The organism is Pseudomonas batumici, from assembly GCF_000820515.1.
GTDB lineage: Bacteria > Pseudomonadota > Gammaproteobacteria > Pseudomonadales > Pseudomonadaceae > Aquipseudomonas > Aquipseudomonas batumici.
The window spans coordinates 1-113,904 of the sequence record NZ_JXDG01000061.1 but is presented as its reverse complement, the minus strand read 5'-3'; the positions used below and the strand labels follow the sequence as shown (position 1 = coordinate 113,904).

The window sequence follows — 113,904 nt, the reverse complement described above, 5'->3', positions numbered from 1 at the left end:
TCTTCAAGGTTCCATTACTCTCACTGAATGTCAGCCGGTTCGATCCGCACGATCTCGATCGACTGGTCCCCCGCCGGTCGTTTCCACAGCACTTCATCGCCCAGGCGCGCCCCCAGCAGCGCCCGCCCCAGCGGCGAGCCCCAATTGATCAGTCCGTGGGCGGCATCCGCCTCGTCCTCGCCGACCAACTGCACCTGCTGTTCCTCGTCCTGCTCATTGGCGAAGGTCACGCGACTGCCAATCTGCACCACCTCGGTGGAGGTGGCCGGGGCGGCGAGCTGGGCGCTGGAGAGGCGTTGATTGAAGTAGCGCAGGTCCCGCTCGATATCGGCCTGACGCTGTTTGTCGGCGGCTTCGCCCAAGGCATTTTGCTGGCTGTATTCGGCTTGCAGGGCCGCGACACGGCTCTGCAATTGCGCCAATCCCCGTGGGGTGACGTAATTGGGCTGTGTGCTGATCAAGCGCTCCACCGGCTGCTCGGTCTGGACAGCGGCGATCTCCTCGTTGACGAAGGCGCGGCTCATGGCAATCTCCCGTTCATGGGTATCGGATCATGCTCGCAGGGTTTGGGTTTCCCGGGATATCCGTAAGCGACCTGTGGTGGTCGGACTGCACCGCGCCGCCAGGCACCGCTCAATAGTGATACCACCTCACTTCCAGTATTACCTCGTTCTCTGGCGTCGCCAGCTTGCTGAACTCGCGCTGGGCGCTCAGGCGCAGCCCCAGGTTGCGCGACAGCTCCCATTGCTGGTTGAGGCTCAGGCTGCGGCGTACTTCTCCATTGGTGAAGTAGTCGCCCTTGGCCTCCAGGCTCAGGTTGCCCAGCGGGTTCTTCCACAGCAGGCCGCTGTCGAACCCCGCCGCCGGCGAGACCAACGCCGCGAAGTCGGCATTGTGTTCGACCCGCACGGTGCCCAGGGCAAACCCCAGCACGTCGTCGCTCAACTGCCAGGTGCCGCCCGCGCCGCCGTTCACATGGCTGACCAGGGTCTGCTCGTCGTGCCGGCCCGGCACCCGCTCCAGCCCACCGGTGACTTGCCACGACCACGGCTGCAACAGCGCGTTGCGTGGCGTCAGCGAGCGAATGGTCGCCAGGTCCAGTTGCTGCAGCTGCCAGTGATTGCCTTCGTACTGGCGCAGTTTCATCTGCAGGATTTCGATCTGCGCGCCGAGGGGAAAGCTCTCGGCGTTGTCGTTGAGGTCGTGATAGGCCATGCGCAGGCCGTACTCACCGAACGCCTGGCTGCCCCGGGTGCCGATTCCGGCCTGCCAGGTGCGTGATTCATGGCCGTTTTCCGGCAGGCCCGGGCGCTCGATTTGCAGCTCCGGCGGCGGGTTCCGGTTGATCGCCCGCAGCAGTTCGAAGCTGCGCTGGGCCTGCACCGGATCGCGCTCCTGGCCGTTGGCCCGGTAGCGTTCGAGCCGATAGGCGGCGTCGATGATCAGCGCCTGCCGATCCCTGGCCAGTTGCTTGAAGCCGGCCGATTGCTGTTGCTGCGTATCGGCACTGACTTTCAGCACCCATTGCTGTTCTTCCGGATTCAAGGATTTGGCCCGTTCCAGCAGTTCACGCTCGCGGGACGGCCGGTAGTCGATCCTCTCCACCAATCCGGCGTCCTTCACCGCCTTGACGGTGTCGGTGGGGATCGCGGTCAGCGGGAACTGTTCGGTCAGGTGCAGCCCCGGGCGTGCCACCTGCAACAGTTCCAGCAGGCGGTAGGAGCAGTTTTCATCGAAGAAGAAGTAGTCGAAGCGGATCTGTTTCAACTCCCAGACATGCTCGACCATGCGCTGGGTCTCCGTGGGCGTCAGGTTCAGCCGGTATTCCCACAGGTCGCGGTTCTCCAGGCTGCGGTATTCGGCGAGCTTCTGCTGGTAGGGCACCAGGGCGAACAGCCCCGGGTAGCCGCCCATCAGGCCTTTCCAGGCGTAGAGGAGGCTGTTGTCCGAGCCTTCGATATAGGCGCCGAAGTTGATCGCGTAGCTGAGCAGCGCGGTCTGGTCGCGCTGCACGTCGGCCTGGTCGATGCGCAGCAGGGTGTGGCCGAACATCGACGACGGGCTGTTCAGATAGGCGGCCGGAAAGATCATCACCGTGCTGTGGGGCGCGACATCCTTGAACCACTGCTTGAATTCCGTGCAGTCGGGGACGGGCAGGTCGCTCAGTTGCAGTTGCGCCTTGAGCCAGCGCGTGCGGGCCGGATAGACGCATTGGGCGTGCTGGTTGCCACGGCTGGCCGGGGCGTAGAGGGCCTCGACCGTGGCTTGCAGTTCCGCGTCCGGGTGATGGGCACCGTCGGCGGCGAGGAAGTATTTCCGGTCACTGACATAGCTGCGCCAGCCCCCCAGCTTGGCCGTCTCGTAATGGCCGAGGGAAATCCAGAAGGGGTCATGGGCCAACTGCTGCAAACGCTGGGGGGCGAGGTGCGGTGCGGCATACAGCGGGGCGCAGGCACAGAGCGCCAGGTAGGCGAGGCGTTTGAGCATGGTGGGCAACTGTTGTCGGACGAAAGGAAGCAGCGTACACAAAGCCCGCCCCGAAGGGAGCGGGCGGGTCGGGCTCAAGCCTGGGTCGCGTACTTGGCCAGGCGCGGATCGTTTTTCAGGACCTCCAGGGTATGGGCGTGCACGTCGTCGGCGGTCACGTCTGCCTTGTTGAAGATCTGCTGGAAGTGCTCGTGGGTGACCGCCGCGAAATGCGCGCGGTCCTCCGGCGCCACGCCGAGGACGACGGCGTAGGTGGTCAGGGCTTCGCCCTGGCCTTTGGCCATGTCTTCGGACAGTTCGTTCATCATGCCGTTCATGGCAAACCAGGAACGACCGCTATAGGTCAGCGAGTCACGGGTGGAACAGCCGTTGGTGCCCGAGGTCATGCCGAAGGTGGCGTTGCCGGAGGTGCCGTTGGTGGTGGAGGCCAGGACATGGGTAGGGGTGCCGCGCTGGCCTTTGAACAGCATGTTGCCCCAGCCGCAATCCGGCCCGCCCGGCGCCTGGGCCATGGCATGGAGGGAGACAACCGTGAAGAGAGTACCTAGAAGAATCCGTTTCATAGCTTTGTTCTCTTTATGTGCGTACCAATGACAAGGGGGCTGGCCTGTATCAGCGCCAGTAGGCCAGTTATCAGTCCGGCCTCGCACCTTGGAGTCTAGGCGGGTTCCCAGGGTTCCATGGTTTTTTGCTCGGGCGAATGTCGGAAGGGGTTTGTAGTCCTTGTCTGAGGACTTTTGCTCCTCCGTCGCAATTGCGCCATCGCTCGCCTTGCCAGTCAGGCATGGCGAGCGCCAGAATGCTTTCATCTGCCCCGCCTGATGTAAGGAAGCCCGATGCCTGATTCTGTTGCTGCCAGCCTGCGACTCGCGCCCGAAGCGCTGACCCGTCCTTTTTCCGCTGAACAGTTCAGCTTCTCTACCACCAATGATCTGGAGCCTTTTCGCGGTGTGCTTGGCCAGGAACGCGCGGTTGAAGCGTTGCAGTTCGGCGTGGCGATGCCGCGCCCCGGTTACAACGTGTTTGTCATGGGCGAGCCCGGCACCGGGCGTTTTTCGTTCGTCAAACGCTATCTGAAAGCCGAAGGAAAGCGCCTACAGAGTCCTTCCGACTGGGTGTATGTCAATAATTTCGACGAGCCTCGCGAGCCGCGGGCGTTGGAGTTGCCGTCGGGTAAGGCAGGCGCCTTCATCACCGATATCAATGGCTTGATCGACAACCTGTTGGCGACTTTTCCGGCGGTGTTTGAGCATCCGTCCTACCAGCAGAAAAAAAGCGCCATCGACCGCGCCTTCAACCAGCGCTATGACCGCGCCCTGGATGTGATCGAGCGCCTGGCGCTGGAGAAGGATGTCGCGCTGTATCGCGACAGCAGCAACATTGCCTTTACCCCGATGAGCGACGGCAAGGCCCTGGACGAGGCGGAGTTCGCCCAGTTGCCGGAAGCCGAGCGTGAACGTTTCCATACCGATATCGCCGACCTGGAGGAGCGCCTCAACGAGGAACTCGCCAGCCTGCCGCAATGGAAGCGCGAATCGAGCAATCAACTGCGCCATCTGAACGAAGAAACCATCACCCTGGCCCTGCAACCCTTGCTGGCGCCGTTGTCGGAAAAGTATGCGGAGAACGCAGCCGTTTGCGGTTACCTGCAAGCCATGCAGGTCTATCTGCTGAAAACCGTGGTCGAGCAGTTGGTGGACGACAGCAAGACCGACGCCGTGGCCCGCAAGCTGCTGGAAGAGCAGTACTGCCCGAGCCTGGTGGTCGGTCATCCGCTCAACGGCGGTGCGCCGGTGGTGTTCGAACCGCACCCGACCTACGACAACCTGTTCGGCCGCATTGAATACAGCACCGACCAGGGTGCGCTCTACACCACCTATCGGCAGTTGCGTCCGGGTGCCTTGCATCGGGCCAACGGCGGTTTCCTGATTCTCGAAGCCGAGAAGATGCTCAGCGAACCCTTTGTCTGGGATGCGCTCAAGCGCGCCCTGCAATCGCGCAAGCTGAAGATGGAGTCGCCGCTGGGCGAGCTGGGGCGCCTGGCCACCGTGACCCTGACGCCGCAAATGATTCCGTTGCAGGTCAAGGTCATCATCATCGGTGCCCGCCAGTTGTACTACACGCTGCAGGACCTGGATCCGGACTTCCAGGAGATGTTCCGCGTGCTGGTGGATTTCGACGAAGACATCCCCATGGTCGACGAAAGCCTGGAGCAGTTCGCCCAGTTGCTCAAGACCCGCACCTCGGAAGAGGGCATGGCGCCGCTGACCGCCGACGCGGTGGCGCGCCTGGCGACCTACAGCGCGCGCCTGGCCGAGCACCAGGGGCGCCTGTCGGCGCGGATCGGCGATCTGTTCCAGTTGGTCAGCGAGGCGGATTTCATTCGCCACCTGGCCAATGACCAGATGACCGACGCCGGGCACATCGAACGGGCGCTCAAGGCCAAGGCCACCCGCACCGGACGGGTCTCGGCGCGGATTCTCGACGACATGCTGGCGGGGATCATCCTGATCGACACCGCGGGCGCGGCCGTGGGCAAGTGCAACGGGTTGACGGTGCTGGAGGTCGGCGATTCGGCCTTCGGCATTCCGGCGCGGATTTCCGCCACGGTGTATCCGGGCGGCAGCGGGATCGTCGATATCGAGCGCGAGGTCAACCTCGGGCAGCCGATCCACTCCAAGGGCGTGATGATCCTCACCGGTTACCTGGGCAGCCGCTATGCCCAGGAGTTCCCGCTGGCGATCTCCGCGAGTATCGCCCTGGAGCAGTCCTACGGTTATGTCGACGGCGACAGTGCGTCCCTGGGCGAGGCCTGCACGCTGATTTCGGCCTTGTCGAGAACCCCGCTCAAGCAGTGTTTCGCCATTACCGGTTCGATCAACCAGTTCGGCGAGGTGCAGGCGGTCGGCGGGGTCAACGAGAAGATCGAAGGCTTCTTCCGGCTCTGTGAGGCCCGTGGCCTGACCGGTGAGCAGGGGGCGATCATTCCCCAGGCCAACGTCGCGACCCTGATGCTCGATGAGCGGGTGCTGCAGGCGGTGCGGGCCGGGCAGTTCCACGTGTATGCGGTGCGCCAGGCCGACGAGGCGTTGAGCCTGCTGGTGGGCGAGCCGGCCGGCGAGCCGGATGCCGACGGGCAGTTCCCGGAAGGCAGCGTCAATGCGCGGGTGGTGGAACGCCTGCGGGTGATTGCCGAGATGATCAGCGAGGATGACCTCAAGGAAGCGGAAAAGGAGGCGGCCGAGCAGGGCGGGGCGGCGGAGGTCAAGCTGTCCTGATGGCCGAGGGCGACTTCTAAACCTCACACCCCTTGTAGGAGCTGGCTTGCCAGCGATGAAGCCAGCAAGTCGTGCATCGAACTTGCGGACGCCATCGCCGGCAAGCCGGCTCCCACAGGAATCAAAGCGGATGTGGGGACGGAGTCAAGGCTTTGGCGCCTGCCGCCCTGGCGCCCGTTGGTCCTGCAAATCCTTGCTGTCCGTGGATTTATTCTATTCTCTGGGCAAGGAACTCCACTGTAGTCACTGGACCGATGCAACCTCCCCCTGGAGGCTGAAGACAGGATCTACCGAGGGTCGCCGCCATGCCGCGCAACCTTTGTCTTACCCGCCAATGCCTGGGTCTGGTGACCCGTATTGAATGCAGTATCCGCCCGCTCGCCGGTGATAACGGAATGTGGACCCTCCTGTTCGCCGCCGGAATGGCCGGTGAACAACCCTCGGCCATCAAGGCCCAGGGGCCGTTCCATGGTCCGGTCGTGGCCGAATCCATCCTTGAGTCGATTGTCGAAAGCCTGACCCTGCATGGCTATCAGCTGGCCGAGGACCCGCAGATCTGGTGCCTGCATTTGCAGGCCCAGCTACGGGAGATCAACGGGACGCGAGGCCGGAGCCTGGAACACTAGGACGCAGGTCCGGGAGGGTTACTCGACGGGGCCCGCCTGGGGCTTGTCGAGCTTGACCTCGAAACCGTACTCGACGGTGTTCAATGCCGTGCGCTGGTAGCTTTCCAGCCGTGTCGGCTGCCCGTAGAAATAATGCACATCATAGACGGGGGGCGAGTCCGGCTTGTCGCTATGGCTGGTGGCAAGGATTTCCTTGAGGTAGTTACCGCTGTCGTCCTTGGCGTAGAAGCGCCAGGCTTCGGAAGGGAAGCGCTTCTGGTCGACGATCAGCGCGTTGCCCTTGAGCTCCAGGCCCGTGGGCAACTGGTGGGCGTCGAGGGTGTCTTTCTGGATCTCGGCCAGGAACAACGGCATCGAGCCGACGGCATAGGCCGGCGTTTCCGGGAACAGGTTCAGGTCGTAGGTGATGCTGCCTTCCAGCGGATTGACCTCGAAGGCCTCGGTGGGCAGTTCCAGGGGCTCGCCGCGCTTGCCTTGTTCGTCCTCGGCGAAGAAGGTCACCGGGCTGTCGGTGGGCGCCCTGGGCGAACCGAGCAACTCGTCGTTGAAGGTCTTGGGGTGGTCGAACTCGATATGCGCCGCGCTGGCATCGTCCACTGACTGGCTGATGACCACGCTCTTCTTCAGCTTCTCGGCATCGAGATGGGCGTCCTTGAGATAGCTCGCCGCCTGGTCGTCGTAGACCACTACCGGCATGGGCAGCGGCTGGACATCCTGGCTGGTGCTGTTGTCGAACTGGCGGACCGGCAGGTCCAGCTCCTTGCGATTGACCGTGGCCGCGGAAAAATCCATCACGCTGATTTCCAGCTTGTCGACCATGCCGTTGAAGTAGACGCGGGTGTAGTGGCTGGTCTGTTTCGCCTCGAAGGCCTTCTGCTCGTCGTCGAGTTTTTTCCCGAACGCATCGCTCCAGCTCTTCTGTTCGAGCATTTCATCCAGTTGCTGCTGGTAAAAGGCGATCTGCGCGGCGTTTTCGTTGATGGCGCCGGCACGCGAGAGAAATTGCCCGGTGCTGTCCTTGGCCTGGACGATCAGCGGGTTGAGCGGTGTGTCACCGACCTGGGGCGTTTGCGTGGGGTTGGTGTTCAGTTCGATTTCGGCGCTGTTCTTGTCCAGCGACACCAGGGTCAGGCTGATGTTGTTGTTGCTCTGCAGCTTGCCGACGTCCTGGCGGGTCAGGTTGAAGGTCACCACCTTGCGCGGTGCGATGACTTCGACCTTGCCGTGCAGGGTCAGGGGTTGCGGCTGTTTTTTCGGATCGACTTCCATGCCTTCGACGTACGGGTAGGTGAGCGTCAGGTCGTCGGGGTTGGTCATGTTGGCGCTGGAGGGGCTCAACTGGATGCCGGGATCGGTCTCCGACCACTCGGGCTGGAAGGGGATGACCTGTTTGTTGCTCAGGGTCACCGACTGCCATTCCAGGGCATGGGGAAACGGGAACTCGGTGGGGTAGTTGAAGCTGAACGGAAAGATCGGTTGCAGGTCGGTCAGGTAGTCGGAACTGGAGGTCTTGCGCAGCACGAAGAGGCCGTTGATATAGGTGTCGGCCAGGGCCTGCGGGCTGGGGTAGTGCTTGAGCAGCGCCAGGGCATCGTCGCTGTATTCGGTTTCGATGGGCTTGTCCCGCAGGCGCAGGCGTGCCCGTTCGAGCAACAGCAGGGAACCGCCGAGGTCGGCCACGGCATCCTTGAGCTTGGGGTCCTGGAGGGTGTCGAGGGTCTTTTCGAACTGCGCGGTCTTTTCCTCGAGGCTGGTGTGTTGTTGCTTGTCTTTGGGGGAACAGCCGCTCACCAGCAGAGCCACCGATAGCCCGAGGCAACCCAGGGGAAGTCGCAAATCCATTGTTCAGTTTTCCTGTACACAGTGCACACGCGATGTCGTTGATGCCGACACTAGCAGAAAATCGCCCTGGCGCAGCTGTCCCGATGTTGAACGACGGCTTGGAGAGGGCTTTTTTCCCTCGGGTTTCAGCGCTGGTATACTCGCGGCCATTTTCAGTTGGTATGAGATCCATGGAACGTTTTGTCGAAAATACGATGTATGCCTCGCGCTGGTTGCTGGCGCCGATCTACTTCGGTCTGTCCCTGGGCCTGCTGGCCCTGGCGCTGAAATTCTTCCAGGAAGTGTTTCACGTTATCCCCAATGTCTTCGAGATGGCCGAGGCCGACCTGATCCTGGTGCTGCTGTCGCTGATCGACATGGCGCTGGTGGGCGGCTTGCTGGTGATGGTGATGATTTCCGGCTACGAGAACTTCGTGTCCCAGCTGGACATCGATGACAGCAAGGAAAAGCTCAGCTGGCTGGGCAAGATGGACTCCACCTCGCTGAAGATGAAGGTGGCGGCGTCGATCGTGGCGATTTCCTCGATCCACCTGTTGCGGGTGTTCATGGATGCCAAGAACGTCGATCCGGTGCACCTGCAATGGTATGTGATCATCCACATGACCTTTGTGCTGTCGGCCTTCGCGATGGGTTACCTGGACAAGCTGACCAAGCACTGACCCCGCTGTGCTTGTGTGCTAGTCTGCTGGCCCTTTTTGGTTTCGGGTGCACGGGGCAATGCCTGATACAACAGGTGTTTCCCGTAGCAGCCCACAGCGGAGCAGTGTTATGTCCGAAGTAAATCTGTCCACCGACGAAACCCGCGTCAGCTACGGTATCGGCCGTCAGCTGGGCGACCAGCTGCGTGACAACCCGCCACCGGGCGTGAGCCTCGACGCGATCCTGGCCGGCCTGACCGACGCTTTCGCCGGCAAACCGAGCCGTGTGGGCCAGGAAGAGCTGTCCGCCAGCTTCAAGGTGATCCGCGAAATCATGCAGGCCGAAGCGGCCGCCAAGGCTGAAGCCGCAGCGGGTGCCGGTCTGGCTTTCCTGGCGGAAAACGCCAAGCGCGAAGGGATCACCACCCTGGCTTCCGGCCTGCAGTTCGAAGTGCTGGCCCAGGGCGAGGGCGCCAAGCCGTCCCGTGAGGACAGCGTGCGTACCCACTACCACGGCACCCTGATCGACGGCACTGTGTTCGACAGCTCCTACGAGCGTGGCCAGCCGGCCGAGTTCCCGGTCGGCGGCGTGATCGCCGGTTGGACCGAGGCGCTGCAACTGATGAATGCCGGTAGCAAATGGCGCCTGTACGTGCCGAGCGAACTGGCCTACGGCGCCCAAGGCGTGGGCAGCATTCCGCCGCACAGCGTACTGGTGTTCGACGTCGAGCTGCTCGCCGTTCTGTAAGTACCGCGTGTGCCAGCAGGCGCCGGTCGTCCTTGCGAATTCAAGGGCGTGTCCGGCGCCTACAGGTGGGTGTGACGCGCTGAATCATAACCGGATCCTGGCATCCGGCTCCCCACTCGGGCGCAGCGCCCGGGCATAGCAGAACAGAAACAGGTTGCGTACCAGTTCCTTGAGCACCAGCGGCTCGCTGGAACTCAAGCCGCTGAGGTCCAGGTCGCCCTGGTCCTGCAACTCGTTCAAGGCTTCTTCTTCCAGTACCGCACAGACTTCCCCCGTTTCCCGATGCAGGATGCGCAGGTAAGGGTGTGGACGGTCCAGCCAGGCATCGATCAAATAAGTCATGTTCTCATCTCCTTGATGGGTTTGATGAGAATAATTCCTATTCAAAGAATAGCAAGCGCCTATTGGCCGATTGTTGGATTTTCTGTAGGGGATTACAGCGCCTTTAGACCTTTCTGACGAACTCGGACTTGAGCTTCATCGGGCCGATGCCGTCGATCTTGCAGTCGATGTCGTGGTCGCCATCGCACAGGCGGATGTTCTTGACCTTGGTGCCGACCTTGACCACCAGGGACGTGCCCTTGACCTTCAGGTCCTTGATCACGGTGATGGTATCGCCGTCCTGCAGGACGTTGCCCACGGCGTCTTTTTTCACGGTGTCGTCGCCAGCAGCTTCGGCTTCGCCGGTAGCGGACCACTCATGGGCGCATTCCGGGCAGACCAGTTGGGTGCCGTCTTCGTAGGTAAATTCGGAATTGCATTTCGGGCAGGGTGGCAACGTGCTCACTAAGGCTCCTCGGTTTCAGGATGACGAAAAGCGCACATTATATAGGGTTTTAGCGGGGGAGGGGATGTTGCGGTGGGAGCGGGTTTACGTGGGGCTTTGTAGGAGCCAGCTTGCTGGCGATGGACGTCAACGATAACGCGGAGAATCTGGATCACCGCGCTGCTCTTGCATTCATCGCCAGCAAGCTGGCTCCTACAGTAGATCGAGATCTCTTAGTGAGTGCGGGCGACCGCAAACTCGCTCAGCTCCACCAGTGCATCGCGGTATTCGCTGGCCGGCAGGGCTTCCAGGCAGGCGATGGCGCGCGCCACGTAGTCGCGGGCCAGTTGCGCGGTGTATTCCAGCGAGCCGGAGGCCTGTACGGCCTGGCGAATGCTTTCCAGGTCTTCGATACCGCCTTTCTGGATCGCCTTGCGCACCAGGGCCGCCTGCTCCGGCGTGCCTTCGCGCATGGTGTAGATCAGTGGCAGGGTCGGCTTGCCCTCGGCCAGGTCGTCGCCGACATTCTTGCCCAGGGTCTCGGCATCGCCCTGGTAGTCCAGCAGGTCGTCCACCAGCTGGAACGCAACGCCCAGGTGATCGCCGAAGGTGCGCAGCGCTTCGGCCTGCTCCGGCGTGGCCCCGCACAGCGCCGCCGCGCTGTGGGTCGAGGCTTCGAAGAGCATCGCGGTCTTGCCGCGGATGACTTCCATATAGGTTTCTTCGCTGGTGCTGGCGTCGCGGACCTTGGACAGCTGCAGCACTTCGCCCTCGGCGATGATGCGGGTAGCCTGCGACAGGATCTTCATCACCGGCATCGAACCCAGCTCGACCATCATCTCGAAGGAGCGCGAGTACAGGAAGTCGCCCACCAGCACGCTCGGGGCATTGCCCCACATGGCGTTGGCGGTGGAGCGGCCACGGCGCATGCCGGACATGTCGACCACGTCGTCATGCAGCAGGGTGGCGGTGTGCAGGAACTCGATGGTGGCGGCCAGCAGGCGCAGGTCGTCGCCTTCGCGACCCAGGGCCTTGCCACACAGCAGCACCAATAAAGGACGCAGGCGCTTGCCCCCGGCCGAGGTGATGTAGTCGCCGATTTTCGAGACCAGCGGTACCCGGGAAGTCAGCTGCTTCTTGATGATGCCGTCGACGGCGCTAAAATCGTCCGCCACCGCGCGGTAGAAAGCTTGGGGTTGCATCAGCGAGAGTCGCTCCAGAAGGGTTGCGCGGCATGCTAGGGCGGGGGGTCTACGCTGTCAAGGCACGCGGTCTGCACGCTTGCAATGGCCAGATGGCTTGCGTACAATCGCGCACCCTGAACTTCCTGGGCAGCACCTGCCTTACGCAATTGCATCTGGGCCGTTCCAGCCCCATGCAGCCATGCCAGCCAATACCTTTACCTATAAAGCGCTGGGTGAGCAGGATTATCGGAGAAATACCATGTCTTACGCAGTAATCGTTACCGGCGGCAAGCAGTACAAAGTCGCTCCAGGTGAATACCTGAAGATCGAGAAACTGGAAGTCGCCACCGGCGAATCCGTTACCTTTGATCGCGTTCTGTTGGTCGCCAATGGCGATGACGTGAACATCGGCGCCCCAGTTGTTGCTGGCGCTACCGTTGTGGCTGAAGTGATCTCCCAAGGTCGTCACGATAAAGTCCGCATCATCAAGTTCCGTCGTCGTAAGCACCACATGAAGCGCATGGGCCACCGTCAGTGGTACACCGAGATCAAAATCACCGGTATTCAGGCTTAATTTTCAGCCTTAATCCCCTATTGGAGTATTGAACTCATGGCACACAAAAAAGCTGGTGGTAGTACCCGTAACGGTCGCGACTCAGAATCGAAACGCCTTGGCGTGAAGATGTATGGCGGCCAGGCTATCAAAGCGGGCAACATCATCGTGCGTCAGCGCGGCACCCAATTCCACGCCGGTTACGGCGTTGGCATGGGTAAAGATCACACTCTCTTCGCTAAAGTCGAAGGCGTGATCAAGTTTGAAGTAAAAGGCGCCTTCGGTCGTCGTTACGTGAGCGTTGTCGCGGCTTAATCGCGAGAATGCTGGAGAAGCCCCGTCTTGCGACGGGGCTTTTTCGTTTGTGGGGTGAGTCTCTTGCAAAGCTGTTTGTATGGGCTGCCGGCGCTGGATTTTTCGGTCGTTGATTGAGGTCGCCGCGCTCATCTTTGCAAGAGTCTTATACTGGATCCTTGTGGTTTTTCGGCTCGTCCCGGTGACGAGAGGCGTGTGTTATGAAGTTCGTTGATGAAGTATCGATTCGCGTAAAAGCTGGCGACGGCGGCAACGGTTGCATGAGTTTCCGTCGGGAGAAGTTCATCGAGAAGGGTGGTCCCAACGGTGGTGATGGGGGTGACGGCGGCTCGGTCTACATGGTCGCCGACGAAAACCTCAATACCCTGGTGGATTACCGCTATACCCGGCACTTCGATGCCGAGCGCGGTTCCAATGGCGGCAGTACCGACTGCACCGGCAAGAAGGGTGAGGATCTGGAGCTGCGTGTGCCGGTCGGCACCACGGTGATCGATTCCAGTACCCAGGAAGTCATCGGTGACCTGGTCAAGTCGGGGCAGCGCCTGCTGGTGGCCCATGGCGGCTGGCACGGCCTGGGTAACTCCCGCTTCAAGTCCAGTACCAACCGTGCGCCGCGCCAGACCACGCCGGGCAAGCCGGGCGAGCAGCGCGACCTCAAGCTGGAAATGAAGGTGCTGGCCGACGTCGGCCTGCTGGGCTTGCCGAATGCCGGCAAGAGCACGTTCATCCGTTCGGTCTCGGCGGCTAGGCCGAAGGTGGCGGACTATCCGTTCACCACGCTGGTGCCGAACCTGGGCGTGGTCAGTGTCGACCGCTGGAAAAGCTTCGTCATCGCCGACATTCCGGGGTTGATCGAGGGCGCTTCGGACGGTGCCGGCCTGGGGATTCGCTTCCTCAAGCACCTGGCGCGTACGCGTTTGCTGCTGCACCTCGTCGACATGGCGCCGCTGGATGAGAGCAGTGCGCCGGATGCGGCCGAAGTGATCGTCACCGAGCTGGCCAAGTTCAGTCCGTCCCTGGCGGAGCGTGATCGCTGGCTGGTGCTGAACAAGTGTGACCAGATCCTCGAGGAAGAGCACGAGGAGCGGGTCAAGGAAGTGGTCGAGCGCTTGCAGTGGACCGGTCCGGTCTATGTGATCTCGGCGATCGCCAGCGAAGGGACCGAGCGCCTGACTCGCGACATCATGCGCTACCTGGAGGATCGTCTCGACCGCCTGGCCAGCGATCCGGCCTACGCCGACGAGCTGCGCGACCTGGATCAGCGTATCGAAGACGAGGCGCGTGCCCGGTTGCAGGCCCTGGATGACCAGCGTGCCCTGCGCCGCAGCGGCGTCAAGAGTGTCCATGACATCGGCGACGATGATGACTGGGACGAAGAAGACGTCGATGACGAGGATGGCCCGGAAATCATCTACGTGCGCGACTGATGTTGCCGTTTACCGTAGGGGTGGGCCGCCGCTCGATTGCAGGCGGGCGGTCTATCTGACTTGTGGCGGTGTTATCATCGCCATCAGCCTGTTCCACCTGGCGCCGCTCATTCGAGCGGCGTTCTGGTTTCTGGGAACCGGCTACCCTGAACAATCGCATGGGCAGCGCTCGGTCGCGCTGCCCGCAAGCCAAGGTTGAAAGATGATGCGGAGCAAGGTGACAGGTGCGCAGCGTTGGGTCGTGAAGATCGGCAGCGCACTGCTGACGGCGGACGGCAAGGGGCTCGATCGCGCCGCAATGGGTGTCTGGGTCGAGCAGATGGTGGCGTTGCACGAGGCGGGCGTCGAGCTGGTGCTGGTGTCTTCCGGTGCGGTGGCGGCGGGCATGAGTCGCCTGGGCTGGACGGTGCGACCGAGTGCCATGCACGAGTTGCAGGCGGCTGCCGCGATCGGCCAGATGGGTCTGGTGCAGGCCTGGGAGTCGAGCTTTGCCGAGCATGGCCGGCATACCGCGCAAATCCTGCTGACCCATGACGATCTGTCCGACCGCAAGCGTTACCTCAATGCGCGTAGCACCTTGCGTGCGTTGGTCGAGCTCAAGGTCATCCCGGTGATCAACGAGAACGACACCGTGGTCACCGATGAAATCCGTTTCGGCGACAACGATACCTTGGCGGCGCTGGTGGCCAACCTGGTGGAAGCGGACCTGCTGGTGATCCTGACGGACCGTGACGGCATGTTCGACGCCGATCCGCGCAACAACCCCGATGCCCAGCTGATTTATGAGGCGCGTGCCGATGATCCGGCGCTGGACGCGGTGGCGGGTGGTACCGGTGGAGCGCTGGGGCGTGGCGGCATGCAGACCAAGTTGCGCGCAGCGCGACTGGCGGCGCGTTCCGGTGCGCATACGATCATTGTCGGTGGGCGCCTGGAGCGTGTGCTGGATCGCCTGAAGTCGGGCGAGCGCATTGGCACCTTGCTGTCGCCTGAGCGGGGCATGCTGGCGGCGCGCAAGCAGTGGCTGGCCGGGCATCTGCAGACCCGTGGCACGCTGGTGCTGGACGATGGCGCGGTGAATGCGCTGGCCCGGGATCACAAGAGCCTGCTGCCGGTGGGGGTGAAGCTGGTCCAGGGCAGCTTCCGTCGCGGTGAGATGGTGGTGTGCGTGGCGGCGGACGGTCGTGAGATCGCTCGTGGGCTGGCGAACTACAGTGCGCTTGAGGCGCAGAAGATTATCGGGCAGTCATCGGATGCCATTGTCGGTCTGTTGGGGTATATGGCGGAGCCTGAACTGGTTCACCGCGATAACCTGATTCTGGTGTGATGGGTTGAGGGAGATGGGTATGGGGATCGCAAAGGGATTGTTGGGGTTGCTGCTGGCGATGCCGTTGCTGGCGTCGGCTGAAGAGATTGGCCAGGTGTCCACGGTCTTCAAGTTCGTCGGGCCGAACGATCGTATCGTGGTCGAGGCGTTCGACGATCCCAAGGTCGAGGGGGTGACCTGCTACCTGTCCCGGGCCAAGACCGGCGGCTTGAAGGGTGGCCTGGGGTTGGCCGAGGATCGCGCCGAGGCGTCGATTGCCTGTCGCCAGGTCGGGTCGATTCGCTTTAGCGGCGAGTTGAAGGATGGCGAGGAGGTGTTCAAGGAGCGCACCTCGCTGGTGTTCAAGACCATGCAGGTGGTGCGCTTCCTCGACAAGAAGCGCAATACCCTGGTGTATCTGGTCTACAGCGATCGCTTGATCGAAGGCAGCCCGCAGAATGCGGTGACGGCGATTCCGATCCTGCCCTGGCCGTCGCACCCGTGAGGTGCTGAAATCGCAGGCAATAAAAAACCGACCCTGAGGTCGGTTTTTTAACAAGCGTGTCGCTTAGGCTGCAGCAGCAAGGTTCAGCGCCTTGATGTGGCCGTTCAGACGACCCTTGTGACGAGCGGCCTTGTTCTTGTGGATGATGCCTTTATCGGCCATGCGGTCGATAACAGGAACAGCCAGAACATAAGCGGCTTGAGCTTTGACAGCGTCTTTTGCGTCGATGGCTTTGACTACGTTCTTGATGTAGGTACGAACCATGGAACGCAGGCTGGCGTTGTGGCTGCGACGCTTCTCAGCCTGTTTTGCACGTTTTTTGGCGGAAGGTGAGTTGGCCACCGTCGAGCTCCTCGAAAGACTTTTTAGGGAATAGCAAACAAAATAGGCCGCGAATCATGCCGATGAGTTGGAGTCTTGTCAAGGGCGGGTGATACATCCCGCTGAGTGGTCGATCTGAAGTGACGGGTGATTTATTTCCGGCGCCTGACCTGTAAACTCGCGAGCTTTGGCTCTGTGCTGTTGCGGCGCGGAGTATCGCACAAACGGGCGCTTTGTTCGCCTGCTCTTTCTCCAAAGGCGCACTCTCTTTCAATGAATCTGCTCAAGTCGTTGGCCGCCGTCAGCTCTATCACGATGATTTCCCGGGTTCTGGGCTTTGTTCGCGATACGATCATCGCGCGTATCTTCGGTGCCGGAATGGCCACCGATGCCTTCTTTATCGCCTTCAAACTGCCCAACCTGCTGCGGCGGATCTTTGCCGAAGGGGCTTTTTCCCAGGCCTTCGTGCCGATCCTGGCGGAATACAAGAGCCAGCAGGGCGAAGAGGCGACCCGCACCTTCATCGCCTATGTCAGCGGCCTGCTGACCCTGGTGCTGGCGTTGGTCACGGTGCTGGGCATGCTGGCCGCGCCCTGGGTGATCTGGGCCACGGCCCCGGGTTTTACCAACACGCCGGAGAAGTTCAAGCTGACCTCCGACCTGTTGCGGGTGACTTTTCCTTATATATTGCTGATCTCGCTGTCGTCCCTGGCAGGAGCGATCCTCAATACCTGGAACCGTTTTTCGGTGCCGGCCTTCGTGCCGACGCTGCTGAATGTGAGCATGATCATTTTTGCCCTGTTCCTGACGCCGTACTTCGATCCGCCGGTGATGGCCCTGGGTTGGGCGGTGCTGGCCGGCGGCCTGGCCCAGTTGCTCTACCAACTGCCGAGCCTGAAGAAGATCGGCATGCTGGTGCTGCCACGGCTGAATTGGCGCGACAGCGGTGTCTGGCGGGTGATGAAGCAGATGCTGCCGGCGATTCTCGGGGTGTCGGTCAGCCAGATTTCCCTGATCATCAACACCATCTTCGCTTCCTTCCTGGTGGCGGGGTCGGTGTCCTGGATGTACTACGCCGACCGGCTGATGGAGCTGCCGTCCGGGGTGCTGGGGGTGGCGCTGGGCACCATCCTGTTGCCGATCCTGTCCAAGACCTATGCCAGCAAGGATCGTCACGAGTATTCGCGGATTCTCGACTGGGGCCTGCGCCTGTGCTTCGTGCTGGTGTTGCCGTGCTCCCTGGCGCTGGCGATCCTCTCCAGGCCCCTGACGGTCGCGCTGTTCCAGTACGGCCAGTTCAGTGCCTTCGACGCGCTGATGACCCAGCGTGCGCTGATTGCCTACTCGCTGGGGTTGCTGGGCATCATCATGATCAAGGTGCTGGCGCCCGGTTTCTACGCGCAGCAGAACATTCGCACCCCGGTGAAGATCGCCATTTTCACCCTGACGGTCACGCAGTTGCTCAACCTGGCCTTTATCGGGCCCCTGGCCCATGCCGGGCTGGCGCTGGCGATCAGTGGCGGGGCCTGCATCAACGCCGGGCTGCTGTTCTGGCAACTACGCAAGCAACAGTTGTTCGTGCCGCAGCCGGGCTGGGGGGCGTATCTGGCGAAGCTGGTGCTGGCGGTGGCGGTGATGTCGGCGGTATTGTTCGGGTTGATGCAGGTCATGCCGGCCTGGGACCAAGGGCACATGCTCGAGCGTTTCCTGCGCCTGGGCGCCTTGGTGGCGGCCGGCGTGCTGGCGTATTTCGGCATGTTGGCGGCCCTGGGCCTGCGCCTGCGGCATTTCAATCGCAAATCGTTGATGTAGGAAGGCGGCGCACAAGAGTTTTGTCGGTTCGATCGATTTGTGCAGCGCTGTTGCCTGTCGTCGGCCGCCGGGTGTGGTTATAATCGACCACTTTATGAGCAAGAAGCGCGTTATGCAGCTGGTTCGAGGCCTTCACAACCTGCGCCCCCGGCATCGGGGCTGCGTCGCCACCATTGGCAACTTTGACGGTGTTCACCGTGGCCACCAGGCTATCCTGGCCCGGCTGCGCGAGCGTGCGCTGGAGTTGGGCGTGCCCAGCTGCGTGGTGATTTTCGAGCCGCAGCCGCGCGAGTTCTTTGCCCCGGACACCGCGCCCGCGCGTCTGGCACGCCTGCGCGACAAGCTGAAGCTGCTGGCCGCCGAGGGTGTCGACCGGGTCCTGTGCCTGGCGTTCAACCAGCGCCTGAGCAAGCTCAGCGCCACCGAGTTCGTCGATACGATCCTGGTGGACGGTCTGGGCGTGCAGCATCTGGAAGTCGGCGACGACTTCCGCTTCGGCTGTGATCGCGTCGGCGATTTCGAGTTCCTGCAACAGGCTGGCCGTGCCCGCGGTTTTACCGTCGAGGCCGCGCAGACCGTTGAACTCGATGGCCTGCGGGTCAGCAGCACCCAGGTGCGTAATGCCCTGGCGGCCGCGGACTTCGCCCTGGCCGAGCGTTTGCTCGGCCGCCCGTTCCGCATCGCCGGCCGGGTGTTGCATGGCCAGAAACTGGCGCGCCAACTGGGCACGCCGACCGCCAACGTGCAGCTCAAGCGCCGTCGCGTGCCGTTGACCGGGGTCTACCTGGTCAGCATCGAGCTCGACGGCCAGGCGTGGCCGGGTGTCGCCAATATCGGCGTGCGGCCAACGGTTTCAGGTGATGGCAGCGCTCACCTGGAAGTGCACCTGCTGGATTTTGCCGGTGATCTGTATGACCGGCGTTTGACGGTGGTCTTCCACCACAAGCTGCGCGATGAGCAGCGATTTGCCTCCCTGGAGGCGCTCAAGACGGCGATCAATGCGGACGTCGCCGCCGCCCGTGCCCACTGGCAGGGTCAACCGCTTAAAAAGAGCCTGAAATGACCGACTACAAAGCCACGCTTAACCTCCCGGACACCGCCTTCCCGATGAAGGCCGGCCTGCCACAGCGCGAACCGCAGATTCTGCAGCGCTGGGACAGCATTGGCCTGTACGGGAAGTTGCGCGAGATTGGCAAGGATCGTCCGAAGTTCATTCTTCACGACGGTCCTCCGTATGCCAACGGCACGATTCACATCGGTCATGCGCTGAACAAGATTCTCAAGGACATGATCATCCGTTCCAAGACCCTGGCCGGCTTCGATGCCCCTTATGTGCCGGGTTGGGACTGCCATGGCCTGCCGATCGAACACAAGGTCGAAGTGACCCACGGCAAGAACCTGAGCGCGGACAAGACCCGCGAACTGTGCCGCGCCTACGCCACCGAGCAGATCGAAGGGCAGAAGTCCGAGTTCATCCGCCTGGGCGTGCTGGGCGACTTCGCCAACCCCTACAAGACCATGGACTTCAAGAACGAGGCCGGTGAAATCCGCGCCCTGGCCGAAATCGTCAAGGGCGGCTTCGTGTTCAAGGGCCTCAAGCCGGTGAACTGGTGCTTCGATTGCGCTTCGGCCCTGGCTGAAGCCGAAGTCGAATACCAGGACAAGAAGTCCCCGACCATCGACGTTGGTTTCCCGATTGCCGACCAGGACAAGCTGGCCGCCGCCTTCGGCCTGCCGGCGCTGGCCAAGCCGGCGCAGATCGTGATCTGGACCACCACCCCGTGGACCATCCCGGCCAACCAGGCGCTGAACGTTCACCCCGAATTCAACTACGCCCTGGTGGATGTCGGCGACCGGTTGCTGGTGCTGGCCGAAGAGCTGGTGGAGGCGTGCCTGGCGCGCTACAAGCTGGAAGGTTCGGTGCTCGCGATTGCCAAGGGCCAGGCCCTGGAACTGATCAACTTCCGTCACCCGTTCTATGACCGCCTGTCGCCGGTGTACCTGGCCGACTACGTCGAACTGGGCGCCGGTACCGGCATCGTGCATTGCTCCCCGGCCTACGGCGAGGACGACTTCAAGATCTGCAAGCAGTACGGGCTGGTCAACGATGACATCCTCAATCCGGTGCAGAGCAATGGCGTCTATGCCGAGTCCCTGGGGTTCTTCGGCGGCCAGTTCATCTTCAAGGCCAACCCGGCCATCGTCGACAAGCTGGCCGAAGTCGGCTCCCTGCTGCACACCGAAACCATCAGCCACAGCTACATGCACTGCTGGCGCCACAAGACCCCGCTGATCTACCGCGCCACCGCGCAGTGGTTCATCGGCATGGACAAGGCCCCGGTGGCTGGCGACACCCTGCGTGAGCGCGCGCTCAGTGCCATCGAGCACACCCAGTTCATTCCGGCCTGGGGCCAGGCGCGCCTGCACTCGATGATCGCCAACCGTCCGGACTGGTGCATCTCCCGTCAGCGCAACTGGGGCGTGCCGATCCCGTTCTTCCTCAACAAGGAAAGCGGCGAGCTGCACCCGCGCACTGTCGAGCTGATGGAAGTCGTTGCCCAGCGCGTCGAAGTCGAAGGCATCGAGGCCTGGTTCAAGATGGACGCCGCCGAGCTGCTGGGCGACGAAGCGCCGCTGTACGACAAGATCAGCGACACCCTCGACGTCTGGTTCGACTCCGGGACCACCCACTGGCACGTACTGCGCGGTTCGCACCCGGTCGGCCACGAGAGCGGTCCACGCGCCGACCTGTACCTGGAAGGTTCGGACCAGCATCGCGGCTGGTTCCACTCCTCCCTGCTGACCGGTTGCGCCATCGACGACCACGCGCCGTACCGCGAACTGCTGACCCACGGCTTCACCGTCGACGAGGCCGGTCGCAAGATGTCCAAGTCCCTGGGCAACGTGATCGCGCCGCAGAAAGTCAACGACACCCTGGGCGCCGACATCATGCGCCTGTGGGTGGCCTCGACCGACTACTCGGGCGAGATGGCGGTGTCCGACCAGATCCTGCAACGCAGCGCCGACGCCTACCGGCGGATCCGCAACACCGCGCGTTTCCTGCTCTCCAACCTGAGCGGCTTCAACCCGGCCAGCGACCTGCTGCCGGCCGAGGAGATGCTCGCCCTGGACCGCTGGGCCGTGGACCGCGCGCTGCTGCTGCAACGCGAGCTGGAACTGCATTACGCTGAATACCGTTTCTGGAACGTCTACTCCAAGGTGCACAACTTCTGCGTGCAGGAGCTGGGCGGTTTCTACCTCGACATCATCAAGGACCGCCAGTACACCACCGGCGCCGACAGCAAGGCCCGGCGTTCCTGCCAGACCGCGCTGTTCCACATCAGCGAAGCGCTGGTGCGCTGGATCGCGCCGATCCTGGCCTTCACCGCCGACGAGCTGTGGCAGTACCTGCCGGGCGAGCGCAACGAATCGGTGATGCTCAACACCTGGTATGAAGGTCTCAGCGAGCTGCCGGAAGGCTTCGAGCTGGATCGTGACTACTGGGAGCGGATCATGGCGGTCAAGGTCGCGGTCAACAAGGAGATGGAGAACCTGCGGGCGGCCAAGGCCATCGGCGGCAACCTGCAGGCCGAAGTGACCCTGTTCGCCGAGGAGGCGCTGGTTGCCGACCTGGGCAAATTGAGCAACGAACTGCGTTTCGTGCTGATCACCTCCACCGCGACCGTTGCGCCGTTGGCGCTGGCCCCGGCGGATGCGGTGGTCACCGAAGTGGCCGGCCTGAAGCTCAAGGTGGTCAAGTCCGCCCATGCCAAGTGCGGCCGTTGCTGGCATCACCGCGAGGACGTCGGGGTCAACCCGGAGCATCCGGAAATCTGCGGTCGTTGCGTGGACAACATCAGCGGCGAAGGCGAGGTGCGTCACTATGCCTAATGCCAGTGCAGGCCGTTTCGGCCGCCTGGGCTGGTTGTGGTTGAGCGTGCTGGTCCTGGTCATCGACCAGGCCAGCAAGTTCCACTTCGCCAGTTCGCTGACCCTGTACCAGCAGATCGTGGTCATCCCCGATTACTTCAGCTGGACCCTGGCCTACAACACCGGCGCGGCGTTCAGCTTCCTGGCGGAAAGCTCCGGCTGGCAGCGTTGGTTGTTCGCGCTGATCGCCGTCGTGGTCAGTGCCGTGCTGGTGGTCTGGCTCAAACGCCTGGGACGCAACGAAACCTGGCTGGCGATTGCGCTGACGCTGGTGCTCGGCGGTGCCCTGGGCAACCTGTATGACCGCATGGCCCTGGGCCATGTGATCGACTTCGTCCTGGTGCACTGGCAGAACCGCTGGTACTTCCCGGCGTTCAACTTTGCCGACAGCGCCATCAGCGTGGGCGCGGTGATGCTGGCGCTGGATATGTTCAAGAGCAAAAAGTCCGGAGAACCCGTTCATGACTGAACACGCAGTGGCTGAGCAACGCATCGGTCAGAACACCCAGGTCACCTTGCATTTCGCCTTGCACCTGGAAAACGGCGATACCGTCGACAGCACCTTCGACAAGGCGCCGGCGACCTTCAAGGTCGGCGACGGCAACCTGCTGCCGGGCTTCGAGGCGGCGCTGTTCGGTTTCAAGGCCGGTGACAAGCGCCAGCTGACCGTGGCCCCGGAAAATGCCTTCGGCCAGCCGAACCCGCAGAATGTGCAGGTCATGCCGCGTTCGCAGTTCCAGGACATGGAGCTGTCGGAAGGCTTGCTGGTGATCTTCAACGATGCGGCCAATACCGAGCTGCCCGGTGTGGTGAAGGCGTTCGACGACACCCAGGTGACCGTCGACTTCAACCACCCGCTGGCGGGCAAGACCCTGACCTTCGATGTCGAGATCATCGAGGTCAAGGCGCTTTAAGAGCATCGCGAGCAAGCTTGCTCCTACAGGGTGGGGGGCGTACACAGATGTTACGTACGGCACCGACCCCCTGTAGGAGCCGGCTTGCCGGCGATAGACCGCCCCAGCGGTCCAACGATTCAATCCTTGCGCGCAAGACACGAGGCACAGCATGCACATCAAACTCGCCAACCCCCGTGGCTTCTGCGCCGGCGTGGACCGGGCGATCGAAATCGTCAACCGGGCCCTGGAAGTCTTCGGCCCGCCGATCTACGTGCGCCATGAAGTGGTCCACAACAAATTCGTCGTCGAAGACCTGCGCGCCCGTGGCGCCATCTTCGTCGAAGAGCTGGACCAGGTACCGGATGACGTGATCGTGATCTTCAGTGCCCACGGCGTTTCCCAGGCCGTGCGCACGGAAGCCTCGGGGCGTGGCCTGAAAGTGTTCGACGCCACCTGCCCGCTGGTGACCAAGGTGCACATCGAAGTGGCGCGCTACAGCCGCGACGGCCGTGAATGCATCCTGATCGGCCACGCCGGCCACCCGGAAGTCGAAGGCACCATGGGCCAGTACGACGACAGCAACGGCGGTGCGATCTATCTGGTGGAGGACGAGAAAGACGTCGCCGCCTTGCAGGTGCGCAACCCGGACAAACTGGCGTTCGTGACCCAGACCACCCTGTCCATGGACGACACCAGCCGCGTCATCGATGCCCTGCGGGCGCGCTTCCCGGCCATCGGCGGACCGCGCAAGGACGACATCTGCTACGCCACGCAGAACCGCCAGGACGCGGTCAAGCAACTGGCGGACGAGTGCGATGTGGTGTTGGTGGTGGGCAGCCCGAACAGCTCCAATTCCAATCGCCTGCGCGAGCTGGCCGAGCGCATGTCGACACCGGCCTACCTGATCGACGGCGCTGAAGACCTGCAGCGCAGCTGGTTCGACGGGGTCGAGCAGATCGGCATCACCGCCGGCGCCTCGGCGCCGGAAGTACTGGTGCGTGGCGTGATCCAGCAGCTCCAGGCCTGGGGTGCGACCGGTGCCGATGAACTGGCCGGTCGCGAGGAGAACGTCACCTTCTCCATGCCCAAGGAATTACGCGTTCGCTCCCTGCTGTAAGCCTGCGGAGGCGCACAGCGCCTCTGGCATTTCCCGTTTTTCGAGCCTGATCCGTCCCGTTGCAGCCAGCACCACCTGATGATGGCTGATGGGGCGGTCCGTGGCGCAGATATGCAGTGTCCCACCCATCGATGCACTGTTGTTCGGGTTGAGCGATCCGATAGCGGTGAAGCGGACAAACTCCTGGAGCCATAGGTTGCCTTTGATCGGTGTCAGTCCATGGCTGCGTCGTTCAACCAGCACCGGGTTGTCCGGGTCCAGGTGACCTTGTCCGCTGCGGTCGACGATGATCCGCCAGCCGCGACTCCAATCTTCTTCCAGGGCATGCATGACGACATCCTGCTGACGTAGAACCGCCTCGGTTCTCGCCAGTTGCATGCCATTTGCCAGCTCATTGGCGCTCACCTGGCGACGCTGCGAGGCGATCAGTTCACTGAAGGCCGGGCTGGCGAGTCGGGCAAGCATGCCGATGACGGCGAGGCCGATCAGCAGCTGAACAAGGCTGAATCCTTTCTGATCCATCTGGGCTCCCTCCTGGAGACTGGGTGTTTCGGCGCGCTCCGGGCGCCGGTCCTGAGAAAACAACCATCCATCCTGATGAGGAATGTCTTGGGTTGCACCGCTAGTTATAGTCGATGGCATCCACGGTTTTAATGGTCGGGTCCTGTTGGGTGGGAGTTGCTGATGAGGTGGGCGAGGAGCGGGAAGCAGTCAGGGATGACGCTGGTTGAGGTGCTGATCTCGGTGCTGATCCTTGCCGTCGGCGTGCTGGGCGCGGCGGCGATTCAGCTCAATGCGCTGATCTACACGGACAGCTCGAAGATGAGAACCCAGGCCAGTTTCATTGCCTACGACATGATGGACCGTATCCGCGCCAACCCGGATGCGGACTATTCCCTGGCCGGCCTGGGGAGTGTCACCGCCACGGCCGGTTCGACTATGGCGCGGGATGTGGATTTCCATGACTTCAAGACCAGCATCGGCCACTTCGCCGGAGCTTCCGGGACGGGGAGGATTGAGGTGAACGGGAGGGCTGTCACCATCACCATCGGCTGGAGTGACCAACGGGCCGACAACATGACCGACGCCGCTACGCCGAATGTCACTTTCGTGCTCAATAGCCGCGTTGCAGTCGATCCGGTCGTCACGCCATGAGCCGTCGTTGCAGAGGCTTCGGCCTGATCGAGTTGATGATCGCCATCACCCTGGGGCTGATCGTCGTATTGGGCATTACCCAGATCTTCGTCGCGGCCAAGAGTACTTACTCCAACCAGAACACGGCCGCCGGTATGCAGGAGGATGCGCGTTTCATCCTCGGCAAGATGGTGCAGGAGATCCGGATGGTCGGCATGTTCGGCTGCCTGACCCCCCGCGCCATCGATACCTCGGCGGCGGCGGATTTCGCGACCCTTGTCAGCACGCCGATCACCTGGAGCAGCGCCAGCCATTCCCTGACGCTGGTGACCGCCGATATCGGTGGCAATGGCGGGACGCCGGCCTGGACGATCATCTCCGATTGCCTCAATACGGCGACGGCTGTCCGGAAAACGGGCGTGCCGGCTGCTGGGCAAATGGCCTTTCCCTTGCGCAGGCAGATCTATGCGTTGCGCAACAACCAGATTACCGTCTCCAGCGGAGACGGCCCGGCGGCCGGGCTGGTGAGCAATGTCAGGAGCTTCGGCGTCTCCTTCGGTATTGCGCCATCGGCGACCGCTATCGCGGTCAGTTCCTACAGCAGCCATCCGGCGGACCCGGCAACCATCCGTAGCGTGCGCCTGCAAATGACCTTGTACGATCCGAACGGCCAAGTCGCCGATCAGCAGTACAGCGTGGTTGCTGCGCTGCGCAACCGGCTCTTGTAGGCGGACTTTGTATGCCGTTCTTGCTTCTAAGCCATACAGGTTTCAGCACTACGGGTTTCGGGCCCGGCTCGCAGCGCGGCATGACGTTGCTGGTCAGCCTGGTGTTCCTGTTGCTGCTGACCCTGATCGGTATTTCCTCCATGCAGAATGCGACCTTGCAGGAAAAGATGGCCGGCAGCCTCACCTGGCGCAATACCTCGTTCCAGGCTGCCGAGGCGGCGCTGCGCCTCGGTGAAAGCGCGGTGCAGCGAGCGACCTACGACCTGGCGATGTGTACGACCCACGTCACCTGTGCGCCGCCGGTGGAATCCGCCACCCTGTCGGCCGCCGGGACGAACGCGGTCTCGGGTGTGAACTGGATTGCCGCCGGCGAAGGTTTCTACGGTGTACAGAACCTGGGGGCCACGGTGTTGGCGGCCAACCTGCCGATCGGCACTTCGGCAACCTTGTACCGGGTGACCGCGGTGGCCATCAGCGGCCATTCGCGATCCATTGTGGAGAGTATCCAGGCCAATGCCGGGAATCCCAGTGAGGCCGGTGGGGGCAGTCGGCGGATCATGTGGCGGCAAATTCAATAGGGAAGGCGGCGTATGCAAGCAATCTCCAGAGGCTTTACCTTGATTGAACTCATGATTGTCGTGGCCATTGTCGGTATCCTGACGGCGGTGGCTTATCCCGCTTACACCGACTATGTGAAGCGTACGCACCGCTCGGCGATCGCCGGGTTGCTGTCCGAACAGACCCAGAACCTCGAGCGGTTCTACTCGAAGAACGGTTCCTACTCGGGGACGGCGCCCACGGTACCGACGGTCAGTGCCGGCAATGCCCATTACACGATTACCGCGACCTTGAATGCCCAGGATTTCAATCTGTTGGCGACTGCGGCGGCCGGGTCGATGATGGTCGGTGACCGGTGCGGTGGTTTCAACATCACCCAGACCGGCCAGCGTACCAATCCAGGGGCTGCCGCGGGTTTGACCAGCAAGGATTGCTGGAGCCGCTGAGCAGTGCTTTCCAGGGCGCAGTCCGCGCCGGTTTCTTTTTCTGTTGGATGATGCGATGGCAAGGCAACAACATGTGGTAATCGTCGGTGGCGGCGTGATTGGCCTGCTGACCGCATTCAATCTGGCCGCCGAGGTCGAACAGGTGACGTTGCTGGACCGCTCCGGACTGGGCCAGGAGTCCTCCTGGGCCGGTGGCGGTATCGTTTCGCCGCTGTACCCGTGGCGCTACAGTGCGGCCGTCACGGCCCTGGCGCACTGGTCCCAGGACTTCTATCCGCAATTGGGCGAACGCCTGTTCGCCGCCACGGGTGTCGATCCCGAGGTCCATACCACCGGCCTGTACTGGCTCGACCTGGACGACGAAACCGAGGCCCTGGCCTGGGCCGGGCGCGAACGGCGTCCCCTGAGCGCGGTGGATATCTCGGCGGTTCACGAGGCGGTGCCGGTGCTGGGCGATGGCTATTCCCGGGCCATCTACATGGCCAATGTCGCCAATGTGCGCAATCCGCGCCTGGTGAAGTCCCTCAAGGCGGCCTTGCAGGCGTTGCCCAATGTGACGATTCGCGAGCAGTGCGAAGTGGCCGGGTTTCTCCGTGAAGGGGAGCGCGTGGTGGGCGTGCGCACGGCCGCCGGGGAACTGCGTGCCGATCAGGTCGTGCTGTCGGCGGGCGCCTGGAGCGGGGAGTTGTTGGGCGGCCTGGGACTGGCGCTGCCGGTGGAACCGGTCAAGGGCCAGATGATTCTCTACAAGTGCGCCTCGGATTTTCTTCCCTGCATGGTCCTGGCCAAAGGCCGTTATGCGATTCCACGGCGCGACGGGCATATCCTGGTGGGCAGTACCCTGGAGCACGAAGGGTTCGACAAGACGCCGACGCCGTCGGCGCTGGAAAGCCTCAAGGCTTCGGCGGTCGAGTTGATTCCGGCGTTGGTCGATGCCGAAGTGGTCGGACATTGGGCAGGATTACGCCCGGGTTCGCCCGAGGGCGTTCCCTATATCGGTCGGGTGCCGGGGTTCGAGGGGCTGTGGCTGAACTGCGGGCATTATCGCAATGGGCTGGTGCTGGCACCGGCCTCCTGCCAGCTGTTTGCCGATCTGTTGCTGGGCCGTGAGCCGATCATCGATCCGGCGCCTTATGCGCCCGAGGGCCGGATCTGATGGGCGCTCAATCCAGCCCGAGCTTCTTGAGCCGATAGCGCATCGAACGAAACGACAGGTTCAACCGCTGGGCCGCCGCCGTGCGGTTCCAGCGGGTTTCCTCCAGCGCCTGGAGAATGAGCTTGCGCTCGATGCTCTCCAGGTAGTCCTCCAGGTTGTCGATCTGCGCCAGGCTCGGCTCCCCGACAGGCGCGCAGCTCCCACCACCTTCGGCCAGGCGCAGGTCGCCGGCTTCGATCTGTTCGTTTTCACACAGGGTGTATGCCCGTTCGAGCATGTTCTCCAATTCCCGGACGTTACCGGGGAAGCGGTAGCCCTTGAGCGTATCCAGCGCCTGCGGATGAAGCCGGGCCGCCGGTAGGCCGCTGCCGGAGGCCAGTCGTTCGAGAACGTGGGTGGCCAGGGGTTCGATATCGTCGCGGCGCTCGCGCAACGATGGCACCCGCAGCTCGATGACGTTCAGGCGATAGTAGAGGTCCTGGCGAAAACGCCCGGCACCGACTTCGGCGTTCAGATCCTTGTGGGTGGCGCAGAGGATTCGCACATCGACGATTTCCTCCTGCTGCCCGCCGACACTGCGCACGGCCTTTTCCTGAATGGCGCGCAACAGCTTGACCTGCATCGCCAGCGGCAGGTCGGCGACCTCATCGAGAAACAAGGTGCCGCCATTGGCCGCCTGGAACAACCCCGGCTTGTCTTCCACCGCACCGGTAAAGCTGCCTTTGCGATGGCCGAAGAACTCGCTTTCCATCAGTTCGGCCGGAATGGCCCCGCAGTTCACCGGTACGAACGGCCGCTCGGCGCGCGGCCCTTGCTCATGGATCAGCCGTGCCACCAGTTCCTTGCCGCTGCCCGATTCGCCGCTGATGTACACCGGCGCCTGGCTGCGGGCCAGTTTGTCGATCTGTTTGCGCAGGGCACGCATGGGCAGTGAATCACCCAGCAGCCGGCTGTCGATGGAGGGCTGCTTGCTACCGCTGGTCGGCAAGCGCAAGGCGCTGCTCACCAGTTCGCGCAGGCGCGCCAGGTCCACCGGTTTGGTCAGGAAATCGAAGGCCCCGGATTTCAGGGCGTTGATGGCGGTGTCGAGGCTGCCATAGGCGGTGATCATCGCCACGGGCACCTGGGGATGGCGTTGCTGGATATGCTGCACCAGCTCAAGCCCGGTACCGTCCGGCAGGCGCATGTCGGTCAGGCACAGGTCGAAACTCTCCTGGGCCAGCTTTTCCCGGGCCTGCGCCACGTTGCGGGCACTGCTGGTGTCGAGTTTCATCCGGCCCAGGGTGATTTCCAGGAGTTCGCGGATATCCGGCTCATCGTCGACGATCAGGATCTTTTGCCGTGGGCTCATGTTCAACTCAGTTTACGTGCGTGTGCGAAGGTGATGCGCAAGCAACTACCGCCTTGGCGTACCGAGTAGTCTAGGCGGGCCTGGTTGCTTTCGCATAGCTCGCGGGACAGGTACAGGCCCAGGCCCGTGCCCTTGCTCTCGGTGGTGAAGAAGGGTTCGAACAGGTGCTGGCGCTGTTCGGGGGCGACGCCCGGGCCGTCATCCAGGACTTCCAGGGTCGGCAAGCCGTTGTTCGGGTCCTCCGACAAGGTCAGCCAGACTTGCGCCAACTCATGCAACTGGGCGCTGTAGCGCAGACCGTTTTCCAGCAGGTTGTTCAGCACCTGGGCCAGTTGCAGCGGATCGGCACGGGTCTGCAGGGACTTGTCATCGATCTGCAGGTGCAGGCACTGGTTGGGCCGGGCGTGCTCGCGCCACTCGCCGACAAACGCTTGTAGCCAGTCGTTGAGGTCGAGCAATTGCGGCTGTGCCGGGCGTCGTCGGGACAGCTGCAGCACGTTCTCGATCACCAGGTTCAGGCGCTTGGACTGGTCCTGGATGATCTGCGTGAGACGTCGGTCCGCCTCGGGCATCAGCTCCGACTCCTGCAGCAACTGGGCTGCGTGACTGATGGCACCCAGCGGGTTGCGGATTTCATGGGCGATACCGGCGGTCAGGCGGCCCAGGGCGGCGAGCTTGAGCTGCTGGGCCTGTTGGGCGATCTGCGAGAGGTCCTCGAGGAAGACCAGTGTCTGGTAGTGCTCGCCTCGTTTCAGCGTGATGAAGCTGGGTTGCAGGATGGGACCCGCGCCGAGGACCTTCAGGCTTTTCGGACGAAGGGTCGGGTTGCTTTGCCACACGTGCAGGCGCTCGACCAGTTCCAGGGAGCAGGCGTCGATCACCCGACCATTGAGGTCCTGCTCACCCAGCAGCCTCAGTGCCCCTTGATTGGCGAGCTGCACCCGGCGTTGCTCGTCGAGCACCAGGATGCCGGTGCGCATGCGTTGCAGGATCAGGGCGTTGAGTTCCTCCAGGTTGGTGACGTCGCTGGCACGTTGCTCGGCGAGGTTTTCGCTCACCGCCAGCAGCCGGGTCAGGCCCTGTACCAGCACGGCGGCGGCGAAGCAGAGGACGCCAAGCAGGCCGGCCTGCACGTAATAGTTGGCGGCGGCCGGGCGGCTGAAACTCAGGTAGAAGGTCAGGTAGATGATGCCGATGGCCGAGACGGCGGCGATCAGCAGGCCGATACGACCGCGCAGCAGCACGTTGCTGATGGCCACGGAGGCGATCAACAGGTTGCCGATGCCGCTCGGCGGACCGCCGGCGGCATAGAACAGGCCGGACAACATCAGTGCATCCGCCAGCGCCAGGATGAAGACCTGGCCCTGGTGCCGGGGATTTCCCAGCAGGACCACCACCAGGATATTCAGGATCAGGTAGATCCAGCTGCCGGTGCGAAACAGTTCGCCGTTGGTCAGCTCCAGCAGCTTGTCGTCCATGTTGCTGGAGATCAGCAGCACCAGGGCGACGCCGATGCTCAGGCGATAGAGGTGATAGAGCCGCAGCAGGCGCTGGGCCTGGGAACCGCCGAGACTGAAGGTCTCAGCGCTCACGAGAGCCCGGGCCTTGCTCGAGGTGGGCCTGGCTGCAATACCAGTCCTGTTGCAGGTTCAGGGCGCGGTCACGGGGCAGGTGGACGCCACAATGCGCGCAGCGGACCATCGGTGTGGCATCCAGGGCGTCGGCCGGACGGGCGGGCGGGGCGGGGCGATTGAATTTGCGCCAGAACCATACGGCGGCCGCAATCAGCGCAATCCAGAACAGTAGACGAACCATGGCAACCCGCTTATTGGCAAATGATCCGGCAGTTTAGCCAAGGACATGCCGGGCGCACAGTGCCTTTGCCGGGACACGGAACAATGGCGAAAAAAAAGAGCCTCGAAAGGCTCTTTTCTTAGGGGGGCAAGACTCAGTCGAACAGACCGAAGGTCATGTAGCTGAACCAGGAACGCTTGTGCTGGTTGCCTTCGGCCGGGTGCTGTTCTTCCTGGGCGGCATCGCCCTCCGGCTTCAGGTCGGACGGAATCGAGTCCTTGGCGTCCTGGAACTGCTTGACCACGTCCTGGTTGGCGCGGGTTTCTCCCGGTGGCAGCGGTGGGCGGGATTCGATCAGGCCCAGGGTGACCTTGCTCATCCACGAACGGTTGTCCGCTTCGGCCACGCGTGGCACGAACTGACCGTCCACCAGCGATGGATGGTTCGGGTAGTTGGCTTTCAGCACTTCGAGGCTCGAAGCCGCCAGATCGTCCAGGTGCAGACGCTGGTAGGACTCGACCATCACCGCCAGGCCGTCAGCGACCGCCGGGGTTTCCTGGAAGTTTTCCACCACGTAGCGGCCGCGGTTGGCGGCGGCGACATAGGCCTGGCGGGTCAGGTAGTAGTCGGCTACGTGGATCTCGTAGGCCGCCAGCAGGTTGCGCAGGTAGATCATGCGCTGCTTGGCGTCCGGCGCGTAGCGGCTGTTCGGGTAGCGGCTGGTGAGCTGGGCGAACTCGTTGTAGGAGTCGCGGGCCGCGCCCGGGTCACGCTTGGTCATGTCCAGCGGCAGGAAGCGCGACAGCAGGCCGACGTCCTGGTCGAACGAGGTCAGGCCCTTGAGGTAGTAGGCGTAGTCGACGTTCGGGTGCTGCGGGTGCAGGCGGATGAAGCGCTCGGCGGCCGACTTGGCAGCCGCCGGCTCGCCATTCTTGTAGTTGGCGTAGATCAGTTCGAGCTGGGCCTGGTCGGCGTAGCGCCCGAACGGGTAACGCGACTCCAGGGCCTTGAGCTTGGCGGTGGCGCTGTTATAGCTATGTTTGTCCAGGTCGGCCTGCGCCTGCTGGTACAGCTCGACTTCGCTCAAGTTTTCGTCAACGACTTCCTTCGACGAGCAAGCAGCAGTCAGTGCGAGGATGGCGATCAGCAGCAGGTGTTTCACTTGCATGGCGGCTTGCGTCCCTATGACGGCCGCTGTCTTGGGCGGGGCCGTCCTGTTATGATGAGTGCCCCGTTGAAAGCCTCGGGGCAAAAGACGCCGTATTTAACCACAAGCGCGCAGCCGAAACCAAAGGCTGTGCCGACGCCCAGTCCGAGCATGTCCGATAAAATTGAACTTCGCGCAGAGGTGCCGTCCGAACTGGGCGGTCAACGCCTCGATCAAGTCGCCGCCCAACTCTTCGCCGAGCACTCGCGCTCGCGCCTTTCCGCCTGGATCAAGGACGGCCGCCTGACCGTGGACGGTGCCGTGATCCGGCCCCGTGACATCGTGCATGGCGGTGCCGTGCTCGAACTGACCGCCGAGCAGGAGGCCCAGGGTGAATGGGTCGCCCAGGACATCGAGCTGGATATCGTCTATGAAGACGACGATATCCTGGTGATCAACAAACCGGCGGGCCTGGTGGTCCACCCGGCGGCCGGTCACGCCGACGGCACTTTGCTCAACGCCTTGCTGCACCACGTGCCGGACATCATCAATGTGCCGCGCGCAGGCATCGTGCACCGCCTGGACAAGGACACCACCGGTCTGATGGTGGTGGCCAAGACCATCCAGGCCCAGACCCAGCTGGTCGCGCAATTGCAGAGCCGCAGTGTCAGCCGGATCTACGAATGCATCGTGATCGGCGTGGTCACCGCGGGCGGCAAGATCAATGCGCCCATCGGTCGTCACGGTCAGCAGCGCCAGCGCATGGCGGTGATGGAGGGCGGCAAGCAGGCGGTGAGCCACTATCGCGTGCTGGAGCGCTTCCGCTCCCACACCCATGTACGGGTGAAGCTGGAAACCGGTCGTACCCACCAGATTCGTGTGCACATGGCCCACATCAACTTCCCGTTGGTCGGCGATCCGGCCTACGGCGGTCGCTTCCGTATTCCGCCGGCGGCCAGCGCGACCATGGTCGATTCGCTGAAAAACTTCCCGCGCCAGGCCCTGCACGCACGTTTCCTGGAGTTGGACCATCCGACCACCGGCAAGCGCATGAGCTGGGAATCGCCGCTGCCGGACGATTTCGTCTGGTTGCTGTCGTTGCTCAAGCAGGACCGCGAGGCGTTCGTCGGGTGAATGACTTCCTGATCCCCGACTGGCCCGCGCCGGCACGGGTCAGGGCCTGCGTGACCACGCGGGCGGGCGGCGTCAGCCTGGCGCCGTTCGACAGCCTCAACCTGGGCGATCATGTCGACGACGACCCGCTGGCCGTCACGGAAAATCGCCGGCGCCTCACCGAGACCTTCGCTGTCCGCCCGGCCTGGTTGCGCCAGGTGCACGGTGTCGAGGTGGTCGAGGCCGATCCGACGCTGACCGCCGAAGCCGACGGCAGCTGGACCAGCACGCCGGGCATCGCCTGCACGTCGATGACTGCCGATTGTTTGCCGGCGTTGTTTTGCGACCGTGCCGGTACCCGCGTGGCCGCCGCCCATGCCGGTTGGCGCGGGCTGGCGGCGGGTGTGCTGGAGGCTACCGTCGAGCGGCTGGACGTGCCGGCCGAGCAAATCCTCGTCTGGCTCGGCCCGGCCATCGGTCCCGGGGCGTTCGAGGTGGGGGCGGAAGTACGCGAAGCCTTTATGGCTACGCATCCTGAAACAATCGAAGCCTTCGTACCCAGCGTCAATGCCGGGCGCTTCATGGCCGACATTTATGCCCTGGCGCGCCTGCGCCTGGCGGCCCGTGGTATCACCGCGGTCCATGGCGGCGGGTTCTGTACGGTCACCGACCCGCGCTTTTTCTCCTACCGTCGCAGCCCCCGCACCGGTCGCTTTGCTTCCCTGGTCTGGCTTCAAGACTAGACTCTTCTGATCTGCGTCAACGCTCTGGCGCTTGAATCTCCCAGAATCGACCGCATCTACTGGGGTATCTGGCAGGTTTCTTCATTCAGGTGTGTCCATCGCTCCGGCCTGCTCCAAAGGAAGGTGACTCATGCGTATAGACCGTTTAACCAGTAAGTTGCAGTTGGCGTTATCGGATTCCCAATCCCTGGCGGTCGGCCTCGATCATCCGGCCATCGAGCCCGCGCACTTGATGCAGGCCTTGCTGGAACAGCAGGGCGGCTCGATCAAGCCGCTGCTGATGCAGGTCGGTTTCGACGTCAACAGCCTGCGCAAGGAATTGAGCAAAGAGCTCGATCACTTGCCGAAAATCCAGAATCCCACCGGCGACGTGAACATGTCCCAGGATCTGGCGCGCCTGCTCAACCAGGCCGATCGCCTGGCCCAGCAGAAGGGCGACCAATTCATCTCCAGCGAACTGGTGCTGCTCGCCGCCATGGACGAGAACAGCAAGCTGGGCAAGTTGCTGCTCGGCCAGGGGGTGAGCAAGAAGGCCCTGGAAAACGCCATCAACAACCTGCGCGGCGGCGAGGCGGTCAATGACGCCAACGCCGAAGGCGCGCGCCAGGCCCTGGACAAGTACACCATCGACCTGACCAAGCGTGCCGAAGAGGGCAAGCTCGACCCGGTGATCGGTCGTGACGACGAGATCCGCCGCACGATCCAGGTGCTGCAACGCCGGACCAAGAACAACCCGGTGCTGATCGGCGAACCCGGCGTGGGCAAGACCGCCATTGCCGAAGGCCTGGCCCAGCGCATCATCAATGGCGAAGTGCCGGATGGCCTGAAGGGCAAGCGCCTGCTGTCCCTGGACATGGGCGCGCTGATTGCCGGTGCCAAGTATCGCGGGGAGTTCGAAGAGCGCCTGAAATCGCTGCTCAACGAGCTGTCCAAGCAGGAAGGGCAGATCATCCTGTTTATCGACGAACTGCACACCATGGTCGGCGCCGGCAAGGGCGAAGGCTCGATGGATGCGGGCAACATGCTCAAGCCGGCCTTGGCCCGTGGCGAGCTGCATTGCGTCGGGGCGACCACGCTCAATGAATATCGCCAATATATAGAGAAGGACGCGGCCCTCGAGCGGCGCTTCCAGAAGGTGCTGGTGGATGAGCCGAGCGAGGAGGACACCATTGCCATCCTCCGCGGCCTGAAAGAGCGTTATGAAGTGCACCACAAGGTGGCGATCACCGACGGTGCGATCATCGCGGCGGCCAAGCTCAGTCATCGCTACATCACCGACCGCCAGTTGCCGGACAAGGCCATCGACCTGATCGACGAGGCCGCCAGCCGTATCCGCATGGAGATCGACTCCAAGCCGGAAGTGCTGGACCGTCTGGAGCGTCGCCTGATCCAGCTCAAGGTCGAGTCCCAAGCCTTGAAGAAGGAAGACGACGAGGCGGCGAAAAAACGCCTGGAAAAACTCCAGGAAGAAACTCTCCGGCTGGAGCGCGAGTACGCCGACCTGGAAGAGGTCTGGACCTCGGAGAAGGCCGAAGTGCAGGGTTCTGCGCAGATCCAGCAGAAAATCGAGCAGTCGCGCCAGGAACTGGAAACGGCGCGCCGCAAGGGCGACCTCAACCGCATGGCCGAGCTGCAATACGGGGTGATTCCGGACCTGGAGCGCAGCCTGCAGATGGTCGACCAGCACGGTCAGAGCGAGAACCAGTTGCTGCGCAGCAAGGTGACCGAAGAGGAAATCGCCGAAGTGGTGTCGAAGTGGACCGGTATCCCGGTGTCCAAGATGCTTGAAGGCGAGCGCGACAAGCTGTTGAAGATGGAGAGCCTGCTGCACCAGCGTGTGATCGGCCAGGACGAGGCGGTGGTGGCGGTGGCCAACGCGGTACGGCGTTCCCGGGCCGGGTTGTCCGATCCGAACCGGCCGAGCGGTTCCTTCATGTTCCTCGGCCCGACCGGCGTGGGCAAGACCGAACTGTGCAAGGCGCTGGCCGAATTCCTCTTCGACACCGAGGAGGCCATGGTGCGCATCGACATGTCGGAGTTCATGGAGAAACACTCCGTGGCGCGTCTGATCGGGGCACCACCGGGTTATGTCGGTTATGAAGAGGGCGGTTACCTGACCGAGGCCGTGCGGCGCAAGCCTTACTCGGTGATCCTGCTGGACGAAGTCGAGAAGGCGCATCCGGATGTGTTCAACATCCTGCTGCAAGTGCTGGAAGACGGCCGCCTGACGGACAGCCACGGGCGTACCGTGGATTTCCGCAACACGGTGATCGTGATGACCTCCAACCTGGGCTCGGTGCAGATCCAGGAGCTGGTGGGGGATCGCGAAGCCCAGCGGGCGGCGGTCATGGATGCGCTGAATACGCATTTCCGGCCGGAGTTCATCAACCGGGTCGACGAGGTGGTGATTTTCGAGCCGCTGGCACGGGATCAGATCGCCGGCATTACCGAGATCCAGTTGGGTCGCCTGCGCAGCCGCCTGGCGGAGCGCGAGCTGAAGCTGGAGCTGAGCGGCGAGGCCTTGGACAAGCTGATCGCGGTGGGTTACGACCCGGTCTATGGCGCGCGGCCGCTCAAGCGCGCGATCCAGCGCTGGATCGAGAACCCGTTGGCGCAACTGATCCTGTCGGGGCAGTTCCTGCCAGGAACGAGCGTGAAGGCAACGGTTGCCAACGACGAGATCGTGTTTGCCTGAGTGCCTGGGGATCTACGCGATCCCCTTGTAGGAGCCGGCTTGCTGGCGATGGCGGTCGAATAGTCGATGCAAGACTTTCTGGCCTCATCGCCAGCAAGCCGGCTCCTACACACGGGGCATTGCGATTTCAGAAGGCTTTTTTTTCGATAGGGCGTTGAACTCAAGGACAAAGGCTTGTAAAGTGCGCCCCGCAGTACGTCACCCCTCAGATTTCTCCCACAAGGGAAATCAGAAAAAAGATTGCAAATCATTGTCTTGAAAGCAATTTAGGGGGTTGACAGAGGTTTCCAAGGTTGTAGAATAGCGCGCCTCAGACAAGCGAACGCAGCGATGCAAAAGCCTGGTTGAGGAAGCTTTCAGCGATGGGAGCCTGCGGTAAAGGTTGTAACTTGAAATATGTAGTTCCGTGATAGCTCAGTCGGTAGAGCAAATGACTGTTAATCATTGGGTCCCAGGTTCGAGTCCTGGTCACGGAGCCAATTTCAAATCGGGGTATAGCGCAGTCCGGTAGCGCGCCTGCTTTGGGAGCAGGATGTCAGGAGTTCGAATCCCCTTACCCCGACCATTTTTGGGTCGTTAGCTCAGTTGGTAGAGCAGTTGGCTTTTAACCAATTGGTCGTAGGTTCGAATCCCACACGACCCACCATTTTTGAGACCAGTTCGCTGGAATCGAATCTTAAGAACAGAGGCCAAAAGCGCTGTTCGAAGAAGGCGCCTTTCAGGGGTGCCTTTTTTTTACCGGGGTATAGCGCAGTCCGGTAGCGCGCCTGCTTTGGGAGCAGGATGTCAGGAGTTCGAATCCCCTTACCCCGACCATCTTCAGAAAAAAGCACCCGAAAGGGTGCTTTTTTTTTGCCTGTATTTTACTCAAGGCTTTTGATCGCACTGGACGACGCAGGCCTTGTAGGAGCCTGGCTTGCCAGCGAAGCTTTTAGCGGCCTCAAGGACCTCTGCTTCGCTGGCAAGCCCGCTATCAGTGCAGCTTCAAGCGCGGATCCGTACCCCGTCCGATCCGGCTGCCCAGCATCAGCATCAGGGTGCGGAAGGTGCCGTACAGCGCCATCTGGTGCATCCGGTACAGCGATATGTAGAACATCCGCGCCAGCCAGCCCTCCAGCATCACGCTGCCGGTCAGGTTACCCATCAGGTTGCCGACGGCGGAAAACCGCGACAGCGAAATCAGCGAGCCGTAGTCGGTATAGCGATACTCCGGCAGGCTCTTGCCTTCGATGCGCAGTTTCAGCGACTTGGCCAGCAATGACGCCTGTTGATGCGCCGCCTGTGCCCGTGGCGGCACATTGCGGTCGCTTCCCGGTTGCGGGCAGGCCGCGCAGTCACCGAAGGCAAAGATATTCTCGTCGCGGGTGGTCTGCAGGGTCGGCAATACCTGGAGCTGATTGATCCGGTTGGTTTCCAGGCCATCGATGTCCTTGAGAAAGCCCGGTGCGCGAATCCCCGCCGCCCAGACCTTGAGGCTCGCGGCAATCACCTGGCCGTCGGCGGTCACCAGGTTTTCGGCGGTGACTTCGCTCACGGCCGCATTGGTCATGACCCGCACCCCGAGTTTCTCCAGGGTCTTGTGCACCGGCCCGCCGATGCGCTCCGGCAGGGCCGGCAGCACGCGCGGGCCGGCCTCGATCAGGGTGATGTGCATGTTTTCCGGCTTGATGCGGTCCAGGCCGTAGGCCGCCAGCTCATGGGCGGCGTTATGCAGCTCGGCCGCCAGTTCCACGCCTGTGGCACCGGCGCCGACGATCGCCACGCTGATCTGCTCGAGCGCATCGGTTTGCCCGGCGTGGGCGCGCAGGTAGTGGTTGAGCAACTGCTGGTGGAAGCGCTCGGCCTGTTTGCGGGTGTCGAGGAACAGGCAGTGTTGCGCCGCGCCCTGGGTGCCGAAATCATTGGTGGTACTGCCCACCGCGATCACCAGCGAGTCGTAGGCCAGTTCGCGGGCAGGCAGCAGCTCCACGCCCTGTTCATCGTAGGTGGCGGCCAACTGGATCTTTTTCTGCTCGCGGTCGAGCCCGCTCATGCGCCCCAGCTGGAACTCGAAGTGGTTCCATTTCGCCTGGGCGACATAGTTGAGCTCGTCGGCCGAAGAATTGAGGGAGCCGGCCGCCACTTCATGCAGCAGGGGTTTCCAGATATGGGTCAGGTTCGCGTCGACCAGCATGATGCTGGCAATGCCGCGCTTACCCAGGGTCTTACCCAGGCGGGTCGCCAACTCCAGGCCGCCGGCGCCGCCGCCGACGATCACGATACGATGGTTCATGGGGATATCTCGCAAGGCTAAAGGAAATCTTTGCCTGGGTTATCCGGGCGAGCGCGAGGCAGCTCATAGCACCAGGTAACTCAGGAGGCGGCTCAACAGGCCCAGGCCGATGACCGCGCTCAGCACCACCACCAGGAGCATCCACGGCCGAAAGGGCCGGCGCTCGACTCGGTGTTGGGGAAGCTGCAGATACTGATCGACATGCTGCTGGTCGTCGGGGTTCAGGCGGCTGGTCATGGGAGCCTCGTCTCAGGTAGACGTCATTAGCGTGCTTTGTATCACTGACGCGTTGATTGCGCCATGGGCTTACAGGCTGATGCCGACATCGAAAACGATGCTGCGCCCCAGATTGCCGCGCAGGAAGTCCGGGGCATCGGGGTGGGCGAACAGCACCCGGGCGAAGGTCGGACCCACCAGCGACAGCGAGCGCCAGCCCTGGCGCAGGTATTCGGTTGGAGGCGGGAAGTGGCTGTTGAGGTCCAGCACTTCGCGCTTGAGGCTGGCGAAGGCGATGATATCCAGTTCAGCCAGGTCCAGCCCGCGTTCCTGGTAGTTGTGGGCTTTCTTGCGCAGGGTCGGCGCCAGCCGTTGCAGCAGTTCGGTGGCGGGAATGCGCCTGGGCTTGGCTTCGCGGCGTACCAGTTGGCTCAAGGAAAAGGCGCTGCGCCGGCGCTGCAACTCTTCGCGCCACTCATCGTTGAGCCGCCGGCCTTCGTCGAGAACGAAGAACACCTCGAAGCAGGCGTCGCGAAACAGTACGTCCGGCGGCTCCTGGGCGGGGAGGAAGTCTTCGGCGCGGTAGGCAATGTTCAGCCCTTGCAGCAGGCGCTGGCAGACCCAACGCTCACGCTCCCATTTGCGGGCATTGGAAAGGAAGGTGTTGGCTTGCTCGGCCTGGATGGTCAGCAAGCGTAAAAAATCCGAATCGTCCATGGCCCAAGCTTAGCGTCGAATCCGTAACGTCTGGAAGTGCGGGGAAAATTTTGTCGACGCGGTACTGCGTAAAGGGCGGTGTAGACTGTAGGACGCAAGCAGTCCGGGGCGGCCGGGTGCTGTTATCGAGTCCATGGAGGGTGAGGATGTCCTTATGATTGGCGCGCAACTGTTGTCGCCCGCCAGCCTGGTCATCGGCTGGCTGATCTATCTGCCGGTGATTGTCTGGGCGATCTGGCGTTCGCCCTGGGTCGAGCTGTTCACCGACAGTCGCCGCCAGCACCTACTGTTCGGAACGGTCTTCGCCCTGTTCCTGCTCTGGCTGGTACGGCGCGACTTCGACACCGGGGTGTCCTATCACTTCATCGGCCTGACGGCGGTGACCCTGCTGCTGGATTGGCCGCTGGCGATTGTCGGCGGCCTGGTGGCGCAGCTCGGCCTCGTGCTGCTGGGTCACCAGGACCTGGCGGCACTCGGGGTCAATGGCACCTTGCTGATCCTGTTGCCGGTGCTGGTGACGGAGACCTGTGCGATCCTGGTGGAGCGGGCGCAGCCGCGTAATCCCTTTGTCTATATCTTCTGTTCGGGCTTTTTCGCCGCGGCCCTGGCGGCCTTGCTCTGCCTGCTCTCGACCCTGGGCTTGCTGTGGTTCGACGAGCGTTTCGCCCTGCCGGAGTGGCTGGAGGATTTTGTCGGCTACCTGTGGCTGCTGATTTTTCCCGAGGCCTTTATCAACGGCATGCTGGTCAGCGCGTTGGTGGTGTTCTGTCCGGAGTGGCTGGAAACCTTCAACCGCACGCGCTACCTGTCGGCGCCCTGGAAGGACAACGAGCCCCGTTGACCTGGGTCAATCCCGTCGGATCGCCCCGCGACCATGCTGCGGAAAAAACCGGGGAGCAAGGTCATGAGTGTGTACGAATGGGCGCGTCAGGAAGTGCGGGCTAGCCTGGAGGCGGCGCAGGTGGCGGGATTCGAGCCGGGGCTGGGCCTGCGCGCCTTGCTCAGCGCGGTGGTGCAGCAAAGCAAGGCGGTGCGCAGTGCGGAGGATCTGGCGGACGAACTGCAATTTCTCGCCGAGAACCTCGATGACGACCAGGAATACGGTTTTATGCGGCCCTGATTTTTTGACGATCAGTGGGCGCGAGGCGGCAGATCGTCGGAGAACAGATCGTCCTCGGCGTCGGGGCTGACGGGAATCTTGTGTTCCTCCGAGGCCCAGGCGCCGAGGTCGATCAGTTTGCAGCGGTCGGAGCAGAACGGCCGCTGCGGATTGGCGGCGGTCCATTCCACGGGGGCGCCGCAGGTCGGGCATTCAACGGTCAAGGGTTGGCTCATGGGTGGCCTCCACGCAAAGTCAGATAAAAGTGATGCAGGCGCTCGACCTCGCTGTGCAGCCAGGTCAGGTCGCGGTCGTTGACCAGCACATCGTCGGCATGGCGCAGGCGTTCTTCACGGCTGGCCTGGACCTTGAGGATGGCTTGCACCTGTTGTTCGCTGGTCTGGTCCCGTTGCAGGGTGCGCTGGATCTGCAGCGCCTGCGGGGCATCGATCACCAGCACGCGCTGGGTGTTCTTGTATTGCCCCGATTCCACCAGCAGCGGCGACACCAGGATCGCGTAGGGCGATTGCGCGCGGGCCAGATGGCTGGCGATTTCTTCGCCGATCAGCGGATGCAGCAGGGCTTCGAGCCAGCGCCGTTGTTCCGGGGCTTCGAAGATCAGCGCGCGCAGGGCGCCGCGGTCCAGTTGGCCGTCGGCTTGAAGCACGCCGGGGCCGAAGTGCTCGACGATCTTTTCCAGCGCCGGACGACCGGGCTCCACCACCCAGCGGGCGGCGTGATCGGCGTCCACGGTATGGATGCCGAGTTCGCTGAAGTGTTGGGCCGCTGCGCTCTTGCCGCTACCGATGCCGCCGGTGAGGCCGAGAATCCAGGGTTTTGAAGCGGGTTTGGTCATTTGAAACCGGCAAACTGCAGATAGGAAGTGGTTATTTGACCACCCCAGAGCAAGGCAATCCAGCCGGCAATCGCCAGATAGGGACCGAAGGGGATCGGCGTCGAGGTCTGGGCGTTGCGCAGGCGAAGCAGAATCAGGCCCAGCACGGCGCCCACCAGGGATGACAGCAGGATGGTCAGCGGCAGGATCTGCCAGCCGCCCCAGGCGCCGAGCATCGCCAGCAGCTTGAAGTCGCCATGGCCCATGCCTTCCTTGCCGGTGAACAGCTTGAACAGCCAATAGACCGACCAGAGGCTCAGATAGCCGGCCACGGCGCCCCACAGGGCGTTGTCCAGGCTGGTGAAGAGGCCGAAGTGGTTGGCGATCAGGCCGAGCCAGAGCAGCGGCAGGACCAGGGCGTCAGGCAGCAGTTGGTGGTCGGCGTCGATCAGGCTCATGGCCAGCAGGCCCCAGCTCAGCACCAGCATCAGGCCGGCGGGCCAGCCGAAACCGAAATGCCAGGCGACAAAGGCCGAGAGCAGGCCGCAGGCCAGTTCGGTCAGCGGGTAGCGTTTGCCGATGGGAGCCTTGCAACTGGAGCATTTGCCGCGTAGCAGGGCGTAGCTGATCAGCGGGAGATTTTCCCAGGCGCGGATCTGGTGATTGCAGTGCGGGCAATGGGAGTGCGGCAGTATCAGGTTGTAGGTCGGGCCGGGCGCGGGTTGGGGCAGGCCTAGGACTTCGTGGGCCTGGGTGCGCCAGTCGCGTTCGAGCATTTTCGGCAGGCGCCAGATCACGACGTTGAGGAAGCTGCCGACGATCAGGCCGAGGAGCAGGGCGAATGCAACGAAGGCCAGCGGTTGGCTGGCCAGGAAGTCGGGTAGGGGCATGTTCAGACTACTGAGCCGAGTTTGAAGATAGGCAGGTACATGGCGATCACCAGGCCACCGACGAGTATGCCGAGTACGGTCATGATGATGGGTTCCATTAAGCTGGTGAGGCTGTCGACCATATTGTCGACCTCTGCTTCATAGTAGGTCGCCACTTTGCCCAGCATATCGTCCAGGGCGCCGGACTCTTCGCCGATGGCGGTCATCTGGATGGCCATGCTCGGGAATACTCCGGTCGCCCGCATGGAGAAGTTCAACTGCATACCAGTAGAAACGTCCTGCTTGATACGGTGGACCGCATTTCTGAAGATCACATTACCGGTGGCACCAGCCACGGAATCGAGGGCTTCCACCAGTGGCACACCGGCGGCGAAGGTTGTCGAGAGGGTGCGGGCGTAGCGGGCCACGGCGGATTTATACAGCAGCCCACCGATGATCGGGAACTTCAGCAATGTTCTGTCCATCCAGTTGCGAAAGCGCTCGGATGTCTTGTGTGCCCGTCTCAGGCAATAGATAGCTGCAACCAGCGCCAGAATAATGATCCACCACCACTCTTGCACGATGTTGGAGAGCCCTATCACCATCAGGGTGAAGGCCGGAAGCTCCGCGCCAAAACTCTTGAAGATCGTCTGGAACTGCGGAACGACTTTGATTAGCAGAATCCCAGAAACGATAATCGCCACGAGCACGACGGCAATGGGGTAGTTCATCGCCTTCTTGATCTTGGCTTTCAGGGCTTCGGTTTTCTCCTTGTAGGTCGCAACCCGTTCCAGCAGGCTTTCCAGTGCGCCTGCCTGTTCGCCCGCATCCACCAGGTTGCAGTACAAATCATCGAAGTATTCCGGTTTCTTACGCAAGGATGTCGCGAAGCTGTTGCCGGCGGCGACTTCCTGCTTGATATCGTCCACCAGCTTGCGCATGTTCGGATTCTCGAAGCCCTCGCCGATGATGTCGAAGGACTGCAGCAACGGCACGCCAGCTTTCATCATCGTCGCCATCTGGCGGGTGAACAGGGCAATGTCCAAGGGCTTGATGCGCTTGCCCTTGCTGAAGATCGAGTTGCTTTTTTTCCGCACTTTGCCCGGGTTGATGCCTTGCTTGCGCAGTTGTGCTTTGACCAGTGCCGGGTTATGGCCGGTGAGTTCACCGGACATTTTATTACCTTTCTTGTCGGTCCCTTCCCAGGCATAAAGGCTGACTTTGACTGCTTTGGTCGCCATGGTTTAGTCCTTGGTCACGCGATTGACTTCTTCCAGGCTGGTCAGCCCGTGCATGGCTTTTTGCAGGCCCGAGGTGCGTAGGTCATTGAAACCGTCCTTGCGCATTTGGGTGGCGATCTCGATGGAGTTGCCTTCGGCCATGATCAACCGTTGCAGGTCCGGGGTGTTCTTGACCACTTCGTAAATCCCGACCCGACCTTTGTAGCCGCCGTTGCATTGCTCACAACCGACGGGTTCGTAGATCTTGAAGGTGCCGATTTTCTCCGGCGGGAAACCTTCCTTGATCAGTGCCTCCTCGGGGACATCGATTTCCTTCTTGCAGTAGGTACAGAGTTTGCGCGCCAACCGCTGGGCGATGATCAGGTTCACCGAAGTGGCGATATTGAAACCGGGAATGCCCATGTTGTGCAGGCGGGTCAGGGTTTCCGCCGCGCTGTTGGTGTGCAGGGTGGACAGGACCATGTGGCCGGTCTGGGCGGCCTTGATGGCGATCTCGGCGGTTTCCAGATCGCGAATTTCACCGACCATGATCACGTCCGGGTCCTGGCGCAGAAACGAGCGCAGGGCTTGGGCGAAGTCCAGGCCCTGTTTGGGATTGACGTTGACCTGGTTGATGCCTTCCATGTTGATTTCCACCGGGTCTTCGGCGGTGGAGATATTGATGTCCACGGTATTGAGGATATTCAGGCCGGTGTAGAGAGAAACGGTTTTACCCGAGCCGGTGGGGCCGGTGACCAGGATCATGCCCTGGGGCTGTTTCAGGGCCGCCATATAGAGGTCTTTCTGATCCGGTTCGTATCCGAGCGCATCAATACCCATCTGGGCGCTGGAAGGATCGAGGATCCGCATCACGATCTTTTCGCCCCACAGCGTTGGTAGGGTGTTGACCCGGAAGTCGATGGCCTTGGTCTTGGATATACGCATCTTGATGCGTCCGTCCTGGGGTTTGCGGCGCTCGGAGATATCCAGGTTGGCCATGACTTTCAGGCGTGCGGCGATGCGGGTGGCGAGATGGATCGGCGGTTTGGCGACTTCGCGCAGGATGCCGTCGGTGCGCAGGCGAACGCGGTAGATCTTTTCATAGGGCTCGAAGTGCAAGTCCGAGGAGCCGCCCTTGATGGCGTCCAGCAGCATCTTGTTGACGAAGCGCACCACCGGGGCATCGTCGGCATCCTGGCCGGCAATCTGTTCCTGCTTCTTGTCGTCGACCGATTCGATATCCAAACCTTCAAGGTCGACGTCCCCCATCTCTTCAAAACCGGTGGAGTTGCTGTCGAAAAACTTGTCGATTGCGTCGGTGAGCTTGTCGTCCTCTACCAGAATGGCCTCGGTCGTGAGACCGGTGCTGAACTGGATATCGGTAATAGCCTGGTGATTGCTAGGATCGGAGATGCCGACAAACAGTTTATTGCCGCGTCGCCAAAGTGGCAGGACATGGTGCTGGCGGATCAGCTTCTCGCTGACCAGGCCTTTGGGCTGGCTTTCCTTGTCGAGACAGTTCAGGTCGAGCAGGGCAACACCGAAATGCTCCGAGGCGATTTCCGCGACCTGGCGGCTCTTGACCAGTTTGTTCTGGACCAGATAGCTGACGAGGGACACCCGATTGCGCTGGGCCTGTTGATACGCCTGCTGAGCGTTCTTGTCGGTAATCAGCTCGGCGGCAACCAGTTGCTTGGCCAGACCGGAAAGGGCGATATCGTTCATTTGAGCACCAAACACAAACAGTCGGAGTCTTATAGCGTAGTCGGGCGATGGTGCCAAATCGGGGGAGGGGAGGTGACAAAAAATGTCAGGTTCTGTTGTTCTGAAGCAGCGCTCCGAGCGTGGAAGGGCATTTCAACAGGTACTGGGCTGCATGGCGGGGCATGGCACGGGCTGTGCTAGTCGTTACAGGAGTCATCACGCCTTTGCTCACGTCTGGAGACGAAATATGAATGCTCAAAAGGGTTTCACCTTGATCGAACTGATGATCGTTGTGGCGATCATCGGCATTTTGGCGGCGATTGCGTTGCCTGCGTATAACAGCTACACGCAGAAAGGTCATTTTGCTGAAGTGAATACTATGGCCGACGCCTATAAGTCGGCCGTGGCGATCTGCATGAATGATCTCGGTGCCGCCACCAACTGTACGGCGGGCTCCAATGGTATCCCTGCAATTCCTGCTGCCACTACTAACTTTGCTTCTGGTTCTGTATCGGGCGGTACAATTAGCTTGACGGGGACCGCTCTTGCGGGTGGCTGGACAACTATTCTCGCACCAACTCTCAACGCTGGTAATATCACTTGGGCTCAGACCGGTACCTGTGCTGCGGCTAACGCCTGTAAGTAATATTTGGTGTTTGCGTGGGGCCTAAAAGTCCAGCGTAGTGAAATGAAACCGGTATTTCCGTTAAGGAATACCGGTTTCACGCTCACTGAGCGTTTGAAAAACTGCATATAGGAACGCTATGGTTTCGCGCCGATTGGCTTTTTCGCTGTTTGCCGTTCTTTCCGCCGGCCTGTTGGTGATACTTTGTTTTCCCTTTCTGAATAATCCCTTGATTTTTGACGATGAGTCCTTTTTCGGGGAGGGCGCTCTCGCCGCCTTGCTGTCCAAGGGGCTTAGTCTAACTCCGCGGTTATGGGTGTACGACTCCATAGCCGCCAACTTCGTCTATCTCAGTGACAAGATCATCTGGTTGCGAGTGGGGAATCTGATTCTTCATGGTTGCACGGCTTTGGTGCTCTTCGGTTTTGTTCGTCAGCTCCTCAATAGCTTGGAGAGACGTGCCTCTTTTTTTCTGAATACAGATACGTCGGCCTTTATCGTCGCTTTTCTATTCGCCATACATCCGCTGGCCATTCAGACCCAGGGTTACCTCATCCAGCGCACCATCGTGTGTGCCACTCTTTTGGGTCTGCTGGGGCTATGGGCTTTCTGGCAGGGACTTGGTGGGAAGCGCTGGGCTCTTTGGGCGTCCTGTCTGTGCATGCTGTTGTCCCTGTATGCCAAAGAGCATGCGGTGATGTTACCGGCGCTGTGCTTCCTACTATGGGTATTGCATCGCCGTAGCCGACTCTCCTCGTCGTTCGCTACCAGGGAGGTTTTTTCGGTATTGGCGGTTCAAGCGATCATTGCCGTGTCCGTCATACTCTGGTCCAAGGGCGTGATCGGTAATGTCTATGAGATCAAGGCTGAAGAAGTGCTCAGTGATGAAGCCTTCCAGCCGAATGGCTCGCTTTATGTGTTGAGCGTGCTGAATCAGATGGGATTGTTCTTCAAGTACCTCTCGATTCTGGTCTTGCCTCAGGGCAGCACCATGGGGCTTGATCTTCGGGTGCCCTTTCCCTTGGGGTACGGAGCCTGGTGGGCTTGGGCCGGTCTGGTGGCGTTTGTTGCCTATGGGCTGGCCGCCTTCATGTTATTGCTGCGTGGGGCGAGTAAAGGCCTCCTGGGGTTCGCGTTGTTGTTCCCGTGGGTGCTGTTTGCGACAGAATTGGTAACGGTCCGATTGCAGGAGCCCTTTGTGCTGTATCGCAGCTATCTCTGGATGCCGGGGTTGTTCATTGCCTTGGCACTGGGGTTGCGACGACTCAAGAAAATCTATCTGGTCACCTTGATTCCTGTTTTTACACTTTACCTGTTTGGGCTTTCCTATGATCGCCTGATGACCTTGTCTACGCCTGTATTGGTGTGGAATGAAGCGGCTCAATACTATGAGGCTCAGGGAAACAAATCGGGTCTTTTTGGCGGTTACCGGGTTTACTACAATCTGGGGGTCACCTACCTGGATGCGGGTTTCGTTGATACGGCGTTGGAGAATATTGATAAAACAATAACGCTGAAACCGAAGTATGAATATGCGTACTATCAACGTGGAAAGATTTTTCTTCTGCGTGGAAAGGCAGAAGAAGCCAAGTTGGAGTTTGAGCACGCCATAAACCTCAAACCCAGTTATGCAAGGCCTTACGTCGGTATGGCAGATGCCTTGAAAAGCTTAGGTCAAACTGACGAGTCTCAACGTTACCTTGAGCTTGGATGCCGTCAAGGCAGTCAGCTTGCTTGTGACCGAGCGCGCCCCAAGGCATCTTTGTTGATGTTGACTCCGAAAGCCTGATGCGTCTGTAAGCAGCCTGGAATGGACATTTCGAGGTCGTAATGGACGCTGCCTGGACTGGGCGAACAAAGATTTGGTTGGTACTCACGCTGCTCATCACTGCCGTGATGGTCTTTGGGCACGGTCTGGGCGGGCATACGCTTCAGCGTCTTGGGCAAGTTGTCGTTGCCGGTACGGCGGTGGTTTTCCTGTTTTGCTGTCGAACGTCCTACGCGGTCGTTCTTGTCGATCGGCCCGCACTCCTGGCCTGCGGGTCGGTCTTGCTGGCAGGCATCGTCTCTTCCCTCTATGCGCATCAGCCACTCTGGGCACTCACTGAGATCGCCTTGCTTGCTGCCTCTTGCTGCTGTGCTGAAGCCTTTGCTTATACACGTCGAACCAGCGGGGTATCCGCTGATCGACTGTTGCTGCTGTTTGTGGTGTTTATCTGCGTCTTCAAGAGCTTTGACTTTCTGACATTGGCATTCCATTCGTTTGTCTCTGGCACAGGGAAACTGGACACCGGTGGGCTTCTGAGCGGCTTCTCCAACAAACGTTTCTACGGCCAGTTCCAGACCTTCACCCTGCCGCTTTTAGCGCTCCCACTTTTGCTGTCTACCACCAAACGCTCAGCCCACGTCTGGACTTTCTTGCTCCTGAGTCTCTGGTGGCTGATCGCGGTGGCTGGTGGTACTCGAGGTACCTGGCTGGGCATGGGCGTAGCTGCCTGTGGGCTGTTTATCTGCGGTCACTCCGGCAGGCGATGGATCACCTGGCAGGTGCTCGCTGTCCTGGCGGGTGTGGCGCTTTACTGGCTGTTGTTCAGTGTTCTCGCCGGTTACCTCGGTATGGAGGTAAGCAACGCCGCCAGCGAGCGCCTGACCACCACGCTCTCCGACCGAGGCCCGCTCTGGCAACAGGCAGGGGAGATGATCCGCGAACATCCCTGGCTCGGCTTCGGCCCCATGCATTTCGCCGATATCCACAACCCCATCGCGGCCCACCCACATCAGGCGATCCTGCAATGGGCGAGCGAATGGGGCATCCCCTCCACATTGCTGGTCATGGGGTTGGTCGGACGCGGCCTGTGGGCCACCTTTATCCTGATCCGCGAACGCTCGACTTCCGACGAACCGACCGACCTACTGCGCCTGTGCCTCTTCGCCAGCCTGATCGGCGCCTTGACCCAATCCATGGTCGATGGGGTGATCGTGATGCCGTACTCCCAGCTCTGGCTGTCGCTGGTGGTCGGTTGGTTGATGGGCATTCACGTGTGGAAGGGTGAGCCCACCAAGCCCAATGCCTTTATCCACTGGTCCTGGATGGGCCTCAGCACCGCCGCCGTGCTGTTCCTGGTCTATGTGGTGATCCGCGACTTTCCCCATCTGGACGAGCGCAACAAGCTCTACCAACAGCAATACGGGGGCCATTTCCAACCGCGCTTCTGGACCCAGGGCGTGATTGCGATCAAGCCCGAGTAGCTTGCCCGCTGCAGCGTCGGATGCTAGCTTTAGGGCCACGCCGGTGTAGCTCAGTCGGTAGAGCAGCGCACTCGTAACGCGAAGGTCGTAGGTTCGATTCCTATCTCCGGCACCACATTAAGCGCCACCGCATTTCACCGAATGCCTTGGTGGCCCCTGAAACCCGCCCTTTGGCGGTTTTTTCGTTCTAGGAAAACCTTGGCAGTTCAATCGTTGAACGGAGGTCAAAATTGGTCAGAAGCGGTCTGGCCGCGATTGCGGGCTATGTGCTCGTTTGAATCGCACCTGATTTCATATCCTCTATGAGCGTCTACCAAGAGTTGGAAGCAGTCGGTTGCTATCGACCAACAACTGCCAGACAATGTTGGTAGAGTCGCACCAAAGTAGGTGACCATGCATAAAAACTGGATAATATTTGTGAGATGTATGGCTAGTCAGGAAGGCATTGAGTATGCGTTGCGATCACAGACAGAATTAAGTCGAAATGGTTAAGGTGGATTACAGAATTGCCAGATAGAAGATTATATATGTCTTTTATCTGGCTATAAATTCTAGTTTATGTCTAAATCATCTATTGTGCTTGGGCGATTTTCATCTATATGCTGCAAAAATCTTCCCTTCAATATTGAGCGCTCTTGGCTTGATGACCCACCGCGAAGGGCGCTGAATGCATCTCCAATACATTCTTTAAGCGCGCCCAGAGAGTTGGTTGGGGCCTCAAAATAGTACAATGTTAGCAGTCTGAGGAAGATTGCTTGAAGAATAATGTTGTTTGAGTTGTTATCCTTCAGTAGCTTCTGTATGGCTTGTATGCTTTGCTTGTTTAAGTTTTCAATTGTTAGCATGGTGGATAGGAAGCTAATGCATTGTGATTTATTATTGGTTTCGTCAAGGATGAACGACTCAAGCTTAGGGGTAGCTAAAGATTCTGCCATCAGTGATGATACTAACTGGGGGATCATCAATCTTGCGAAGTCTCTAAATTGTTCTGTGTTTGATGCGCCGAAGCGGGTTGGTAGTTCATCTGGGAGGTCATCTATATTTGTTTTGTTTAGGTGTTCAGTTGTTGATACTATGATTTTGGCCCACAGAGTTAGTACGTCATTAAGGCAGGATCTTTTTAACTCGACATCGTCGATAAGTTCACTGTTTCTCAGGATGTTTGAGTATACTTTTAGAGCGCCAATGAAGTGTGTTTGACTTGACAGGGGAACTGTGGGGTGTCGTACTCTTGCATGGCTATGATCAATGGACGCTTTTGATGGGATCTCCGCCTCTTCAATGTACTTTGCTCTATGGTTTTCATCAACTGGGGTGTTTAAAAATTTGTCCTCGATTTTGGTTAAGGTTTCCTCCTGATTGAAAAGCCCTCGATCCTTGCCATGAGTCTCGAACAAGGATAAATCAACTTCAAATTCAGATGATGGCAGTAATTTTTCGCAACAGTCTTTTGCCAGTCTAAGAATTTCTTTTCGGTCTCGGTGCAGCCCTGTGAGCAAGTCGAGTTCTGTTGTGTACTTTGCAATTAGCTCAGGAGTTAGCACTCTTTCCAGTCTTTCACTATTCTCTGCGAGTTTATTTGCCAAAAAAAATGCTCTGAAGCAGTCGAACTTAAAAGTGATTTTTTGGTTGTTTTCATATAATAGCCCTTTTCTGAGTAGCTCATCTGTAAATCCTCTAGAAGGATCTGCGAGACCTCGTTTTTTGAAATAGGACGAAACAAATATTTCGAAATCGTTAGAGTCTAGCCACTCGGCATTTTTCTCGTCCATCGCTGTCGAGAGTTCGGAGAGGAAATGTGATTGGATATTGGAGTCGTAGTTTGATCGGGATTTTGATTCAGTAAACTTTTCGAGTAGTCCGAAAATTAATGCCTCAATAGCAGATGCCTGATTGATCAATTTTGCAGTGGGCTGTTGTTCTATTACCCAAAGCAGCACTGAGACTAAGAAAGGTGTTTCGGGAACATTCAGCCTTTGCAGAAGTTTCTTAACCAATGCAAATTTTTCTTCTGAGTGTTGCTCATGATCGCCAAACCACTTTGTTACTAGCTCCTTCGTTTGCTTACGTTTGAAGGAGTGTATGTAAATTGTTGTTGGGTTGTTTTTTAGCTCTGGTAGGTTTTCAAGACTCAGATCATCTTGAACTTCTTCGTTGGTGGCTAATATGTAACGAGGTTGAGGGTATTTCTCTCTGAATTCTTCAATTGTTCTTCGGTGTACTGGGTTGTGTATGTTGAAGCTATCAAATATGACTAATGCCTCGCCATTGTCCAGTAAGCTAATAAGATCTTTTTTTGTTATTTCATTGCCTAGGAACTCAATGGCCTGAGTAATTATGGAGGCTGTTGTTATTCTGTTAAGTGTGGATATGTCGATTAAGAGTCCTACTCTTGCGTTGCCGTGGAACTCCATAAACATATTTACGGCGACATGATTCAAAAGCGTAGACTTTCCTGACTCTCTTTTTCCTACAAATAAGATGTCTATTTTTTCTTGTGATAGACTGTGGAGGCTTACAAATTCGCTGCCGCTCTTCCTCCTTAGATTTTTTCTTGCAACCAAGTTTTTTTCGCTTTTTCTGGCTAGCGGTGGTTCTACAAAAATTGAGGACAAGTGCTTTGGTGCAATGTCAGAAGCTGAAAAAGACAAAAGCTTTGAGTTGGCTTTTTCTAATGCTGCGTTTATGGCTGTGCTTGAAATAGTAGTCCTGGTTGAGCCGTTATTGCTTAATAGCTCAAATTCGCATACTCCGCTCTCAGCAAATCTTGGAGAGATGTCAAAAGCATTTCTCTCGTGATAGTATTCTCTGGCTTCTATACGCCATATTTTATTCTCGATACTTATGTCTAAGATAGAGTACCCATTGAAATGCTCTCTGCTCTCATATATGCAGCCAGTGTTGCTTATCAAAAGATTTCCGAGGGTTGATGTAGTATGACCTGCATTATTGTTGTGGTTGTGGCCGCATAACATGGCGTCAAAGTTGTCTGCTAAAACTCGCTGTATCCTACCTTTCTCGTCCTGCGCAAGCCAGTCTAGTGTGTGATGCATAAGGGCGATTTTTATATCGCAATCGTGAATTTCTTGTAACGCAAGTTCGACCTGTCTCTCTCCTACATAAAGACTATTTTTATCTCTGCTGCCACCACCAAAAGTCCGCCATGTGCTATTTAGGGAGGCGATACCTACTTGAGTAGGTCCTATCCTTAGACGGCTTGTCGTGAATAAACTGTTTTCTTGGTATGCGGAAGGGTTGATTTTTTTGGATAGTTCAATGTATCCATCAAAGTGTGCCAAAAAGTCAGAGGCCCCTTTGCTTATAAGTCTCTCAATTAGCTTGTTTGCTTCCTCTGGACTTTTGATGGATGAGAATATGGGCTCAAATATTTCGTCTCTGGCTTTAAGGTTTGCGTCATGATTTCCTGGGCAGCATATGAACTTTGCTGAAGGGGCGGAGTTTATTATTTTTCTAATTGCAGACTCTTGTAGTTTGATGGCTTTCGGTGAGGTATCTCCTTTATTCGCTATGTCTCCGGTGCACAATATTGCTTCGATATTTTTTTTGTTGTGCGCCTTCGCTATGTCTAAACATAGTGCGTCAATGGTTCTGGTGTGATCGGCGCTATTGGTCACGTGCAAGTCAGAAATATGTATGAATCTCATTTCTTGTCCTTCTTGAGTTGTAGCTTAGTCGCTACAGTCCATAGTGAATAACTAGGTTGGCTGCCGTTGATGTATGTGGTGGAAATGCGTATGCTACGGGTCCTGATAATTTCAATATGCATGATATTGATGTCCGCATTTTCTAATCTTAACAAGATCCGGCTTTTATGATTTTTCAGAACTATCTACCTTGGCGGATCTTAGTTTTTGCATGATGATGTCATATGGCCATTTTCGCTCTATAAACTACATAAAACCCTGTGTGCTGTGCAAGTTTTTGCTGTCGCAATAAGCGGCAGGCCCGCTTTAGTAGGGCCAAAGCCCTCGTGGAGGCTGCAACGACTGTAATGGAGCAGGAGTGGCACTAAAGGCTTTCTCTGGGCCTAAAGCCAACCTGTAGGGCTCGTCAAGCGCGGGTGGCTGACAGTCAGAAACCGCCTGCCATAGCTTCAGCTCGTAGCCGAAGCCTCTCAATACCCTCTGCTGGAGCGCCGATAACCTTCGCCTTGTGATAGTGATGGATTATGTCTGCAGCCATTCCGATCAATGACTCTCCGGTTGCATCGCATTGAGCTGCAACCCACTTGATGCAGCGCTGAATTGCTTACAAACTGAAAGCGTGGTGACATTTCAATAAATTCTGGTTCGATTCCACTGAATGCCATAAACAGCTGATTTATTTATAGTTACTTGTTGAGGTTCGCCATATTTTCCACCGAAATCCAGATGCCCGGAAAACCTAACGCGCCTGAAACATACCGTTTGTCTATCTCCGGCACCAATTATTCACGTCCGAAAATGGCGAGAACAGCCCCATCACCGGTGCTAGTCTCTGCCCATGAACACGACCCTTGCTTCCTCATTCCCCTCCGCCGAGATCTGCGAAAAGGCCCGCCTGAGCCGCGATGCGCGTTTCGATGGGGTGTTTTTCACTGCGGTGCTCAGCACTCGGATCTATTGCCGTCCGGTCTGCCCGGCGCGTCCGCCCAAGGTCGAGAACGTGCAGTATTACCCCAGCGCCGCTGCCGCCGAGGCATTGGGCTTTCGGCCCTGCTTACGTTGCCGCCCTGAACTGGCGCCGGGCAACAATATCTGGCTGCATGGCGAGCATCTGGTGGCCCGTGGGCTGAAGCTGATCCACGAAGGTTTTCTCGCCGAACAATCCCTCGATGATCTGGCCGCCCGGCTCGATGTCGGCGCCCGGCAACTGCGCCGCCTGTTCGTCAGGCACCTCGGCGCACCGCCTATCGCGGTCCATGCCACCCAGCGCCTGTTGTTCGCCAAACAATTGCTGACCGAAACCGCGCTGCCGATCACCGAAGTGGCGCTGGCCTCCGGTTTCCAGAGCCTGCGCCGCTTCAACTCGGCCTTTGCCGAGGCCAACCATGCGCCGCCCCGGGAGTTTCGTCGCAAGCCGTTGGCCAATGCCAACAATGCCCTGGTCCTGCGCCTGGGTTATCGGCCACCCTACGATTTCAAGGCGCTGCTGGCGTTCCTCGGCAGTCGGGCATTGCCGGGCATCGAGGTGGTTGACGAGCACGGCTACAAACGAGTCTTCGGCAACCACGAGTCGCCCAGCTGGCTACAGGTCAGCGCCTGGCCGAATGGCGCCCATGCCCTGAAGCTGGAGCTGTTCAATGTCCCGCCCGGCCAGATGCTGCCGGTGGTCACGCGGATTCGCCGGATGTTCGACCTGGACGCCGACCCGCAGGCCATCGTCGCCACCCTGGGCGCCAGCCCGGTGCTCGCGCCGCTGGTCGAACGCTATCCCGGGCAGCGCCTGCCCGGCGGCTGGGACGGTTTCGAGATTTCGGTGCGGGCTGTACTGGGGCAGCAGGTCAGTGTGGCGTCGGCCCGCACCCTGGCGTCGCGACTGTTGAGCCGTTTCGGCACTGTCCTTGAAGCACCGCCGGCTCCCGGCCTGGATCGGCTGTTTCCGGCACCGGAACAATTGGTCGACGCGGACCTGGGCTCCATCGGTGTGATCAGGACGCGCACCGCCACGATTCAAGGCATCGCCCGGGCCTTGCTGGACGGTCGGGTGAGTTTTCGCACAGAACAACGTCTCGATGATTTCGTCAAAAGCTGGGTCGCGCTGCCGGGTATTGGCGAATGGACCGCGCACTACATCGCCATGCGCGCGCTCAATCATCCCGACGCCTTCCCGGCGGCGGACCTGATTCTGCGACGCGAGGTGGTCAGGGAGGTTCCGCCCTTGAGTACCAAGGCGCTGGAGTTGCTCGCCGAAGACTGGCGGCCATGGCGCGCCTATACGGTGATGTACCTGTGGCGCGGGGCGAGCGAGGCAGAATCGATACGCAGGAGTCAAAAATGACAGCAAGCCGGATTTACTACGACATCGTCCCTTCGCCCATCGGCCCGCTGATGCTGGTGGCCGATGACGACGGGCTGCGCGAAGTGCGCTTCGAGCTGGACTATCGGCCGCAGACGCCCTTGGACGGTTGGTTGCATGCCCCGGACAAGCTGGCGCAGGTGCGCATGCAGTTGGAGGAATACTTTGCCGGCGAGCGCGTCGAGTTCGATCTGAAACTCAATATGTTGGGGACGGACTTTCAGAAAGATGTCTGGCAGGCCCTGGTGACCATTCCCTACGGCGTGACCACCAGCTATGGCGAAATTTCCCGGCAGATCAATCGACCCAAGGCGTCACGGGCGGTCGGGGCGGCCAATGGGCGCAATCCGGTGCCGGTGATCGTGCCTTGCCATCGCGTGATTGGCAGCAACGGTACCCTGACCGGGTTCGGTGGCGGGTTGGCGGCCAAGCAATGGTTGCTGGAGCATGAGGCGCAGCGCTTTTCGTTGCGTTGAACCACGGTCTGTAGGAGCTAGCTTGCTGGCGATGGCGATATTGAAAGCACCATCGAAAGACCAGCCTGCCGGCTGATCGCGAGCAAGCTCGCTCCTACACGGTGGGCGGTGCCAGTCCTATCAGAGACTCAACCGCATCGACAGGTCCACCGCCTTCACATCCTTGGTCATGGCGCCAATGGAGATGTAGTCCACGCCCGTCTCGGCAATCGGACGCAGCGTGCTTTCATTGATCCCGCCGCTGGCTTCCAGCTTGGCCTTGCCGGCATTCAGGCGCACCGCTTCACGCATGTCGTCCAGGCTCAACTCATCCAGCATGATGATGTCCGCCCCCGCCGCCAGCGCTTGCTTGAGCTCGGCCAGGCTCTCCACCTCGATCTCCACCGGCTTGCCCGGGGCGATCCTGTGCGCCGCGCTGATCGCCTGGGCGATCCCGCCGCAGGCGGCGATATGGTTTTCCTTGATCAGGAACGCGTCGTACAAGCCAATCCGATGGTTATGACAGCCGCCGCAGGTCACCGCGTACTTCTGCGCCAGGCGCAAGCCGGGCAAGGTCTTGCGGGTGTCCAGCAGCTTGACCGCGGTATCGGCGACCTGGTCGGCGTAATACCGCGCATGGGTCGCGACCCCGGAAAGCATCTGCAGGAAATTCAGTGCGCTGCGTTCGCCGCTGAGCAGCGAACGCGCCGGACCTTCCAGGTGGAACAGCGGCTGGTTCGGCTGCACCCGTTCGCCGTCGTGCACCTGCCAATGCACGGCCACCCGCGGATCGAGCTGGCGAAACACCGCATCGACCCAGGCCGTACCGGCGATGGTTGCCTCGTCGCGGGTAATGATGGTGGCCTTGGCCAGGCGCTCGGCGGGGATCAATTGCGCGGTGATGTCGCCACTGCCGACGTCTTCGTGCAACGCACGGCGCACGTTGGCTTCGATTTCGGCGGTCAGGTCGGCGAGGCGTAGATTCGGCATAACGGACTCCACAAACAAAGTGCCTCGATTATAGGGCCAGGGCGCCGCCCAACCCAAGGCGCGTGGCCTTTCACTGACCTTCGGTCCCGCCTTTCGTCGCTTGCCGTGAGCGTTTTGCCTGTCCGACGGTCTGTTTCTGCAGATTTATGCAAAGGAATTGCAGAGGGCCACTAGTAAAGGTGACATCTTTTGCAAGATAATCTGCCTTGTAATTGACGTCATAGCTTTGACGTATCTGTGCTTCCCCGATTTATCGATAGCCGGTGAGTGCCTCCGTGTTCACCGAGAGGCGGTTGTGAGCCATCATGCCCGCCCCCGCATAGACCGATCTTTCACGCTGAACCGACAGAACCGCTGCAGCAGGAGGCTTTGATGCACATTGACGGAAAAGTCGTGCCTTTGCACAAGACCTCCGACGATCAAGCGACGCCGTCGCCGCTGGCTCGTTTGCCCGTGGTTCTCACCCAGGTGCGTGACAAGGCCGCGCTGCAGCTCAAGCAAGGCTTGCAGGCGCTGTTCGATAACGCCGACGACACCTTGTTCGAAATGGCCGACAAGGCCCAGAACAATGTCGACCAGAACACCTTCTTCGAAGCCATGCGCGACCTGCGTCTCAAGCGCAAGAGCATCGAGCGCGGCTTTCTCCAGCGGTTTTTCGAGGCCTTCGACGGTCTCGGCCAGTACGACACCAGCGAGCCGACGCTGTCCAAGGCCGTGGACTACGAGGCCCTGGCACTGGTACCCAACGACGAGCTCGAACGCACCGTGGCCCTGGATGCCATGGTTGCCAAGGTGCTCAGCCGCGACGGTTTTGCCCTGGGGCAACTCAGCACCCGTCTCAATGCCCTGATCAGCCGGCGTGTCGACGACGCGAGCAATCCCATGGGACCGGCGATGCTCTGCGATTATTTCCTGGAGGCCGGGCGCGACCTCGGGGTGGAGATCAAGGTCAAGCTGATCATCCTCAAGCTGTTCGAGAAATATGTCCTCAGCGACGCCGACCACTTGTATGCCGAAGCCAATCAGTTGCTGATCGCCACCGGCGTGCTGCCGGAACTCAAGGCTGCTCCGGCGCGGCGCACCAGCGACCGGTCGTCGGCCAGTGCAGGTGAGCGTCAGGCCCCGGCCGCCAGCGTCAAGCCCCTGGACGAAAGCGTGCAGGAAATGTTCGCCGCCTTGCAGGAACTCCTGTTGCATGTGCGCGGCAGTGTGGCGCCCAAGCTCGAGGCCGGCTCCGAAGTCCAGCCGATTTCCACCAACGACCTGCTGCGCCTGCTCTCGCATCTGCAGCAATATGTGCCGGAACCGAGTTCGCCGGAAGACTTCGACCTGCGCAATCAGCTGGAACAGCTGTTGACCCGGGTCAGCGTGAAAAGCGGCAAGTCGCGGGTGGTCGGGGGCATGGACGAGGACGTGATCAATCTGATCGCGATGCTCTTCGAATTCATCCTCGATGACCGGGTCCTGCCGGATTCGCTGAAAGCGCTGATCGGCCGCCTGCAGATCCCGATGTTGAAAGTGGCGGTACTGGACAAGAGTTTCTTCAGTCGCGGCAGTCATCCGGCGCGACGCCTGTTGAACGAAATCGCCTCGGCCGCCCTGGGCTGGGGCGCGCGTGACGACCATCAGCGCGATGCCCTGTACGTGCGCATCGAGCAGATCGTGCAGCGCCTGTTGAATGACTTCGTCGATGACCCGGCGATTTTTTCCGAGTTGCTGGCGGAGTTCCTCGCCTTTACCGGCGACGAGCGTCGGCGCAGCGAATTGCTCGAGCAGCGCACCCGTGATGCCGAGGAAGGCCGGGCCAAGGCCGAACAGGCTCGTCAGCGGGTCCAGGAAGTGATGAACGCGCGGCTGTTGGGCAAGACCTTGCCCGAGGTGGTGGTGCGCCTGCTCCAGGAGGCCTGGAGCAAGGTGCTGTTGCTGACCTGGCTGAAGCAGGGGGAAGCCTCCGCCGAATGGCAGGCCGGTTTGCAGACCATGGACGAGTTGATCTGGAGTGTCGATCCCCAGGATCCGGTCGATGCGCGGCTCAAGCTGCTGGAGCTGGTGCCGGGGTTGCTCAAGGCCCTGCGCGACGGCCTGGCCAGCGCCGCCTTCGATCCCTTCGCCACCAGCGAGTTTTTCAGCCAGCTGGAACTCCTCCATGTCCAGGTCCTCCAGCAACTGGCCAAGCGCAGCGCCGAGCCGCAGACACCGGTGCCGGCGATGGTGGAGGTGGTGGAAGAGATTGTCCTGAGTGCGCCCCACGAGCGCCTGAGCGACGAAACCACCTTCGAGTTGCCGGCCGATGACGCCGGCCTGCTCTGGGTCCGGGATTTGCACATCGGCCAGTGGGTGGAAATCCGCGAGGACGAGGACAGCAGCCTGCGCTGCAAGCTGACGGCGATCATCGAGCCGGGCGGCAAGTACATTTTCGTCAATCGCACCGGCATGAAGGTGCTCGAGCGCACGGCGCAGGCCCTGGCCGTGGAGTTTCGCCGGGGCGCGGTGCGCTTGCTCGACGACGCCTTGCTGTTCGACCGGGCACTGGCCTCGGTCATCGGCAACCTGCGGCGAATGACGACGCGCTGAGTGCGCCGCGCTTGTCCCGTCGCGGGCGGCGGTTGAGAAAAATTCCACTATAACCGCGGATTTGCTGACCCATCCGCGTGCCTATCACGGCATACTGAGCCCGTCGTCTTGTCTTCGAAGGAATCGGTATGCAGTTGGATCCCGCCAGCGGTTGGTGCCAGGACGTGCGTCACTGTCCGTCGCCCAACTTCAACCAGCGTCCGGCCGGGGAAATCTCCCTGCTGGTGATCCATAACATCAGCCTGCCGCCGGGGCAGTTCGCCACGGGCAAGGTGCAGGAGTTCTTCCAGAATCGCCTGGATATCACTGAACATTCCTACTTTGAAGGTATCGCCAACCTTCGCGTGTCTGCGCACTTTCTGATCGAGCGTGACGGTATAGTCACTCAGTTTGTCTCTTGTCTGGAGCGGGCCTGGCATGCCGGGGTTTCGTCTTTCGAGGGACGGGAAACCTGCAACGATTTTTCCCTGGGCATCGAGTTGGAAGGCACGGACGACCTGCCTTTCACCGACGCACAGTACGCAGCGCTGATCGGCTTGACCCGTCAGCTGCGAGCCGCTTACCCGGCCATAACCCCGCAACGGATTTGCGGCCATAGTGATATCGCCCCGGGACGCAAGACCGATCCGGGGCCAGCGTTCGACTGGGGGCGCTTTCGGGCCGCCTTGCTGGAAAAAGGAGAGTCACAATGAGTTTTATGGTGCTGCTGTTGGCGGTCTGGATCGAAAAGTTCTCGGCCCTGCGCCAGCGTGTCCAGCGTGATGGTGCCTGGCTGCGGGAGCTGGCCAAGCTGGAAACCGCCCCGCGGACGGCCGCACGGCCCTGGCTGGTGCTGAGCCTGCTGGTGCTGTTGCCGGTGGTCTTGCTCGGTCTGCTGCTGATGGTCCTGCAACCGGTGGCCTATGGCTTGCTGGCCCTGCCGGTGCACCTGCTGGTGGTGATCTACAGCCTGGGGCGTGGGGATTTGCTGGCGACCCTCGGGCCGTTTCGCGATGCCTGGCGGCGCACTGATGTGCAAGCGGCCGTGCATGTGGCCAAGCGTGACATGGATGTGTGCGCCGAGAACGGCGACGAGTTGCTGGAGAAGGTCCAGGGTTATCTGTTGTGGCAGGCCTACCAGAGTTTCTTCGTGGTGATTTTCTGGTATTTCCTGTTGGGCCCGGTGGCGGCGCTGAGTTATCGGTTGCTGGCGCTGGCGGCACGGCATAGCCGGAACCCGGCGCTGGCGGAGCGCGCCGCCTTGCTGCGGCACGCCTTCGACTGGTTGCCGGTGCGCTTGCTGGCGGCCAGCCTGGCGCTGGTGGGCAACTTCGTCGGGGTCAGCCGGGTGATGCTGCATGAGTTGCTCAACTGGGACATCAGCGCGCGGCAACTGGTGGAGAAAGTCGGGCGTGTCGCCGGGGAAGTCCCGGCGCCGGTGGTCGGTGCCGATGGCGTCAGCAGCCTGGACAGCCTGTGGGAATTGCTGCTGCGGGCGGCGGTGCTCTGGTATGCCGGGTTTGCCCTCTGGACCGTGCTGATCTGATCCCAGGCTCCTACAGCCGCCGGGTCGTCGGGCGGCTGTCGCGGGCGAAGCGGCATTAACCTTAAGTTACAAAACTCCCTTTCAAATTAAGTTATACAAGCAGTAGCTGCGGATACTGGCTTTGTGCCTTGCCGTGCCTGCCACGATAAAAATAATACGAAAGGGAGCGTTCCAGTGAAGAGCTTGCTATATCCCGCCGTCGCCCTGATGAACCGCTTGAGCTTCGGGATGAAGTTCAGCCTGATCAGCGTGCTGTTCTTCGTGCCGATGCTGGTGACCAACTTCTACCTGGTACGCGATTCCTATCGCGAATTCTCCGGCACCCAGATCGAGCTGCAAAGCCTCGACCTGCTGGGCAGCAGCCTGACCCTGCGGCGGGATCTGGAAACCCTGAACAACCAGGTGCAGATCAACGTGGTTCTTGGCCAATCCGGCAAGGCGGGGGACCTGGAAAGCAGGATCCACGCCCTTGAGCAGAGCGTCCTGGCGCGCTTGCAAGGCCTGGCGCCGGTGACGATCGACCCCGAGCAGGTCGATGCCTTCAACGCCAAGCGCGATGAAATGATCAGTGCCTTCAAGGCCCAGCAGTCCGAAAATTCCCTGCAGAGCAAAAGCGCACTGATCGCGAAGCTGCTCGCCAAGGCGCAGATCTTCAGCCAGATCGTCGCCAGCCAGTCGGGGCTCAGTCGGGATAACCAGAGCGATCTGCGGCAGTTGAGCGAACTGGTGAGCAGCGTGACCCCGCAAGTGACCCAGCTCCTCGGCGAAGGCCGTTCCATTGGCGCCTATTCCCTGGGCCAGGGTTTTCTCAATTCGGCGTCGAGCACGCGCTTCGACGAGCTGCAGCAGCAGATCGAGAAATTGCAGGCCGAATACGCGCTGAAACTCCAGGATGCCCTGGGCGCCAGCAAAAATGCCCACACGGCCCTGGATGCACTGGCTGCCACCAGCAAGGCATCGTTGAAGAAAGGCAGCGAGCTGTTCGAAGAGCAGGTGGTGATGGCCGAAACCCTGGAGGCGCCCTGGCCGGCCTTCTACGACCAGGTCAGCGCATTGATGGCGCAGACCTACCAGCTCAATGATGCGACCCTGGCCTATCTCGGTCAGGAGCTTGAACAGCGCCTGGCGCAAAATCGCCTGCACATGCTGTCGCTGGTCGTCGCGCTGGCGGCGGTGTTCTTCTCCATCGTCTACCTGTACGGCGGTTTCTATGCCTCGACCCGCACCACCTTGCGACGCCTGGGGGAAATGATGAACAAGGTGGCGGCCGGTGACATGACGGTCAATTTCGTCGCCCATAGCCGCGATGAGCTGGGTGAGCTGGGGGGCGTGTTCAATGGCACCGTGGCGAAGATCCATGACCTGATCGAGCGGGTCGGGCAGACCGTCAGCGAGGTCGAGCGCCAGGCCGGGCAGGTCGAGTCGGTGTCGGCCCGCAGCAACCAGGCGGTGGCCGGTCAGCGCAGCCAGATCGAGCAGGTGGCGACCGCCATGAACCAGATGTCGGCCACCGCCCAGGAGGTGGCCCGCAGCGCGGCGGCCGCGGTGAGCAGCGCCCACAGTGTCAATGGCGAAACCCTCAGCGGGCGTGGCCTGGTCGAGTCGCAACAGAACAGCATCGCGCAGTTGGCCGGCGAGATCGATCAGTCGGTGCAGGTGATCAATCAACTGGCCACCGACAGCCAGTCCATCAGCCGGGTGCTGGAGGTGATCAAGAGCATCGCCGAGCAGACCAATTTGCTGGCGCTCAACGCGGCCATCGAGGCGGCCCGTGCCGGCGAGCAGGGCCGGGGGTTCGCGGTGGTGGCCGACGAAGTGCGGACCCTGGCCAAGCGTACCCAGCAGTCAACCGAGGAAATCGAGCAGATGATCAGCCGGCTCCACGGCGGCGTGGGCGCGGCGGTGAAGGCTATGGGCATCAGCCATGGGATGGCCAGCAGCACGGTGAGCCAGTCGGAAAAGGTCCAGCAGGCGCTGGACAATATCCTTGGCGCGGTGGGTATGATCGTCGACCAGAACCAGCAGATCGCTGCCGCGGTCGAGCAGCAAACTGCCGTGGCCCACGATATCGACCAGAACATCGTCGAGATCAATCGCGCCGGCGAGCGTACGGCCGAGGGCGCGCACCAGACCGAAAGTGCCAGTCGGCTGCTGTCGGGGCAGGTGGTGGAACTCAGGCAACTGATCGGTGCGTTCAGGGTCTGAAGCGGCGCACGTCTTCTGTAGGAGCTGGCTTGCCGGCGATGAGGCCCTTGAGTCTTGCATCGACCTCAGGGACGCCATCGCCGGCAAGCCAGCTCCCACAACGATCGCGTAAGGGGCAAGACGGTATCTACATCGAGAAACCGGCGCTCAGGCCGCCGCCACAGGCCAATTGAACAGCGCACAGGCATTGGCGCTGCTGGTGCTTGCCAGGGTTTGCGGGCTGACTTTCATCAGCTCGGCCAGGGCCGCACAGATGGCCGGCAAATGCTCGGGGCTGTTGCGTAAGCCTGCGAACATCACCGGCGCCATGTCCGGTGAGTCGGTTTCCAGTACCACGCTGTCCAGCGGCAGCTCGGCGATGACCTTGCTCAGGCGCAAGGCCTGCGGCCAGGTGCCGGCACCGCCCAGGCCCAGCTTGAAGCCCAGCTTGAGGTATTCCCGGGCTTCCTCGCGACTGCCGGCGAAGGCGTGGATGATGCCGCCACGGGCCAGGCGAAATCGCTTGAGGGTGGCAATGGTCGCCGCGTGGCTCCGGCGCACATGCAGCAGCGCGGGCAGGGCGAAGTCGGCCGCCAGTTTCAACTGGGCTTCGAACAGCCCTTGCTGGCGTTCGCGATCCAGCTGCGGCAGAAAATAATCCAGGCCGAATTCGCCCACCGCGCACAGTTGCGGATGGCCGGCGCAGCGCGTCAGCCAATCACCCAGCTCATCGAGGTCGGCCGGACGGTGATCGTCCAGGTACACCGGGTGCAGGCCGAACGCGGCGTGCAACCGCGGGTCGCTCAGCACCAGGTCCCAGAGCCGCTGCCAGTTTTTCTGATAAACCCCCAGCACCACCATCCGCCCCACGCCGAGGGCGCGGCTGCGTTCGAGGACCTCGTGGCGATCGCTATCGAAATCGGCAAAGTCGAGGTGGGTGTGGGTGTCGATCAGCTCCACGGTCAGGCCTCGTGGAGTCGCTGCTTGAAGGTTCGGGCGATGGCCTGGACGCCAGGCTGGTAGGTCTTTTCCTCGATGGCGGCGAGGGCCAGTTCCAGGGCCTTTTCGGCGATCAACTGATGCTGCTGGGCCATGGCGTTGACCGGCAAGGGCAGGAAGTCCAGCAGTTGGGTATCGCCGAAGGTGCCCAGGCGCAGGGGCTGCGCCTGCAGCGGTTGATCGTGCAGGGCATCGAACACGCCCTGCAGCAGGACGTAGGAGGTGGTGACCAGGGCATCCGGCAGATGGCCGAGGCGCTTGACCAGGTCGTCCATCAACTGGCGACCGCACTCGCGGCTGAAGGCTTCGCCATGGGCCATCAACACTTCGCCCTTGAACCCTTGCAAGGCGTCCTGGAAACCGGCGGCGCGCTGGCGGCTGATGCTCAATTCGGAGCGGGCGCCGAGCAGGGCGATATGCCGAGGCAAGGGGTGCAGCAGGCTGCGGGTCAGTTGCAGGCTGGCCTGTTGGTCGTCACTGACCACCGAGCAGAAGTGCGCCGGCTCCATTTCCCGGTCAATGGCGATCACCGGTATGCCCAGCGCCTGCAACTGGTGATAGCTGTCGTCGTCCGCCGGCAGGCAGCTGGCGACGAACAGCGCATCGCAGCGCCGTGCGCGGAACAGTTGCAGCAGTTGCCGCTCGCTCTCGGGGGCGTCGTCGGAGCTGGCGATCAGCAGCTGGTAGCCCCGGGCGCGGGCGCCTTGCTCCAGCAGCTTGGCGATGCGCGCGTAACTGGGGTTTTCCAGGTCCGGCAGAATGAAACCCAGGGTCCGCGTCTTGCGACTGCGCAGCCCGGCAGCCTGGGGATTGGGCGTGAAGCCATGCTGGTCGACCACGGCCCGCACCCGTTCAACGGTGCTGTTGCTGATGCGCTGTTGTTCGGCCTTGCCGTTGATCACGTAGCTGGCGGTGGTGACGGATACACCGGCCAGTTGGGCGATATCACTGAGTTTCAAACGGGAAATTCCTTATTGTGCTGCAGCTCGTGTCCGCATTTTCGCTGATCGTATCCTATTCCGGCAGTCGACCTTCGTCGTCGAGTTGTCAAAAGACGACGGCGGTTCCAGTGTGGGACTGTACACAAAACTGATGCAGGAGCCTCGAGAACGTCAAACGCTTAGCTACCAAGCCCTGTCCTGCAGGCCTATCCCGGGATTTTGAAGTGACCGCGGGGGCTTCAACGCCGAACGATAATCGAGTAACGTGTGGAACACTCTAGATTAAACGTTTCAGCAAGCGTATTTTTGAGGCATTCGGCCCGTGTCACGGTCCTGCCGAAAGACCGTTTCACACTGTTCGGGCCACCGGCCTAAGCTGGTTCATTCAAAACAATACCTAGCGTCCACCTGACGCTGAATAGGAGAAAGGCATGCTCGAGCTCACCGTAGAGCAGATTTCCATGGGCCAGTCGGCCGTGGACAAGTCTGCGGCCCTGCAACTGCTCGCGAACAATCTGGTGGCCGACGGCCTGGTGGCCGAGGGTTATCTGACGGGCTTGCAGGCTCGCGAAGCCCAGGGCTCGACCTTTCTCGGCCAAGGTATTGCGATTCCCCACGGTACGCCGGAAACCCGCGACCAGGTGTTCGCCACCGGTGTGCGCCTGCTGCAATTTCCCGACGGCGTGGACTGGGGCGACGGTCAGATCGTCTACCTGGCCATCGGCATCGCCGCCCGTTCCGATGAGCACTTGCGCCTGCTGCAACTGCTGACCCGGGCCCTCGGCGAGACCGATCTGGGCCAGGCCCTGCGTCGCGCCAGCTCCGCCGAGGCGCTGCTGAAACTGTTGCAGGGCGCGCCGCAGGAACTGGCGCTGGATGCACAGATGATCGGCCTGGGCGTGGCTGCGGAGGATTTCGAAGAGCTGGTCTGGCGGGGCGCGCGCCTGCTGCGCCAGGCCGATTGCGTCAGCAATGGTTTTGCCGCCGTGCTGCAGCAGGTCGAAGCCTTGCCCCTGGGCGACGGCTTGTGGTGGCTGCACAGTGAGCAGACGGTCAAGCGTCCGGGCCTGGCCTTCGTGACCCCGAACAAACCGCTGCGCTACCTCGGCCAGCCCCTGAACGGCCTGTTCTGCCTGGCCAGTCTCGGCGAGGCCCACCAGGCCCTGCTCGAACGCCTGTGCGCGCTGCTGATCGAAGGGCGTGGCCAGGAGCTCGGCCGCGCCACCAGCAGCCGCGCGGTGCTCGAAGTCCTCGGCGGCGAGCTGCCAGCCGATTGGCCGAGCGCGCGGATTGCCCTGGCCAATGCCCACGGCTTGCACGCCCGGCCGGCGAAAGTCCTGGCGCAATTGGCGAAAAACTTCGAAGGCGATATTCGCGTGCGCATCGTCGACGGTGCCGGCGGCGCGGTGTCGGTGAAGAGCCTGAGCAAGTTGCTCAGCCTCGGCGCACGGCGCGCCCAGGTGCTGGAATTCATCGCTGAGCCGAGCATTGCCGCCGATGCCCTGCCCGCGCTCCTGGCGGCGGTGGAGGAAGGCCTGGGCGAGGAGGTCGAGCCATTGCCGGCGGTCAGTGTCGCCACGCCTGAGCCGGAGGAAGTCCTGGTGCCCCTGCTGGCGCCGAGTGCCGGCAGCCAGCTCCAGGCCATTGCCGCCGCACCGGGAATCGCCGTCGGCCCGGCGCATGTCCAGGTGCTGGAACAGTTCGATTACCCGTTGCGCGGCGAGTCGGCGCTGGTCGAGCGCCAGCGTCTGCAGCAGGCCCTGGATCTGGTGCGCCAGGACATCGACGGCCTGATCCAGCGCAGCAAGGCCAAGGCCATCCGGGAAATTTTCATCACCCATCAGGAAATGCTCGCCGACCCGGAACTGAGTGATGAGGTCGAGGCCCGTCTCAAGCAGGGCGAAAGTGCCGAGGCCGGCTGGATGGCGGTGGTCGAGGCGGCGGCCCGGCAGCAGGAGGCCTTGCACGACGCCTTGCTGGCCGAGCGTGCGGCGGATCTGCGGGATGTCGGTCGGCGCGTGCTGGCGCAACTGTGCGGCGTCGAAACCCTGGCCGAACCCGATCAGCCTTATGTGCTGGTGATGGATGAAGTCGGTCCGTCGGACGTGGCGCGGCTGGATCCGGCGCGGGTCGCGGGGATTCTCACCGCCCGTGGCGGGGCCACGGCCCACAGTGCGATCGTTGCCCGCGCCCTGGGCATTCCGGCGCTGGTCGGTGCCGGCGCGGCGGTGCTGCTGCTGGCACCCGGCACGCCCTTGCTGATCGATGGGCAGCGCGGTCGCCTGCATGTGTCGCCGGATGCCGCGACCTTGCAGCGCGCCCTGCAGGAACGCGATACCCGTGAGCAGCGTCTGCGCGAGGCCTCGGAGCAGCGTCACGAACCGGCGCTGACCCGCGATGGCCACGCGGTCGAGGTCTTCGCCAATATCGGTGAAAGCGCGGGCGTCGCCAGCGCGGTGGAGCAGGGCGCCGAAGGCGTCGGCCTGCTGCGTACCGAACTGATTTTCATGGCCCATCCGCAGGCACCGGACGAGGCGACCCAGGAAGCCGAATACCGTCGCGTGCTCGACGGCCTGGCGGGCCGACCGCTGGTGGTGCGGACCCTCGATGTCGGCGGCGACAAACCGCTGCCGTACTGGCCGATCGCCAAGGAGGAAAACCCTTTCCTCGGTGTGCGCGGCATTCGCCTGACCCTGCAGCGCCCGCAGATCATGGAAGGGCAGCTGCGCGCCTTGCTGCGTGCCGCTGATAACCGCCCTTTGCGGATCATGTTCCCGATGGTCGGCAGCGTCGCCGAATGGCGTCAGGCCCGGGACATGACCGAGCGTCTGCGCCAGGAAATCCCGGTGGCCGACCTGCAACTGGGGATCATGATCGAGGTACCGTCGGCGGCGCTGCTGGCGCCGGTGCTGGCCAAGGAAGTGGACTTCTTCAGCGTCGGCACCAACGACCTGACCCAATACACCCTGGCCATCGACCGTGGTCACCCGACGCTCTCGGCCCAGGCCGATGGCCTGCACCCGGCGGTGCTGCAACTGATCGACATCACCGTGCGCGCGGCCCATGCCCATGGCAAATGGGTCGGCGTGTGCGGCGAACTGGCGGCGGACCCCTTGGCGGTGCCGGTGCTGGTGGGGTTGGGCGTGGATGAGCTGAGCGTCTCGGCCCGCAGCATTCCCGAGGTCAAGGCGCGGGTGCGCGAACTGGGTCTGCCCCAGGCCCAGGCGTTGGCCCAGGCCGCCTTGGCGGTGGGCAGCGGCGATGAAGTGCGCGCGCTCGTGGAGAGCTGGTAATGGCCCGGATTCTGACCCTGACCCTGAACCCGGCGCTGGACCTGACCGTGCAGTTGGCGCGGCTGGAGCCCGGCCAGGTCAACCGCAGCGAAGCCATGCACACCCACGCCGCTGGCAAAGGGGTGAATGTGGCCCAGGTGCTGGCGGACCTCGGGCATCAACTGACCGTCTGCGGTTTTCTCGGCGACAGCAATCCGCAAGCGTTCGAGGCCCTGATGGCGCGTCGCGGCTTTGTCGACGCCTTTGTCCGGGTGCCGGGGGAAACCCGCAGCAATATCAAGCTGGCCGAGCATGACGGACGGATCACCGATCTCAATGGTCCCGGTCCCCTGGTCAGTGAACAGGCGCGGCAAGCCTTGTTGTACAAGCTCGACCTGATCGCCCCGGGGCACGACGCCGTGGTGGTGGCCGGCAGCCTGCCACAAGGGGTGAGCCCCGAGTGGCTGCAGGCGTTGCTGCTGCGCCTGAAAAACCTCGGTCTGAAAGTCGCCCTGGACACCAGTGGCGCGGCATTGCGCGCCGGTCTCGCGGCGACGCCCTGGCTGATCAAGCCCAACGGCGAGGAACTGGCCGAGGCCTTGCAGGTTCCCGCGACCTCGCTGCAGAGCCAGGCCGAAACCGCCGCGCGGCTGCAGGCCCAGGGGATCGAACATGTGGTGATTTCCCATGGTGCCGAGGGGGTCAACTGGTTTTCCGGTGCGCCAGCCTTGCAGGCGCTGCCGCCGAAAGTGCAAGTCGCCAGTACCGTCGGTGCCGGCGATTCGCTGCTGGCCGGCATGCTGCACGGACTGCTCAGCGGTCACGGTGCCGAACAGACCTTGCGCACCGCCACCGCGATTGCTGCCCAGGCGGTGACCCAGATCGGTTTCGGTATCAGCGACAGGGCGCAGTTGGCGCAGCTTGAAAGCGGCGTCCGCGTGCACGCCCTGACAGAACAATAAGAGGAATAGTCATGAAATTAGCCATTGTTACCGCCTGCCCGAACGGCATGGTCACCAGTGTGCTGTGCGCCCGCCTGCTCGATGCGGCGGCCCAGCGCCAGGGGTGGAGCACCAGTGTCGAGGTCCACGACAACCAGCACCCGGAGCGCGAGCTGTCGGCGGCGACGATCGATGCGGCTGAATGGGTGTTGCTGGTCAGCAGCGTGCCGGTGGAGATGTCGCGGTTTGTCGGCAAGCGGGTTTTTCAAAGCACCCCGGCCCAGGCGTTGCAGGATGTCGAGGCGGTCTTGCGTCGGGGCGCCGAAGAGGCCCGGCTGCATGTCGCACCCAAGGCCGTGCCCGAGGTGGCGGCCGAACCGGTTGCGCCGCTCAAGCGCGCACCGCGCCTGGTGGCGGTGACCGCCTGCCCGACCGGCGTGGCCCACACCTTCATGGCCGCCGAAGCCTTGCAGCAGTCGGCCAAGCGTCTGGGCTATGACCTGCAGGTGGAAACCCAGGGCTCGGTCGGCGCCCGCAACCCGCTGAGCGCGGCGGCGATCGCCGAGGCCGATGTGGTGTTGCTGGCGGCGGATATCGAAGTTGCCACCGAGCGTTTCGCCGGCAAGAAGATCTACCGTTGCGGTACCGGTATCGCCTTGAAGCAACCGGACGCGACCCTCGACAAGGCGCTGGCCGAAGGCCGGCCTGAGCAAGTCACGACGGGAAGCGCAGCGGCACCCGCCAAGCAGGAAAAGACCGGTGTCTACAAACACCTGCTGACCGGTGTCTCGTTCATGTTGCCGATGGTGGTGGCGGGCGGCCTGATGATCGCCCTGTCGTTCGTCTTCGGCATCACCGCCTTCAAGGAGCCCGGCACGCTGGCGGCCGCCTTGATGCAGATCGGCGGCGAAAGCGCGTTCAAGTTGATGGTGCCCTTGCTGGCCGGCTACATCGCCTATTCGATTGCCGACCGTCCGGGCCTGGCACCGGGCATGATCGGCGGCCTGCTGGCGAGCACTCTGGGCGCGGGCTTTATCGGCGGGATCATCGCCGGTTTTCTGGCCGGTTACAGCGCCAAGGCGATCAATCGTTATGCGCAGTTGCCCACCAGCCTTGAGGCCCTGAAGCCGATCCTGATCATTCCGTTGCTGGCGAGCCTGTTCACCGGCCTGGTGATGATCTATGTGGTGGGTAAACCGGTCGCGGGGATGCTCGAGGCGCTGACGCATTTCCTCGACAGCATGGGCACCGCCAACGCCATTTTGCTCGGGGTGTTGCTGGGCGGGATGATGTGCGTCGACCTGGGCGGGCCGATCAACAAGGCGGCCTATGCGTTTTCGGTCGGGCTGCTGGCGTCGCAGAGTTATGCACCGATGGCGGCGACCATGGCGGCGGGCATGGTACCGCCGATCGGCCTGGGGATCGCCACGCTGATTGCACGGCACAAGTTTGCCCAGGGTGAGCGGGAGGCGGGCAAGGCGGCGTTCGTGCTGGGGCTGTGCTTTATCTCCGAGGGGGCGATTCCGTTCGCGGCCAAGGATCCGTTGCGGGTGATTCCGGCGAGCATTGCCGGCGGCGCGCTGACGGGTGCCTTGTCGATGTATTTCGGCTGTAAGCTGATGGCGCCCCACGGCGGCCTGTTCGTGATGCTGATCCCGAATGCGATCAACCATGCGCTGCTGTACTTGTTGGCGATTGTCGCCGGCAGTCTGCTGACGGCGCTGGCTTATGCCGTGCTCAAGCGGCCGGAAGTGGTTGAGCTGAGTATCGAACCGGCACGAGCTTGACTGTGTTGTTCCTTGTGGCGAGCGGGCAAGCCTGCTCGCCACAACACGGTGTTCTGATCGAGCCTCAGTACACATCCCGCCGATAACGCCCTTGCTCGATCAATGCCTCGACGGCCTTGGCCCCGAGCAATTCCAGCAACACCCGGTCGACCCCCGCCGCCATCCCCCGCAAGCTGCCACAGATATACAGCGCCGCGCCGGCCGCCAGCCATTTGCGCAGTTCATCCGCCGCGTCACGCAGACGATCCTGGACATAGATTCTCTCCGCCTGGTCGCGGGAAAATGCCAGGTCCAGTCGCGCCAGGTCACCGCTGGCGAGCCAGCCGATCAACTCCTCCGCGCAATGGAAATCGTGGGCGATATTGCGCTCGCCGAACAGCAACCAATTGTCGCGCTGGCCATCGGCAATACGGGCCTTGAGCAAGCTGCGCAAACCCGCCAGGCCCGTACCGTTGCCCAACAGGATCAACGGACAGGGCGCCACCGGCAGATGGAAACCGCTGTTGCGCCGCACCCGCAGGCTGATGCCTGCTCCCGGCGGCGCATGCTCGGTCAGCCACCCGGAACCCACCCCCAGGCTGCCATCGGCATGGCGTTCCTGGCGCACGAGCAGTTCCAGTTGCCCATCGCTTTCAATGGACGCGATGGAGTACTCGCGCGGGCCCAGCGGTATCAGCGCGTCCACCAGTGCCTGGGCATGCAGGCCGAGCAGATGGACCCGATTCTCCGGCAACTGGCGTCCGCCCAGGGCCTGGGCGAGGCTTTCCTGCATGCCGTCGAGTTGCACCGGGCTGTCGGCATCAAGCCCGAGCCCGGCGAGGAAATGTTCCACTGCCAGGGCACTCTGGCGCGGGCGGATTTCCACCAGGTCGCCGGCCTGCCATGGGGTGGGCGTCTCGGGCGTCAGGGCCAGCCGGTAGACGCCGGAACCGGTGCTGCCCGGATTGAGCAGTTCGCGCTGGCGCAAGGTCCAGGTGGCGAAACTCGGTGCCTGCCAGGTCACCGGGGGAGCGCCGCCGGTCAACTGGTTGAGCTGCTGTTGCCAGTAGCGCAGGGCATAGGGACTGCCGTTGTCGACTTCGACCGGGGCGAACAGGAGCGTGCCGCCGCGCTCTTCCAGCCAGTGATGCAGGCGTCGGGCGAAACCGCAGAAGTGCGGGTATTGCCGATCACCGAGCGCCAGCACCGAATAGTTCAGGCTATCGAGGGACAGTGGCCGGCCGAGCACCTTGCGCTCGAACCCGCGGGCGCTGTCCGGCGCTTCGCCGTCGCCAAAGGTGCTGACGACGAACAGCGCATGGGCCGATTCGCGCAGGTCCCGTTCATCGAGGTCGGCGAGAGGCCGGACCCGCACCGGCAAGCCGGCGGCCTGCAACTGGCCGGCGCTCTGCCACGCCAGCTGTTCTGCGAAACCGCTCTGGCTGGCGAAGCCGATCAACCAGGCCGAACGGTCGTCGCGATGCGGTTCCAGCTCCTGGCGGGCCTGCTTCACCTGGCGTTTCTTGCGCCGCCGATCCAGGTACAGCAGCCAGCCGGTGACGAAGAACAGTGGCATGCTCAGGCTGGACAGCGTCAGCAGGATCCGGCCGATGACCCCGAAGTAACTGCCGACGTGCAGCGCGTAAAGGCTGGTCAGCAGCTGCGCCTTGAAGCTTTGGTCGGCGTAGCGCAAATGGTCATGGATGACGCCGGTGAGCGGGTTCAGGTTGATCTGGTTGAGGGCGCGCTCATGGGGCGAATCCTTGAGCAGGTAGTAGACCGTCGCCGGTTGTCCGGCCATGGCCGGCATGCGGATGTTGTAGGCACTGAGGTCGGGGCCCGCGGCGCGTTGGAGGCTGGCCCAGATGGCGTCGTAGTCGGCGCCCGGTGTTGGCCCGCTGGGCGGCGGCGTACGCGGTCCGCCGCGACGTTGTTGCAGTGGCGAGTCGGCCAGCAGTTTGTTCAGGCCGTTGCTGTACCACTCGTAGGACCAGGACAGCCCGGTCAGCGCCGACAGCAGGTAGAGCAGCAGGCACCAGGTGCCGGCGACCGCGTGCAGGTTCCAGTTGAAGGCGCGGCCTTTTTTCGCCCGGTCGAAGGTCAGCCAGGCCCGCCAGTCGAGGGCCTGGCGCGGCCAGCGCAGATAGAGTCCGGAGAGGCAGAAGAACACCAGCATCAGGGTGCACGCGCCGGTGATCTGCCGGCCGCTGTCGCCCATGGCGAGGAAACGGTGCAGCTGCAGCATCAGGCCGAAGAAGTCCTGGCCCTGGGCGTCGCCCTGGTAGTCGGCGGTGTAGGGGTCGAAGTAGCGCATCTGCCCACGGTGCTCGCCGGGCGGGGCTGTGAAGGCGACCCGCGCGGCGCTGTCGCCATGGGGTTCGACCCAGAGCATGGCGACGCGCTTGCCTTCGCGGGCTTCGAGCCTGCGCACCAGTTCGGCCGGGGGCAGCGCCTCGCCGTGCGCCGGCACCTCAAGTTGCAGGACGCTGGGATTGAGCAGGCGCAACAGTTCGTCCTGGAAGGACACCAGGGCACCGGTGATCCCCATGAAGGCCAGCACCAGCCCGGCGGTGATGCCGAACAGCCAGTGCAATTGGAACAGTGTCTTTTTCAACACGGGATCGCCTTGCTCTATCGAAGTGATTCTTACGGCGCGTATTATGCCGTGTGTTTATGAGAATGCGACGAATTCATATTCGGGATATTTTTCGTGTAATGAAAAGCCCCGCTCATGAGCATGAGCGGGGCTTGGGTCAATGTCGGCGCTGACCCTTTAGAAATGGAAGCTGGTAGTGAACAACGCGGTCCGCCCTGGCGCCTGGTTGGCGAAGTGGGCGGCATAGGCCTTGTCGTAATAGGTCTCGTTGGTCAGGTTCTGGACGTTCAACTGCAGGTCGACGTTCCGGGTCAGCTTGTAGCTGGCCATGGCGTCGTAGCGGGTGTAGGCCGGGACATAGACGGTATTGGCACTGTCGCCGTAGACCTGATCGACATAAAAGGCACCACCCCCGACGGTCAACTTCGGCAGCACTTCATAAGTTGTCCACAGGCTGAAGCTGTTCTTCGGCGTGTTGGGCATCTGGTTGCCTTTGGCCGAGCCGGCGCTGATCACACCGTTACGACCGTTGAAGCCCGGGTCCACCAGCTCGCTGTCCAGGTAGCTGTAGCCGGCGAACACTTGCCACTTGTCGGTGATCTTGCCGCTGGCCGACAGTTCGATACCGTCGACACGGGATTCACCGGCGTTCCGATAGATGAGCTGGTCCACCAGGATCCGGGTGTTCTTCTTCTCGGTACGGAAGACCGCAGCGGTCAGGGACAGGCGGTTGTGGAACACATCCCACTTGGTACCCAGCTCATAGTTGACGGTTTCTTCCGGCTTCAGGTCGCTGGTGGAGTTGCCGGCCGACAGCGGGTTGCCGTCGGAGCCTTCGCCCACCAGGGCACCGGGTGGTGTCGCCGAGGTGGCGTAGGACGCATAGACGCTGCCGTTTTCAACCGGCTTCCAGACCAGGCCGGCCTGCCAGTTGAAGAAGTGGCTGTCGTTCTTCAGGTGGGTGGCTGCGGTCTTGGACTGCGTCTCGAAGCTGTCGTAGCGCAGGCCGGCGTTCAACAACCACTTGGGATCGAGTTCGATGGTGTCGAAAACGTACGCGGCACGGGTGTCGGCGTTGGAGTCGGTGAAGGCGTAGTTGCGTACTGCCGTACCGGTCCAGGGATCGTTCGGGTTGGGGTTGGACAGCGAGGTGCAGTACGGCGGTGCCGATCCCACCGGGCATTTCACGGCGCTGTTGTTCGACACGCTGTATCCGCTGTAGCGGCTTTGCTCGCGGCTGAATTCCAGACCCGTGGAATAGTTGTTCTTCAAGCCCAGTGCATGGAACTCGCCGAACAGGTCGGTCTGGTTGGTGGTGGTGGTCGTGGTCCCGACCCGGGTATTGGCCCGGCGCCAGACGTTGCCGTACTGGTTGACGTTGTGCTGGCTGTCGTCCGGCTGGGTGAGGATATAGTCCTGGCCGGTGTTGCCGTGGCGCAGGGTGTTCTTGAGGGTCATCGAGTCGTTCAGGTCGTGCTCGATGGAGAAGGTGCTGATGTCGGCGCGGGTCTTGCGGAAGTCGCGGTCTTTCAGGCCGTAGAAGTTGTTGCTGTTGCCGCCGTCTGTCGGCTTGTCGTGCACATGGGCGGCGTTGCCGGCCTTGGAGCCGTAGCCGTAGGGAATCCCCGAGTCCGGCAGGTCGTCGCTTTGCATATGGTAGTAGCTGAGGTTGACCCGGGTCGGGGTGCCCAGGCCGAAGCTCAGCGACGGCGCCACGCCCCAGCGGTCGTAGTTGACCGCGTCGCGACCGGCGACGTTCTGCTCGTGGTTCATCAGGTTCAGGCGGAAGGCGGCGCTGTCGAGGAACTGGCGGTTCACGTCCAGGGTGTAGCGACGGGTCTGGTCGGAGCCATAGGTGAAGCCGCCATTGGTGAAGTCCTGCTGCTTGGGCTGTTTGCTGACCAGGTTCAGGCTGCCGCCGGCCGAGCCGCGACCGCCGAAGGCCGAGTTCGGGCCCTTGCTGACTTCGATGGATTCGACGTCGAAGATTTCCCGCGATTGCGCGCCGGTGTCGCGTACGCCGTCGACATAGGTGTCGCCCTGGGCATCGAAGCCACGAATGAACGGACGATCGCCTTGCGGATTGCCGCCTTCACCGGCACCGAAGGTGATGCCGGGCACGGTGCGCAGGGCATCCTGCAAGGAGGTGGCGGCAGTGTCCTTGAGCACCTGCTGCGGGACGACGGTCACTGAGCGTGGGGTGTCCGCCAGCGGTGCGGTGTATTTCTGCGAGGAGGCCTTTTCCACCTGGTAGGAAGTCGACTCCTGGTCTTGCCCCGTCACGCTCGTGGCGTCCAACGCAATGCTGTTGCGCTGGCTCTTGCCGTCAGTGTCCTCGGCCGCTTGCGCCATCTGCGCGGCGGACGCGGCGCTGATGGCCACGCCCATCGCCGAGGCGAGCAGACGTGGCGAACTGACTGGAAGATGCGGTTGTTGACGTGACATGTGACGTTCCCTCCCTAGGGTTTCAAGGCGGCGGAATATAGAGCAAACGATTATCTGTATCAAATGAGATACATTGCTATTTGCTCTTGGTTTGCGTTCTTTACACTTTCCCTTTGCGGTTTTTACGTCCTGGTTGGTCTCTGCGGCGGATAGGGTTTTACAGTGACAATAAGAATCAATATCATTGACGCTCTTTCGCTTTCAGGTACCGACCATGCTGCTGCACATTCCCGGCTTGTTCTCCCGTGAAGAGGTGCTGCGCATACGCCAGGCGCTGAAACAGGCCGATTGGGCCGACGGCAAGGTGACGGCCGGCTATCAGTCGGCCAAGGCCAAGCACAACCTGCAACTGCCGGAGGGCCATCCGCTGGCACAGGAAATCGGCGCGGCGCTGCTGGAGCGGCTGTGGAAAAATCCGCAGTTCATGTCAGCGGCGTTACCGCACAAGGTGTTCCCTCCGTTACTGAACTGTTACACGGCCGGTGGCAGTTTCGATTTCCATATCGATAACGCCGTGCGCCAGCCCCGGGGCAATCCGGAGCGGGTACGCACCGACCTGTCGTCCACGCTGTTCTTCAGCGATCCGGATGAATACGAGGGCGGGGAACTGGAGATCCAGGACACCTTCGGCACCCGCCAGGTCAAGTTGCCCGCCGGCGACCTGGTGCTCTATCCGGGCACCAGCCTGCACAAGGTCAACGCGGTGACCCACGGTGCCCGCTATGCCGCGTTCTTCTGGACCCAGAGCCTGGTGCGTGAGGACAGCCAGCGCAGCTTGCTGTTCGAGATGGACGCGGCGATCCAGAGCCTGACCCGCGATGTTCCCGATCATCCGGCGCTGATCCAGCTCACCGGGACCTATCACAACCTGTTGCGCCGCTGGGTCGAGGTGTAGGCCATGGGCTTTCATCTGCGACGCGAGGAAGTCCTCGACGGCGATTCGCTCAAGGCCATGCTCGAAGAGAATCCGGCCCGGGCGGCCCAGGCGGTTTTATTGGCGGCCGGCCAGGGCGTGCTGGAGGCCCAGGCGCTGCTGGGACAGATCCTGCTGGACGGGCAGGGCATCGAGCAGGACCCGGCGCTGGCCTTGCGCTGGTTCCGTATTGCGGCAGATGGCGGTCACCTGATGGCGCGCAATATGCTCGGGCGTTGCCTCGAGCATGGCTGGGGCTGTGAGCCCGACGCCCGGGCGGCGGCGCGGGAATACCGCTTGGCCGCCGACGGCGGGCTGGATTGGGGCTTGTACAACTATGCCAATCTGCTGGCGACCGGGCGTGGGGTCGCCGAGGATCAGGTCGCGGCGCTGGCCTGCTACCGGCACGCCGCCGAACTCGGGCATGCCAAATCGATGAACCTGCTGGGGCGTTATCTGGAGGACGGGCGTTTCTGTCCGGCCGATCTCGTGGCGGCTTGCGAGTGGTATCGGTTGTCGGCCGAGGGCGGCGACTTTCGCGGGCAGTTCAGCTATGCGGCGGTGCTGGCGGACCTGGGGCAGATCGACCAGGCGCGGGGTTGGTTGCGCCAGTCGCTGGCCGGTGGAAACCTGAAGTTCCTGCGGGTCGGCCGCCAGGCCTTGCTGGCGGCGCCGCATCCCGAGATCCGCGCGTTGGCGCTGGACTACCACCAGCGGGCGGCGCTGCTGGGCGATGAAACCGACCAGGCGGCGTTGCAGGCGCTGGTGGCTTGACCCTCAGACGCCGAAAAGTTTTGCAGCCTGTAAATAGAAAAGGCCCGTGAGGATTCACGGGCCTTTCGGGAACAGCACGCGGTATGCCCGCGCGCGTTTCAGCGGTACGGCGTATTACACGTAGAACGATTTCAGCGGCGGGAAGCCATTGAATTCCACGGCGCTGTAGCTGGTGGTGTAGGCGCCGGTGGACAGCCAGTACAGGCGGTCGCCGGCCGCCAGGTTCAGCGGCAGGCCGTACTTGTAGTTTTCGTACATGATGTCGGCGCTGTCGCAGGTCGGACCGGCGATCACCACTTCTTCCACTTCGCCGTTCTTCTCGGTCCAGATCGGGAACTTGATCGACTCGTCGGTGGTTTCGATCAGGCCGGAGAATTTGCCCACGTCGGTGTACACCCAGCGCTCGACGGCGGTACGCGATTTACGCGCCACCAGCACGACTTCGCTGACCAGGATCCCGGCGTTGGCGATCAGCGAACGGCCTGGCTCCAGGATGATTTCCGGCAGGTCGTCGCCGAAGTCTTCCTTGAGGAAACGGATGATTTCCTCGGCGTAGGTTTCCAGGCTGTTGGTACGGGTGATGTAGTTGGCCGGGAAGCCGCCGCCCATGTTGATCAGCTTGAGATGGATGCCGTCTTCTTCCTTCAGGCGTTCGAAGATCACCTTGACCTTGGCGATGGCCGCGTCCCAGACGCTGATATCGCGCTGTTGCGAACCGACGTGGAAGGACACGCCGTAAGGCACCAGGCCGAGGTCGCGCGCGAGGATCAGCAGGTCCATGGCCATGTCGGTCTGGCAGCCGAACTTGCGCGACAGCGGCCAGTCGGCGGTGGTCGAGCCTTCGGTCAGGATACGCACATAGACTTTCGAGCCCGGTGCGGCCTTGGCGATGTTGCGCAGGTCGGCTTCCGAGTCGGTGGCGTACAGGCGCACACCCTTCTCGTAGAAGTAGCGGATGTCCTTGGATTTCTTGATGGTGTTGCCGTAGCTGATGCGATCCGGGCTGACGCCCTGGTTCATCACTTTATCCAGCTCGTAGATCGAGGCGATGTCGAAGCTCGAACCCTTTTCGTTCAACAGGTCGATGATTTCGACGGCCGGGTTGGCCTTGACGGCGTAGTAGACCTTGGCGAATTCGAAGCCTGCACGCAGGTCGTCGTAGGCCTGGGCGATCATCTGGGTGTCGATGACCACGAACGGGGTTTCTTGCTTGTCGGCGAACGCCTTCATTTTCTGAAAGGTTTCGCGCGCGAAATAGTCTTCGACCTGAATCGACATACGGTGGGGCTCCTAGTGGCAAACGTGATCTATCAATGGGTGCAAATGAACGTCCTCCGTATCCCCACTTTGGTTCGCCTACTTCCCAAGGCATGTCGCCGAAAGCAAAAAGGCCATTCGGGTCGCTTGAAAGCTACTGCGCTTGGCCTTGCTGTCTCGTCGTCAGTACTTGAGCCGGATGGATCGTTTCCAGCATGGACGTTCGGCGCGAACTTTAGGACTTGAGGGGCTTGAGATCAACTAAAAATGTCGCGTTTTTGCACGCGTCCGTCGCGCGGCCCGGATCAGTCATTGTGTAACTGACCCGGATGACAGTCTGATGTTCCGTGAAAAACAGTCTTCAGCCATCCGTCAGGAGCTCAACGGTTCGGTTCTGCCATCGACTTAGGCTATAATCGCTGCCCTTTTTTGACTCACATGCCAGGCGATTTCCCATGACCCACCAGGCCGCCGAAGTCGCGAAACGCCGCACTTTCGCCATTATTTCCCACCCCGATGCCGGTAAAACCACCATCACCGAGAAGCTCCTGCTGATGGGCAAGGCGATCGCGGTGGCCGGTACGGTGAAATCCCGTAAGTCCGACCGCCATGCCACTTCCGACTGGATGGAAATGGAAAAGCAACGGGGTATCTCGATCACCACGTCGGTCATGCAGTTCCCGTATCGGGAGCACATGATCAACCTGCTCGACACCCCGGGCCACGAAGACTTCTCCGAAGACACCTACCGCACCCTGACCGCGGTCGACTCGGCGCTGATGGTCCTCGACGGCGGTAAAGGCGTCGAGCCACGGACCATCGCCCTGATGGACGTCTGCCGGCTGCGCGACACGCCGATCGTCAGTTTCATCAACAAGCTGGACCGCGATATCCGCGACCCGATCGAACTGCTCGACGAGATCGAAGCCGTCCTGAAGATCAAGGCCGCGCCGATCACCTGGCCGATCGGCTGCTACCGCGACTTCAAGGGCGTGTACCACCTGGCCGACGACTACATCATCGTCTACACCGCCGGTCACGGGCATGAGCGCACCGAGGTGAAGATCATCGACAAGCTCGACTCGCCGGAGGCCCGTGCGCATCTGGGCGACGAGTACGAGCGTTTCGTTGACCAGTTGGAACTGGTGCAGGGCGCCTGCCATGAATTCGACCAGCAGGAATTCCTCGACGGCCAACTGACCCCGGTGTTCTTCGGTACCGCCCTGGGCAACTTCGGCGTGGACCACGTGCTGGATGCGGTGGTCGATTGGGCTCCGAGGCCACTGGCCCGGGTGGCCAACGAGCGCACCGTGGAGCCGGTGGAAGAGAAGTTCTCCGGCTTCGTGTTCAAGATCCAGGCGAACATGGACCCCAAGCACCGCGACCGGATCGCCTTCATGCGCATCTGTTCGGGCAAGTACGACAAGGGCATGAAGATGCGCCACGTGCGTACCGGCAAGGACGTGCGGATCGGCGACGCGCTGACCTTCTTCTCCTCCGAGCGTGAGCAACTGGAAGAGGCCTATGCCGGCGACATCATCGGCCTGCACAACCATGGCACCATCCAGATCGGCGACACCTTCACCGAAGGCGAGGCCCTGGGCTTCACCGGTATTCCGCACTTTGCTCCGGAGCTGTTCCGTCGCGTGCGTCTGCGTGACCCGCTCAAGTCCAAGCAACTGCGCCAGGGCTTGCAGCAGTTGGCGGAAGAGGGCGCGACCCAGGTGTTCTTCCCCGAGCGCAGCAACGACATCATCCTCGGTGCCGTCGGTGTGCTGCAGTTCGATGTGGTTGCCAGTCGCTTGAAAGAGGAATACAAGGTCGAGTGCTCGTACGAGCCGATCACCGTGTGGTCCGCGCGCTGGATCGATTGCAGCGACAAGAAGAAGCTGGAAGAACTGCGGGCCAAGGCCGCGGAGAACCTCGCGCTGGACGGCGGCGGTCACCTGACCTACCTGGCGCCGACCCGGGTCAACCTGGCGCTGATGGAAGAGCGCTGGCCGGACGTGAAATTCCGCGCGACCCGCGAACATCACTAAATAGAAAGAAGTGATATGAAAAAGGCAAAACATGAGTGTTTTGCCTTTTTTATTAAGCGCTGATTAGTCTGTCAGATGCTCTATGAGTGGCGTGAGTTTGACCTGAAGGTTTTTGTCTTTCGTGAGGGCGAGAAACTTATCTCTTTCAGCTTGAGCGATTTTCTTATATTTTTCGTGGCGCTCTCTATCGAAATTGTCGTCTATGCCAAAATAAGTGCTGAGTATTTCGCTGTAGGTGTTGAAGTCGGCAGAGTTTTTTTCTTTTGATGTCAGATGGTCCAATAACTCCAGATGTTTGCGGATAGCTATACTTTCTTCAGCTTCTATGCAGGTTTTGAGCCGCTGCCTTATTTCTGTTCCAAGCAGGATAACCGCTTCTGATTTTTTGAAAGGGCTAAGGTCGTTTGGCGTGATGGCTGTTTTGGTTTTTTCCTGCAGCAGGCAGTCGTCGGATTTTTTGTGATAGCGGTTCGTGGCTTCTTTGAACTGACTGATCAGCTCTTCTTTTACGCTCAAGTCGTCAGCCTGTGCAACGGTTGAAAGCAGAGCGGCGAAAAGGCAGGTATAGGAGTTAGGCCGCATTTATTATGCACTTCCAGAAATCTGGCTGAAGGATAGAGGAATATATTTCTCCGAGGCCAGTGAAAGCTGTCAGGGGGATTGGATTTGTTGTGTAGGTGTTTTCTTGATTGTTTGAGGTTTGTTTCTATTTTGGATGTACTCGCCGTTCAGCCTCGGTCTCGGAAAGCTTTGCTGCCTAGAAAATTTTTCAGCCATGGTCACGCTGGTCTGTTCGCTGCTATCTTTGCGACAGTATTTTTTGTACAGAGCCTAGGGAGAGAGCTGTGAACTTACGGGTCGAGATAAAAGAAGCGCCTCAAGAAGCCGATTACCAAGCAATTCTGGCACCGTTGAGCGAATACAACCAGGCACATACCGGACGGGTGGGAGTCGAAAAAATTGCGCTCTTAATCCAGGATGAAACGGGCAATAGCCAGGGTGGTTTATACGCCAAAATTTCCGGACAGTGGCTATTCGTTGAGTTGCTTGTTGTGCCTGAGATCGCCCGAGGGCAAGGAATGGGGTCGAAGTTGATGAGCATGGCGGAGACGCTGGCCCGTAAGAAAGGCTGCCAAGGTATTTGGCTGGATACCTTCTCCTTCCAAGCGCCGGATTTTTACCTCCGGCTTGGCTTCAGCATATTCGGCGAACTTAAGGATTATCCGGTCGCCGGACATGACAGGTTTTTTATGCAAAAGCGTTTCGATGTCCTGTCTTCGGACAAATTGTAGTGAAGATGCCCCGCACACAGAAAGATTGCCCAGGGATGGTGGTGTTGAGAAACGCTGTTGAGAAGACCTTTATGCCCTTTGGGTCTAATTATCAGTCTGAATAATTCTATCGCCAACCAGCAGTTTTCATCTGGCCAGTATGGAAAAGTCGGTTCAACCCGACTAGGTTCAGACAAGTTGCGGTTGCCTTCTTGAAGTCGGCTGCAAGGTGCTTGTGACTTATCCACGAGGGACGGAAGCAACGATGAAAATCTTTCAACGCGGCGTGCTGCTGATCAAGGTACTGGTGCTGTTGATGGTGGGGGCTTCAGGTGCCTGGGCCAGTAATACGGTGTCGGATCATGGGGCGGTTTCTGTTTCGAAGGCCCCGACGCATATGCTCTATGCAGCCGATACCAAGCCTGACGACAGCAAGGACGACGGTTCGAGCGACGACAGCAGCGACGAAGACGATACCCAGGGCTGAGGTCCCGCCGTTACAGCGGATCTGTGCAACTCAAATGAAAAAGCCCTTTGCGCCAAGCGAATAGCTCTCTTGGTGCAAAGGGCTGGATTCACCCCTTTCAGCGCTCTCGCTTACACAGGAGAGCGCTTTTTTGTGCCTGTCAGCCGAGGAATTGCTCCGCGTAGTGGCAGGCTACCTGGCGTGTGTCGAGCAGGCGCAAGGCCGGCTCTTCCGTGCTGCAACGCTCGGTGGCGTACGGGCAGCGCTTGTGGAAGGCGCAGCCGGGCGGCGGGTTGAGCGGGTTGGGCAGCTCGCCGGCGATCTTGATCTTCGGCTTCAGCGGATCCGGGTGGATCGCCGGTGTCGCCGAGAGCAGTGCCTGGGTGTAGGGGTGCAGGGGACGGGCATAGATGTCCTCCTTCGGGCCCATTTCCACCGGCCGGCCGAGGTACATCACCAACACCTGGTCGGCGACGTGACGCACCACCGCCAGGTTGTGGGAAATGAACACGTAGGCGGTGTTGAACTGCTGCTGCAGATCCATGAACAGGTTCAGCACCTGCGCCTGGATCGATACGTCCAGCGCCGAGGTCGGTTCGTCCGCCACCAGCACTTTCGGCTGCAGCATCATCGCCCGTGCCAGGGCGATACGCTGGCGCTGGCCGCCGGAGAACATGTGCGGGTAGCGATGATAGTGCTCGGGGCGCAAGCCGACCTGCTTCATCATCGCCTGGACCTTCTCACGGCGTTCGGCGGCGGACAGCTTGGTGTTGATCAGCAGCGGCTCGCCCAACTGGTCGCCGATTTTCTGCCGGGGATTGAGCGACGCGTAGGGGCTCTGGAACACCATCTGCACGTCCTTGCGCAGTTGCTTGCGCTGGGCCTTGTCGGCGCCGGCGACTTCCTGGCCGGCGATTTTCAGCGAGCCGGACGACGGCTCCTCGATCAGCGTCAGGGCCCGGGCCAGGGTGGATTTGCCGCAACCCGATTCGCCCACCACGGCGAGGGTCTTGCCGGCTTCCAGTTCGAACGACACGCCGTTGAGGGCGCGCACCAGCGCATGGCCCTTGAACAGGCCACGGGAGACTTCGTAGTGACGGGTGAGGTCGCGGGCGGTAAGAACGACGGCCATTACGCCACCTCCTGATTCAGCGGGAAGAAGCAACGGGCAAGGCTGTTGGCTTTCGGGTCCAGGGTCGGACGCTGCTGCCGGCACTTCTCCTGCACGTAGGGGCAGCGCGGCGACAGCAGGCAACCCTGGGGTCGGTCATAGCGACCGGGAACGATGCCCGGCAGGGTCGACAGGCGCTCGGCGCCGAGGCTGTGCTCCGGAATCGCCTTGAGCAGGGCTTCGCTGTACGGATGCGCCGGAATATCGAACAGGCCCGGGACCTGGCCGACTTCCACGGCTTGACCGGCGTACATCACGCAGACCCGTCGGGCGGTTTCGGCAACGACCGCGAGGTCGTGGGTGATCAGCACCAGGCCCATGTTCTGCTCCTGTTGCAGGCTGAGCAGCAGGTCCATGATCTGCGCCTGGATGGTCACGTCCAGGGCGGTGGTCGGTTCGTCGGCGATCAGCAGCTTGGGTTCGCCGGCAATCGCCATGGCGATGGCGACGCGCTGGCTCATGCCACCGGACAGTTGGTGCGGGTAGGCGTCCATGCGGCTGGCGGCACCCGGGATCTCGACCTTTTCCAGCAGTTCGATGGCGCGCTTGCGGGCGGCCTTGGCGGACATCTTCAGGTGCAGGCGCAGCACTTCCTCGATCTGGAAACCCACGGTGTAGCTGGGGTTCAGCGCGGTCATGGGGTCCTGGAAGACCATCGCCAGGTCCTTGCCGACCACCTGCCGACGCTGGCGGGGGCTGAGCGTGAGCATGTCCTTGCCGTCGAAGCGCAGGGCGTCGGCGGTGACGATGCCGGGGCGCTCGATCAGGCCCATCAGCGCCATCATGGTCACGGATTTACCCGAACCCGACTCGCCGACGATGGCCAGGACTTCGCCCTTGTCCACGCTCAGGTCGAGGCCGTCGACCACCGGAACGGCGGTCTGGTCGCCGAAGCGAACGTTGAGATTCTTGATTTCTAGCAGTGACATGGGAATCTCCTCAGGCGGCGTTCTTGAGTTTCGGGTCCAGCGCATCGCGCAGGCCGTCGCCCATCAGGTTGATTGCCAGCACGCTGAGCAAAATGGTCAGGCCGGGCAGGCTGACGACCCACCAGGCGCGTTCGATGTAGTCGCGGGCCGAGGCCAGCATGGTGCCCCACTCCGGGGTGGGCGGCTGGACGCCGAGGCCGAGGAAGCCCAGGGCGGCAGCATCGAGGATCGCCGAGGAGAAGCTCAGGCTGGCCTGGACGATCAGCGGTGCCATGCAGTTGGGCAGCACGGTGATGAACATCAGGCGCGGCAGGCCGGCGCCGGCCAGGCGCGCGGCGGTCACGTAGTCGCGGTTCAGTTCGCCCATCACCGCGGCGCGGGTCAGGCGCACGTAGGACGGCAGCGAGACGATGGCGATGGCGATCACGGTGTTGATCAGGCCTGGGCCGAGGATGGCGACGATCGCCACGGCCAGCAGCAGCGAGGGCAGGGCCAGCATGATGTCCATCAGGCGCATGATGGTCGGACCGAGGACGCGCGGGAAGAAACCGGCCAGCAGGCCCAGCAGGATGCCCGGGATCAGCGACATCACCACCGAAGACAGGCCGATCAGCAGCGACAGGCGCGAGCCGTGGATCAGCCGCGAGAGCAGGTCACGGCCGAGTTCGTCGGTGCCCAGCAGGAACTGGGCGTGGCCGCCTGTAAGCCACGATGGCGGGGTGAGCAGGGCCTCGCGGAACTGCTCGCTCGGGTCGTGCGGAGCGACCCAGGGCGCGAAGATCGCGCAGAACACCACCAGCAGCATGAACAGCAGGCCGGCGACGGCGCCCTTGTTCTTGGCGAAGTGCTGCCAGAATTCCTTGTACGGAGAGGGGTACAGCAGGCTTTGATCGACAACGGTCGAGGCGATAGTAGTACTCATGATCTTGATCTCAGCGCTGGTGACGGATGCGTGGATTGACGAGGCCGTAGAGGATGTCCACGACGAAATTGACCACAATCACCAGGCAGGCGATTAACAGGATGCCGTTTTGCACGACCGGATAGTCCCGGGCGCCGATGGCTTCGATCAGCCATTTGCCGATGCCGGGCCAGGAAAAGATGGTTTCGGTGAGCACGGCGCCGGCCAGCAGGGTGCCGACTTGCAGGCCGACCACGGTCAGCACCGGGATCAGCGCGTTGCGCAGGCCATGCACGAACACCACGCGGGCCGGCGACAGGCCCTTGGCCCGGGCGGTGCGGATGTAGTCTTCACGCAGGACTTCGAGCATCGAGGAGCGGGTCATCCGGGCGATCACCGCCAGCGGGATGGTGCCCAGCACGATGGCCGGCAGGATCAGGTGGTGCAACGCATCCCAGAACGCATCGGTCTGGCCGCTGAGCAGGGTGTCGATGAGCATGAAGCCGGTTCTCGGCTCGATGTCGTAGAGCAGGTCGACACGTCCGGACACCGGGGTCCAGCCCAGGCTCACGGAGAAGAACATGATGAGGATCAGGCCCCACCAGAAGATCGGCATCGAATAGCCGGCCAGGGAGACTCCCATCACGCCATGGTCGAACAGCGACCCTCGCTTGAGGGCGGCGATCACCCCGGCCAGCAGTCCGAAGACGCCGGCGAACAGCAGGGCGGCGCTGGACAGCTCCAGGGTGGCGGGGAACAGCGTGGTGAACTCGGTCCACACGCCGGTACGGGTACGCAGGGACTCGCCGAGGTCGCCGTGGGCGAGCTTGCCGACGTAGTCGATATATTGGGCATAAAGCGGCTTGTTAAGACCGAGGCGTTCCATCGCCTGGGCATGCATTTCCGGGTCGACCCGGCGCTCGCCCATCATGACTTCCACGGGATCGCCCGGGATCATGCGAATCAACGCGAAAGTCAGCAACGTGATGCCGAAAAACGTGGGGATCAATAACCCCAGTCGGCGGGCAATAAAACTAAACATCGTGTGGTGTACCTCATCAGCCGGTTAGGCGTGTCCATCAGTGCCCGGGGTCGGGCACCGACGAACGTTTGTTGTTCTACTTCACCTGGGTGGTGGCGAAGTTGTTCAGGGATAGCGGGCTCATGTGGTAGCCCTCTACGTTCTTGCGCATTGCGGTAAACATCTTGGGATGAGCATGGTCCACCCACAGCACCTGGTTGTGCAGGATCGCCAGGGCCCGCTCATAGAGTGCGGCACGTTCGGCCGGGTCAGTCTTGGCGCGCGCCTGATCGATCAGCGCCTGGAACTGCGGATTGCACCAGCGACTGTAGTTTTCGCCGTTTTTCGCCGCTTCGCAACTCAATAGCGGGCTCAGGAAGTTATCCGGGTCGCCGTTGTCACCGGCCCAGCCGGCGGAGACCATGTCGTGTTCACCCTTTTTCGCCCGCTTGAGCATTTCGGCCCACTCCATGACGCGGATATCGAGCTTGAGGCCGATCTTGGCCAGGTCGGCCTGCATCAGTTGGGCGCCGAGTTGCGGGTTCGGGTTGGTCGGGCCGCCGCCGTTGCGGGTGTAGAGGGTGATGACCGTGCCTTCGGGGACGCCGGCTTCCTTGAGCAGGGCGCGGGCCTTGTCCAGGTCCTGGGCCGGGTTCTTCAGCTGGGTGTTGTAGCCCAGCAGGGTCGAAGGGTAGGGATTGACCGCAGGGATGGCATTGCCCTTGCCGTACAGGGTGTCGACGTAGTTCTGCTTGTTCAGGGCCAGTTCGATGGCCTGGCGTACCCGGACATCGCTCAGGTACTTGTGCTCGGTGTTGATCGCGACATAGCCGGTGGACAGGGCCGCCAGTTCATCGATCTTCAGGTTCGGATCGGTCTTGATGTTCGGCACATCGTCTGGCTTGGGGTACAGCGCGACCTGGCACTCGTTGGCCTTGAGTTTCTGCAAGCGGGTGTTGTTGTCGACAGTGATGGCCAGCACCAGGGTGTCCGCCGGCGGCTTGCCACGGAAATACTCCGGGTTGGCCTTGAAGCGGACCTGGGCGTCCTTGGCATAACGCTGGAAGATGAACGGGCCGGTACCGACCGGCTTGCTGTTGAGCTCGTCGAGCTTGCCGGCCTTGAGCAACTGGTCGGCGTATTCGGCCGAGTGGATCGAGGTGAAGGCCATGGCCAGGTCGGGCAGGAACGGCGCTTCAGGCCGATTGAGGGTGAAGCGCACGGTCATGTCGTCGACTTTGTCGACGCTTTTGAGCAGGTTCTGGAAGTCCATGCTCTCGAAATAGGGGAAACCGACGGTGGATGCCTTGTGCCAAGGGTGGTTGGGGTCCAGTTGCCGTTGGAAGCTCCAGACCACGTCATCGGCATTCAGCTCGCGAGTCGGCTTGAAGTAGTCGGTGGTGTGGAACTTGACGCCTTTTCTCAGGTGAAAGGTGTATTGCAGGCCATCGGGGCTGACTTCCCAGCTTTCGGCCAGGGCCGGCTGGATCTCGGTGGTGCCGGGCTTGAAGTCCACCAGACGGTTGAACATGGTTTCGGCCGCGGCGTCGGCGGTGACGGCGGTGGTGTAGAGCACCGGGTCGAAACCTTCCGGGCTGGCTTCGGTACAAACCACCAGCGGCTTGGCCGAAACGCCGATCGCCACGCTGAACACGGCTGCCGCGATGGCGGCACGCAGGGGAAGCTTCTTCATGTAACCCTCCTTGATCAATTGAGCCAGATTAGACGCTGGGGCCGATTCGTCGAATCGGCCCCAGGACAGTCAGGTGTCAGAGAATGTTGAATGGAATGGTGGTGACCACGCGGAATTCGTTGATGTTGCCATCACCCTGGTTCGCGCTGGCGCGGTGGGTGGTGTAGGTCGCACGAATCGAGGTGGCTTTCAGCGGACCGCTCTGTACGGCGTAGGAGGTACCGATGCCATATTCGTAGTGGTGCTCGCCGTTGAGGTTTTTCACGTCGTAGGCGGTGCCGGTGTAATGGGTACCGTCAATGCCCCAGCCGTGGACTTCATAGATGTTGAATTTCAGACCGGGAATACCGTACTGGGCCATGTTCAGGCCATAGGCAATCTGGAACGACTTCTCGTTCGGACCGTTGAAGTCCGACAGCATGGAGTTGGCCAGGTAGATACCGTTGGTTTCGTGCAGGTAGTCGAAGTATTCGTCACCGACGATTTGCTGGTAGGAGAAGGTCAGGCTGTGGGCCTGGTGGGTCAGGCCGAGAGACAGCGAGTAGGCGTCGTTGTCGATCTCGCCCATCTTCTTTTTGCCGGTATCGAGCGTCTTGTAGTAATTCAGGCCGGTCGTCAGGCCCAGCACCGAGGTGTCGCCCAATTCGTGGGTGGCGCCGAAGTAGTACTGGTTCCAGAAGTCTTCGACGTTGGCCATGTAGAGGCTGGTCTTCAGGCTTTTGAACGGCTGGTAGTTCAGGCCGACGGTATTGACGTGGTCGGTCTCGGCGCCGTTGTTGGTGTACTCGCTGCGGAACCTGGACAGGCTCTCTTCGGTTCGCGGCGACACACGGTCGAAGGTGGCGGCGTCAAAGGACAGGTTGTTGAATTCTTCGCTGTGAAGGCTGACACCCTCGAAGCTTGAAGGTAGTGGGCGGTTGCCGATGACATCGACGATCGGCGTGCTGAAGTTCTGGCGACCGGCGGTCAGGGTGGTGTTCGACACGCGGAACTTGACGTTGGCCAGGCCGATTTTGCTCCACTGGTCGATCGCGTCGCCATGGCGGTTGGCCAGGGTGCGGTTGCCGCCGCCGGCGATGTCCTCGCGACTGCGATCCAGGGCAATGGCGTTGTAGAGCGCCACTTCAGTGCTGACGCCAACCGTGCCTTGGGTAAAGCCCGAGCTGTAGTCGAGGATGGTGCCCTGAACCCAGTTGATGCGGCGCGGAATATGGGTTGGCACACCGTGTTTGTCGTAGGTGAAGCGGTCGTTGCGGCGCTTCAACTCGTTGGCGTACCAGTTGCGGGTCGTACCGCCCAGGCTCTGGCCGTCGATGAAGCCCTTGGCGTCGTTTTGCGCGTTGGTCGAATTCAGGCCTGTGGGCACGAAATCCTGACTCTGGGTGTCAGCGTGAGCCATCACGGTGGCGCTGCTGATGGCCAAGGCCAATAACGCTTGGTGAGAGAGTTTCAAGGTAAAGCTCCTTATTTTCTTTTTTTAATACCGGTTTTCTAGGTTTATCCGGCTTTTGTGGTGGACACTTTTTGTTTGCGCAATCGTTTGCTTGGCAGTGATTTGCCGAATTTCGGCAGCAAGTTGCTCGAGAGGCGAAATTCGCCCCCGCGGCACGGGTCATGGTTTTATTGTTCGATACTGACGCCCGAGAACACGTTGCGCCCGAAGGGACTGACCTTGAAACCTTCGACCTTGCTACTCAACGGCTGGTTGACCGTCGAATGGGCGATGGGGGTAATGGGCACCTGTTGCTTGAGCAACTGCTGGGCCTGTTGGTAAAGCACCGCGCGTTGGTCGCGGTCGGTGACGAGCTTGGCTTGCTTGATCAGCTTGTCGTATTGCGGGTTGCACCACATGGAGTAGTTGTTGCCGCCAATCGCGTCGCAACCGTAGAGGGTGCCGAGCCAGTTGTCCGGGTCACCGTTGTCGCCGGTCCAGCCGATCAGGCTGATGTCGTGCTCGCCATTCTTGGTACGCTTGATGTACTCGCCCCATTCATAGCTGACGATCTTCACCTTCAGGCCGATCTTCGCCCAGTCGGCCTGGAGCATTTCGGCCATCAGCTTGGCATTGGGGTTGTACGGGCGTTGCACGGGCATGGCCCAGAGGGTGATTTCGGTGCCTTCCTTGACGCCGGCGGCCTTGAGCAGTTGCCGGGCTTTTTCCGGGTTGTAGGGGGCGTCCTGGATGCTTTCGTCGTAGGACCATTGGCTGGGTGGCATGGCGTTGACCGCCAGCTGGCCGGCGCCCTGGTAGACCGCATTGAGAATGCTCGGCTTGTTCACCGCCATGTCGAGCGCCTGGCGGACCTGGAGCTGGTCGAAGGGTTTGTGTTGCACGTTGTAGGCGATGTAGCCCAGGTTGAAGCCGGGCTTCTGGATGACCTGCAGCTTGGGGGCCTTCTTCAGCCCGTCGACGTCGGCGGGGCGCGGGTGCAGGGTGATCTGGCATTCACCGCGCTTGAGTTTCTGCACCCGCACCGAGGCATCGGTGTTGATGGCGAATATCAACTGGTCGAGCCGGACCTGGTCCGGGTCCCAGTACTGCTTGTTGGCAACGTAGCGAATCTGCGCGTCTTTCTGATAGCGCTGGAACACGTACGGCCCGGTGCCGATGGGCTTCTGGTTGATCTCGCTCGGTTTGCCGGCCTTGAGCAACTGCTCGGCGTATTCGGCGGAGAGAATCGAGGCGAAGCTCATGGCGATGTTCTGGATGAACGCGGCGTCGACCGAATTGAGGGTCATGACCACGGTCAGCGGCCCGGTCTTTTCGACCTTGGCGATGTTCTTGTTCAGGCTCATCCCGTTGAAGTACGGAAACTCGGTGGGGTAGGCCTTGCGAAACGGCTGCTCGGCATCGAGCATGCGATTGAAGGTGAACACCACGTCGTCGGCGTTGAAGTCGCGGGACGGCGTGAAGTACGCGGTGTTGTGGAACTTGACGCCCTTGCGCAGGTGGAACGTATACACCAGACCATCCGCGGAAATATCCCAGCTTTCGGCCAGCGCCGGGGCGACGGTGGTCTCGCCTTTGACGAACTCCACCAGCCGGTTGTAGAGCGGCTCGGCGGCGTCATTGTCGGTGGCGGTGGTGTACTGCGCGGTGTCGAACCCGGCCGGGCTGCCCTCGGAGCAGAACACCAGGCTGCCGGCAGCCTGGGCGAAAGGAGAACCCGCCCACAGGGCGGCTCCCACCAATGCGGATAATGTGAAGGTCTGGCGCATGACGGTCCCAATCCTTTTTTATTGTCATCGGCGAGCAATGGCCGTGTTGGGAACACGGAAAAGATCGCCGATCAAGTCAGTAAATGCAGCAATGCCGCTCGTGAACGCATATCAGCGAAGTCTTGACGTTACGAAGCCAAGTCGATGCGGTAAATGCGTAGAGCCTTAGAGAGTTGTAGGAAATCTCTGTGCAGCAGAGATGCGCTCTGCTGTTACAGCGAACGGATTTCGGACAATTCCTGCAATTCTGGCGGATGAGGCGAAGACGACGCCGGTTGGACGCCGTCTTCGCACCACCTCACTTGCTGACGCTGACGCCGTAGAAGGAGTTCAAGCCGAACGGGCTGATCTTGAAGTCCTGCACTTTGGCGCTCATGGGTTGGTACACCGTCGAGTGTGCGATAGGTGTATAGGGGACTTGGTCTTTGAGGATGTGTTGCGCCTGCTTGTACAGCTCGGTGCGTTTGGCCTGGTCCGCAGTGGACTTGGCTTCCTTGATCAGATCCTCGAAGGGCTTGTAGCAGAACTTCGAGAAGTTGTTGCCGTTGACCGCGTCGCAGCCGAACAGCACGCCCAGCCAGTTGTCGGGGTCACCATTGTCACCGCTCCAGCCAATCAGCATGGCTTGCTGCTCGCCCGCCTTGGAGCGCTTGATGTATTCGCCCCACTCGTAGCTGACGATCTTGACGTTGAGGCCGATGTTCTTCCAGTCGGACTGGAGCATCTCTGCCATCAGCTTGGCGTTGGGGTTATACGGACGCTGGACCGGCATGGCCCACAGGGTGATCTCGGTACCTGGCTTGACGCCGGCTTCCTTGAGCAGTGCCTTGGCCTTTTCCGGATCGTACTTGGCGTCCTTGACGGTGGTGTCGTAGGACCATTGGGTCGGCGGCATGGCGTTGACCGCCAGTTGGCCGGCGCCCTGGTAGACCGATTCGATGATCTGCTTCTTGTTCACCGAGATGTCCAGCGCCTGGCGCACGCGCAGGTCGGCCAGCGGGTTGGCGGCGGTCTGGTCCTTGAGGACCGGCATCACGTTGTAGGCGATGTAACCCAGGTTGAAGCCGGCCTGCTCAGGCATTCTCAGGCTGTTGTCGGCCTTGAGCGGGGCGATGTCGGCCGGGCGAGGGTAGGCGGTGATCTGGCATTCGCCCTTCTTGAGCTTCTGCGCGCGTACCGAGGCGTCGGTGGTGATGGCGAAGATCAGGTTGTCGACCTTGACGTCCTCAGGCTTCCAGTAGTCCTTGAAGCCGGTGAAGCGAATGTTCGAGTCTTTCTGGTAGCTCTTGAAGACGAACGGACCGGTGCCGATCGGCTTCTGGTTGATGTCGCTGGCCTTTCCTTCCTTGAGCAGCTTGTCGCCGTACTCGGCGGACTGGATGGAGGCGAAGCTCATCGCCAAGTCCTGGATGAACGCGGCATCCACGGTCTTCAGGGTGAACTTGACGGTCTTGTCGTCGAGTTTTTCCACCTTGGTGATGTTGGTGTCCATGCCCATGTCGGTGAAGTACGGGAATTCAGTCGGGTAGGCCTTGCGGAACGGCATGTCCTTGTCGAGCATGCGGTTGAAGGTGAACAGCACGTCGTCGGCGTTGAAATTGCGCGTCGGCTTGAAGTAATCGGTGGTGTGGAACTTGACGCCTTCACGCAGGTGGAAGGTGTAGGTCAGGCCATCGGGGGAAACGTCCCAACTGGTCGCCAGGCCAGGAGTCACGGCGGTGCCGCCACGTTCGAACTGGCTGAGGCGGTTGAAGATGGTTTCCGCGGAGGCGTCGAAGTCGGTTCCGGTGGTGTACAGGCCTGGATCGAAACCGGCCGGGCTCCCCTCGGAGCAGAACACCAGGTTAGTCGCAGCGACAGCGAACGGTGCGCTGGCCAGGAGGCCTGCGCCGACTAAAAACGGAATGACTGCTTTTTTAAGCATGGTGGCCTCATGATTTGTTGTCATTTTTGGTAGTGAGGACGACCTCGTGAGTCGACCTGCGGATACTTATGCAGGCCCCATACCCATTGCAAGATGCAGAGACGTGCTAAGCGTCGAAGAGTGGCACGAACGTACATGAATGTCGCAATTGTGTAAATTCTGACGCATTTGTCAGCTTTCGAGGGACTTTTCAGGTGCACGGGGCGCACCATGGGCGGGCAACCGGGGCGCCTGGCGCACCCGGTTGGGGCATTGGCCTACTGGCCCAGGCTCACGCCATAGAAGGGGGTCAGGCCGAAGGGGCTGATCTTGAAGTCGTGCACTTCCCGGCGCAGCGGCTGGAACACCGTCGAGTTGGCGATCGGGGTGATCGGCGCCTGTTCCTTGAGGATTTTCTGCGCCTGTTGATAGAGCTTGACCCGTTCGTCATGGTTGCTGCTGAGCTTGGCTTTCTGGATCAGCTGGTCATAGGCCGGGTCGCACCACTTGGCGTAGTTGCTGCCCTTGACCGCGGCACAGCTGTAGAGCACGCCGAGCCAGTTGTCCGGGTCGCCGTTGTCGCCGGTCCAGCCATAGATCATGACGTCATGCTCGCCATTCTTGGCGCGCTTGATGTACTCGCCCCATTCATAGCTGACGATATTGGCCTTGATCCCGACCTTGGCCCAGTCGGCCTGGATCATCTGCGCCGACATCCGGGCATTGGGGTTGGAGGCCCGTTGCACGGTCATGGCCCACAGGTTGATCTGTGTGCCTTCGGCCACGCCGGCTTCCTTGAGCAGCGCGCGGGCCTTGGTCGGGTCGTAGGGCGCATCCTTGATGCTCGGGTCATAGGACCACTGGCCCGGCGGCAGGGCGTTCTGCGCCAGTTGGCCGGCGCTCTGGTAGACGGCCTTGATGATCGCCGGCTTGTCGATGGCCATGTCCAGGGCCTGGCGGACCTTGAGCTGGTCCAGGGGCTTGTGGGTGACGTTGTAGGCGAGGAAGCCCAGGTTGAAGCCCGGCTGCTGCTGCACCACCAGGTTCTTGTCCTGTTGCATGATCTCGATGTCGGCCGGGCGCGGGTAACCGCTGACCTGGCATTCCCCGGCCTTGAGCTTCTGCAGGCGCGCGGCGGCATCCGGGGTGATGGCGAAGATCAGGTTGTCGAGCTTCACGTCCTCGGGTTTCCAGTAGGCCTTGTTGGCCACGTAGCGGATCTGCGCGTCCTTCTGGTAACGCTTGAACACGAACGGGCCGGTGCCCACGGGCTTCTGGTTGATGTCGGCGGCGCGGCCTTCCTTGAGCAGTTGCGCGGCGTATTCGGCGGACTGGATCGAGGCGAAGCTCATGGCCAGGTTCTGCACGAAGGCGGCGTCGATATGGTTCAGCGTGAAACGTACGGTCTGGTCGTCGAGTTTTTCGACGCTCTTGATCGTGGTGTTGAGGTCCATATCGCTGAAATAGGGCGATTCGGAAGGGTAGGCCTTGCGGAACGGGTGATTGGCGTCGAGCAGGCGCTGGAAGGTGAAGAGCACGTCTTCGGCGTTGAAGTCGCGGCTCGGCTTGAAGTCGTCGGTGGTATGGAACTTCACGCCAGGGCGCAGGTGGAAGGTGTAGGCCAGGCCGTCCGGGGCAACGTCCCAACTCGTGGCCAGGCCGGGTTCGACCTCGGTGCCGCCGCGTTTGAACTGGGCCAGGCGGTTGAACACGGTTTCCGCGGAAGCGTCGAAATCGGTGCCGCTGGTGTACTGGCTCGGGTCGAAGCCGGCGGGGCTGGCTTCGGAGCAGTAGACCAGGGTCGAGCTGGCCTGGGCCAAGGGCGCGCAGGCCAGCAAGGTGGCGGCCAACAGCAGGGGTTTGAAGGCAATCTTTTCCATTGAAAGGCCTCGAGGGTGCGCAATAGAGCGGGGAGAGGCCCGACTCTAGCACGCCCTGTCGAGGTCTTGGCGCCAAGCAAACGCGGAAGAGCACCGCGGCCCTTGTGGGAGCTGGCTTGTCGGGACGCCGCACCGCAGCGATGGGGCCCTCAAACCATGCATCGACCATAAGGACGCCATCGCCAGCAAGCCGGCTCCTACAAGGGATCGTGTTCAGGCTGCAGATTACTGCAATACCTCGATCACCCCGTCGGCATTCATGTTGACTTTGGCCTTGCCGGCTTCCACTTCCGGCGTCGGCGCTGCCTCCATGGCCGCCGCTTTCATCATCATCGCGCCGCGCGGGAACGGCTGTGGATAACCGTTGCTGTTGAGGTTCAGGCTGACGATCTTGTAGCCCTTGCCACCCAAGGCCTCGGTGGCCAGTTGGGCGCGGGCCTTGAACGCGGCGATGGCCTCCTTGAACAGGGCGTCCTCGCTGGTCTTGCGGGTGGCGGTGGCGATGGCGAAGTCCATGCTTTCCATTTTCAGGTCCTGCATCAGTTCGCCGGTCAGCTTGGACAGGGCGGCAAAGTCGCTGCTTTCCAGGCGCAGTTCGGCGCGTTCACGCCAACCGATGATCTTCTGGGTCTTGTTGTCGTAGATCGGGTAGCTGTTGCGACTGCCCTGGCTCAGGCTGACTTCCTTGACCGCCTTGGCCTGGCCCAGCGCCTTGTTCATGCGGGTGGTGATGTCGGCGGCGAGCTTGGCCGGATCGCTGTTCTGCGCCTCGGTGTAGAGGGTCACGATCATCAGATCGCGGGCCACTTCCTGGCTGGCTTCGGCACGCAGGGAAATCTGGTTGTAACGAGCCTCGTCGGCGGCCAGGGCCGGCAGGCTGGCGAGGGTGCTGAGGCTGAGGGCGAGAAAGGCGGCGCGACGTGTGAAGTGCATATGAAGCTCCTTGGGATTCGGTGCGCGGTGGTGACGGGCAGTCCCGCGTGCAGACATCAGACTACGCTCGGCGTGTCGGGTTCGCGCGGTTACAACTTCAATACAGAGTAGAGCTGGTTGTAGGGGGCTGTGTGGCGAGCGGGCTTGTTGGAACGATGTTTGTCGACTGTGGCTGTTTGCCGCACATTTACCTGCCCGCGCCCCGGCTTGGTTATACTCGTGGCGATCCGCCTGGAGCGCTCATCAGGAGAGCTCATGCTCGCCCCCGTTCAATTGCTGTCCGCGACTCGCCAGAACCTCTGGCGCCTGACCTTCATCCGTATTCTGGTCCTGGCCGCCCAGGCCGGCTCCGTGGGAATCGCCTACTGGTTCCAGCTGCTGCCGCTGCCCTGGTTGCAACTGGCGATGACCCTGGTCTGTTCCATGGTGCTCTGCGCGTTCACGGTGGTGCGCCTGCGTACCACCTGGCCGGTCACTGAGCTCGAATACGCCGTGCAGCTGGCCTGCGACCTGTTTATCCACAGCGCCTTGCTGTACTTCTCCGGGGGCTCGACCAACCCCTTCGTGTCCTATTACCTGGTGCCGCTGACCATCGCCGCGGTGACCTTGCCCTGGCGCTATTCGGTGGTCCTCTCCGGCGTGGCACTGGCGCTGTACACCTTGCTGCTGGTGCAGTTCTACCCGCTGGAAACCTTGCCGATCTCCCGGGAAAAGCTGCAGATCTATGGTATGTGGCTGAGCTTCGCCCTGGCCGCGGCAGTGATCACCTTCTTCGCCGCGAAGATGGCCGAGGAACTGCGGCGCCAGGAAGAATTGCGCGCGTTGCGTCGCGAAGAAGGCCTGCGTGACCAGCAACTGCTGGCCGTGGCGACCCAGGCCGCCGGCGCCGCCCACGAACTGGGGACGCCCCTGGCAACCATGAGCGTGCTGCTCAAGGAAATGCGCCAGGATCATCCGGACCCGCTGCTCCAGGACGACCTGAGCGTGCTCCAGGATCAGGTCAAGCTGTGCAAGGAAAGCCTGCAGCAACTGGTCCGCGCCGCCGAGGCCAATCGTCGAATGGCGGTGGAAATGCAGGATGTCACGGTCTGGCTCGACGAAGCGCTGAACCGTTGGCACCTGATGCGCCCGGAAGCCAGCTATCGCTTCCAGCGCCTGGGCCAGGGCGATGTGCCGCGCCTGGCGCCGCCGCCGGACCTGACCCAGGCCTTGCTCAACCTGCTGAACAACGCCGCCGATGCCTGCCCCGAAGGCCTGGAAGTGCGACTCGATTGGGATGAGGAGACCCTCACCATCAGTATCCGTGACCACGGCGCCGGTGTGCCGCTGGCCATCGCCGAGCAGATCGGCAAACCGTTTTTTACCACCAAGGGCAAAGGTTTCGGCCTGGGCCTGTTCTTGAGCAAGGCCAGCGTGACACGCGCCGGCGGCTCGGTGAAACTCTACAGTCATGAGGAGGGCGGCACGCTCACCGAGCTGCGCCTGCCCCGTGTTGCCCGAGGAGACGAAGCATGAGTGACGAAATCCAGGTCGAAGGCGAGGAACTGCCGCATCTGTTGCTGGTGGACGACGACGCCACCTTTACCCGCGTGATGGCGCGGGCCATGAGCCGCCGCGGCTTTCGCGTCAGCACCGCCGGTTCGGCCGAAGAGGGCCTGATCCTGGCCCAGCAGGACGTGCCGGACTATGCCGCGCTGGACCTGAAGATGGACGGCGACTCCGGCCTGGTGCTGCTGCCCAAGCTGCTGGAGCTCGATCCGGAGATGCGTGTGCTGATCCTCACCGGCTACTCGAGCATCGCCACGGCGGTGGAGGCGATCAAGCGCGGTGCCTGCAACTACCTGTGCAAGCCGGCGGATGCCGACGACGTGCTGGCGGCCTTGCTCTCCGAGCATGCCGACCTCGATACCCTGGTGCCGGAAAACCCGATGTCGGTGGATCGCCTGCAATGGGAGCATATCCAGCGCGTACTGACCGAACACGAAGGCAATATCTCCGCCACCGCCCGCGCCCTGGGCATGCATCGGCGGACCTTGCAGCGCAAATTGCAGAAGCGGCCGGTGCGGCGCTGAACCGGCGCTGAACGAGTCCGTCGCAAAGCGCCCTACGCCGGGTGCGAATCATCTATGATCGGTTGGTGAAATTTCCTACTCCAACCGAGCCTTAGAATGACTAAGAACGCTGAATATTCCGTGGTCAACGATGCAGTAAAAGGGCATTTTTTTCGTAGGGTCTGGCAACTGGCCTCGCCTTACTGGCGCAGTGAGGAGAAGGGCAAAGCCTGGTTTTTGCTGATCAGTGTCGTGGGCCTGTCGCTATTCAGCGTTGGCATCTCGGTCTGGTTCAACAATTGGTACAAGGATTTCTACAACGCCTTGCAGGAGAAAAACAGTGAGGCCTTCTGGCACCTGATCCTGTATTTCGGCGGTATTGCCGCGGTTGCCATCCTCGGTGCGGTCTATCGGCTGTACCTGACCCAGATGCTGACCATCAGCTGGCGCCGCTGGCTGACCGAGCAGCATTTCAAACGCTGGCTCGAGCACAAGAACTACTACCAGATGGAGTCGGGCGGGAATACCGACAACCCGGACCAACGACTGAGTGAAGACCTCAACAGCTTTACCAGCGACACCTTGAGTCTGGGCTTGGGGCTGTTTCGCACGGTGGTCAGTCTGGTGTCGTTCTCGATCATTCTCTGGGGGATATCGGGAAGTATCGAAGTCTTTGGCATCACCATTCCCGGCTACATGTTCTGGTGCGCCTTCCTCTATGCGGTCATCGGCAGTTGGTTGACCCGGGTGATCGGCAGCCACCTGATCCCGCTGAATAATCAACAACAACGCTTTGAAGCCGATATGCGCTTCTCGTTGGTACGGGTTCGTGAAAACGCCGAAAGCATTGCCCTGTATGACGGCGAGCCCAATGAGAACCAGCGTCTCAGTACACGTTTCGGCAAGGTCTGGTCCAACTACTGGGCGCTGATGCGGGTCACCAAGCGCCTGACGTTCTTCACCTCCGGTTACACTCAGATCGCGATCATCTTTCCCTTCATGGTGGCGGCGCCACGCTATTTCGCCGGCAAGATCCAGCTTGGCGAGCTGATGCAGATCAACTCGGCCTTTGGCAATGTGCAGGAAAACTTCAGCTGGTTCATCGACGCGTACTCCACTATCGCGGTATGGAAGGCGACCTGTGACCGCTTGCTGAGTTTCCGTCAGGCCATGGACGACAATGAAGGCCGTGCGCCGGCCATCGAGGTGCAGAGCCAGGGTGAAGCGTTGCAGGTGAACAACCTGGACTTGGAGCTGGCGGACGGTCGGCATTTGCTGGCGGGTGCGCACATGAGTGTGGCCCCGGGCGAAAGGGTGATGCTCAGCGGGCGTTCCGGCAGTGGCAAAAGCACCCTGTTGCGCGCCATGGGCAACCTCTGGCCCCGGGGCGGCGGCAGCATTCGCTTGCCGGTCGGGCGTTCGCTGTTCCTGCCGCAGAAACCTTACTTGCCGATTGGCAGCCTGCGTGAGGCGATGAGTTATCCACAGCCGGGCGATGCTTACCCGGATGAGCGTTATCAGGAAGTCTTGCAGACCTGTCGCCTGCCGCACCTGGCCGGACGACTGGACGAAAGCAATCACTGGCAGCGGATGTTGTCGCCGGGTGAGCAGCAGCGCCTGGCCTTCGCCCGTGCGCTGCTCTATGCGCCGCAATGGCTGTTCCTCGACGAAGCCACGGCGGCCATGGACGAGGAGGATGAGGCGGCATTGTATCAGGCGCTGATCGACCAGATCCCGGGCTTGAGCATTGTCAGCGTCGGCCATCGCAGCAGCCTGAACAAATTCCACCCACGGCATCTGCGTATCGAGCGTGGACACCTGGTCACTCAGGACGCGGTCAGTGCATAGCCAAGAGTGATCGTACAACCCGGTTGAGCTATGATGCGGGCTCAGCCGTTCAGCCGAGATAGATGTTCGATATGGAAAACCAGAGCGCCGGGCTTCGCCCGACCCGAAAGCGCCGCAGCCTTGCCCAGGAACTGGTCACGGTACTCACCGAGCAGATCCGCGACGGCCAGCTCAAGCGTGGGGACAAGTTGCCCACCGAGTCGGCGATCATGGATGCCCATGGCGTCAGCCGTACGGTGGTGCGCGAGGCCATCTCGCGCCTGCAGGCGGCCGGGCAGGTGGAAACCCGGCATGGCATCGGTACCTTTGTCCTGGATACGCCGAGCCCCAGCGGTTTTCGTATCGATCCGGCGACGGTGGTGACCCTGCGCGATGTGCTGGCGATTCTGGAGTTGCGTATCAGCCTGGAGGTTGAGTCGGCGGGGTTGGCAGCGCAGCGGCGCACCACGGAACAGTTGGCGGCGATGCGTGCAGCGCTGGATGCGTTGAATGAAAGCGCGGCCCATGCCAGCGATGCGGTGGCTTCGGATTTCCAGTTCCACCTGCAGATTGCCCTGGCCACCGGCAACCGTTACTTCACCGATATCATGACCCACCTGGGCACCAGCATCATTCCCCGGACCCGCTTGAACTCGGCGCGGCTGGCCCATGATGACCAGCAGCACTACATGAACCGGCTGGGGCGTGAGCACGAAGAGATCTATGAAGCAATTGCCCGCCAGGATTCCGATGCGGCGCGGGCGGCCATGCGCCTGCATTTGACCAACAGCCGCGAGCGGCTGCGCCAGGCCCATGAAGAGGCCGAGGCGCAGAAGGGCTAAGTAGCTCGAAGCCTGAAATACGGACCTTGTGGGAGCGGAGCTTGCCCGCGAAGCTTTTGGCGACCTCAAGGCCGCCTTCGCGGGCAAGCTCCGCTCCCACACCAGGTTCTCTATGCGCCTTTCAGGATCGTCCGATCCACGCGCACCGCCCATTTCGCGGCTTTCGCCGGCACATCAAACGCAACTTTGCCGGTTGCATCTGCCTTCGCCCGGGCAACCGCCACGCCATCGGCCAGCAGTTCCAGCGGCATATCCTTGAGTGACTGACCGGAAGCCAGTTCGAGTTTTACGGTAAAGGTCATGGGTGCTCTCCTTGTCACTGATGATTGTCGATAAAGGTCGTGGCCTGGCCGTCCAGCGTGCCGATCAGCTCGGGCGAACCGCCGCGGAACTGGCGGAACACATGGCGTCCCGTTGCCCCCACTGACGCATCCGCCGGTACATTCAAGGTTGGCTGGAAGCGATCGGTCAGTTCGGCATAGGCCGTCCACGGGCCGATATAGGACTCGTCCAGCCCCTTGGTGTAGCTGAAGGCATACCGCACGGCATTGCCCGGCAGCCAGTTGGGCTCGCTGGGGTTGCGGCTCTGCCAGCCATCGGCCTTGATCGCCGGGGCCACGCCGGGCGGGTTGAGATAACCCGCGGGCAGGTTCGGTTTGTAGTCCTTGAGCAGCAGATAGGTACTCCAGCCCCACCAGCTGTCGCTCTGGCTGCGGTCGTTGAGGTTGTTGACGTCGTTGCGGCGCAGCACGGTCTTGCCCTTGAGGGCGAACAGCGGGGCGAAATTCAGGTTGTCCTGGCTGTTTTCCACCTTCGCCAGGTCCGGTACCGAGCGCAGGGCGGCAAAGCTCTCGGGGGGTACGACGACGCCACTGAGAAACGCCGCGAACACTTCATCCACCGACTGCTGCACCGCCTGTTTGACCTGGAGCCGGTTGCTGCTGTCAATCGTGTCGAAATAGCGCTTGTCGCCGTAGCAATTCCAGCGCTCGCCGCGAGCGTTGCTGACTTTCAGGCCGTACTTGCTGTCCTCGTCGTGCATGAAACGGGAGATCAGCGAACCCACGTCGGCGGGCGTGACGCTGTCGGCCAGTTGCTTGCGCGGCACACGCAAATGGCCGGCGGAGAACAGGTCGGTAAGGAAGTGATCGGCAAAGGCATTCATCGCGTAGGCCAGTTCCAGGTCCTGGTCGGTGCCACTCTTGCGGGCCACGACGGCCTGTTGCAAGGCAGCGGCGTGACCGGCCTGGTAGGCCAGCAAGGCCCATTCGCCGAAGTGGTCCCAGTTGCTGGCGGCCAGTTTCAGGTAGCGGCCCAGGGGGTACAGCGGCGAGGCGAAGCTGCCGCCACCGGTGATCTTGTTCCACTCGCCGGACAGGGTATCGCCCAGTTCGTCGTAGGCTTCGTGAGGCTGCTTGCCGTCCTTGATCGCCTGGTTGGCGGCGTTGATCTCGGTTTTCATCACTTGCAGGATCTTCTGCGCTTCTTCCCGGGAGGCGGGCAGCGTCGCCAACGAGTTGAAGGATGCGCTGAAGCGCGCCTGACGTTCCGCCAGGGTGGCGCCATCGGCGATCGGGCGGTCCGGGATACCGTAGAAATCTCCGCCCAGGGCGATGATCTGGCCATAGGTCAGGGCCAGACCGTTGGTCAGGTGCAGTTCGACCTGCCAGGCCGGAATGGCTGGTGCGTCCTTGGCAAAACGCAGCAGGGCGCTGTCGCCGATAGCTGTGTGTTCACCACCTTCGAAACGCGCCTGAGGCGAGCCCTTGGGTGCGACGCCGGGCGTCGTCGGCTGGTGATACTTGAGGGTGTGATGACCTTCGGCGAGCAGGATCACGGCCGCGCCGTCGCCTGGAATCGCGATGCCCCGTTCGGTAAAGAGGGTGTCGAGTTCGGCAATGACCTTGCCGTCGTGCAGCAGGAAATCCCCTGCGATCCGTTGAGTAGCTGACATTTCTAGCTCCTTGATATGTCGTCTTTTTCGTTTCAATTAACTGTATATATATACAGTTAAAATCGAATATAGATGAAAAATTTCCTACGTCAAGGAGGGAAATGGTTTGTGAGATTTCTTGAGCGATACCTGTTGACCTTTGTTATTTAAGTTGTACGATGACGTACGACATCAGCCAGCCTGCGCTGTCTCTTTCATCACAACGTGCTCCCAGGGTGTTCGAATAATGAATCCACAAGAACTGAAGTCCATCCTCTCCTCCGGCTTGCTGTCCTTCCCGGTGACCGATTTCACTGCCCAGGGCGATTTCCATCGCGCCGGCTACGTCAAGCGCCTGGAGTGGCTGGCCCCTTACGGCGCGACCGCGCTGTTCGCCGCCGGCGGTACCGGTGAGTTCTTCTCCCTGGCGGCCAGTGAATATTCCGAAGTGATCAAGACCGCCGTCGATACCTGCTCCGGCAGTGTGCCGATTCTCGCCGGTGTCGGCGGTTCGACCCGCCAGGCCATCGAATACGCCCAGGAGGCCGAGCGCCTGGGGGCCAAGGGCCTGCTGCTGCTGCCGCACTACCTGACCGAAGCCAGCCAGGAAGGCGTCGCCGCCCACGTTGAAGCCGTGTGCAAATCGGTGAAGATCGGCGTGGTGGTCTACAACCGCAATGTCTGCCGCCTGACCGCGCCCTTGCTGGAACGCCTGGCCGAACGCTGCCCGAACCTGATCGGCTACAAGGATGGCCTGGGGGATATCGAGTTGATGGTGTCGATTCGCCGCCGCCTCGGTGATCGTTTCAGCTACCTCGGTGGCCTGCCGACTGCCGAGGTCTATGCCGCGGCCTACAAGGCCCTGGGCGTGCCGGTCTACTCCTCGGCGGTGTTCAACTTCATCCCGAAAACCGCGATGGATTTCTACCACGCCATTGCCCGCGACGATCACGCCACCGTCGCCAAGATCATCGACGACTTCTTCCTGCCGTACCTGGATATCCGTAACCGCCGCTCCGGTTATGCTGTGAGCATCATCAAGGCCGGTGCGAAGATCGTCGGCCATGACGCCGGTCCCGTGCGCACGCCGCTGACCGATCTGCTGCCGGAAGAATACGAAGCCCTGGCCGCGCTGATCGACAAGCAAGGCGCACAGTAAGAACGAATAAACCAGGCCGCTGAGCAATCAGCGGCTTTTTCGGTTCAGGAGGTTTTCCGTGGCAGATGCAAAGCGTTTCGACAACTACATTGGTGGCCAGTGGGTGGCCGGTGCCGATTACTCGGCCAATATCAACCCGTCGGACTTGTCCGATGTCATTGGCGAATACGCCAAGGCTGACCTGGCTCAAGTGCAGTCGGCCATCGACGCCGCCCGTGCGGCGTTTCCCGCCTGGTCCACCTCGGGCATCCAGGCCCGCAGCGATGCGCTGGACAAGGTCGGTTCGGAGATTCTCGCCCGCCGCGAAGAGCTGGGGCACCTGCTGGCCCGGGAGGAGGGCAAGACCCTGCCCGAGGCCATTGGCGAAGTGACCCGTGCCGGCAACATCTTCAAGTTCTTCGCCGGCGAATGCCTGCGCCTGTCGGGGGATTACCTGCCGTCGGTGCGTCCGGGCGTCAACGTCGAAGTGACCCGCGAGGCCCTCGGCGTGGTCGGCCTGATCACGCCGTGGAACTTCCCGATCGCCATCCCGGCCTGGAAGATCGCCCCGGCCCTGGCCTACGGCAACTGCGTGGTGCTCAAGCCCGCCGAACTGGTGCCGGGTTGTGCCTGGGCCCTGGCGGAAATCATTTCCCGCGCCGGTTTCCCGGCCGGTGTGTTCAACCTGGTGATGGGCAGCGGTCGCCTGGTGGGCGACGCGATGGTCAACAGCCCGAAAGTCGACGGCATCAGCTTCACCGGTTCCGTCGGCGTCGGCCGGCAGATCGCGGTCAACTGCGTGTCGCGCCAGGCCAAGGTGCAGCTGGAGATGGGCGGCAAGAACCCGCAGATCATTCTCGATGACGCCGACCTCAAGCAGGCCGTCGAGCTGGCGGTGCAGAGTGCGTTCTACTCCACCGGCCAACGCTGCACGGCTTCCAGCCGGCTGATCGTCACCGCCGGGATCCACGACCGGTTCGTCGAGGCCATGGCCGAGCGCATGCGTTCGATCAAGGTCGGTCACGCGCTCAAGAGTGGTACCGACATTGGTCCGGTGGTGTCCCAGGCACAGCTTGAGCAAGATTTGGGCTACATCAACATCGGTCAGTCCGAAGGCGCGCGGCTGGTGTCCGGCGGTGGCCTGGTGACCTGCGATACCGAAGGCTATTTCCTCGCCCCGACGCTGTTCGCCGACAGTGAAGCCTCGATGCGCATCAGCCGCGAAGAGATCTTCGGCCCGGTGGCCAACATCGTCCGGGTGGCCGATTACGAAGCCGCGCTGGCCATGGCCAACGACACCGAGTTCGGGCTTTCCGCCGGTATCGCCACCACCTCGCTGAAGTACGCCAACCACTTCAAGCGCCACTCCCAGGCCGGGATGGTGATGGTCAACCTGCCGACGGCGGGTGTGGACTACCACGTGCCGTTCGGTGGGCGCAAAGGTTCGTCCTACGGCTCCCGTGAGCAAGGCCGTTATGCGCAGGAGTTCTACACCGTCGTCAAGACCAGCTACATCGGTTCGTAACCCGCTCTACCCGCACGGGGCCCTTGCCTGAAGCCCCGTGCGGTACATCCCTGAATGTTTTACCCGCGTAAAAAAATAAAGAGTGGGAGTACATCTACATGCAAGCGATCAAGCAGACCCACGTCCGCTATTTGATACTGCTCATGCTGTTCCTGGTGACCACGATCAACTACGCCGACCGTGCCACCATCGCTATTGCCGGCTCCAGCCTGCAGAAGAGCCTCGGCATCGATGCCGTCACCCTCGGTTATATCTTCTCCGCCTTCGGCTGGGCCTATGTGCTCGGGCAGATTCCCGGCGGCTGGCTGCTCGACCGTTTCGGCTCGAAGAAAGTCTACGCCCTGAGCATCTTCACCTGGTCGCTGTTCACCGCGCTGCAAGGCTATGTCGGCGAGCTCGGCGTCTCCACCGCCGTGGTTGCGCTGTTCATGCTGCGCTTCCTGGTGGGCTTGGCCGAAGCGCCGTCCTTTCCCGGTAACGCCCGCATCGTCGCGGCCTGGTTCCCCACCGCCGAACGCGGTACCGCCTCGGCGATCTTCAACTCCGCGCAATACTTCGCCACCGTCCTGTTCGCGCCGCTGATGGGCTGGATCGTGTTCGTCTTCGGCTGGCAGCACGTGTTCCTGGTGATGGGCGGCCTCGGCGTGCTGTTCTCGCTGATCTGGCTGAAAATCATCCACAGCCCGCGCCAGCACCCGATGATCAACGAGGCCGAGTTCGTCCATATCGCCGAGAACGGCGGCATGGTCGACATGGACCAGGGCAAGGCCGCCGGTGGCGGTCCGAAGTGGGACTACGTGCGTCAACTGCTGACCAACCGCATGATGCTCGGCGTCTACCTGGGCCAGTACTGCATCAACGGCATCACCTATTTCTTCCTGACCTGGTTCCCGGTGTACCTGGTGCAGGAACGCGGCATGACCATCCTCAAGGCCGGCTTCATCGCCTCCTTGCCGGCGATCTGCGGCTTTGTCGGCGGTGTGCTGGGCGGGATCATTTCCGACTACCTGCTGCGCCGCGGCCACAGCCTGACCTTCGCCCGCAAGGCGCCGATCATTGGCGGCCTGCTGCTCTCCACCACCATCGTCGCCTGCAACTATGTGGACATCGAATGGATGGTGGTGGGCTTCATGGCCCTGGCGTTCTTCGGCAAGGGCGTCGGCGCGCTGGGCTGGGCGGTGGTCTCGGACACCTCGCCGAAGCAGATCGCCGGCTTGAGTGGCGGCCTGTTCAACATGTTCGGCAATATCGCGTCCATCACCACGCCGATCGTGATCGGCTACATCATCAGCGCCACCGGCTCGTTCAAGTGGGCCCTGGTGTTCGTCGGCGCCAATGCGCTGGTGGCGGTGATCAGCTACGTGGTGATCGTCGGTGAGATCAAGCGGGTCGAACTGCGCGAGCCACCGGCCGGTCCCAGGCACGATACCGAGCCCCGTCTGACCCAAGCCCATTCCTGAGGAGCGGCTTCATGCAGTTGATTGAACATTCCGATTCGCCGCGCTACATCCGCCTGCACGAGCGGGACAACGTGGTGATCGTGGTCAATGACCAGGGCGTGCCGGCCGGCACCGAGTTCGCGGACGTCCTGGTGACCCGCGAGCCCATTCCGCAGAGCCACAAGGTGACCCTGGTGGACATCGCCGAGGGCGGCGAAGTGATCCGCTACGGCCAGGTCATCGGTTATGCGCTGGCGCCGATTCCCCGTGGCAGTTGGGTCAAGGAGGATCAGTTGCGCATGCCCACCGCGCCACCGCTGGACAGCCTGCCGCTGTCCACCGATGTACCGGCGGCCCAGGCGCCGCTCGAGGGCTTCACCTTCGAGGGCTATCGCAATGCCGACGGCACCGTGGGCACGCGCAATATCCTCGGCATCACCACCACGGTGCAGTGCGTGACCGGTGTGCTGGACCATGCGGTCAAGCGCATCAAGGACGAACTGCTGCCCAAGTACCCGCATGTCGACGATGTGGTGGCCTTGACCCACAGCTACGGTTGCGGCGTGGCGATCAGCGCGGCCGACGCCTATATCCCGATCCGCACCGTGCGCAACCTGGCGCGCAACCCGAACCTGGGGGGCGAGGCGCTGGTGATCAGTCTCGGCTGCGAGAAGCTGCTGGCCGGGCAGGTGATGCACGAGGGCGACAGCTCGGTGGACCTGAGCGAGCCCTGGTTGTATCGCTTGCAGGATGCCAGCCACGGCTTTACCGAAATGATCGAGCAGATCATGGCGCTGGCGGAAACCCGCCTGAAGAAACTCGATCAGCGGCGCCGGGAAACGGTGCCGGCGTCGGAGCTGATTCTCGGCATGCAATGTGGCGGCAGCGATGCGTTTTCCGGGATCACCGCCAACCCGGCCTTGGGCTATGCCTCCGATCTGCTGTTGCGGGCCGGGGCGACGGTGATGTTTTCCGAAGTGACGGAAGTGCGCGATGCGATCTACCTGCTGACCTCGCGGGCGGAGAACCTGCCGGTGGCCGAGGCGCTGGTGCGCGAGATGGACTGGTACGACCGCTACCTGGCCAAGGGCGAGGCCGACCGCAGCGCCAATACCACGCCGGGGAACAAGAAGGGCGGGTTGTCGAACATTGTCGAGAAGTCCCTGGGCTCCATCGTCAAGTCCGGCAGCAGCGCGATCAACGGGGTGCTGGGGCCGGGCGAGCGCTTCACGCGCAAGGGCCTGATCTTCTGCGCGACGCCGGCCAGTGATTTTGTCTGCGGTACCTTGCAGCTGGCGGCCGGGATGAACCTGCATGTGTTCACCACGGGGCGCGGTACGCCTTATGGCTTGGCGATGGCACCGGTGGTGAAGGTCTCGACCCGCACCGAGCTGGCGCAGCGCTGGCCGGACCTGATCGATATCGACGCAGGGCGCATTGCGACCGGGCGGGCCACGATCGAGGAGCTGGGCTGGGAGTTGTTCCACTACTACCTGGATGTCGCCAGCGGCAAACAGCAGACCTGGGCCGAGCGGCACAAGCTGCACAACGACATTACCTTGTTCAATCCGGCGCCGATTACCTGAGTTTGTGCAGGGCTTGAGGGCCTCATCGCTGCGGTGCGGCGTCCCGACAAGCCAGGCTCCTACAGTGTCCGTATCGAAACGATATTTTGCGTACGGCGCAATCCTGTAGGAGCAAGCTTGCTCGCGATGAACGATAACGCGGTGTCCCTGCCTAGAACACCGACCAACCGATCCGCTCGCTCAGCAGTTCCAGCGCCGCCATCCCCACCAGCGAGTTGCCGGCCGCATTCAGCTCCGGCGACCAGACGCACACGGTAAAGCGTCCCGGCACCACCGCGACAATCCCGCCACCCACGCCGCTCTTGCCCGGCAAGCCGACCCGATAGGCAAAATTCCCGGCCTCGTCATACAACCCACTGGTGGCCATGATCGAGTTGACCTGCTGGGTCTGGCGGCGGGTCAGGATCTGCTCGCCGCTGTGCTTGCAGAAGCCGTCATTGGCCAGGAAGCAGAATGCCCGCGCCAGGTCGATGCAGTTCATGCGCAGCGCACAGTGGCTGAAGTAACTGCGCAGCACCGCCTCCACATCGTTGTGAAAGTTGCCGAACGATTGCATCAGGTACGCCATGGCTGCGTTGCGTGCGCGGTGCTGGTATTCCGATTCGGCCACCTTGCCGTCCACCATTATCTGCATGTTGCCCGACAGGCGCCGGACGAAATCGCGCATCGACAACGCCGGCGCGGCGAAGCGCGACTGGTTGATATCGCAGATCACCAGGGCACCGGCGTTGATGAACGGATTGCGTGGGCGGCCGCGTTCGAACTCCAGCTGCACCAGCGAGTTGAAGGGCTGCCCGGAGGGCTCATGGCCCAGCCGCTCCCAGATCGCCTCGCCGGAGTGGCCGATCGCCTGCACCAGGCTGAAGACCTTGGAAATACTCTGGATCGAGAACGGCGTCTGCGCGTCGCCGGCCTGGAACACCTCGCCGTCGTTGCTGTACACGGCAACGCCCAGTTGATTGCCCGGCACATCCGCCAGCGCCGGAATGTAATTGGCCACTTTGCCCCGGCCGATCAATGGCCGGACTTCATCAAGGATCTCGTTCAACAGCGCTTGCATGCTCGGGCTCGCAGTCACTTCCCGCCGGGTTGCGGGTCTACATGCTGCTAGACGCCACGTGCGGGCTTCGGAGCACAGTTTTTACCGTCAGGTTTTTTGCCGTTGGCGCACAGGTGGACCGGATCAGTTCGTACTCGTTGAGACCGGAGCAGAGGCAGGGGTAAACTGCCTGCCCCGTGTAATGTCTGTTGGCTGGAGCCGGTAATGCGCAAAGATAAGAAACAGGTGATTGGTGACGAGATCGGCGATGCGCAGATCAAGTTGTTTCTCGATTTCGAGCCGGCCGATGCCACCTCGCCGTCCCTGCACAAGCTGATCAAGGCCTACCGTGGCCTGCGTATCGACGATTTCGAGCGGTTCCTGGTGTTCTTCAAGGAAGCCGGCTACGACCTCGACGGCAAGGACGAGCACGGCCAGGACTTCGTCGCCCTGATCCGCGATCAGCGCAATGCCGGCGACTATATCGAGTTGATCGACAGCGCTCGCGGCTGACTCCTGTGGCGAGCGGGCAAGCCCGCTCGCCACATTTGATTCTGAGCTAAAAAAACGCCCCGTTCTTCAACCGAAGAACGGGGCGTTTTTCATTGCGCGATCACCTCAAGCGTAGCTTTCGGTCTCGCTGCTCGGCTCCACCAGTTCCAGGCGGAGGTTGTTCTGCGCGTTGATCTTGCGATACAGCGCCGCATCCGTCTCCAGGACCTTTTCCCGTGCCGGGAAGATCTCATGGAGCTTGGCCGCCCACTCACCCTTGGCTTTTTCCGGGAAGCAGCGCTCGATCAGTTCCAGCATGATCGACACGGTGACCGAAGCGCCCGGCGAGGCGCCGAGCAGGGCGGCCAGCGTACCGTCCTTGGCCGCCACCAGTTCGGTACCGAACTGCAGGATGCCGCCTTTCTTCGGGTCTTTCTTGATGATCTGCACCCGTTGGCCGGCCGTTTCCAGGCGCCAGTCCTCGGCTTTCACCTCCGGGTAGAAGCGGCGCAGGGATTCCAGGCGCTGCTCCATGGACTGCATCACTTCGCTGATCAGGTACTTGGTCAGGTCCATGTTGTCGCGGGCCACGGCCAGCATCGGGCCGATGTTGCCAACGCGCACCGACAGCGGCAGGTCCATCAGCGAACCATGCTTGAGGAACTTGGTGGTGAAACCGGCATAAGGCCCGAACAGCAGGGACTTCTTGCCATCGACCACACGGGTGTCCAGGTGCGGCACGGACATCGGTGGCGAACCCACGGCGGCCTGGCTGTAGACCTTGGCCTGGTGGTGCTTGACCACTTCCGGGTTGTCGCAACGCAGCCACTGGCCGCTGACCGGGAAGCCGCCGAAGCCCTTGCTTTCCTCGATGCCCGAAGCCTGCAGCAGCGGCAGGGCCGCGCCGCCGGCGCCGAGGAAGACGAACTTGGCATCGACTTCACGGCTGTTGCCGCTGTTCACGTCCTTGATGCTCACGGTCCAGCCGGCGCCGTTGCGCTTGAGGCCGGTCACGCGCTTGCAGTACTTGACCTGGGCGTCGGGGGCGCTGGTCAGGTGCTTGAGCAACTGGTTGGTCAGGGCACCGAAGTTGACGTCGGTGCCTTTCAGCACGCGGGTCGCGGCAATCGGCTCGGCGGCCGGACGGCCCTGCATCATCAGCGGCATCCACTCGGCCAACTTCGCGCGGTCTTCGGTGTATTCCATCTCGGCGAAGGCATGGTGCGGATGCAGGCTTTCAAAACGCTTCTTGAGGAAGGCAATGTCCTTGTCGCCCTGGACGAAGCTCAGGTGCGGTACCGGGCTGATGAAGGACTTGCACGAGCCGAAGGTGCCTTTCTGCGCCAGGTAGGCCCAGAACTGCTTCGACACCTCGAACTGGGTGTTGATGTGCACGGCTTTCTTGATGTTGACGGAGCCGTCAGCCGCCTGCGGCGTGTAGTTCAGCTCGCACAGGCCGGCATGGCCGGTACCGGCGTTGTTCCACGGGTTGGAACTCTCCGCGGCACCGGAATCCATCAGCTCGACGACTTCCAGCTTGATCGCGGGGTCGAGCTCCTTGAGCAGCACCGCAAGGGTGGCACTCATGATGCCGGCCCCTACCAGGACCACATCGACTGCTTCGTTATGCGCCATTAACGCGTCTCCAAAATCTGCAGCACCACATTGACGGCATGGCTGCCGGGCATGGAAGGGGCTTGTTTGAGCTTAGCCCCGCAATGACCCGACCAGGATGGCCATGTCCGATTCTTCGCAATTTCTTGCAACTTCAGCGGACGCTGCCGGTGGGCCCAAGGTGCGTATGAACGCATGTGTGGGCAACACGGGCAATTCGACTTATGGTCAAGAGCGTCCGATTCGTGCAACCAAATCCGTAAGCGAACAGGCGTCAAGCACCTGTCGAGGTGTATCGGGTCCTGTGTGATGGGGCCGTTGGAGACGCTGATGGTGCCTGTTCAGACACGAAACTATTCATTTGTTCGCCACACTCTCGTGAAGTTGTGAAAACCCGTTTTTTCACGCTCTTTTGAAGACGTGAACCTCAAAAAAGGGCTGCCGCAGTCTGTCACCGGGCCCGTGGTGCGAATACCGGCCGGGAAGGGCAGGCGGCACGGGCCAACAACGCAGTGAGCGAGCGCAAGGGCAGCTCTGGCAGATTCGCTGAAAACGGTGGTTTGCGCTGGTATCAGCAAGCTCGCCGGCTTCACTCGATCTGTGTGGGCGGCTCTCTGTGGGCAGTACGAAGGTGCCGATGCAAGGGCATTGGCGGTGCTGCGAGGCCCGATCAGGAGACGTCCTTATAATCGGGGGGAGATTGTAACTAAGAAACGGGGAAAAATGGTCGTGTTTAATGACTTTTATTCGGCATCCGGTCAGGTGCCGGGCGTTTCAGCGATCAGAGGTTGTGCGCAGGGTGGCAGACCGGTGTGACAGGTGTGTGACCAGATGACGGCCGGGGGCGGTTGCCGGACGTTCGTGCCCGTGCGGGCGACGCTGGTTAGCGACACCCGGGCCCCGCTATACTCAGGGACTGAATGATGCCTGGTCCTTGGAGAGATGAGCATGTTGCAACGCCTGTTGTTCGGTTTGATCACAGTAACCAGTTTGACGCTTGTCGGCTGTGCCAACAGCCCGCAACAACTCAGCCCGCAACCCAAGCTCACCGTGCAACTGGCGCCGATCGGCCATGGCCAGCCGGTGGTGGTGCGGGTGGTGGACGGTCGCCGCTCGCCGGTGTTGGGTACCCGGGGTGGCCTGTACCCCGAGACCAGCGCCATTACCGTGCAAAGTGCCGACCTGATGCCGAAGCTGCAGGCCCAGGCCGAAGCTGCGGTACGCCTGCTGGGCTTCACCCCGTCGCCGAATGCCATGAATGTGCCGGTATTGACCGTGACCCTGTCCGACCTGACCTATCAGTCGCCGAAAGAGGGGGTTTATGTGACCGAGGCGAACATCGGTGCCAACTTCCGTTCCGATGTGAGCAGCGGCAACCGTCATTACAGCGGTAGCTATGGGGCGTCCTTGAACCAGCGTTTCGGCATGGCGCCGAACGAAGAGTCGAACACCAAGCTGATCAGCGACGTGTTGAGCGATGCGCTGACCCGGGTGTTCAAGGACCCGAAAATCGGCCAGCTGCTGAGCGAATAATGATATGAGTCATGTGGGGACGGCTCACGCCGCCTCCACATAAAGATCCAGCACGCTCACCCCCGTCAGCAGATCCGTTTCCGGCAGATCGGCGTGCTGATGCCCTCCCAATGCGCAATACACCAGCCAATGGCGATCCTGGACGTTGAACGACATGGCGTCCACCAGGGCTTGCTGTTCGTCGCTGGGGGCGATCAGGTAAAGGCGATCCTGGTTTTCTGCGTGCAGCATGACAAGCTCCGTGGGCTATCGAAGGGCGACAGACTGGCGTGTCAAGGTGACGTTCCGGTGACAATGGAAATCAACCCGACCAACAGAAACGACAACGGCGCCCACGGGCGCCGTTGTGATTCATAACCGTTGCTATTAGGGTCTGTACGAGAACTCGCC

The 113,904-nt window shown here is 61.4% G+C and carries 96 protein-coding genes, 5 tRNA genes and 1 pseudogene; 58 read left to right on the top strand and 44 right to left on the bottom strand.

The features are described 5' to 3' along the window. Nucleotides 1-20: 20 nt before the first annotated feature. The 3 genes from UCMB321_RS23625 to UCMB321_RS23615 all read right to left on the bottom strand — a co-directional run bounded on the left by UCMB321_RS23625 (nt 21) and on the right by UCMB321_RS23615 (nt 3,050). Nucleotides 21-524, bottom strand: a complete 504-nt coding sequence (locus UCMB321_RS23625) for a GreA/GreB family elongation factor (protein WP_040071097.1) — start codon at nt 522-524, stop codon at nt 21-23. A 109-nt stretch (nt 525-633) separates the two neighbouring features. Then, nucleotides 634-2,487 (bottom strand): Lnb N-terminal periplasmic domain-containing protein, encoded by a 1,854-nt coding sequence (locus UCMB321_RS23620; RefSeq protein ID WP_040071096.1) that lies wholly within the window; start codon nt 2,485-2,487, stop codon nt 634-636. A 74-nt stretch (nt 2,488-2,561) separates the two neighbouring features. Beyond that, nucleotides 2,562-3,050, bottom strand: a complete 489-nt coding sequence (locus UCMB321_RS23615) for a DUF3015 domain-containing protein (RefSeq protein WP_040071095.1) — start codon at nt 3,048-3,050, stop codon at nt 2,562-2,564. Nucleotides 3,051-3,323: 273 nt separating this feature from the next. On the opposite strand from UCMB321_RS23615, the gene UCMB321_RS23610 reads away from it, so the two are divergent. Together UCMB321_RS23610 and UCMB321_RS23605 are read left to right on the top strand one after the other, a co-directional pair. Continuing rightward, the gene (locus UCMB321_RS23610; protein WP_040071094.1) at nt 3,324-5,765 is read left to right on the top strand and encodes a Lon protease family protein; all 2,442 of its coding nucleotides are present in this window, start codon (nt 3,324-3,326) and stop codon (nt 5,763-5,765) included. Nucleotides 5,766-6,070: 305 nt separating this feature from the next. Beyond that, nucleotides 6,071-6,391, top strand: a complete 321-nt coding sequence (locus UCMB321_RS23605; protein WP_040071093.1) for a PA4575 family protein — start codon at nt 6,071-6,073, stop codon at nt 6,389-6,391. 18 nt (nt 6,392-6,409) lie between these two features. Here UCMB321_RS23605 and UCMB321_RS23600 read toward each other — a convergent pair whose 3' ends face one another. Next, nucleotides 6,410-8,233, bottom strand: coding sequence for a hypothetical protein (locus UCMB321_RS23600; protein WP_040071092.1), 1,824 nt, complete (start codon nt 8,231-8,233; stop codon nt 6,410-6,412). 170 nt (nt 8,234-8,403) lie between these two features. On the opposite strand from UCMB321_RS23600, the gene UCMB321_RS23595 reads away from it, so the two are divergent. After that, nucleotides 8,404-8,892 carry a TIGR00645 family protein gene (locus tag UCMB321_RS23595; RefSeq protein WP_040071091.1) on the top strand — a complete coding sequence of 163 codons (489 nt, stop codon included), beginning with the start codon at nt 8,404-8,406 and terminating at the stop codon, nt 8,890-8,892. A 109-nt stretch (nt 8,893-9,001) separates the two neighbouring features. Continuing rightward, complete coding sequence (gene bamJ, locus UCMB321_RS23590) at nt 9,002-9,619, top strand: BamJ family beta-barrel-assembly machinery protein (RefSeq protein ID WP_040071090.1); 618 nt, start codon at nt 9,002-9,004, stop codon at nt 9,617-9,619. A gap of 84 nt (nt 9,620-9,703) precedes the next feature. On the opposite strand, the gene UCMB321_RS23585 is transcribed toward bamJ, so the two are convergent. The 3 genes from UCMB321_RS23585 to UCMB321_RS23575 all read right to left on the bottom strand — a co-directional run bounded on the left by UCMB321_RS23585 (nt 9,704) and on the right by UCMB321_RS23575 (nt 11,587). Then, nucleotides 9,704-9,961 (bottom strand): PA4570 family protein, encoded by a 258-nt coding sequence (locus tag UCMB321_RS23585; protein ID WP_040071089.1) that lies wholly within the window; start codon nt 9,959-9,961, stop codon nt 9,704-9,706. Between the two features lie 103 nt (nt 9,962-10,064). Beyond that, nucleotides 10,065-10,406 (bottom strand): zinc ribbon domain-containing protein YjdM, encoded by a 342-nt coding sequence (locus UCMB321_RS23580; RefSeq protein ID WP_040071088.1) that lies wholly within the window; start codon nt 10,404-10,406, stop codon nt 10,065-10,067. Nucleotides 10,407-10,618: 212 nt separating this feature from the next. Further along, nucleotides 10,619-11,587, bottom strand: coding sequence for a polyprenyl synthetase family protein (locus tag UCMB321_RS23575; RefSeq protein WP_040071087.1), 969 nt, complete (start codon nt 11,585-11,587; stop codon nt 10,619-10,621). A 241-nt stretch (nt 11,588-11,828) separates the two neighbouring features. On the opposite strand from UCMB321_RS23575, the gene rplU reads away from it, so the two are divergent. The 5 genes from rplU (at nt 11,829) to UCMB321_RS23550 (ending at nt 15,672) form a co-directional block, all read left to right on the top strand. Next, entirely contained in the window at nt 11,829-12,143 is a 315-nt protein-coding gene (gene rplU, locus UCMB321_RS23570; protein ID WP_007950961.1) for a 50S ribosomal protein L21, read from the top strand. A gap of 36 nt (nt 12,144-12,179) precedes the next feature. Continuing rightward, nucleotides 12,180-12,437 (top strand): 50S ribosomal protein L27, encoded by a 258-nt coding sequence (gene rpmA, locus UCMB321_RS30330; protein WP_084615145.1) that lies wholly within the window; start codon nt 12,180-12,182, stop codon nt 12,435-12,437. A gap of 200 nt (nt 12,438-12,637) precedes the next feature. Next, the gene (gene cgtA / locus UCMB321_RS23560) at nt 12,638-13,864 is read left to right on the top strand and encodes an Obg family GTPase CgtA (protein WP_040071085.1); all 1,227 of its coding nucleotides are present in this window, start codon (nt 12,638-12,640) and stop codon (nt 13,862-13,864) included. Nucleotides 13,865-14,069: 205 nt separating this feature from the next. After that, a complete protein-coding gene (gene proB / locus UCMB321_RS23555; protein WP_040071217.1) occupies nt 14,070-15,188 on the top strand; it encodes a glutamate 5-kinase in 1,119 nt (372 codons plus the stop codon). A 19-nt stretch (nt 15,189-15,207) separates the two neighbouring features. Beyond that, complete coding sequence (locus UCMB321_RS23550; protein WP_040071084.1) at nt 15,208-15,672, top strand: CreA family protein; 465 nt, start codon at nt 15,208-15,210, stop codon at nt 15,670-15,672. Between the two features lie 63 nt (nt 15,673-15,735). Here UCMB321_RS23550 and rpsT read toward each other — a convergent pair whose 3' ends face one another. Beyond that, the gene (rpsT, locus tag UCMB321_RS23545) at nt 15,736-16,014 is read right to left on the bottom strand and encodes a 30S ribosomal protein S20 (protein WP_040071083.1); all 279 of its coding nucleotides are present in this window, start codon (nt 16,012-16,014) and stop codon (nt 15,736-15,738) included. A 252-nt stretch (nt 16,015-16,266) separates the two neighbouring features. On the opposite strand from rpsT, the gene murJ reads away from it, so the two are divergent. The 6 genes from murJ to ispH all read left to right on the top strand — a co-directional run bounded on the left by murJ (nt 16,267) and on the right by ispH (nt 23,748). Further along, nucleotides 16,267-17,805 (top strand): murein biosynthesis integral membrane protein MurJ, encoded by a 1,539-nt coding sequence (gene murJ / locus UCMB321_RS23540; protein ID WP_040071082.1) that lies wholly within the window; start codon nt 16,267-16,269, stop codon nt 17,803-17,805. A gap of 112 nt (nt 17,806-17,917) precedes the next feature. Beyond that, entirely contained in the window at nt 17,918-18,868 is a 951-nt protein-coding gene (gene ribF, locus UCMB321_RS23535; protein WP_040071081.1) for a bifunctional riboflavin kinase/FAD synthetase, read from the top strand. Further along, the gene (gene ileS, locus UCMB321_RS23530) at nt 18,865-21,696 is read left to right on the top strand and encodes an isoleucine--tRNA ligase (protein WP_040071080.1); all 2,832 of its coding nucleotides are present in this window, start codon (nt 18,865-18,867) and stop codon (nt 21,694-21,696) included. Before ribF ends, ileS begins: the two co-directional genes overlap by 4 nt. Next, the gene (gene lspA, locus UCMB321_RS23525) at nt 21,689-22,204 is read left to right on the top strand and encodes a signal peptidase II (protein ID WP_040071079.1); all 516 of its coding nucleotides are present in this window, start codon (nt 21,689-21,691) and stop codon (nt 22,202-22,204) included. The genes ileS and lspA overlap by 8 nt, the downstream gene beginning before the upstream one ends. Before the next feature lie 7 nt (nt 22,205-22,211). Next, on the top strand, nt 22,212-22,649 hold the full coding sequence (fkpB, locus tag UCMB321_RS23520; protein ID WP_209437203.1) for an FKBP-type peptidyl-prolyl cis-trans isomerase: 438 nt from the start codon (nt 22,212-22,214) through the stop codon (nt 22,647-22,649). Between the two features lie 151 nt (nt 22,650-22,800). Next, nucleotides 22,801-23,748, top strand: a complete 948-nt coding sequence (ispH, locus tag UCMB321_RS23515; RefSeq protein WP_040071075.1) for a 4-hydroxy-3-methylbut-2-enyl diphosphate reductase — start codon at nt 22,801-22,803, stop codon at nt 23,746-23,748. On the opposite strand, the gene UCMB321_RS23510 is transcribed toward ispH, so the two are convergent. Continuing rightward, a complete protein-coding gene (locus UCMB321_RS23510) occupies nt 23,725-24,270 on the bottom strand; it encodes a GspH/FimT family pseudopilin (RefSeq protein ID WP_040071073.1) in 546 nt (181 codons plus the stop codon). The two genes, ispH and UCMB321_RS23510, sit on opposite strands and share 24 nt — an antisense overlap. A gap of 162 nt (nt 24,271-24,432) precedes the next feature. Here UCMB321_RS23510 and pilV point away from each other — a divergent pair, with 162 nt between their 5' ends. The 5 genes from pilV to thiO all read left to right on the top strand — a co-directional run bounded on the left by pilV (nt 24,433) and on the right by thiO (nt 27,770). Continuing rightward, nucleotides 24,433-24,903 carry a type IV pilus modification protein PilV gene (gene pilV, locus UCMB321_RS23505; RefSeq protein WP_040071072.1) on the top strand — a complete coding sequence of 157 codons (471 nt, stop codon included), beginning with the start codon at nt 24,433-24,435 and terminating at the stop codon, nt 24,901-24,903. Next, nucleotides 24,900-25,610: a PilW family protein gene (locus UCMB321_RS23500; protein WP_040071070.1), complete on the top strand. Its 711-nt coding sequence runs from the start codon at nt 24,900-24,902 to the stop codon at nt 25,608-25,610. The genes pilV and UCMB321_RS23500 overlap by 4 nt, the downstream gene beginning before the upstream one ends. A gap of 80 nt (nt 25,611-25,690) precedes the next feature. Continuing rightward, a complete protein-coding gene (locus UCMB321_RS23495) occupies nt 25,691-26,188 on the top strand; it encodes a pilus assembly PilX family protein (RefSeq protein WP_084615144.1) in 498 nt (165 codons plus the stop codon). A gap of 12 nt (nt 26,189-26,200) precedes the next feature. Beyond that, on the top strand, nt 26,201-26,614 hold the full coding sequence (locus UCMB321_RS23490) for a type IV pilin protein (RefSeq protein WP_040071068.1): 414 nt from the start codon (nt 26,201-26,203) through the stop codon (nt 26,612-26,614). Between the two features lie 55 nt (nt 26,615-26,669). Beyond that, on the top strand, nt 26,670-27,770 hold the full coding sequence (thiO, locus tag UCMB321_RS23485; RefSeq protein ID WP_040071067.1) for a glycine oxidase ThiO: 1,101 nt from the start codon (nt 26,670-26,672) through the stop codon (nt 27,768-27,770). Nucleotides 27,771-27,777: 7 nt separating this feature from the next. Here thiO and UCMB321_RS23480 read toward each other — a convergent pair whose 3' ends face one another. The 4 genes from UCMB321_RS23480 to UCMB321_RS23465 form a co-directional block, all read right to left on the bottom strand. Continuing rightward, nucleotides 27,778-29,121: a sigma-54-dependent transcriptional regulator gene (locus UCMB321_RS23480; RefSeq protein ID WP_040071066.1), complete on the bottom strand. Its 1,344-nt coding sequence runs from the start codon at nt 29,119-29,121 to the stop codon at nt 27,778-27,780. Between the two features lie 2 nt (nt 29,122-29,123). Then, nucleotides 29,124-30,713, bottom strand: coding sequence for a sensor histidine kinase (locus tag UCMB321_RS23475; RefSeq protein ID WP_040071065.1), 1,590 nt, complete (start codon nt 30,711-30,713; stop codon nt 29,124-29,126). Then, on the bottom strand, nt 30,703-30,936 hold the full coding sequence (locus UCMB321_RS23470) for a PP0621 family protein (protein ID WP_040071064.1): 234 nt from the start codon (nt 30,934-30,936) through the stop codon (nt 30,703-30,705). The genes UCMB321_RS23475 and UCMB321_RS23470 overlap by 11 nt, the downstream gene beginning before the upstream one ends. A 133-nt stretch (nt 30,937-31,069) precedes the next feature. After that, nucleotides 31,070-32,083, bottom strand: coding sequence for an outer membrane protein assembly factor BamD (locus UCMB321_RS23465; protein WP_040071063.1), 1,014 nt, complete (start codon nt 32,081-32,083; stop codon nt 31,070-31,072). 150 nt (nt 32,084-32,233) lie between these two features. Here UCMB321_RS23465 and rluD point away from each other — a divergent pair, with 150 nt between their 5' ends. The 7 genes from rluD (at nt 32,234) to UCMB321_RS23430 (ending at nt 37,429) form a co-directional block, all read left to right on the top strand. Continuing rightward, on the top strand, nt 32,234-33,196 hold the full coding sequence (rluD, locus tag UCMB321_RS23460; RefSeq protein ID WP_040071060.1) for a 23S rRNA pseudouridine(1911/1915/1917) synthase RluD: 963 nt from the start codon (nt 32,234-32,236) through the stop codon (nt 33,194-33,196). Continuing rightward, the gene (pgeF, locus tag UCMB321_RS23455; RefSeq protein ID WP_040071059.1) at nt 33,193-33,918 is read left to right on the top strand and encodes a peptidoglycan editing factor PgeF; all 726 of its coding nucleotides are present in this window, start codon (nt 33,193-33,195) and stop codon (nt 33,916-33,918) included. The genes rluD and pgeF overlap by 4 nt, the downstream gene beginning before the upstream one ends. A gap of 130 nt (nt 33,919-34,048) precedes the next feature. Next, entirely contained in the window at nt 34,049-36,613 is a 2,565-nt protein-coding gene (gene clpB / locus UCMB321_RS23450; protein WP_040071057.1) for an ATP-dependent chaperone ClpB, read from the top strand. A 403-nt stretch (nt 36,614-37,016) separates the two neighbouring features. After that, nucleotides 37,017-37,092, top strand: a tRNA-Asn gene (locus UCMB321_RS23445). A 9-nt stretch (nt 37,093-37,101) separates the two neighbouring features. Beyond that, nucleotides 37,102-37,178: transfer RNA gene (locus tag UCMB321_RS23440), tRNA-Pro, on the top strand. Between the two features lie 5 nt (nt 37,179-37,183). Further along, nucleotides 37,184-37,259, top strand: a tRNA-Lys gene (locus tag UCMB321_RS23435). A 93-nt stretch (nt 37,260-37,352) separates the two neighbouring features. Then, nucleotides 37,353-37,429 (top strand) — tRNA-Pro (locus UCMB321_RS23430). A gap of 157 nt (nt 37,430-37,586) precedes the next feature. Here UCMB321_RS23430 and UCMB321_RS23425 read toward each other — a convergent pair. The 3 genes from UCMB321_RS23425 to UCMB321_RS23415 form a co-directional block, all read right to left on the bottom strand. Next, the gene (locus UCMB321_RS23425) at nt 37,587-38,885 is read right to left on the bottom strand and encodes an NAD(P)/FAD-dependent oxidoreductase (protein WP_040071055.1); all 1,299 of its coding nucleotides are present in this window, start codon (nt 38,883-38,885) and stop codon (nt 37,587-37,589) included. Nucleotides 38,886-38,948: 63 nt separating this feature from the next. Beyond that, nucleotides 38,949-39,122 (bottom strand): DUF3094 family protein, encoded by a 174-nt coding sequence (locus UCMB321_RS23420; RefSeq protein ID WP_040071053.1) that lies wholly within the window; start codon nt 39,120-39,122, stop codon nt 38,949-38,951. 69 nt (nt 39,123-39,191) lie between these two features. Then, nucleotides 39,192-39,818 carry a DUF1780 domain-containing protein gene (locus UCMB321_RS23415; RefSeq protein WP_040071051.1) on the bottom strand — a complete coding sequence of 209 codons (627 nt, stop codon included), beginning with the start codon at nt 39,816-39,818 and terminating at the stop codon, nt 39,192-39,194. Nucleotides 39,819-39,972: 154 nt separating this feature from the next. Here UCMB321_RS23415 and UCMB321_RS23410 point away from each other — a divergent pair, with 154 nt between their 5' ends. Next, complete coding sequence (locus UCMB321_RS23410) at nt 39,973-40,659, top strand: energy-coupling factor ABC transporter permease (protein ID WP_040071049.1); 687 nt, start codon at nt 39,973-39,975, stop codon at nt 40,657-40,659. Nucleotides 40,660-40,722: 63 nt separating this feature from the next. Then, nucleotides 40,723-40,938: a hypothetical protein gene (locus UCMB321_RS23405; protein ID WP_040071048.1), complete on the top strand. Its 216-nt coding sequence runs from the start codon at nt 40,723-40,725 to the stop codon at nt 40,936-40,938. 11 nt (nt 40,939-40,949) lie between these two features. Here UCMB321_RS23405 and yacG read toward each other — a convergent pair whose 3' ends face one another. Genes yacG through pilB form a run of 5 tightly spaced genes read right to left on the bottom strand, consistent with a single transcriptional unit; the run spans nt 40,950 to nt 45,566 of the window. After that, complete coding sequence (yacG, locus tag UCMB321_RS23400) at nt 40,950-41,153, bottom strand: DNA gyrase inhibitor YacG (RefSeq protein WP_040071046.1); 204 nt, start codon at nt 41,151-41,153, stop codon at nt 40,950-40,952. Next, the gene (gene coaE, locus UCMB321_RS23395) at nt 41,150-41,773 is read right to left on the bottom strand and encodes a dephospho-CoA kinase (RefSeq protein ID WP_040071044.1); all 624 of its coding nucleotides are present in this window, start codon (nt 41,771-41,773) and stop codon (nt 41,150-41,152) included. The genes yacG and coaE overlap by 4 nt, the downstream gene beginning before the upstream one ends. After that, a complete protein-coding gene (locus UCMB321_RS23390) occupies nt 41,770-42,642 on the bottom strand; it encodes a prepilin peptidase (RefSeq protein WP_040071043.1) in 873 nt (290 codons plus the stop codon). Before UCMB321_RS23390 ends, coaE begins: the two co-directional genes overlap by 4 nt. A 2-nt stretch (nt 42,643-42,644) precedes the next feature. Continuing rightward, entirely contained in the window at nt 42,645-43,862 is a 1,218-nt protein-coding gene (locus tag UCMB321_RS23385) for a type II secretion system F family protein (RefSeq protein WP_040071041.1), read from the bottom strand. 3 nt (nt 43,863-43,865) lie between these two features. Next, nucleotides 43,866-45,566 carry a type IV-A pilus assembly ATPase PilB gene (pilB, locus tag UCMB321_RS23380; RefSeq protein ID WP_040071039.1) on the bottom strand — a complete coding sequence of 567 codons (1,701 nt, stop codon included), beginning with the start codon at nt 45,564-45,566 and terminating at the stop codon, nt 43,866-43,868. A 226-nt stretch (nt 45,567-45,792) separates the two neighbouring features. On the opposite strand from pilB, the gene UCMB321_RS23375 reads away from it, so the two are divergent. From UCMB321_RS23375 to UCMB321_RS23360, 4 genes are all read left to right on the top strand, one after another. Continuing rightward, complete coding sequence (locus tag UCMB321_RS23375) at nt 45,793-46,191, top strand: pilin (RefSeq protein WP_040071038.1); 399 nt, start codon at nt 45,793-45,795, stop codon at nt 46,189-46,191. 118 nt (nt 46,192-46,309) lie between these two features. Next, nucleotides 46,310-47,959 carry a tetratricopeptide repeat protein gene (locus UCMB321_RS23370; RefSeq protein ID WP_040071037.1) on the top strand — a complete coding sequence of 550 codons (1,650 nt, stop codon included), beginning with the start codon at nt 46,310-46,312 and terminating at the stop codon, nt 47,957-47,959. Between the two features lie 41 nt (nt 47,960-48,000). Further along, nucleotides 48,001-49,419, top strand: coding sequence for an O-antigen ligase family protein (locus UCMB321_RS23365; protein WP_084615143.1), 1,419 nt, complete (start codon nt 48,001-48,003; stop codon nt 49,417-49,419). A 39-nt stretch (nt 49,420-49,458) separates the two neighbouring features. After that, nucleotides 49,459-49,534 (top strand) — tRNA-Thr (locus tag UCMB321_RS23360). A 436-nt stretch (nt 49,535-49,970) separates the two neighbouring features. Here the strand turns inward: UCMB321_RS23360 and UCMB321_RS30320 are convergent. Beyond that, a complete protein-coding gene (locus UCMB321_RS30320; protein ID WP_084615142.1) occupies nt 49,971-53,084 on the bottom strand; it encodes a metallophosphoesterase in 3,114 nt (1,037 codons plus the stop codon). A gap of 838 nt (nt 53,085-53,922) precedes the next feature. On the opposite strand from UCMB321_RS30320, the gene UCMB321_RS23350 reads away from it, so the two are divergent. Together UCMB321_RS23350 and UCMB321_RS23345 are read left to right on the top strand one after the other, a co-directional pair. Further along, entirely contained in the window at nt 53,923-55,419 is a 1,497-nt protein-coding gene (locus UCMB321_RS23350; RefSeq protein ID WP_040071033.1) for a DNA-3-methyladenine glycosylase 2 family protein, read from the top strand. After that, nucleotides 55,416-55,913, top strand: a complete 498-nt coding sequence (locus UCMB321_RS23345) for a methylated-DNA--[protein]-cysteine S-methyltransferase (protein ID WP_040071031.1) — start codon at nt 55,416-55,418, stop codon at nt 55,911-55,913. The genes UCMB321_RS23350 and UCMB321_RS23345 overlap by 4 nt, the downstream gene beginning before the upstream one ends. A gap of 120 nt (nt 55,914-56,033) precedes the next feature. Here UCMB321_RS23345 and nadC read toward each other — a convergent pair whose 3' ends face one another. Further along, nucleotides 56,034-56,882, bottom strand: coding sequence for a carboxylating nicotinate-nucleotide diphosphorylase (gene nadC, locus UCMB321_RS23340; protein WP_040071029.1), 849 nt, complete (start codon nt 56,880-56,882; stop codon nt 56,034-56,036). Between the two features lie 372 nt (nt 56,883-57,254). Here nadC and UCMB321_RS23335 point away from each other — a divergent pair, with 372 nt between their 5' ends. The 5 genes and pseudogenes from UCMB321_RS23335 to UCMB321_RS31885 all read left to right on the top strand — a co-directional run bounded on the left by UCMB321_RS23335 (nt 57,255) and on the right by UCMB321_RS31885 (nt 63,186). Further along, on the top strand, nt 57,255-59,456 hold the full coding sequence (locus UCMB321_RS23335; RefSeq protein WP_040071027.1) for a DUF1631 domain-containing protein: 2,202 nt from the start codon (nt 57,255-57,257) through the stop codon (nt 59,454-59,456). Nucleotides 59,457-59,584: 128 nt separating this feature from the next. Continuing rightward, nucleotides 59,585-60,148: a 1,6-anhydro-N-acetylmuramyl-L-alanine amidase AmpD gene (gene ampD, locus UCMB321_RS23330; protein WP_040071025.1), complete on the top strand. Its 564-nt coding sequence runs from the start codon at nt 59,585-59,587 to the stop codon at nt 60,146-60,148. Further along, entirely contained in the window at nt 60,145-60,981 is an 837-nt protein-coding gene (gene ampE, locus UCMB321_RS23325) for a regulatory signaling modulator protein AmpE (RefSeq protein WP_040071023.1), read from the top strand. Before ampD ends, ampE begins: the two co-directional genes overlap by 4 nt. Before the next feature lie 207 nt (nt 60,982-61,188). After that, a pseudogene (locus UCMB321_RS31890) lies at nt 61,189-62,280 on the top strand (methyl-accepting chemotaxis protein); the annotation flags it as partial. Then, nucleotides 62,257-63,186: a methyl-accepting chemotaxis protein gene (locus UCMB321_RS31885; RefSeq protein WP_425338610.1), complete on the top strand. Its 930-nt coding sequence runs from the start codon at nt 62,257-62,259 to the stop codon at nt 63,184-63,186. The pseudogene UCMB321_RS31890 and the gene UCMB321_RS31885, both read left to right, overlap by 24 nt. Nucleotides 63,187-63,333: 147 nt before the next feature. Here the strand turns inward: UCMB321_RS31885 and UCMB321_RS23315 are convergent, their stop codons facing one another. Then, entirely contained in the window at nt 63,334-64,125 is a 792-nt protein-coding gene (locus tag UCMB321_RS23315) for a TatD family hydrolase (protein ID WP_040071020.1), read from the bottom strand. A gap of 2 nt (nt 64,126-64,127) precedes the next feature. Then, nucleotides 64,128-65,123, bottom strand: a complete 996-nt coding sequence (gene cra / locus UCMB321_RS23310; RefSeq protein ID WP_040071019.1) for a catabolite repressor/activator — start codon at nt 65,121-65,123, stop codon at nt 64,128-64,130. A gap of 413 nt (nt 65,124-65,536) precedes the next feature. Between cra and ptsP the strand changes: the two genes are divergently transcribed. The 3 genes from ptsP to UCMB321_RS23295 are packed head-to-tail and all read left to right on the top strand — an operon-like array spanning nt 65,537 to nt 71,105. Next, nucleotides 65,537-68,398: a phosphoenolpyruvate--protein phosphotransferase gene (ptsP, locus tag UCMB321_RS23305; RefSeq protein WP_040071017.1), complete on the top strand. Its 2,862-nt coding sequence runs from the start codon at nt 65,537-65,539 to the stop codon at nt 68,396-68,398. After that, a complete protein-coding gene (gene pfkB, locus UCMB321_RS23300) occupies nt 68,398-69,339 on the top strand; it encodes a 1-phosphofructokinase (RefSeq protein ID WP_040071015.1) in 942 nt (313 codons plus the stop codon). Before ptsP ends, pfkB begins: the two co-directional genes overlap by 1 nt. Before the next feature lie 11 nt (nt 69,340-69,350). Continuing rightward, complete coding sequence (locus UCMB321_RS23295; protein ID WP_040071013.1) at nt 69,351-71,105, top strand: PTS fructose-like transporter subunit IIB; 1,755 nt, start codon at nt 69,351-69,353, stop codon at nt 71,103-71,105. A gap of 64 nt (nt 71,106-71,169) precedes the next feature. Here the strand turns inward: UCMB321_RS23295 and UCMB321_RS23290 are convergent, their stop codons facing one another. After that, nucleotides 71,170-73,701 (bottom strand): PepSY domain-containing protein, encoded by a 2,532-nt coding sequence (locus UCMB321_RS23290; protein WP_040071011.1) that lies wholly within the window; start codon nt 73,699-73,701, stop codon nt 71,170-71,172. Between the two features lie 156 nt (nt 73,702-73,857). Beyond that, nucleotides 73,858-76,125, bottom strand: coding sequence for a TonB-dependent receptor (locus UCMB321_RS23285; protein ID WP_040071009.1), 2,268 nt, complete (start codon nt 76,123-76,125; stop codon nt 73,858-73,860). 214 nt (nt 76,126-76,339) lie between these two features. Here UCMB321_RS23285 and UCMB321_RS23280 point away from each other — a divergent pair, with 214 nt between their 5' ends. Both UCMB321_RS23280 and UCMB321_RS23275 read left to right on the top strand, forming a co-directional pair. Further along, the gene (locus tag UCMB321_RS23280; RefSeq protein WP_040071008.1) at nt 76,340-77,020 is read left to right on the top strand and encodes a Fe2+-dependent dioxygenase; all 681 of its coding nucleotides are present in this window, start codon (nt 76,340-76,342) and stop codon (nt 77,018-77,020) included. Nucleotides 77,021-77,023: 3 nt separating this feature from the next. Further along, nucleotides 77,024-77,812 (top strand): tetratricopeptide repeat protein, encoded by a 789-nt coding sequence (locus UCMB321_RS23275; RefSeq protein ID WP_040071007.1) that lies wholly within the window; start codon nt 77,024-77,026, stop codon nt 77,810-77,812. Nucleotides 77,813-77,926: 114 nt separating this feature from the next. Here UCMB321_RS23275 and UCMB321_RS23270 read toward each other — a convergent pair whose 3' ends face one another. Next, nucleotides 77,927-79,090 carry a type III PLP-dependent enzyme gene (locus UCMB321_RS23270; protein WP_040071005.1) on the bottom strand — a complete coding sequence of 388 codons (1,164 nt, stop codon included), beginning with the start codon at nt 79,088-79,090 and terminating at the stop codon, nt 77,927-77,929. Nucleotides 79,091-79,524: 434 nt separating this feature from the next. Here UCMB321_RS23270 and UCMB321_RS23265 point away from each other — a divergent pair, with 434 nt between their 5' ends. Further along, nucleotides 79,525-81,108: a peptide chain release factor 3 gene (locus UCMB321_RS23265; RefSeq protein ID WP_040071004.1), complete on the top strand. Its 1,584-nt coding sequence runs from the start codon at nt 79,525-79,527 to the stop codon at nt 81,106-81,108. A gap of 63 nt (nt 81,109-81,171) precedes the next feature. Here UCMB321_RS23265 and UCMB321_RS23260 read toward each other — a convergent pair whose 3' ends face one another. Next, entirely contained in the window at nt 81,172-81,690 is a 519-nt protein-coding gene (locus tag UCMB321_RS23260; RefSeq protein ID WP_040071002.1) for a hypothetical protein, read from the bottom strand. A 263-nt stretch (nt 81,691-81,953) separates the two neighbouring features. Between UCMB321_RS23260 and UCMB321_RS23255 the strand changes: the two genes are divergently transcribed. Beyond that, entirely contained in the window at nt 81,954-82,400 is a 447-nt protein-coding gene (locus tag UCMB321_RS23255; RefSeq protein WP_040071001.1) for a GNAT family N-acetyltransferase, read from the top strand. A gap of 244 nt (nt 82,401-82,644) precedes the next feature. Beyond that, nucleotides 82,645-82,866 (top strand): hypothetical protein, encoded by a 222-nt coding sequence (locus tag UCMB321_RS23250; RefSeq protein ID WP_040070999.1) that lies wholly within the window; start codon nt 82,645-82,647, stop codon nt 82,864-82,866. Nucleotides 82,867-83,005: 139 nt separating this feature from the next. Here the strand turns inward: UCMB321_RS23250 and UCMB321_RS23245 are convergent, their stop codons facing one another. From UCMB321_RS23245 to UCMB321_RS23200, 10 genes are all read right to left on the bottom strand, one after another. Further along, a complete protein-coding gene (locus tag UCMB321_RS23245) occupies nt 83,006-83,977 on the bottom strand; it encodes a peptide ABC transporter ATP-binding protein (RefSeq protein ID WP_040070997.1) in 972 nt (323 codons plus the stop codon). Next, on the bottom strand, nt 83,977-84,945 hold the full coding sequence (locus UCMB321_RS23240) for an ABC transporter ATP-binding protein (protein ID WP_040070995.1): 969 nt from the start codon (nt 84,943-84,945) through the stop codon (nt 83,977-83,979). Before UCMB321_RS23240 ends, UCMB321_RS23245 begins: the two co-directional genes overlap by 1 nt. A 10-nt stretch (nt 84,946-84,955) precedes the next feature. Continuing rightward, nucleotides 84,956-85,867, bottom strand: coding sequence for an ABC transporter permease subunit (locus UCMB321_RS23235; RefSeq protein ID WP_040070994.1), 912 nt, complete (start codon nt 85,865-85,867; stop codon nt 84,956-84,958). A gap of 10 nt (nt 85,868-85,877) precedes the next feature. Beyond that, nucleotides 85,878-86,888 (bottom strand): ABC transporter permease subunit, encoded by a 1,011-nt coding sequence (locus UCMB321_RS23230; protein ID WP_040070993.1) that lies wholly within the window; start codon nt 86,886-86,888, stop codon nt 85,878-85,880. A gap of 76 nt (nt 86,889-86,964) precedes the next feature. Continuing rightward, nucleotides 86,965-88,560 carry an ABC transporter substrate-binding protein gene (locus UCMB321_RS23225; RefSeq protein WP_040070991.1) on the bottom strand — a complete coding sequence of 532 codons (1,596 nt, stop codon included), beginning with the start codon at nt 88,558-88,560 and terminating at the stop codon, nt 86,965-86,967. A 76-nt stretch (nt 88,561-88,636) separates the two neighbouring features. Further along, the gene (locus UCMB321_RS23220; protein ID WP_040070989.1) at nt 88,637-90,013 is read right to left on the bottom strand and encodes an OprD family porin; all 1,377 of its coding nucleotides are present in this window, start codon (nt 90,011-90,013) and stop codon (nt 88,637-88,639) included. Nucleotides 90,014-90,180: 167 nt separating this feature from the next. Next, entirely contained in the window at nt 90,181-91,779 is a 1,599-nt protein-coding gene (locus tag UCMB321_RS23215; RefSeq protein ID WP_040070988.1) for an ABC transporter substrate-binding protein, read from the bottom strand. A gap of 298 nt (nt 91,780-92,077) precedes the next feature. Then, complete coding sequence (locus UCMB321_RS23210; protein WP_040070986.1) at nt 92,078-93,703, bottom strand: ABC transporter substrate-binding protein; 1,626 nt, start codon at nt 93,701-93,703, stop codon at nt 92,078-92,080. 257 nt (nt 93,704-93,960) lie between these two features. Beyond that, nucleotides 93,961-95,562, bottom strand: a complete 1,602-nt coding sequence (locus UCMB321_RS23205) for an ABC transporter substrate-binding protein (protein WP_040070985.1) — start codon at nt 95,560-95,562, stop codon at nt 93,961-93,963. 225 nt (nt 95,563-95,787) lie between these two features. After that, nucleotides 95,788-96,495 carry an SIMPL domain-containing protein gene (locus tag UCMB321_RS23200; protein WP_040070984.1) on the bottom strand — a complete coding sequence of 236 codons (708 nt, stop codon included), beginning with the start codon at nt 96,493-96,495 and terminating at the stop codon, nt 95,788-95,790. 255 nt (nt 96,496-96,750) lie between these two features. Here UCMB321_RS23200 and UCMB321_RS23195 point away from each other — a divergent pair, with 255 nt between their 5' ends. From UCMB321_RS23195 to UCMB321_RS23180, 4 genes are all read left to right on the top strand, one after another. Further along, nucleotides 96,751-98,010: an ATP-binding protein gene (locus UCMB321_RS23195; protein ID WP_040070983.1), complete on the top strand. Its 1,260-nt coding sequence runs from the start codon at nt 96,751-96,753 to the stop codon at nt 98,008-98,010. After that, nucleotides 98,007-98,567 carry a response regulator transcription factor gene (locus tag UCMB321_RS23190; RefSeq protein ID WP_040070981.1) on the top strand — a complete coding sequence of 187 codons (561 nt, stop codon included), beginning with the start codon at nt 98,007-98,009 and terminating at the stop codon, nt 98,565-98,567. Before UCMB321_RS23195 ends, UCMB321_RS23190 begins: the two co-directional genes overlap by 4 nt. A gap of 96 nt (nt 98,568-98,663) precedes the next feature. Continuing rightward, the gene (locus UCMB321_RS23185; RefSeq protein WP_040070980.1) at nt 98,664-100,394 is read left to right on the top strand and encodes an ABC transporter ATP-binding protein/permease; all 1,731 of its coding nucleotides are present in this window, start codon (nt 98,664-98,666) and stop codon (nt 100,392-100,394) included. 71 nt (nt 100,395-100,465) lie between these two features. Then, nucleotides 100,466-101,215 (top strand): FadR/GntR family transcriptional regulator, encoded by a 750-nt coding sequence (locus UCMB321_RS23180; RefSeq protein ID WP_040070978.1) that lies wholly within the window; start codon nt 100,466-100,468, stop codon nt 101,213-101,215. A gap of 110 nt (nt 101,216-101,325) precedes the next feature. On the opposite strand, the gene UCMB321_RS23175 is transcribed toward UCMB321_RS23180, so the two are convergent. Next, on the bottom strand, nt 101,326-101,517 hold the full coding sequence (locus UCMB321_RS23175) for a hypothetical protein (protein WP_040070977.1): 192 nt from the start codon (nt 101,515-101,517) through the stop codon (nt 101,326-101,328). Between the two features lie 14 nt (nt 101,518-101,531). Further along, a complete protein-coding gene (locus tag UCMB321_RS23170) occupies nt 101,532-103,169 on the bottom strand; it encodes a hypothetical protein (protein WP_040070976.1) in 1,638 nt (545 codons plus the stop codon). 226 nt (nt 103,170-103,395) lie between these two features. Between UCMB321_RS23170 and kdgD the strand changes: the two genes are divergently transcribed. From kdgD to garD, 4 genes are all read left to right on the top strand, one after another. Further along, nucleotides 103,396-104,307 (top strand): 5-dehydro-4-deoxyglucarate dehydratase, encoded by a 912-nt coding sequence (kdgD, locus tag UCMB321_RS23165; RefSeq protein WP_040070975.1) that lies wholly within the window; start codon nt 103,396-103,398, stop codon nt 104,305-104,307. 58 nt (nt 104,308-104,365) lie between these two features. Continuing rightward, nucleotides 104,366-105,811: an aldehyde dehydrogenase family protein gene (locus UCMB321_RS23160; protein WP_040070972.1), complete on the top strand. Its 1,446-nt coding sequence runs from the start codon at nt 104,366-104,368 to the stop codon at nt 105,809-105,811. A 98-nt stretch (nt 105,812-105,909) separates the two neighbouring features. Further along, nucleotides 105,910-107,271 carry an MFS transporter gene (locus tag UCMB321_RS23155; RefSeq protein WP_040070970.1) on the top strand — a complete coding sequence of 454 codons (1,362 nt, stop codon included), beginning with the start codon at nt 105,910-105,912 and terminating at the stop codon, nt 107,269-107,271. A gap of 11 nt (nt 107,272-107,282) precedes the next feature. Next, entirely contained in the window at nt 107,283-108,836 is a 1,554-nt protein-coding gene (garD, locus tag UCMB321_RS23150; protein ID WP_040070969.1) for a galactarate dehydratase, read from the top strand. A 151-nt stretch (nt 108,837-108,987) separates the two neighbouring features. Here the strand turns inward: garD and glsB are convergent, their stop codons facing one another. Further along, nucleotides 108,988-109,896 carry a glutaminase B gene (gene glsB, locus UCMB321_RS23145; RefSeq protein ID WP_040070967.1) on the bottom strand — a complete coding sequence of 303 codons (909 nt, stop codon included), beginning with the start codon at nt 109,894-109,896 and terminating at the stop codon, nt 108,988-108,990. 204 nt (nt 109,897-110,100) lie between these two features. On the opposite strand from glsB, the gene UCMB321_RS23140 reads away from it, so the two are divergent. Next, nucleotides 110,101-110,388 (top strand): PA4642 family protein, encoded by a 288-nt coding sequence (locus UCMB321_RS23140; RefSeq protein ID WP_040070965.1) that lies wholly within the window; start codon nt 110,101-110,103, stop codon nt 110,386-110,388. A 105-nt stretch (nt 110,389-110,493) separates the two neighbouring features. Here the strand turns inward: UCMB321_RS23140 and mqo are convergent, their stop codons facing one another. After that, the gene (gene mqo, locus UCMB321_RS23135; protein WP_040070963.1) at nt 110,494-112,002 is read right to left on the bottom strand and encodes a malate dehydrogenase (quinone); all 1,509 of its coding nucleotides are present in this window, start codon (nt 112,000-112,002) and stop codon (nt 110,494-110,496) included. Nucleotides 112,003-112,929: 927 nt separating this feature from the next. On the opposite strand from mqo, the gene UCMB321_RS23130 reads away from it, so the two are divergent. After that, nucleotides 112,930-113,514 (top strand): YajG family lipoprotein, encoded by a 585-nt coding sequence (locus UCMB321_RS23130; protein ID WP_040070960.1) that lies wholly within the window; start codon nt 112,930-112,932, stop codon nt 113,512-113,514. Between the two features lie 24 nt (nt 113,515-113,538). Here the strand turns inward: UCMB321_RS23130 and UCMB321_RS23125 are convergent, their stop codons facing one another. Beyond that, nucleotides 113,539-113,745 carry a hypothetical protein gene (locus UCMB321_RS23125; protein ID WP_040070959.1) on the bottom strand — a complete coding sequence of 69 codons (207 nt, stop codon included), beginning with the start codon at nt 113,743-113,745 and terminating at the stop codon, nt 113,539-113,541. Nucleotides 113,746-113,904 lie beyond the last annotated feature (159 nt).

What these genes read in the sequence shown, in the direction of transcription:
- UCMB321_RS23625 (WP_040071097.1), bottom strand. Translation starts at nt 524, where the DNA reads ATGAGCCGCGCCTTCGTCAACGAGGAGATCGCCGCTGTCCAGACCGAG.
- UCMB321_RS23620 (WP_040071096.1), bottom strand. Translation starts at nt 2,487, where the DNA reads ATGCTCAAACGCCTCGCCTACCTGGCGCTCTGTGCCTGCGCCCCGCTG.
- UCMB321_RS23615 (WP_040071095.1), bottom strand. Translation starts at nt 3,050, where the DNA reads ATGAAACGGATTCTTCTAGGTACTCTCTTCACGGTTGTCTCCCTCCAT.
- UCMB321_RS23610 (WP_040071094.1), top strand. Translation starts at nt 3,324, where the DNA reads ATGCCTGATTCTGTTGCTGCCAGCCTGCGACTCGCGCCCGAAGCGCTG.
- UCMB321_RS23605 (WP_040071093.1), top strand. Translation starts at nt 6,071, where the DNA reads ATGCCGCGCAACCTTTGTCTTACCCGCCAATGCCTGGGTCTGGTGACC.
- UCMB321_RS23600 (WP_040071092.1), bottom strand. Translation starts at nt 8,233, where the DNA reads ATGGATTTGCGACTTCCCCTGGGTTGCCTCGGGCTATCGGTGGCTCTG.
- UCMB321_RS23595 (WP_040071091.1), top strand. Translation starts at nt 8,404, where the DNA reads ATGGAACGTTTTGTCGAAAATACGATGTATGCCTCGCGCTGGTTGCTG.
- bamJ (WP_040071090.1), top strand. Translation starts at nt 9,002, where the DNA reads ATGTCCGAAGTAAATCTGTCCACCGACGAAACCCGCGTCAGCTACGGT.
- UCMB321_RS23585 (WP_040071089.1), bottom strand. Translation starts at nt 9,961, where the DNA reads ATGACTTATTTGATCGATGCCTGGCTGGACCGTCCACACCCTTACCTG.
- UCMB321_RS23575 (WP_040071087.1), bottom strand. Translation starts at nt 11,587, where the DNA reads ATGCAACCCCAAGCTTTCTACCGCGCGGTGGCGGACGATTTTAGCGCC.
- rplU (WP_007950961.1), top strand. Translation starts at nt 11,829, where the DNA reads ATGTCTTACGCAGTAATCGTTACCGGCGGCAAGCAGTACAAAGTCGCT.
- rpmA (WP_084615145.1), top strand. Translation starts at nt 12,180, where the DNA reads ATGGCACACAAAAAAGCTGGTGGTAGTACCCGTAACGGTCGCGACTCA.
- cgtA (WP_040071085.1), top strand. Translation starts at nt 12,638, where the DNA reads ATGAAGTTCGTTGATGAAGTATCGATTCGCGTAAAAGCTGGCGACGGC.
- proB (WP_040071217.1), top strand. Translation starts at nt 14,070, where the DNA reads ATGCGGAGCAAGGTGACAGGTGCGCAGCGTTGGGTCGTGAAGATCGGC.
- UCMB321_RS23550 (WP_040071084.1), top strand. Translation starts at nt 15,208, where the DNA reads ATGGGGATCGCAAAGGGATTGTTGGGGTTGCTGCTGGCGATGCCGTTG.
- murJ (WP_040071082.1), top strand. Translation starts at nt 16,267, where the DNA reads ATGAATCTGCTCAAGTCGTTGGCCGCCGTCAGCTCTATCACGATGATT.
- ribF (WP_040071081.1), top strand. Translation starts at nt 17,918, where the DNA reads ATGCAGCTGGTTCGAGGCCTTCACAACCTGCGCCCCCGGCATCGGGGC.
- ileS (WP_040071080.1), top strand. Translation starts at nt 18,865, where the DNA reads ATGACCGACTACAAAGCCACGCTTAACCTCCCGGACACCGCCTTCCCG.
- lspA (WP_040071079.1), top strand. Translation starts at nt 21,689, where the DNA reads ATGCCTAATGCCAGTGCAGGCCGTTTCGGCCGCCTGGGCTGGTTGTGG.
- ispH (WP_040071075.1), top strand. Translation starts at nt 22,801, where the DNA reads ATGCACATCAAACTCGCCAACCCCCGTGGCTTCTGCGCCGGCGTGGAC.
- UCMB321_RS23510 (WP_040071073.1), bottom strand. Translation starts at nt 24,270, where the DNA reads ATGGATCAGAAAGGATTCAGCCTTGTTCAGCTGCTGATCGGCCTCGCC.
- pilV (WP_040071072.1), top strand. Translation starts at nt 24,433, where the DNA reads ATGAGGTGGGCGAGGAGCGGGAAGCAGTCAGGGATGACGCTGGTTGAG.
- UCMB321_RS23500 (WP_040071070.1), top strand. Translation starts at nt 24,900, where the DNA reads ATGAGCCGTCGTTGCAGAGGCTTCGGCCTGATCGAGTTGATGATCGCC.
- UCMB321_RS23495 (WP_084615144.1), top strand. Translation starts at nt 25,691, where the DNA reads ATGACGTTGCTGGTCAGCCTGGTGTTCCTGTTGCTGCTGACCCTGATC.
- UCMB321_RS23490 (WP_040071068.1), top strand. Translation starts at nt 26,201, where the DNA reads ATGCAAGCAATCTCCAGAGGCTTTACCTTGATTGAACTCATGATTGTC.
- thiO (WP_040071067.1), top strand. Translation starts at nt 26,670, where the DNA reads ATGGCAAGGCAACAACATGTGGTAATCGTCGGTGGCGGCGTGATTGGC.
- UCMB321_RS23480 (WP_040071066.1), bottom strand. Translation starts at nt 29,121, where the DNA reads ATGAGCCCACGGCAAAAGATCCTGATCGTCGACGATGAGCCGGATATC.
- UCMB321_RS23470 (WP_040071064.1), bottom strand. Translation starts at nt 30,936, where the DNA reads ATGGTTCGTCTACTGTTCTGGATTGCGCTGATTGCGGCCGCCGTATGG.
- UCMB321_RS23465 (WP_040071063.1), bottom strand. Translation starts at nt 32,083, where the DNA reads ATGCAAGTGAAACACCTGCTGCTGATCGCCATCCTCGCACTGACTGCT.
- rluD (WP_040071060.1), top strand. Translation starts at nt 32,234, where the DNA reads ATGTCCGATAAAATTGAACTTCGCGCAGAGGTGCCGTCCGAACTGGGC.
- clpB (WP_040071057.1), top strand. Translation starts at nt 34,049, where the DNA reads ATGCGTATAGACCGTTTAACCAGTAAGTTGCAGTTGGCGTTATCGGAT.
- UCMB321_RS23425 (WP_040071055.1), bottom strand. Translation starts at nt 38,885, where the DNA reads ATGAACCATCGTATCGTGATCGTCGGCGGCGGCGCCGGCGGCCTGGAG.
- UCMB321_RS23420 (WP_040071053.1), bottom strand. Translation starts at nt 39,122, where the DNA reads ATGACCAGCCGCCTGAACCCCGACGACCAGCAGCATGTCGATCAGTAT.
- UCMB321_RS23415 (WP_040071051.1), bottom strand. Translation starts at nt 39,818, where the DNA reads ATGGACGATTCGGATTTTTTACGCTTGCTGACCATCCAGGCCGAGCAA.
- UCMB321_RS23410 (WP_040071049.1), top strand. Translation starts at nt 39,973, where the DNA reads ATGATTGGCGCGCAACTGTTGTCGCCCGCCAGCCTGGTCATCGGCTGG.
- UCMB321_RS23405 (WP_040071048.1), top strand. Translation starts at nt 40,723, where the DNA reads ATGAGTGTGTACGAATGGGCGCGTCAGGAAGTGCGGGCTAGCCTGGAG.
- yacG (WP_040071046.1), bottom strand. Translation starts at nt 41,153, where the DNA reads ATGAGCCAACCCTTGACCGTTGAATGCCCGACCTGCGGCGCCCCCGTG.
- coaE (WP_040071044.1), bottom strand. Translation starts at nt 41,773, where the DNA reads ATGACCAAACCCGCTTCAAAACCCTGGATTCTCGGCCTCACCGGCGGC.
- UCMB321_RS23390 (WP_040071043.1), bottom strand. Translation starts at nt 42,642, where the DNA reads ATGCCCCTACCCGACTTCCTGGCCAGCCAACCGCTGGCCTTCGTTGCA.
- UCMB321_RS23385 (WP_040071041.1), bottom strand. Translation starts at nt 43,862, where the DNA reads ATGGCGACCAAAGCAGTCAAAGTCAGCCTTTATGCCTGGGAAGGGACC.
- pilB (WP_040071039.1), bottom strand. Translation starts at nt 45,566, where the DNA reads ATGAACGATATCGCCCTTTCCGGTCTGGCCAAGCAACTGGTTGCCGCC.
- UCMB321_RS23375 (WP_040071038.1), top strand. Translation starts at nt 45,793, where the DNA reads ATGAATGCTCAAAAGGGTTTCACCTTGATCGAACTGATGATCGTTGTG.
- UCMB321_RS23370 (WP_040071037.1), top strand. Translation starts at nt 46,310, where the DNA reads ATGGTTTCGCGCCGATTGGCTTTTTCGCTGTTTGCCGTTCTTTCCGCC.
- UCMB321_RS23365 (WP_084615143.1), top strand. Translation starts at nt 48,001, where the DNA reads ATGGACGCTGCCTGGACTGGGCGAACAAAGATTTGGTTGGTACTCACG.
- UCMB321_RS30320 (WP_084615142.1), bottom strand. Translation starts at nt 53,084, where the DNA reads ATGAGATTCATACATATTTCTGACTTGCACGTGACCAATAGCGCCGAT.
- UCMB321_RS23350 (WP_040071033.1), top strand. Translation starts at nt 53,923, where the DNA reads ATGAACACGACCCTTGCTTCCTCATTCCCCTCCGCCGAGATCTGCGAA.
- UCMB321_RS23345 (WP_040071031.1), top strand. Translation starts at nt 55,416, where the DNA reads ATGACAGCAAGCCGGATTTACTACGACATCGTCCCTTCGCCCATCGGC.
- nadC (WP_040071029.1), bottom strand. Translation starts at nt 56,882, where the DNA reads ATGCCGAATCTACGCCTCGCCGACCTGACCGCCGAAATCGAAGCCAAC.
- UCMB321_RS23335 (WP_040071027.1), top strand. Translation starts at nt 57,255, where the DNA reads ATGCACATTGACGGAAAAGTCGTGCCTTTGCACAAGACCTCCGACGAT.
- ampD (WP_040071025.1), top strand. Translation starts at nt 59,585, where the DNA reads ATGCAGTTGGATCCCGCCAGCGGTTGGTGCCAGGACGTGCGTCACTGT.
- ampE (WP_040071023.1), top strand. Translation starts at nt 60,145, where the DNA reads ATGAGTTTTATGGTGCTGCTGTTGGCGGTCTGGATCGAAAAGTTCTCG.
- UCMB321_RS31885 (WP_425338610.1), top strand. Translation starts at nt 62,257, where the DNA reads ATGACGGTCAATTTCGTCGCCCATAGCCGCGATGAGCTGGGTGAGCTG.
- ptsP (WP_040071017.1), top strand. Translation starts at nt 65,537, where the DNA reads ATGCTCGAGCTCACCGTAGAGCAGATTTCCATGGGCCAGTCGGCCGTG.
- pfkB (WP_040071015.1), top strand. Translation starts at nt 68,398, where the DNA reads ATGGCCCGGATTCTGACCCTGACCCTGAACCCGGCGCTGGACCTGACC.
- UCMB321_RS23295 (WP_040071013.1), top strand. Translation starts at nt 69,351, where the DNA reads ATGAAATTAGCCATTGTTACCGCCTGCCCGAACGGCATGGTCACCAGT.
- UCMB321_RS23285 (WP_040071009.1), bottom strand. Translation starts at nt 76,125, where the DNA reads ATGTCACGTCAACAACCGCATCTTCCAGTCAGTTCGCCACGTCTGCTC.
- UCMB321_RS23280 (WP_040071008.1), top strand. Translation starts at nt 76,340, where the DNA reads ATGCTGCTGCACATTCCCGGCTTGTTCTCCCGTGAAGAGGTGCTGCGC.
- UCMB321_RS23275 (WP_040071007.1), top strand. Translation starts at nt 77,024, where the DNA reads ATGGGCTTTCATCTGCGACGCGAGGAAGTCCTCGACGGCGATTCGCTC.
- UCMB321_RS23270 (WP_040071005.1), bottom strand. Translation starts at nt 79,090, where the DNA reads ATGTCGATTCAGGTCGAAGACTATTTCGCGCGCGAAACCTTTCAGAAA.
- UCMB321_RS23265 (WP_040071004.1), top strand. Translation starts at nt 79,525, where the DNA reads ATGACCCACCAGGCCGCCGAAGTCGCGAAACGCCGCACTTTCGCCATT.
- UCMB321_RS23260 (WP_040071002.1), bottom strand. Translation starts at nt 81,690, where the DNA reads ATGCGGCCTAACTCCTATACCTGCCTTTTCGCCGCTCTGCTTTCAACC.
- UCMB321_RS23250 (WP_040070999.1), top strand. Translation starts at nt 82,645, where the DNA reads ATGAAAATCTTTCAACGCGGCGTGCTGCTGATCAAGGTACTGGTGCTG.
- UCMB321_RS23245 (WP_040070997.1), bottom strand. Translation starts at nt 83,977, where the DNA reads ATGGCCGTCGTTCTTACCGCCCGCGACCTCACCCGTCACTACGAAGTC.
- UCMB321_RS23240 (WP_040070995.1), bottom strand. Translation starts at nt 84,945, where the DNA reads ATGTCACTGCTAGAAATCAAGAATCTCAACGTTCGCTTCGGCGACCAG.
- UCMB321_RS23235 (WP_040070994.1), bottom strand. Translation starts at nt 85,867, where the DNA reads ATGAGTACTACTATCGCCTCGACCGTTGTCGATCAAAGCCTGCTGTAC.
- UCMB321_RS23230 (WP_040070993.1), bottom strand. Translation starts at nt 86,888, where the DNA reads ATGTTTAGTTTTATTGCCCGCCGACTGGGGTTATTGATCCCCACGTTT.
- UCMB321_RS23225 (WP_040070991.1), bottom strand. Translation starts at nt 88,560, where the DNA reads ATGAAGAAGCTTCCCCTGCGTGCCGCCATCGCGGCAGCCGTGTTCAGC.
- UCMB321_RS23215 (WP_040070988.1), bottom strand. Translation starts at nt 91,779, where the DNA reads ATGCGCCAGACCTTCACATTATCCGCATTGGTGGGAGCCGCCCTGTGG.
- UCMB321_RS23210 (WP_040070986.1), bottom strand. Translation starts at nt 93,703, where the DNA reads ATGCTTAAAAAAGCAGTCATTCCGTTTTTAGTCGGCGCAGGCCTCCTG.
- UCMB321_RS23205 (WP_040070985.1), bottom strand. Translation starts at nt 95,562, where the DNA reads ATGGAAAAGATTGCCTTCAAACCCCTGCTGTTGGCCGCCACCTTGCTG.
- UCMB321_RS23200 (WP_040070984.1), bottom strand. Translation starts at nt 96,495, where the DNA reads ATGCACTTCACACGTCGCGCCGCCTTTCTCGCCCTCAGCCTCAGCACC.
- UCMB321_RS23195 (WP_040070983.1), top strand. Translation starts at nt 96,751, where the DNA reads ATGCTCGCCCCCGTTCAATTGCTGTCCGCGACTCGCCAGAACCTCTGG.
- UCMB321_RS23190 (WP_040070981.1), top strand. Translation starts at nt 98,007, where the DNA reads ATGAGTGACGAAATCCAGGTCGAAGGCGAGGAACTGCCGCATCTGTTG.
- UCMB321_RS23185 (WP_040070980.1), top strand. Translation starts at nt 98,664, where the DNA reads ATGACTAAGAACGCTGAATATTCCGTGGTCAACGATGCAGTAAAAGGG.
- UCMB321_RS23180 (WP_040070978.1), top strand. Translation starts at nt 100,466, where the DNA reads ATGGAAAACCAGAGCGCCGGGCTTCGCCCGACCCGAAAGCGCCGCAGC.
- UCMB321_RS23175 (WP_040070977.1), bottom strand. Translation starts at nt 101,517, where the DNA reads ATGACCTTTACCGTAAAACTCGAACTGGCTTCCGGTCAGTCACTCAAG.
- UCMB321_RS23170 (WP_040070976.1), bottom strand. Translation starts at nt 103,169, where the DNA reads ATGTCAGCTACTCAACGGATCGCAGGGGATTTCCTGCTGCACGACGGC.
- kdgD (WP_040070975.1), top strand. Translation starts at nt 103,396, where the DNA reads ATGAATCCACAAGAACTGAAGTCCATCCTCTCCTCCGGCTTGCTGTCC.
- UCMB321_RS23155 (WP_040070970.1), top strand. Translation starts at nt 105,910, where the DNA reads ATGCAAGCGATCAAGCAGACCCACGTCCGCTATTTGATACTGCTCATG.
- garD (WP_040070969.1), top strand. Translation starts at nt 107,283, where the DNA reads ATGCAGTTGATTGAACATTCCGATTCGCCGCGCTACATCCGCCTGCAC.
- glsB (WP_040070967.1), bottom strand. Translation starts at nt 109,896, where the DNA reads ATGCAAGCGCTGTTGAACGAGATCCTTGATGAAGTCCGGCCATTGATC.
- UCMB321_RS23140 (WP_040070965.1), top strand. Translation starts at nt 110,101, where the DNA reads ATGCGCAAAGATAAGAAACAGGTGATTGGTGACGAGATCGGCGATGCG.
- mqo (WP_040070963.1), bottom strand. Translation starts at nt 112,002, where the DNA reads ATGGCGCATAACGAAGCAGTCGATGTGGTCCTGGTAGGGGCCGGCATC.
- UCMB321_RS23130 (WP_040070960.1), top strand. Translation starts at nt 112,930, where the DNA reads ATGTTGCAACGCCTGTTGTTCGGTTTGATCACAGTAACCAGTTTGACG.
- UCMB321_RS23125 (WP_040070959.1), bottom strand. Translation starts at nt 113,745, where the DNA reads ATGCTGCACGCAGAAAACCAGGATCGCCTTTACCTGATCGCCCCCAGC.